General features: G+C 36.1%; 133 protein-coding genes, 3 pseudogenes, 2 riboswitches and 1 other annotated feature (1 of these 139 only partly in view). Of the genes and pseudogenes, 80 read left to right on the forward strand and 56 right to left on the reverse strand.

What is annotated here, in order from left to right:
• Positions 1-40 precede the first annotated feature (40 nt).
• The 6 genes and pseudogenes from mreC (at position 41) to MNO09_RS05590 (ending at position 5,528) form a co-directional block, all read left to right on the forward strand.
• Entirely contained in the window at positions 41-802 is a 762-nt protein-coding gene (gene mreC / locus MNO09_RS05565) for a rod shape-determining protein MreC (protein WP_001198151.1), read from the forward strand.
• Positions 803-1,443: 641 nt separating this feature from the next.
• Positions 1,444-3,306, forward strand: a complete 1,863-nt coding sequence (locus tag MNO09_RS05570) for an FtsX-like permease family protein (RefSeq protein ID WP_088107416.1) — start codon at positions 1,444-1,446, stop codon at positions 3,304-3,306.
• 83 nt (positions 3,307-3,389) lie between these two features.
• Positions 3,390-4,211: a peptidoglycan-N-acetylglucosamine deacetylase gene (locus MNO09_RS05575; protein ID WP_000517280.1), complete on the forward strand. Its 822-nt coding sequence runs from the start codon at positions 3,390-3,392 to the stop codon at positions 4,209-4,211.
• Positions 4,212-4,228: 17 nt separating this feature from the next.
• A complete protein-coding gene (locus tag MNO09_RS05580) occupies positions 4,229-4,885 on the forward strand; it encodes a YkyA family protein (protein WP_000221147.1) in 657 nt (218 codons plus the stop codon).
• 145 nt (positions 4,886-5,030) lie between these two features.
• Positions 5,031-5,144 (forward strand): annotated as a pseudogene (locus MNO09_RS05585) (LPXTG cell wall anchor domain-containing protein); the annotation flags it as partial.
• Positions 5,145-5,348: 204 nt separating this feature from the next.
• Complete coding sequence (locus tag MNO09_RS05590; RefSeq protein WP_000924556.1) at positions 5,349-5,528, forward strand: hypothetical protein; 180 nt, start codon at positions 5,349-5,351, stop codon at positions 5,526-5,528.
• A 158-nt stretch (positions 5,529-5,686) separates the two neighbouring features.
• Here the strand turns inward: MNO09_RS05590 and MNO09_RS05595 are convergent, their stop codons facing one another.
• A complete protein-coding gene (locus MNO09_RS05595; protein WP_000289929.1) occupies positions 5,687-5,866 on the reverse strand; it encodes a cold-inducible protein YdjO-related protein in 180 nt (59 codons plus the stop codon).
• Between the two features lie 489 nt (positions 5,867-6,355).
• A complete protein-coding gene (locus tag MNO09_RS05605; RefSeq protein ID WP_000360680.1) occupies positions 6,356-6,814 on the reverse strand; it encodes a helix-turn-helix transcriptional regulator in 459 nt (152 codons plus the stop codon).
• A 216-nt stretch (positions 6,815-7,030) separates the two neighbouring features.
• Between MNO09_RS05605 and MNO09_RS05610 the strand changes: the two are divergent.
• The 3 genes and pseudogenes from MNO09_RS05610 to MNO09_RS05620 all read left to right on the forward strand — a co-directional run bounded on the left by MNO09_RS05610 (position 7,031) and on the right by MNO09_RS05620 (position 7,898).
• Positions 7,031-7,382: pseudogene (locus MNO09_RS05610) on the forward strand (YxeA family protein).
• Positions 7,383-7,456: 74 nt separating this feature from the next.
• On the forward strand, positions 7,457-7,636 hold the full coding sequence (locus tag MNO09_RS05615) for a hypothetical protein (RefSeq protein ID WP_002096244.1): 180 nt from the start codon (positions 7,457-7,459) through the stop codon (positions 7,634-7,636).
• 43 nt (positions 7,637-7,679) lie between these two features.
• Positions 7,680-7,898, forward strand: coding sequence for a hypothetical protein (locus tag MNO09_RS05620; protein ID WP_002203737.1), 219 nt, complete (start codon positions 7,680-7,682; stop codon positions 7,896-7,898).
• A 39-nt stretch (positions 7,899-7,937) separates the two neighbouring features.
• Here MNO09_RS05620 and MNO09_RS05625 read toward each other — a convergent pair whose 3' ends face one another.
• Positions 7,938-8,921: an Rpn family recombination-promoting nuclease/putative transposase gene (locus tag MNO09_RS05625; RefSeq protein ID WP_000492765.1), complete on the reverse strand. Its 984-nt coding sequence runs from the start codon at positions 8,919-8,921 to the stop codon at positions 7,938-7,940.
• Between the two features lie 182 nt (positions 8,922-9,103).
• Between MNO09_RS05625 and MNO09_RS05630 the strand changes: the two genes are divergently transcribed.
• Both MNO09_RS05630 and MNO09_RS05635 read left to right on the forward strand, forming a co-directional pair.
• Positions 9,104-9,775 carry a DUF7003 family protein gene (locus MNO09_RS05630; RefSeq protein ID WP_001168082.1) on the forward strand — a complete coding sequence of 224 codons (672 nt, stop codon included), beginning with the start codon at positions 9,104-9,106 and terminating at the stop codon, positions 9,773-9,775.
• 24 nt (positions 9,776-9,799) lie between these two features.
• Positions 9,800-10,309: a DUF2199 domain-containing protein gene (locus MNO09_RS05635; protein ID WP_000830219.1), complete on the forward strand. Its 510-nt coding sequence runs from the start codon at positions 9,800-9,802 to the stop codon at positions 10,307-10,309.
• Between the two features lie 40 nt (positions 10,310-10,349).
• Here MNO09_RS05635 and MNO09_RS05640 read toward each other — a convergent pair whose 3' ends face one another.
• Positions 10,350-11,252 (reverse strand): diacylglycerol/lipid kinase family protein, encoded by a 903-nt coding sequence (locus MNO09_RS05640; protein WP_000167909.1) that lies wholly within the window; start codon positions 11,250-11,252, stop codon positions 10,350-10,352.
• A gap of 82 nt (positions 11,253-11,334) precedes the next feature.
• Positions 11,335-11,862, reverse strand: a complete 528-nt coding sequence (hpt, locus tag MNO09_RS05645; protein ID WP_001019292.1) for a hypoxanthine phosphoribosyltransferase — start codon at positions 11,860-11,862, stop codon at positions 11,335-11,337.
• Between the two features lie 160 nt (positions 11,863-12,022).
• Here hpt and MNO09_RS05650 point away from each other — a divergent pair, with 160 nt between their 5' ends.
• The 6 genes from MNO09_RS05650 (at position 12,023) to MNO09_RS05675 (ending at position 16,666) form a co-directional block, all read left to right on the forward strand.
• A complete protein-coding gene (locus MNO09_RS05650; protein ID WP_002096247.1) occupies positions 12,023-12,238 on the forward strand; it encodes a hypothetical protein in 216 nt (71 codons plus the stop codon).
• Between the two features lie 183 nt (positions 12,239-12,421).
• Positions 12,422-12,754, forward strand: coding sequence for a hypothetical protein (locus MNO09_RS05655; protein ID WP_000415593.1), 333 nt, complete (start codon positions 12,422-12,424; stop codon positions 12,752-12,754).
• Positions 12,755-12,931: 177 nt separating this feature from the next.
• Complete coding sequence (locus MNO09_RS05660; RefSeq protein WP_070169176.1) at positions 12,932-13,378, forward strand: LPXTG cell wall anchor domain-containing protein; 447 nt, start codon at positions 12,932-12,934, stop codon at positions 13,376-13,378.
• A gap of 88 nt (positions 13,379-13,466) precedes the next feature.
• Entirely contained in the window at positions 13,467-14,087 is a 621-nt protein-coding gene (gene srtD, locus MNO09_RS05665; RefSeq protein ID WP_000771570.1) for a class D sortase, LPxTATN-specific, read from the forward strand.
• 39 nt (positions 14,088-14,126) lie between these two features.
• Positions 14,127-14,816, forward strand: a complete 690-nt coding sequence (locus MNO09_RS05670; RefSeq protein ID WP_000041851.1) for a response regulator transcription factor — start codon at positions 14,127-14,129, stop codon at positions 14,814-14,816.
• Positions 14,813-16,666 (forward strand): sensor histidine kinase, encoded by a 1,854-nt coding sequence (locus MNO09_RS05675; protein ID WP_001225372.1) that lies wholly within the window; start codon positions 14,813-14,815, stop codon positions 16,664-16,666. The genes MNO09_RS05670 and MNO09_RS05675 overlap by 4 nt, the downstream gene beginning before the upstream one ends.
• 209 nt (positions 16,667-16,875) lie before the next feature.
• On the opposite strand, the gene thiT is transcribed toward MNO09_RS05675, so the two are convergent.
• A complete protein-coding gene (thiT, locus tag MNO09_RS05680; RefSeq protein ID WP_001246580.1) occupies positions 16,876-17,490 on the reverse strand; it encodes an energy-coupled thiamine transporter ThiT in 615 nt (204 codons plus the stop codon).
• An 86-nt stretch (positions 17,491-17,576) separates the two neighbouring features.
• Positions 17,577-17,678: riboswitch (TPP riboswitch) on the reverse strand.
• A 194-nt stretch (positions 17,679-17,872) separates the two neighbouring features.
• Between thiT and MNO09_RS05685 the strand changes: the two genes are divergently transcribed.
• The 3 genes from MNO09_RS05685 to MNO09_RS05695 are packed head-to-tail and all read left to right on the forward strand — an operon-like array spanning position 17,873 to position 20,269.
• Positions 17,873-18,100 (forward strand): FeoA family protein, encoded by a 228-nt coding sequence (locus MNO09_RS05685; protein ID WP_000060521.1) that lies wholly within the window; start codon positions 17,873-17,875, stop codon positions 18,098-18,100.
• Entirely contained in the window at positions 18,097-20,085 is a 1,989-nt protein-coding gene (feoB, locus tag MNO09_RS05690; RefSeq protein ID WP_001044805.1) for a ferrous iron transport protein B, read from the forward strand. Before MNO09_RS05685 ends, feoB begins: the two co-directional genes overlap by 4 nt.
• 16 nt (positions 20,086-20,101) lie before the next feature.
• Complete coding sequence (locus MNO09_RS05695) at positions 20,102-20,269, forward strand: FeoB-associated Cys-rich membrane protein (protein WP_000989597.1); 168 nt, start codon at positions 20,102-20,104, stop codon at positions 20,267-20,269.
• A 38-nt stretch (positions 20,270-20,307) separates the two neighbouring features.
• On the opposite strand, the gene MNO09_RS05700 is transcribed toward MNO09_RS05695, so the two are convergent.
• A complete protein-coding gene (locus MNO09_RS05700) occupies positions 20,308-20,886 on the reverse strand; it encodes a lipoprotein BA_5634 family protein (RefSeq protein WP_064474478.1) in 579 nt (192 codons plus the stop codon).
• A gap of 402 nt (positions 20,887-21,288) precedes the next feature.
• Here MNO09_RS05700 and MNO09_RS05705 point away from each other — a divergent pair, with 402 nt between their 5' ends.
• The 5 genes from MNO09_RS05705 (at position 21,289) to MNO09_RS05725 (ending at position 24,111) form a co-directional block, all read left to right on the forward strand.
• A complete protein-coding gene (locus MNO09_RS05705) occupies positions 21,289-21,954 on the forward strand; it encodes a PspA/IM30 family protein (protein ID WP_000110287.1) in 666 nt (221 codons plus the stop codon).
• A 79-nt stretch (positions 21,955-22,033) separates the two neighbouring features.
• Entirely contained in the window at positions 22,034-22,438 is a 405-nt protein-coding gene (locus tag MNO09_RS05710) for a DUF350 domain-containing protein (RefSeq protein ID WP_000220323.1), read from the forward strand.
• A 21-nt stretch (positions 22,439-22,459) separates the two neighbouring features.
• Positions 22,460-22,966 carry a DUF4178 domain-containing protein gene (locus MNO09_RS05715; protein WP_000051753.1) on the forward strand — a complete coding sequence of 169 codons (507 nt, stop codon included), beginning with the start codon at positions 22,460-22,462 and terminating at the stop codon, positions 22,964-22,966.
• Between the two features lie 12 nt (positions 22,967-22,978).
• Positions 22,979-23,794: a DUF4247 domain-containing protein gene (locus MNO09_RS05720; protein WP_000071177.1), complete on the forward strand. Its 816-nt coding sequence runs from the start codon at positions 22,979-22,981 to the stop codon at positions 23,792-23,794.
• 98 nt (positions 23,795-23,892) lie between these two features.
• Entirely contained in the window at positions 23,893-24,111 is a 219-nt protein-coding gene (locus tag MNO09_RS05725; RefSeq protein ID WP_088107414.1) for a hypothetical protein, read from the forward strand.
• 109 nt (positions 24,112-24,220) lie between these two features.
• Here MNO09_RS05725 and MNO09_RS05730 read toward each other — a convergent pair whose 3' ends face one another.
• Both MNO09_RS05730 and MNO09_RS05735 read right to left on the reverse strand, forming a co-directional pair.
• The gene (locus MNO09_RS05730; RefSeq protein WP_000411242.1) at positions 24,221-25,093 is read right to left on the reverse strand and encodes a YitT family protein; all 873 of its coding nucleotides are present in this window, start codon (positions 25,091-25,093) and stop codon (positions 24,221-24,223) included.
• Between the two features lie 188 nt (positions 25,094-25,281).
• On the reverse strand, positions 25,282-26,316 hold the full coding sequence (locus MNO09_RS05735) for a YdcF family protein (protein ID WP_000273521.1): 1,035 nt from the start codon (positions 26,314-26,316) through the stop codon (positions 25,282-25,284).
• Positions 26,317-27,026: 710 nt separating this feature from the next.
• On the opposite strand from MNO09_RS05735, the gene MNO09_RS05740 reads away from it, so the two are divergent.
• A complete protein-coding gene (locus tag MNO09_RS05740) occupies positions 27,027-27,800 on the forward strand; it encodes an S-layer homology domain-containing protein (protein WP_001049554.1) in 774 nt (257 codons plus the stop codon).
• Between the two features lie 82 nt (positions 27,801-27,882).
• Positions 27,883-28,116, forward strand: a complete 234-nt coding sequence (locus MNO09_RS05745; RefSeq protein ID WP_033657613.1) for a spore germination protein — start codon at positions 27,883-27,885, stop codon at positions 28,114-28,116.
• 164 nt (positions 28,117-28,280) lie between these two features.
• Here MNO09_RS05745 and cydB read toward each other — a convergent pair whose 3' ends face one another.
• Together cydB and cydA are read right to left on the reverse strand one after the other, a co-directional pair.
• Positions 28,281-29,309 (reverse strand): cytochrome d ubiquinol oxidase subunit II, encoded by a 1,029-nt coding sequence (gene cydB, locus MNO09_RS05750; protein ID WP_000017650.1) that lies wholly within the window; start codon positions 29,307-29,309, stop codon positions 28,281-28,283.
• A complete protein-coding gene (cydA, locus tag MNO09_RS05755; RefSeq protein WP_001286184.1) occupies positions 29,299-30,648 on the reverse strand; it encodes a cytochrome ubiquinol oxidase subunit I in 1,350 nt (449 codons plus the stop codon). The genes cydB and cydA overlap by 11 nt, the downstream gene beginning before the upstream one ends.
• Positions 30,649-30,872: 224 nt before the next feature.
• On the opposite strand from cydA, the gene MNO09_RS05760 reads away from it, so the two are divergent.
• Entirely contained in the window at positions 30,873-31,436 is a 564-nt protein-coding gene (locus MNO09_RS05760) for a beta-class carbonic anhydrase (RefSeq protein WP_000838167.1), read from the forward strand.
• Here the strand turns inward: MNO09_RS05760 and yidD are convergent.
• Entirely contained in the window at positions 31,433-31,669 is a 237-nt protein-coding gene (gene yidD, locus MNO09_RS05765) for a membrane protein insertion efficiency factor YidD (protein WP_000809334.1), read from the reverse strand. The genes MNO09_RS05760 and yidD overlap by 4 nt on opposite strands.
• A 128-nt stretch (positions 31,670-31,797) precedes the next feature.
• Here yidD and luxS point away from each other — a divergent pair, with 128 nt between their 5' ends.
• From luxS to MNO09_RS05785, 4 genes are all read left to right on the forward strand, one after another.
• On the forward strand, positions 31,798-32,271 hold the full coding sequence (gene luxS, locus MNO09_RS05770; protein WP_001141373.1) for an S-ribosylhomocysteine lyase LuxS: 474 nt from the start codon (positions 31,798-31,800) through the stop codon (positions 32,269-32,271).
• Between the two features lie 128 nt (positions 32,272-32,399).
• Positions 32,400-33,164 carry a MerR family transcriptional regulator gene (locus tag MNO09_RS05775; protein WP_000362249.1) on the forward strand — a complete coding sequence of 255 codons (765 nt, stop codon included), beginning with the start codon at positions 32,400-32,402 and terminating at the stop codon, positions 33,162-33,164.
• The gene (locus MNO09_RS05780) at positions 33,161-33,856 is read left to right on the forward strand and encodes a DMT family transporter (protein WP_000126254.1); all 696 of its coding nucleotides are present in this window, start codon (positions 33,161-33,163) and stop codon (positions 33,854-33,856) included. Before MNO09_RS05775 ends, MNO09_RS05780 begins: the two co-directional genes overlap by 4 nt.
• 1 nt (position 33,857) lies before the next feature.
• The gene (locus tag MNO09_RS05785; RefSeq protein WP_000312450.1) at positions 33,858-34,172 is read left to right on the forward strand and encodes a DMT family transporter; all 315 of its coding nucleotides are present in this window, start codon (positions 33,858-33,860) and stop codon (positions 34,170-34,172) included.
• Positions 34,173-34,198: 26 nt separating this feature from the next.
• Here the strand turns inward: MNO09_RS05785 and MNO09_RS05790 are convergent, their stop codons facing one another.
• From MNO09_RS05790 to ytzI, 5 genes are all read right to left on the reverse strand, one after another.
• Positions 34,199-34,429, reverse strand: coding sequence for a YczI family protein (locus tag MNO09_RS05790; RefSeq protein ID WP_000475806.1), 231 nt, complete (start codon positions 34,427-34,429; stop codon positions 34,199-34,201).
• Between the two features lie 11 nt (positions 34,430-34,440).
• On the reverse strand, positions 34,441-34,680 hold the full coding sequence (locus MNO09_RS05795) for a hypothetical protein (RefSeq protein WP_000548100.1): 240 nt from the start codon (positions 34,678-34,680) through the stop codon (positions 34,441-34,443).
• Between the two features lie 24 nt (positions 34,681-34,704).
• Positions 34,705-34,938, reverse strand: a complete 234-nt coding sequence (locus tag MNO09_RS05800) for a DUF3953 domain-containing protein (RefSeq protein ID WP_000912388.1) — start codon at positions 34,936-34,938, stop codon at positions 34,705-34,707.
• A 28-nt stretch (positions 34,939-34,966) separates the two neighbouring features.
• A complete protein-coding gene (locus MNO09_RS05805; protein WP_000911709.1) occupies positions 34,967-35,197 on the reverse strand; it encodes a YczI family protein in 231 nt (76 codons plus the stop codon).
• Positions 35,198-35,392: 195 nt separating this feature from the next.
• Entirely contained in the window at positions 35,393-35,542 is a 150-nt protein-coding gene (gene ytzI, locus MNO09_RS05810) for a YtzI protein (RefSeq protein ID WP_000472802.1), read from the reverse strand.
• Positions 35,543-35,625: 83 nt separating this feature from the next.
• Between ytzI and MNO09_RS05815 the strand changes: the two genes are divergently transcribed.
• Positions 35,626-35,943 (forward strand): hypothetical protein, encoded by a 318-nt coding sequence (locus MNO09_RS05815; RefSeq protein WP_000435821.1) that lies wholly within the window; start codon positions 35,626-35,628, stop codon positions 35,941-35,943.
• 84 nt (positions 35,944-36,027) lie between these two features.
• On the forward strand, positions 36,028-36,507 hold the full coding sequence (mutTA, locus tag MNO09_RS05820) for an antimutator 8-oxo-(dGTP/GTP)ase (protein WP_000276386.1): 480 nt from the start codon (positions 36,028-36,030) through the stop codon (positions 36,505-36,507).
• A gap of 226 nt (positions 36,508-36,733) precedes the next feature.
• Here mutTA and MNO09_RS05825 read toward each other — a convergent pair whose 3' ends face one another.
• The 5 genes from MNO09_RS05825 to MNO09_RS05845 all read right to left on the reverse strand — a co-directional run bounded on the left by MNO09_RS05825 (position 36,734) and on the right by MNO09_RS05845 (position 39,788).
• Complete coding sequence (locus MNO09_RS05825) at positions 36,734-37,174, reverse strand: hypothetical protein (RefSeq protein WP_000234732.1); 441 nt, start codon at positions 37,172-37,174, stop codon at positions 36,734-36,736.
• A gap of 13 nt (positions 37,175-37,187) precedes the next feature.
• Positions 37,188-37,580: a hypothetical protein gene (locus tag MNO09_RS05830; protein ID WP_000719388.1), complete on the reverse strand. Its 393-nt coding sequence runs from the start codon at positions 37,578-37,580 to the stop codon at positions 37,188-37,190.
• A 27-nt stretch (positions 37,581-37,607) separates the two neighbouring features.
• Positions 37,608-37,952: a hypothetical protein gene (locus MNO09_RS05835; RefSeq protein WP_000604190.1), complete on the reverse strand. Its 345-nt coding sequence runs from the start codon at positions 37,950-37,952 to the stop codon at positions 37,608-37,610.
• Positions 37,953-37,966: 14 nt separating this feature from the next.
• Positions 37,967-38,890, reverse strand: coding sequence for an ATP-binding protein (locus MNO09_RS05840; protein WP_000238739.1), 924 nt, complete (start codon positions 38,888-38,890; stop codon positions 37,967-37,969).
• A gap of 226 nt (positions 38,891-39,116) precedes the next feature.
• A complete protein-coding gene (locus tag MNO09_RS05845) occupies positions 39,117-39,788 on the reverse strand; it encodes an HAD family hydrolase (protein WP_000617315.1) in 672 nt (223 codons plus the stop codon).
• A 93-nt stretch (positions 39,789-39,881) separates the two neighbouring features.
• Between MNO09_RS05845 and MNO09_RS05850 the strand changes: the two genes are divergently transcribed.
• Positions 39,882-40,994, forward strand: coding sequence for a hypothetical protein (locus MNO09_RS05850; RefSeq protein WP_088107413.1), 1,113 nt, complete (start codon positions 39,882-39,884; stop codon positions 40,992-40,994).
• Between the two features lie 214 nt (positions 40,995-41,208).
• Positions 41,209-41,436, forward strand: a complete 228-nt coding sequence (locus tag MNO09_RS05855; protein WP_000849118.1) for a hypothetical protein — start codon at positions 41,209-41,211, stop codon at positions 41,434-41,436.
• Between the two features lie 33 nt (positions 41,437-41,469).
• On the opposite strand, the gene MNO09_RS05860 is transcribed toward MNO09_RS05855, so the two are convergent.
• The 3 genes from MNO09_RS05860 to MNO09_RS05870 are packed head-to-tail and all read right to left on the reverse strand — an operon-like array spanning position 41,470 to position 44,052.
• Positions 41,470-42,276: an ABC transporter permease gene (locus MNO09_RS05860; protein ID WP_000368787.1), complete on the reverse strand. Its 807-nt coding sequence runs from the start codon at positions 42,274-42,276 to the stop codon at positions 41,470-41,472.
• The gene (locus tag MNO09_RS05865) at positions 42,269-43,033 is read right to left on the reverse strand and encodes an ABC transporter ATP-binding protein (RefSeq protein ID WP_000009039.1); all 765 of its coding nucleotides are present in this window, start codon (positions 43,031-43,033) and stop codon (positions 42,269-42,271) included. The genes MNO09_RS05860 and MNO09_RS05865 overlap by 8 nt, the downstream gene beginning before the upstream one ends.
• 11 nt (positions 43,034-43,044) lie before the next feature.
• Positions 43,045-44,052 (reverse strand): ABC transporter substrate-binding protein, encoded by a 1,008-nt coding sequence (locus tag MNO09_RS05870; protein WP_000733208.1) that lies wholly within the window; start codon positions 44,050-44,052, stop codon positions 43,045-43,047.
• A 120-nt stretch (positions 44,053-44,172) separates the two neighbouring features.
• On the opposite strand from MNO09_RS05870, the gene MNO09_RS05875 reads away from it, so the two are divergent.
• The 3 genes from MNO09_RS05875 to MNO09_RS05885 all read left to right on the forward strand — a co-directional run bounded on the left by MNO09_RS05875 (position 44,173) and on the right by MNO09_RS05885 (position 47,128).
• Positions 44,173-44,469: a DUF3986 family protein gene (locus MNO09_RS05875; protein ID WP_000384368.1), complete on the forward strand. Its 297-nt coding sequence runs from the start codon at positions 44,173-44,175 to the stop codon at positions 44,467-44,469.
• A gap of 11 nt (positions 44,470-44,480) precedes the next feature.
• Positions 44,481-44,711 (forward strand): hypothetical protein, encoded by a 231-nt coding sequence (locus MNO09_RS05880; protein ID WP_000227436.1) that lies wholly within the window; start codon positions 44,481-44,483, stop codon positions 44,709-44,711.
• 272 nt (positions 44,712-44,983) lie between these two features.
• Positions 44,984-47,128, forward strand: a complete 2,145-nt coding sequence (locus MNO09_RS05885; protein WP_002096251.1) for an LTA synthase family protein — start codon at positions 44,984-44,986, stop codon at positions 47,126-47,128.
• A gap of 207 nt (positions 47,129-47,335) precedes the next feature.
• Here MNO09_RS05885 and MNO09_RS05890 read toward each other — a convergent pair whose 3' ends face one another.
• Complete coding sequence (locus tag MNO09_RS05890) at positions 47,336-48,145, reverse strand: alpha/beta fold hydrolase (RefSeq protein ID WP_000498269.1); 810 nt, start codon at positions 48,143-48,145, stop codon at positions 47,336-47,338.
• A 16-nt stretch (positions 48,146-48,161) separates the two neighbouring features.
• Positions 48,162-50,192 carry a catalase gene (locus MNO09_RS05895; protein ID WP_001013527.1) on the reverse strand — a complete coding sequence of 677 codons (2,031 nt, stop codon included), beginning with the start codon at positions 50,190-50,192 and terminating at the stop codon, positions 48,162-48,164.
• Positions 50,193-50,376: 184 nt separating this feature from the next.
• On the opposite strand from MNO09_RS05895, the gene MNO09_RS05900 reads away from it, so the two are divergent.
• Entirely contained in the window at positions 50,377-51,633 is a 1,257-nt protein-coding gene (locus tag MNO09_RS05900) for an ATP-binding protein (RefSeq protein WP_000678737.1), read from the forward strand.
• Positions 51,630-52,850: an ATP-binding protein gene (locus tag MNO09_RS05905; protein ID WP_001030580.1), complete on the forward strand. Its 1,221-nt coding sequence runs from the start codon at positions 51,630-51,632 to the stop codon at positions 52,848-52,850. Before MNO09_RS05900 ends, MNO09_RS05905 begins: the two co-directional genes overlap by 4 nt.
• Before the next feature lie 263 nt (positions 52,851-53,113).
• Here the strand turns inward: MNO09_RS05905 and MNO09_RS05910 are convergent, their stop codons facing one another.
• Together MNO09_RS05910 and MNO09_RS05915 are read right to left on the reverse strand one after the other, a co-directional pair.
• The gene (locus MNO09_RS05910) at positions 53,114-54,283 is read right to left on the reverse strand and encodes a collagen-like domain-containing protein (RefSeq protein WP_241950101.1); all 1,170 of its coding nucleotides are present in this window, start codon (positions 54,281-54,283) and stop codon (positions 53,114-53,116) included.
• Positions 54,284-54,498: 215 nt separating this feature from the next.
• Positions 54,499-54,663, reverse strand: a complete 165-nt coding sequence (locus MNO09_RS05915; protein WP_088610036.1) for a hypothetical protein — start codon at positions 54,661-54,663, stop codon at positions 54,499-54,501.
• Between the two features lie 123 nt (positions 54,664-54,786).
• On the opposite strand from MNO09_RS05915, the gene MNO09_RS05920 reads away from it, so the two are divergent.
• Complete coding sequence (locus MNO09_RS05920) at positions 54,787-55,110, forward strand: iron-sulfur cluster biosynthesis family protein (protein WP_000289559.1); 324 nt, start codon at positions 54,787-54,789, stop codon at positions 55,108-55,110.
• A 196-nt stretch (positions 55,111-55,306) separates the two neighbouring features.
• Positions 55,307-56,212, forward strand: a complete 906-nt coding sequence (locus MNO09_RS05925) for a DMT family transporter (protein WP_001255388.1) — start codon at positions 55,307-55,309, stop codon at positions 56,210-56,212.
• A gap of 28 nt (positions 56,213-56,240) precedes the next feature.
• Here MNO09_RS05925 and MNO09_RS05930 read toward each other — a convergent pair whose 3' ends face one another.
• Positions 56,241-56,462, reverse strand: a complete 222-nt coding sequence (locus MNO09_RS05930) for a hypothetical protein (RefSeq protein WP_000639042.1) — start codon at positions 56,460-56,462, stop codon at positions 56,241-56,243.
• A gap of 291 nt (positions 56,463-56,753) precedes the next feature.
• Between MNO09_RS05930 and MNO09_RS05935 the strand changes: the two genes are divergently transcribed.
• Complete coding sequence (locus MNO09_RS05935; RefSeq protein ID WP_000624934.1) at positions 56,754-57,137, forward strand: ATP synthase subunit I; 384 nt, start codon at positions 56,754-56,756, stop codon at positions 57,135-57,137.
• Between the two features lie 114 nt (positions 57,138-57,251).
• Here MNO09_RS05935 and MNO09_RS05940 read toward each other — a convergent pair whose 3' ends face one another.
• Positions 57,252-57,449, reverse strand: a complete 198-nt coding sequence (locus tag MNO09_RS05940) for a hypothetical protein (RefSeq protein WP_078182819.1) — start codon at positions 57,447-57,449, stop codon at positions 57,252-57,254.
• A gap of 314 nt (positions 57,450-57,763) precedes the next feature.
• Positions 57,764-59,350, reverse strand: coding sequence for a phosphoenolpyruvate carboxykinase (ATP) (pckA, locus tag MNO09_RS05945; RefSeq protein ID WP_000108819.1), 1,587 nt, complete (start codon positions 59,348-59,350; stop codon positions 57,764-57,766).
• Positions 59,351-59,578: 228 nt separating this feature from the next.
• A riboswitch (SAM riboswitch) is annotated at positions 59,579-59,700 on the forward strand.
• A gap of 169 nt (positions 59,701-59,869) precedes the next feature.
• Here pckA and metK point away from each other — a divergent pair.
• On the forward strand, positions 59,870-61,069 hold the full coding sequence (metK, locus tag MNO09_RS05950) for a methionine adenosyltransferase (protein ID WP_000163111.1): 1,200 nt from the start codon (positions 59,870-59,872) through the stop codon (positions 61,067-61,069).
• 41 nt (positions 61,070-61,110) lie between these two features.
• On the opposite strand, the gene MNO09_RS05955 is transcribed toward metK, so the two are convergent.
• Both MNO09_RS05955 and MNO09_RS05960 read right to left on the reverse strand, forming a co-directional pair.
• Positions 61,111-61,290: a hypothetical protein gene (locus tag MNO09_RS05955; protein WP_088107412.1), complete on the reverse strand. Its 180-nt coding sequence runs from the start codon at positions 61,288-61,290 to the stop codon at positions 61,111-61,113.
• Between the two features lie 6 nt (positions 61,291-61,296).
• On the reverse strand, positions 61,297-61,476 hold the full coding sequence (locus tag MNO09_RS05960; protein WP_000424809.1) for a hypothetical protein: 180 nt from the start codon (positions 61,474-61,476) through the stop codon (positions 61,297-61,299).
• Positions 61,477-61,807: 331 nt separating this feature from the next.
• On the opposite strand from MNO09_RS05960, the gene MNO09_RS05965 reads away from it, so the two are divergent.
• Together MNO09_RS05965 and MNO09_RS05970 are read left to right on the forward strand one after the other, a co-directional pair.
• On the forward strand, positions 61,808-62,317 hold the full coding sequence (locus MNO09_RS05965; protein WP_000115584.1) for a MogA/MoaB family molybdenum cofactor biosynthesis protein: 510 nt from the start codon (positions 61,808-61,810) through the stop codon (positions 62,315-62,317).
• Positions 62,314-62,916, forward strand: a complete 603-nt coding sequence (locus MNO09_RS05970; protein ID WP_000049612.1) for a molybdenum cofactor guanylyltransferase — start codon at positions 62,314-62,316, stop codon at positions 62,914-62,916. Before MNO09_RS05965 ends, MNO09_RS05970 begins: the two co-directional genes overlap by 4 nt.
• Positions 62,917-63,198: 282 nt before the next feature.
• On the opposite strand, the gene MNO09_RS05975 is transcribed toward MNO09_RS05970, so the two are convergent.
• The 3 genes from MNO09_RS05975 to MNO09_RS05985 form a co-directional block, all read right to left on the reverse strand.
• Positions 63,199-64,341, reverse strand: coding sequence for a glycosyltransferase family 4 protein (locus MNO09_RS05975; RefSeq protein ID WP_001261611.1), 1,143 nt, complete (start codon positions 64,339-64,341; stop codon positions 63,199-63,201).
• A 12-nt stretch (positions 64,342-64,353) separates the two neighbouring features.
• On the reverse strand, positions 64,354-64,887 hold the full coding sequence (locus MNO09_RS05980; protein WP_088107411.1) for a phosphatase PAP2 family protein: 534 nt from the start codon (positions 64,885-64,887) through the stop codon (positions 64,354-64,356).
• 141 nt (positions 64,888-65,028) lie between these two features.
• Positions 65,029-65,541 carry a gamma carbonic anhydrase gene (locus MNO09_RS05985; protein ID WP_000640203.1) on the reverse strand — a complete coding sequence of 171 codons (513 nt, stop codon included), beginning with the start codon at positions 65,539-65,541 and terminating at the stop codon, positions 65,029-65,031.
• Between the two features lie 74 nt (positions 65,542-65,615).
• Between MNO09_RS05985 and MNO09_RS05990 the strand changes: the two genes are divergently transcribed.
• The 3 genes from MNO09_RS05990 to MNO09_RS06000 all read left to right on the forward strand — a co-directional run bounded on the left by MNO09_RS05990 (position 65,616) and on the right by MNO09_RS06000 (position 67,801).
• The gene (locus MNO09_RS05990) at positions 65,616-66,425 is read left to right on the forward strand and encodes an alpha/beta hydrolase (RefSeq protein ID WP_000267404.1); all 810 of its coding nucleotides are present in this window, start codon (positions 65,616-65,618) and stop codon (positions 66,423-66,425) included.
• Positions 66,426-66,462: 37 nt separating this feature from the next.
• The gene (gene tbcS, locus MNO09_RS05995; protein WP_001102481.1) at positions 66,463-67,527 is read left to right on the forward strand and encodes a tetraprenyl-beta-curcumene synthase; all 1,065 of its coding nucleotides are present in this window, start codon (positions 66,463-66,465) and stop codon (positions 67,525-67,527) included.
• A gap of 61 nt (positions 67,528-67,588) precedes the next feature.
• Positions 67,589-67,801, forward strand: coding sequence for a hypothetical protein (locus tag MNO09_RS06000; protein WP_000811315.1), 213 nt, complete (start codon positions 67,589-67,591; stop codon positions 67,799-67,801).
• A 35-nt stretch (positions 67,802-67,836) separates the two neighbouring features.
• On the opposite strand, the gene MNO09_RS06005 is transcribed toward MNO09_RS06000, so the two are convergent.
• The 7 genes and pseudogenes from MNO09_RS06005 to mnmL form a co-directional block, all read right to left on the reverse strand.
• Positions 67,837-69,138, reverse strand: coding sequence for a PepSY-associated TM helix domain-containing protein (locus tag MNO09_RS06005; RefSeq protein WP_000867818.1), 1,302 nt, complete (start codon positions 69,136-69,138; stop codon positions 67,837-67,839).
• Between the two features lie 115 nt (positions 69,139-69,253).
• Positions 69,254-69,778, reverse strand: a pseudogene (locus tag MNO09_RS06010) (hypothetical protein).
• 2 nt (positions 69,779-69,780) lie between these two features.
• Positions 69,781-70,449: an aspartate/glutamate racemase family protein gene (locus tag MNO09_RS06015; protein ID WP_000579319.1), complete on the reverse strand. Its 669-nt coding sequence runs from the start codon at positions 70,447-70,449 to the stop codon at positions 69,781-69,783.
• Between the two features lie 24 nt (positions 70,450-70,473).
• Positions 70,474-71,154, reverse strand: coding sequence for a hypothetical protein (locus MNO09_RS06020; RefSeq protein WP_000457768.1), 681 nt, complete (start codon positions 71,152-71,154; stop codon positions 70,474-70,476).
• Positions 71,155-71,172: 18 nt separating this feature from the next.
• Positions 71,173-72,006 (reverse strand): ABC transporter ATP-binding protein, encoded by an 834-nt coding sequence (locus MNO09_RS06025; protein WP_000959719.1) that lies wholly within the window; start codon positions 72,004-72,006, stop codon positions 71,173-71,175.
• Positions 72,007-72,270: 264 nt separating this feature from the next.
• Positions 72,271-72,843, reverse strand: a complete 573-nt coding sequence (gene mnmM, locus MNO09_RS06030) for a tRNA 5-(aminomethyl)-2-thiouridylate-methyltransferase MnmM (RefSeq protein WP_000764504.1) — start codon at positions 72,841-72,843, stop codon at positions 72,271-72,273.
• Positions 72,840-73,799 (reverse strand): tRNA modification radical SAM protein MnmL/YtqA, encoded by a 960-nt coding sequence (mnmL, locus tag MNO09_RS06035; protein ID WP_000868026.1) that lies wholly within the window; start codon positions 73,797-73,799, stop codon positions 72,840-72,842. Before mnmL ends, mnmM begins: the two co-directional genes overlap by 4 nt.
• Positions 73,800-73,910: 111 nt before the next feature.
• Here mnmL and MNO09_RS06040 point away from each other — a divergent pair, with 111 nt between their 5' ends.
• From MNO09_RS06040 to leuS, 10 genes are all read left to right on the forward strand, one after another.
• On the forward strand, positions 73,911-74,174 hold the full coding sequence (locus MNO09_RS06040) for a YtzC family protein (RefSeq protein WP_000840869.1): 264 nt from the start codon (positions 73,911-73,913) through the stop codon (positions 74,172-74,174).
• 15 nt (positions 74,175-74,189) lie between these two features.
• Positions 74,190-74,339 (forward strand): hypothetical protein, encoded by a 150-nt coding sequence (locus MNO09_RS06045; protein ID WP_001129345.1) that lies wholly within the window; start codon positions 74,190-74,192, stop codon positions 74,337-74,339.
• Between the two features lie 136 nt (positions 74,340-74,475).
• Positions 74,476-75,498 carry a DUF418 domain-containing protein gene (locus MNO09_RS06050; protein ID WP_000527740.1) on the forward strand — a complete coding sequence of 341 codons (1,023 nt, stop codon included), beginning with the start codon at positions 74,476-74,478 and terminating at the stop codon, positions 75,496-75,498.
• Positions 75,499-75,739: 241 nt separating this feature from the next.
• The gene (locus tag MNO09_RS06055) at positions 75,740-76,501 is read left to right on the forward strand and encodes an ABC transporter ATP-binding protein (RefSeq protein ID WP_000165857.1); all 762 of its coding nucleotides are present in this window, start codon (positions 75,740-75,742) and stop codon (positions 76,499-76,501) included.
• 16 nt (positions 76,502-76,517) lie between these two features.
• Positions 76,518-78,377, forward strand: a complete 1,860-nt coding sequence (locus tag MNO09_RS06060) for an FtsX-like permease family protein (protein ID WP_000897807.1) — start codon at positions 76,518-76,520, stop codon at positions 78,375-78,377.
• 345 nt (positions 78,378-78,722) lie between these two features.
• A complete protein-coding gene (locus MNO09_RS06065) occupies positions 78,723-79,289 on the forward strand; it encodes a tyrosine-type recombinase/integrase (RefSeq protein WP_000454228.1) in 567 nt (188 codons plus the stop codon).
• A gap of 34 nt (positions 79,290-79,323) precedes the next feature.
• Entirely contained in the window at positions 79,324-79,821 is a 498-nt protein-coding gene (locus MNO09_RS06070) for a cation:proton antiporter regulatory subunit (protein ID WP_001026048.1), read from the forward strand.
• A gap of 3 nt (positions 79,822-79,824) precedes the next feature.
• Positions 79,825-81,048 carry a cation:proton antiporter gene (locus MNO09_RS06075; protein ID WP_000380164.1) on the forward strand — a complete coding sequence of 408 codons (1,224 nt, stop codon included), beginning with the start codon at positions 79,825-79,827 and terminating at the stop codon, positions 81,046-81,048.
• Positions 81,049-81,306: 258 nt separating this feature from the next.
• Positions 81,307-82,500, forward strand: a complete 1,194-nt coding sequence (locus tag MNO09_RS06080; protein ID WP_088107410.1) for an MDR family MFS transporter — start codon at positions 81,307-81,309, stop codon at positions 82,498-82,500.
• Between the two features lie 188 nt (positions 82,501-82,688).
• Positions 82,689-82,908: a binding site (T-box leader), on the forward strand.
• Positions 82,909-82,973: 65 nt separating this feature from the next.
• Entirely contained in the window at positions 82,974-85,382 is a 2,409-nt protein-coding gene (gene leuS, locus MNO09_RS06085; RefSeq protein WP_000009480.1) for a leucine--tRNA ligase, read from the forward strand.
• 27 nt (positions 85,383-85,409) lie between these two features.
• Here leuS and MNO09_RS06090 read toward each other — a convergent pair whose 3' ends face one another.
• Positions 85,410-85,838 (reverse strand): GNAT family N-acetyltransferase, encoded by a 429-nt coding sequence (locus MNO09_RS06090; protein ID WP_000800322.1) that lies wholly within the window; start codon positions 85,836-85,838, stop codon positions 85,410-85,412.
• 149 nt (positions 85,839-85,987) lie between these two features.
• Here MNO09_RS06090 and MNO09_RS06095 point away from each other — a divergent pair, with 149 nt between their 5' ends.
• Complete coding sequence (locus tag MNO09_RS06095; RefSeq protein WP_088107409.1) at positions 85,988-86,908, forward strand: hypothetical protein; 921 nt, start codon at positions 85,988-85,990, stop codon at positions 86,906-86,908.
• Between the two features lie 44 nt (positions 86,909-86,952).
• Here the strand turns inward: MNO09_RS06095 and MNO09_RS06100 are convergent, their stop codons facing one another.
• From MNO09_RS06100 to MNO09_RS06120, 5 genes are all read right to left on the reverse strand, one after another.
• A complete protein-coding gene (locus MNO09_RS06100; protein ID WP_000180553.1) occupies positions 86,953-87,375 on the reverse strand; it encodes a pyrophosphohydrolase domain-containing protein in 423 nt (140 codons plus the stop codon).
• A gap of 189 nt (positions 87,376-87,564) precedes the next feature.
• Positions 87,565-87,750 (reverse strand): hypothetical protein, encoded by a 186-nt coding sequence (locus MNO09_RS06105; protein WP_000038782.1) that lies wholly within the window; start codon positions 87,748-87,750, stop codon positions 87,565-87,567.
• A gap of 90 nt (positions 87,751-87,840) precedes the next feature.
• Positions 87,841-88,920, reverse strand: coding sequence for a Ger(x)C family spore germination protein (locus MNO09_RS06110; RefSeq protein WP_000416066.1), 1,080 nt, complete (start codon positions 88,918-88,920; stop codon positions 87,841-87,843).
• Positions 88,896-89,990, reverse strand: coding sequence for a spore germination protein (locus tag MNO09_RS06115; protein ID WP_000084571.1), 1,095 nt, complete (start codon positions 89,988-89,990; stop codon positions 88,896-88,898). Before MNO09_RS06115 ends, MNO09_RS06110 begins: the two co-directional genes overlap by 25 nt.
• Positions 89,991-90,006: 16 nt before the next feature.
• Positions 90,007-92,094 carry a spore germination protein gene (locus MNO09_RS06120; protein WP_081339433.1) on the reverse strand — a complete coding sequence of 696 codons (2,088 nt, stop codon included), beginning with the start codon at positions 92,092-92,094 and terminating at the stop codon, positions 90,007-90,009.
• Positions 92,095-92,246: 152 nt separating this feature from the next.
• On the opposite strand from MNO09_RS06120, the gene MNO09_RS06125 reads away from it, so the two are divergent.
• Positions 92,247-93,371, forward strand: coding sequence for a homoserine O-acetyltransferase family protein (locus tag MNO09_RS06125; RefSeq protein WP_001160995.1), 1,125 nt, complete (start codon positions 92,247-92,249; stop codon positions 93,369-93,371).
• Between the two features lie 49 nt (positions 93,372-93,420).
• Here MNO09_RS06125 and MNO09_RS06130 read toward each other — a convergent pair whose 3' ends face one another.
• Positions 93,421-93,603 carry a hypothetical protein gene (locus MNO09_RS06130; protein ID WP_000171896.1) on the reverse strand — a complete coding sequence of 61 codons (183 nt, stop codon included), beginning with the start codon at positions 93,601-93,603 and terminating at the stop codon, positions 93,421-93,423.
• Between the two features lie 199 nt (positions 93,604-93,802).
• Between MNO09_RS06130 and MNO09_RS06135 the strand changes: the two genes are divergently transcribed.
• The 6 genes from MNO09_RS06135 (at position 93,803) to MNO09_RS06160 (ending at position 100,105) form a co-directional block, all read left to right on the forward strand.
• Positions 93,803-94,108, forward strand: a complete 306-nt coding sequence (locus MNO09_RS06135) for a rhodanese-like domain-containing protein (protein ID WP_000141210.1) — start codon at positions 93,803-93,805, stop codon at positions 94,106-94,108.
• 77 nt (positions 94,109-94,185) lie between these two features.
• Entirely contained in the window at positions 94,186-94,410 is a 225-nt protein-coding gene (locus MNO09_RS06140) for a spore germination protein (protein ID WP_000512461.1), read from the forward strand.
• A gap of 20 nt (positions 94,411-94,430) precedes the next feature.
• Complete coding sequence (locus MNO09_RS06145) at positions 94,431-94,754, forward strand: hypothetical protein (RefSeq protein WP_001110861.1); 324 nt, start codon at positions 94,431-94,433, stop codon at positions 94,752-94,754.
• A gap of 118 nt (positions 94,755-94,872) precedes the next feature.
• Positions 94,873-97,737, forward strand: a complete 2,865-nt coding sequence (locus MNO09_RS06150; RefSeq protein ID WP_088107408.1) for a BclA-related collagen-like exosporium protein — start codon at positions 94,873-94,875, stop codon at positions 97,735-97,737.
• A 328-nt stretch (positions 97,738-98,065) separates the two neighbouring features.
• Positions 98,066-99,079, forward strand: a complete 1,014-nt coding sequence (gene moaA / locus MNO09_RS06155; protein WP_001157142.1) for a GTP 3',8-cyclase MoaA — start codon at positions 98,066-98,068, stop codon at positions 99,077-99,079.
• Positions 99,080-99,091: 12 nt separating this feature from the next.
• Positions 99,092-100,105: a molybdopterin-synthase adenylyltransferase MoeB gene (locus MNO09_RS06160; protein ID WP_001158093.1), complete on the forward strand. Its 1,014-nt coding sequence runs from the start codon at positions 99,092-99,094 to the stop codon at positions 100,103-100,105.
• A gap of 37 nt (positions 100,106-100,142) precedes the next feature.
• Here the strand turns inward: MNO09_RS06160 and moaC are convergent, their stop codons facing one another.
• A complete protein-coding gene (gene moaC, locus MNO09_RS06165) occupies positions 100,143-100,628 on the reverse strand; it encodes a cyclic pyranopterin monophosphate synthase MoaC (protein ID WP_000094144.1) in 486 nt (161 codons plus the stop codon).
• An 83-nt stretch (positions 100,629-100,711) separates the two neighbouring features.
• Between moaC and moeA the strand changes: the two genes are divergently transcribed.
• From moeA to MNO09_RS06200, 7 genes are all read left to right on the forward strand, one after another.
• The gene (moeA, locus tag MNO09_RS06170; protein WP_000229687.1) at positions 100,712-102,001 is read left to right on the forward strand and encodes a molybdopterin molybdotransferase MoeA; all 1,290 of its coding nucleotides are present in this window, start codon (positions 100,712-100,714) and stop codon (positions 101,999-102,001) included.
• Complete coding sequence (gene mobB, locus MNO09_RS06175; protein ID WP_000513641.1) at positions 101,971-102,486, forward strand: molybdopterin-guanine dinucleotide biosynthesis protein B; 516 nt, start codon at positions 101,971-101,973, stop codon at positions 102,484-102,486. Before moeA ends, mobB begins: the two co-directional genes overlap by 31 nt.
• Positions 102,483-102,947, forward strand: a complete 465-nt coding sequence (moaE, locus tag MNO09_RS06180) for a molybdopterin synthase catalytic subunit MoaE (protein WP_000185929.1) — start codon at positions 102,483-102,485, stop codon at positions 102,945-102,947. The genes mobB and moaE overlap by 4 nt, the downstream gene beginning before the upstream one ends.
• Positions 102,948-102,949: 2 nt before the next feature.
• Positions 102,950-103,183 (forward strand): molybdopterin converting factor subunit 1, encoded by a 234-nt coding sequence (gene moaD / locus MNO09_RS06185; RefSeq protein ID WP_000621775.1) that lies wholly within the window; start codon positions 102,950-102,952, stop codon positions 103,181-103,183.
• Positions 103,184-103,276: 93 nt separating this feature from the next.
• Positions 103,277-103,696: a DUF3888 domain-containing protein gene (locus MNO09_RS06190; RefSeq protein WP_000717673.1), complete on the forward strand. Its 420-nt coding sequence runs from the start codon at positions 103,277-103,279 to the stop codon at positions 103,694-103,696.
• Between the two features lie 36 nt (positions 103,697-103,732).
• Complete coding sequence (gene glcU, locus MNO09_RS06195; RefSeq protein WP_000353539.1) at positions 103,733-104,590, forward strand: glucose uptake protein GlcU; 858 nt, start codon at positions 103,733-103,735, stop codon at positions 104,588-104,590.
• A 13-nt stretch (positions 104,591-104,603) separates the two neighbouring features.
• Positions 104,604-105,389 (forward strand): glucose 1-dehydrogenase, encoded by a 786-nt coding sequence (locus MNO09_RS06200; protein WP_000286669.1) that lies wholly within the window; start codon positions 104,604-104,606, stop codon positions 105,387-105,389.
• A gap of 73 nt (positions 105,390-105,462) precedes the next feature.
• Here MNO09_RS06200 and MNO09_RS06205 read toward each other — a convergent pair whose 3' ends face one another.
• Positions 105,463-105,957 (reverse strand): CarD family transcriptional regulator, encoded by a 495-nt coding sequence (locus tag MNO09_RS06205; protein WP_000451449.1) that lies wholly within the window; start codon positions 105,955-105,957, stop codon positions 105,463-105,465.
• 256 nt (positions 105,958-106,213) lie between these two features.
• Between MNO09_RS06205 and MNO09_RS06210 the strand changes: the two genes are divergently transcribed.
• Both MNO09_RS06210 and MNO09_RS06215 read left to right on the forward strand, forming a co-directional pair.
• Positions 106,214-106,450 carry a DUF2553 family protein gene (locus MNO09_RS06210; RefSeq protein WP_000533808.1) on the forward strand — a complete coding sequence of 79 codons (237 nt, stop codon included), beginning with the start codon at positions 106,214-106,216 and terminating at the stop codon, positions 106,448-106,450.
• Between the two features lies 1 nt (position 106,451).
• A complete protein-coding gene (locus tag MNO09_RS06215) occupies positions 106,452-106,634 on the forward strand; it encodes a sporulation protein Cse60 (RefSeq protein WP_000621751.1) in 183 nt (60 codons plus the stop codon).
• Positions 106,635-106,668: 34 nt separating this feature from the next.
• Here MNO09_RS06215 and MNO09_RS06220 read toward each other — a convergent pair whose 3' ends face one another.
• A complete protein-coding gene (locus MNO09_RS06220; protein ID WP_000498994.1) occupies positions 106,669-106,896 on the reverse strand; it encodes a DUF3973 domain-containing protein in 228 nt (75 codons plus the stop codon).
• Positions 106,897-107,320: 424 nt separating this feature from the next.
• Here MNO09_RS06220 and MNO09_RS06225 point away from each other — a divergent pair, with 424 nt between their 5' ends.
• Together MNO09_RS06225 and MNO09_RS06230 are read left to right on the forward strand one after the other, a co-directional pair.
• A complete protein-coding gene (locus MNO09_RS06225) occupies positions 107,321-107,752 on the forward strand; it encodes an SRPBCC family protein (protein WP_000437776.1) in 432 nt (143 codons plus the stop codon).
• Positions 107,753-108,076, forward strand: a complete 324-nt coding sequence (locus tag MNO09_RS06230; RefSeq protein WP_000098837.1) for an ArsR/SmtB family transcription factor — start codon at positions 107,753-107,755, stop codon at positions 108,074-108,076. It abuts the gene before it with no gap.
• A 32-nt stretch (positions 108,077-108,108) separates the two neighbouring features.
• On the opposite strand, the gene MNO09_RS06235 is transcribed toward MNO09_RS06230, so the two are convergent.
• On the reverse strand, positions 108,109-109,548 hold the full coding sequence (locus MNO09_RS06235; RefSeq protein ID WP_001228002.1) for an MDR family MFS transporter: 1,440 nt from the start codon (positions 109,546-109,548) through the stop codon (positions 108,109-108,111).
• Between the two features lie 174 nt (positions 109,549-109,722).
• Positions 109,723-110,994, reverse strand: coding sequence for a BaiN/RdsA family NAD(P)/FAD-dependent oxidoreductase (locus MNO09_RS06240; protein ID WP_000558876.1), 1,272 nt, complete (start codon positions 110,992-110,994; stop codon positions 109,723-109,725).
• A 445-nt stretch (positions 110,995-111,439) separates the two neighbouring features.
• Between MNO09_RS06240 and MNO09_RS06245 the strand changes: the two genes are divergently transcribed.
• Positions 111,440-112,518 carry the 5' portion of a putative polysaccharide biosynthesis protein gene (locus tag MNO09_RS06245; protein WP_001284032.1) on the forward strand. It continues 574 nt past the right edge of the window, so only the first 1,079 of its 1,653 coding nucleotides appear in the window; it begins with the start codon at positions 111,440-111,442; its stop codon lies beyond the right edge, outside the window.

Raw genomic sequence — 112,518 nt, forward strand, 5'->3', positions numbered from 1 at the left:
AGTATGTAGATAAAAAATAGTAGGGAGTAGCAGGATAATTATGCAGGTTTCTAAGAAGAAAATATTATTATTTCTTTCAATTATTCTTTTGGCTTTATTGATGGTGTATGTATGTACAAATAATAAGCATGTCCAAAATATTGTTCATAATATAGAAGACATCTATAAAGTATATAGAGAGAATCAGGTATTGAAAGGGAAAATTGAACATCAAGAATCGTTAAAGAGTAAAGTGCAAATATTAAGTGAGGAGAAAGAAAACCTTACTAAACTTATCAACAAAACGAAAGAATTAAAGGAACAAGGAAAATACAATTTAATTCAAGCTACAGTAGTAACTCGTGTAGCAGAAGAGTGGTATGGAGAAGTCACTATTGATAGAGGAGCACAACATGGTGTAAAGGTTGGTATGGCTGTTATTACAGTGGAAGGTTTTATTGGAAAGGTAGAGAGTGTAGATCAATATACATCTGTTGTGAAATTAATTACGAATGATGAACGAACGAATCGTTTAGCAATCACCCTTCAAAATAATTCATCCATTTTAGGATTTGTTACAGGGTATGATAAGAAAAAACAGGCTCTTCGAATTGATAATATTCCATCAGATAAAGCGAAAGAAATAAAAATAGGTGATAGTATTATTACCTCTGAATTGAGTCAGAAAATACCACCTGGCCTTGAAGTAGCAGAGGTGATAGAGCAAGAACCGGATCAATATGGTCTTGCTTATATTATTTATGCAAAACCAAAGGCGAATTTATATGATTTAGAAGATGTAATTTTAATAGAACCTAAATAATAGTTTTATGTAGTGCCTTTGAGAGGTGAATTAGAAACGAAGAGAATGAACGTAAAATAAAGAGTAAGAGGGATAAGGAAAAGTAAAACGGTACTAAATTTAATAATATATGGTTATATATTTATAATGTTTTTATTTTATCTTTATCTTATCTTTATCTCGGACAATTATAATGAAGAGGTAAACTGATGATAAGTGCAAAGTTATTAAGTATTACAGTGGGGCTTTTTTTTTGTACATTTTTAATATTAATTATTTATATAACCTCTTAAATAGGCTAGAAAACCTATATAATATCCTTCGACTTTATATGTGTAAATATATTATTTGAGCGTGAGAATATTGATGTCAAAAGGTATATGAATCGGATTATAAAATGTTTGATTTGTATATTGTAATGTTTTTTTCGGAAGTGTACATTACAAAAATGTAAGGATAATGTAAGAGGAATCAATATTGCTGTTTGTAGGGAAAAGATAAAATGATAGTTAGTGGCTATGAAAATAGCATGATCGCAGCACTAGCCAAATGACAGGAGGCAATATGAAAACTTTAATATTTGAAGAGAACGTTGTACAAAGAGGTTATAGTAAAAAGATGAATGTAGTACACCACACTGTAGAGAAGCGTGGGTGTAGAGTGTGTTATTAAAACTTTCTATTTCTAGTATGAAAAAAATGATTAAGGATTATATCGTTTTATTAATAGGTCTTGTCATCTCAATTTCTATTTTTTATATGTTTCAAACGCTTGCGTTAAATAAAGAGTTTACAATGAATAACAGTATTATTGGTTCAATCGTATTTGTATTTCAAATAGGATCGATTTTGGTGGCGTTTATTACATTCTTTTATATTTTTTATGCAAACTCATTTCTTCTCTCACTCCGGCGGAAGGAACTCGGCATGTATCTTATTTTAGAGGCCAAAAAGAGTAAAATCAGCCAACTTTTATTTTTTGAGACATTGTTTATGGGAATGATTTCACTAGCATTAGGGAGTGTATTCGGAGCTATTCTTTCCAATTTCGTTAGCAAATTTCTAACGAAACAATTGGAAATTTCAGCGGAAGGTTATCAAGCATTTTATGGTCCTGCATTCAAAATAACATTTATATTCTTTAGTGCGTTATTTCTACTTACATCCGTTGTGAATGCCATTCGTATAGCACTTAAAACAGAACTAGATTTAATTCGTACAGAGCAGCAAACGGAGCGCATACGAATGAAAGGACCAGCCACGATATTGTTACTCTTATGTAGTTTGCTAGGACTAGGTGTAGGATATTATTTCGTAATCTTCGTAGGAATAAAAGGTGCTGGCGCCATTATGCTGCCATTATTCACGATTACAATTGGGACATATCTTATATTTATTTCGTTCTTACCTATGATTGTTAATAGGCTAAAGAAAACGCGCTATTTAAATGAGAAGAAATTAAATGCATTTACATTTGCACAATTGCAGTTCCGTGTAAGTAGTTTGGCGAAAATATTAGGAACGGTAACGATGTTAATTGGTCTTGGCGTGGGGGCAATGGCTGGTGGCATGTCTTTACAGAAAAACGTAATCCTTACAGCAGAAAGAATGTCAGGGTATGATATTACAATTCATGATCCAGAAGCAGCGGATTATAAAGCTATGGAAAAAATGAAAATTATAGATAAAAGACAATATAAATATAAAGTTGATAATGAGGCTGTTTACTATTTAAAAGAGGAATTATTAGAGAATCCGCCACTTCTGTTCGGAAAGAAAGAGACAACACATATTTCTGAACAACTTCCATCTTCGAGCTATAGGATGTTTAAGGGAGAGGAAGTTGATCCATCTAGTTCTACGTTACCACTGAATTGGGATAAGAGTATGGATAGTGATTTTAGATCGAATATTACTGTATATAATCGTAAATCTGTATATATCGTCGACGAAAACCGGTATAAAGCAATTCAAGGTAATGAGCATACGTTTTTTATTGCTAAAATCGATAATATTTTACGGTATAAGACAGAGTTAAAAGAGATGGATAATCGTCAAATCGAAAAAATAGCCGTTGCTATTAATAAGCCTAAGGAAGACGTATATTTACCAACAAACTATGGTGATTATGAATCTATGCTCGTCTTCTCAAAAGGAACTTCCTTTATGGGATTCTTTTTAGGTCTTGCTTTTTTAGCTATGATGGCAAGTTGTTTAATGTTTAAGATCCTTTCTGGAGCTACGAAAGATATAGGGCGGTATGAGATGCTTCGGAAAATTGGGGTACGTAAAGAATTACTTATACAATCTATGTATAAAGAATTAGGCATTGTATTTTTATTTCCAGCCATATTGGGTCTTATACACGTTTTGGTAGGAATGAATATATTTACATTTGTTAAGTTTTTTGTAAATCCATATGTGAATATTGGACTTCCGATTTGTATATTTTTAATCATTTACGGTGTCTACTATTTGATCACTGTTCAATTATATAAGAGGATTGTGCTTCCAAAGGAAAAATAGAATGGATGCCGGGGGAAGGGGTAAAAAACTAGAGTAATATTTTTAGTATAAGTAAGTAATGGACGTAGAAAGGAATTAATAGAATGGGGAAACTGTTAAAGGTAAAGAATATAGTTGTAATGATGGTAGCTATAGTTGTAGTGGGAGGGGCTTTTTTTGTATTTCAAGCAATAACTTCACCTGCAAAAGCGATAGCAAATCAAGAGAATCCAGTTCAAAATGCAAATGAACAAATAAAAGTGGAGATGAATAAGGTTGCACCAACGCAATTTAATGGTCAAACTAGGAAAATTGCCTATCTTACTTTTGATGACGGACCAGGAAAATATACGGCACAGTTACTAGACATATTAAAGGAAAATGATGCAAAAGCAACATTTTTTCTAATCGGTCAAAATGTAAAATCATACCCTGATTTAGTAAAACGAGAAGAAGCGGAAGGACACTATGTTGGTATGCATAGTATGACGCACAATAATAGAAAATTATATGCCCAAGGTGGCTACGTAGATGAAATGAAAGAGGATCAAGGCTTAATTGCTAGTATTCTCGGACATGCCCCAAAACTAACACGCCCACCATATGGTTCAAAGCCAGGATTACACGAAGAACTTCGTAATAAAGTTGTAGAAAATGGTCTTAGAGTATGGGATTGGACAATTGATTCATTAGATTGGGAATATAATAGTATACCAATTGATACTGCGAAAGCGAAAATTGTTCAAAATGTACTTGCTAGTGCGACAAATCCCAAAGAAGTTATTTTAATGCACGATATTCATCCGCAATCTATCGCTGCAGTACCGGCTATTATTAAAGGTTTAAAAGAAAAAGGGTATGAATTTGAAGCATATCATGAAGATGATCATTTCCCCTTGAACTTTATGCATGATAAACGAATGTAACATAGGAGGAATTGACATTGACTTATAAAGCGTTAACGATTACCGGAATTATATCTATAAGCTTATTGACAGGGTGTTTTGGCGCAAAGCCAGAAGCAGAATTGTACGTCGCATTTGAAAATGCAACGAAGCAAGAAAAGGCGGTTTCTGAAGATGCGAAAAAACTAGAGGGTTTAGAAAAACAAGGTCAAGAGTTATACAATCAAATTATAAATGATGGTAAAGATAGTAACCAAGCAATTATGCCGAAGATAGAGCAAGCTACAAAAAGCATGGACGAACGTGAAAAAGTATGGAACAAAGAAAAAGAAGCTTTTGAAAAAGCACAGGAAGAAATAAAATCAGTTCATAAAACTATAGATAAAATGGAAGATGCTGCTCTTCAAAAACAAGCAAAAAACATACAGGATATTTATAAAAAGCGCTATGCATCTTTTAATAAGATAAATGATTCGTATCAAAAATTAATGGGATTTGAAAGAGAAGTATATAAAAGCTTAGGCGAAAAAGAAACGAACTTAAAAAAGATTAGTGAAAAGATTAAAGGTGTAAATCAAATGAATGAGGACATTCAACGAGAAAAAGAGAAATTTAATGGATATACAAAAGAATATAACAAAGAGAAATTAGATTTTTATAAACAAGCGAAAATTAAAATTAAAGATGAGAAGTAAATACTTTATTCCTATATCATTTAATCTTATTTATTAAGTACAAAAGGAAAAAATCAAAAATAAAAGTTTGTTTCTTACTCAAAAATAGAATATAGAATTCAAGGGTCTCAAACTATTATAGTTTGGGGCTTTTTAATATTCTTAAGGAGAAAAACTACCAAATACAGCATCAAATAGCGTAACAATGATGATGCTAAGTGCATGTCTTGTAGCGTTAGGATCTGTATTTGGATTTACTCGTCTTAAGATTCAAGCATAAAATTTTGTATGAGCCTATAAAAAATTGTCCTTCCGAAAGAGGTGTAGTATGTAATCCTAGATATAAATCTAGTAAAAGTTTATATTAGATTGTTTTGAAACCATATAGAAATGATTGTAGCGAATTGATCTAATGAATATAGGGGTATAAAATATGACATAAGATTTCCTAATATTTCACTTTTTTTGTAAGTGAGGATACACTATGTTATTGATTCTTAGCATCATTTTGATAGGAATTATGACCGGGATGAAAGTAGTAATTTCTTTGATAGTAGAGGTACAGAGAAAAAAAGATTTTTATGTGTATTGTCTTAAGGGGAATGGGAGAACTGGAAATGGGAATTCTGCTCCTTTTTATTCAAAATGTAATTTATTTTTTTAGTAAAGAATGATAGTTGGAATGAGTTTGAGATATTGAAAAAGCTTTGCGAGGATACGCAAAACTTTTTGTATAGTTTATTTGCTTTCGATGCACATTGTAAATAAGGAGAAAGAGAATCCTCTATGTTTCAGTTTATAAAAGGTGAAGAAGAGAATTTATTATATCTTTTGTAATAAGCGTTCGCCGCTTTCCATATCGCTTTTGCATAACGGACATTTCGGTTCTGCTTCTAATGCAAAGTTTTTACGCATCCATCCACGGCAGTTTTCTTCTAGGCATTCCCATACAGCAATTGCTTCTGGTTCTACTACAGGTTTATCATTTTTTCTCCAATACATGTGATCGCTCCCTTAAATTGAAAAGTTTTTCAGAAAAACAAAAAAGGTTGTTAACGATTTTGTTAACAACCTTTTTTATATTAGTTCATTATACTTTATTTTTTGAAAAAATGCGAAGGTTAGTAATTGTTAAAGTATAGCAAAATAAGGCTTATATAAGCTGAGGATTATAAATCATCGTTGAAAGCTTTGGTAATCATTCAATTTGATACAGTGTATACCGGCAACCTTCTCGGTGTTTTTCTACATCTTCTTCATGCCATTGTTTTGTTAAATTTGGAATTTCTATGTCATCACTTAGGCGTTTCTGCTGTTGTGTCTTCCATAGTATGCTCGTTGCATGGAAGACTTTTTGTTTTGAAAACATTATGAAGTTTAATAAATTTATCCGGCATAAATGGGTAAGTAGGGACCCCACCTCAAAATTTGGTTGGAGCGAAGAAGTTAGGTGGGAGTCGGGCTGCCCTTAAAAGCCCGATTAGTTGAACTTTATTGAGATGTTTTTGCCATTTCCATAAATCGCTTTTCAATTTCATCCAATTCGAATGAATGGCATATTCTGCGGTCTTCTTTATCTAAAATTCTGTAATGTTGAGATAAAATATTTTGTTGTATTTGGTAACCATTTAATTCTTTTATTTGTCGCCACCACATTTTTCCTCCTAACGTCTTCGGGAAGGGCGTATTGTAATGTGTAAAAGCGATTGTTTTTATAATTTCATTCACATCATCCCCGAATGTCATCTGGACTGTATCGCTCTGTTCGAAGAGTGTTACGACGCAAACTGCACCTGACCATGTTAGCGTGCGTCTTCCTTTTTCAATTTCTACTAATGTTTTCTTCGATAAACCAATAACTTCTGACATTTTTTCTTGTGACAAATCGTTCTCAACACGAATGAGTTTTAATTTTGAATTAACGAGTTCAATAAATTCTTGTTTATCCATAATGCAGCTCCTTTTTTCTTGTGGTGTAAAATTACACTACGGGTGTGATTTTGTCAATGGTAGTGTGAAAAGTTACTTTTTGCTGTTTGGATCTTTCTAATTAATATTTCACTTTTAGTTTAAGGAGATGTTAAGAAACCGTATGAGTTTTTATTAAGAAATACGCTCTATACTTAGAAACATCTTAAAGAAAACATAATGAAAGGCGGAATATAGATGAAAAGGTTTATTTTTGGAGCATTACTTGTTATCGTCGCAGGAGCGGCATATTTATTAAACGGGAGTGCTGCGATTGATAGAATGAATCCATCCATTCCTTGATTTAGAATATCGTTACGCAATTATTGATACAGATGAAAAAGAGTTAGGTGGAAATAAAGGGTTTGAATATACAGTTACAGCTTATGATGAGAATGGAGATAAGAAAGAAGTAACAATTGATGGAGTAGATAAATTACAAAAAGGCTCATACTGGCATGTCATTACGAGAGGTAAGTTTTTACATGATAAAGTAGAAATAGAGGTAGATAAAATTGCTGATGGCGCGAAGGCGAAGTTAGGATTATAAAGATAAAACCGATTCTCAATAAGGAAATCGCTTTTGTTATTTTATGGTAAAATATAAAGAGGGGAGTGAGGGTTATGCTACTCATCGTTAGCCTTATATTAATTGGGATTATGTGTAGTATGAGAGTCGTATCTTTACAGATGATAGAACGACAAAGGATAGAAGAGCGATATGTATATTGTCCAAAATGTGATGCGAAAATTCGGAGAGGAAATTCTGCTCCTTTTTGTTCGAAATGTAATTTAATATTTTAACTATAGGAAATCCGAAATCATTTTGTATGGTTTCGGATTTTTTATGTTGAAAATAGAAGAAATAAAGAGCGGAAAAAAATTTAAAAAAGGAATTGAGTATACGAATATTATTGAAGGATATCCCATTATTATGAAGTATTTCGTAGAGATAGATCGAGAAGTTTTGAGGGTGTTATTACCTGATGAAAGAGGGATTCTTTCTACTATGCTAGAGTGTAATGAATGTTATAAGACTAAATTGGATGATATCGAGGAAAGTTGATAAAAAAGAGCTTGAAACAACTCAAGCCCTTTTTTATTACTATTTATGTTTTAAAATATGCTCAACCTCATGCACACTTAATTTACTTGCCTTAGCAATTGTTTCAAGTGGTATACCAAGATCATGCATACCTTTAATCATTTGAATTTTTCCTTGTTGAACCCCTTCTTTTCGCCCTTTTTCAATACCTTTTTCGAGCCCTTTTTCAAGCCCTCGTTTCATTCCTTGTTCTATTCCTTGTTCTATTCCTTGTTCCATTCCTCTTTTTATTCCTTCTGTCTCTGCGTGGGCGAATTTTGCTGCTTCATCCATTAAAACTTTCTCCCTTGCGTCATAGGCTTGTCGGAAAGAAGAATCTTGACTCATACGTTCCCATTTATTTATCGCTTTTTTTAAAATAGGATCTTGGTTCATAGCAATATCCTCCAATGTTTTAGTTAAGTGCTCATCCTCATTTGCTGAAAGCAATAAAAGCCAACGAACAAATGGATCTTTCCACGGATTTACTTTTTCTTCATGCCATTGTTTTGTTAACTTTGGAATTTCTACAATGTGAATTTCTATGTCATCACTCAAGAGTTTTTGTTGTTGTGTATTCCATAATGTGCCCGTTGTATGAAATTCTTTGTGATCTAAAAACATTATGAAGTTCAATAAATTAATGGTGATGGTTTTACGAAGAGCGCTGTATGGCATTCCTTTTTGTAATTGAGATGTGTATAATTTTCCCCAATAATATAAACTACGTTTCATCATATCGTGATTATTATTGAGCTGTATTTCTACATTTACTTTTGTACCTGTGTTTAATGTCGCTGAAATGTCTAAAATAGATAACTTATCCTCTTCATATTCCCGATGTAAATGCGGATCTTCTAGTTGTAGAGAAGTAATGGGTGAATCTAAAGACTCTTGTAACATAGCGTTTAAAAATGCAATTAGAATATCTTCACTACCATTCGTACCAAACAATTGTTTAAATGCAAAATCAATGCGTAAATTAACTAACTGTTGGCTGAACACAGCTTTTCCTCTCCCTTGTGTCAGGTTGCTTCTTTCCTTCATTGTATCTAAAAAGAACTAGGGTATGCAAACAGGCCATTTTGCTATTTTATTAGAAGTATTATTAGAAAATGAAAGGCAGTTATGTCTATGCTATACTCTGGTGAAATTGAAAGTTTTATATAGAGGTGAAGATGATACAGATGCAAAAAGATATTTTGAAACTATTAGATAAAAAGCAAAATAACTATGAATTTCCTACCTTTGATAATGAATATATGGATATTTCACAAGTGAAATTCTCTCTTTTCTTTAAAGACAATAAGGATTGGTTAATGGTATTTCAAGTTGTCGGTGTAGGTTCATTAGGTGTATGTAATGATATCCACGTATACGGTGATAGAATAAATCATACAATTGGTGATGATGGTATTTTGCAATTAAATGATGGAGATTATGAATTATTTGATGATGAAGGTGAATTTATACCTAATATTCATAGCGGTAGTGTAAAAATTCGCGAACATCATTTTGAATATCAATTTACAGAAGAAGATTATATGAATAATGAAATAGAGGTACAAACGATAGAGTCTTATCCAAGAGATTTCATGCGTATGCTTGCGACTAATGATGAAGCTAGAAATTTATTATGGTGGGAAAAAGAAGAAATTTTAGAAGAGTTCGGCTTAGAAGGTGATTGGGAAGTAGCATATGAAACGGAAAAATGGCAACATGTTGAAGACGAGAAAGTAAGTGAAAATGAATTTTTCCAATCAGTAGCCGCTGCAATAGAGCAGAAAGATCTAACCATTATTGTGAATAAGGATTCTAATACGCACTGGAAAGATTGGGCGGAGTTTGCTTGTGACTGAAAAGGATAGGAGAAAGAATAATAAATGAAAAGAAGAAGAAAATCCGGAGAAAAAGTACAAATGAATCGTTTTGCACTACCTCTATGCTATGGAAGTGAAGCACCATATTATTATTACGAGGTAGCGCCTCATGAAAGAGAGGAACGCTTCCATTTAACATCAGAACTTTGCGTAATGGACGATGAACATTACTTTATTAGAGGTTGTTTAGAGATTCCTATCATTGATTACCACGAAAATTTCATATGGACTGTATGGGTATCACTTAGTAAAGAAAGTTATGATGAAGTATTAGAAAAGTGGGATGAGAGAGGCCGAGAAAATAGTGACCCTTATTTTGGGTGGTTATCTGTAGAAATACCAGTTTATCCAGAAACATTAAATTTAAAAACAAATATACATATAAGAGAAGTTGGAATGGCACCGTATGTTGAATTAGAACCAACCGAGCATCCTTTAGCGATCGAACAAAGAAATGGAATTACTTTAGAGAGAGTTAAAGAAATACAAGAAATGATTCAACGATATAACTAGATTAGAAGAGAAAAAACGAGTGCTAGCACTCGTTTTTTTATTACACAACCGCAGGATTATAAATCATCGTAAAGTGCCCTTGCAACAATTCAATATGACAAGGTGTATGAAGCGAGCTTTCTCCATCTGTATCTACTTCTTTTTCTTCTTCTGTTTCAATATGAATGGATTTCGCCTTTACGTGGAAGATGTCATTTTCATTTGAGTCTTCAAATAGTTTCTTTCCGATATAATCTTTAAACGCTTGAATACCAGTTGATTTAACTACGAAAATATCAAGTGTTCCGTCGTCGCACTTTACGTTCGGAATAAAGGACGGGATACCACCAAGATATTCACCGTTTCCAACCATAACAAGGACAGCTTCGTCTTCATATACTTGTCCATCGTACGTAATTTTTACTGGAAATGTTTCAGCGTTTTTGACAGTTCGAATGGTACTTAAGTAGTAACCAATTTTCCCAAGCTTTGCTTTTTCTTCTGCATCAATATTGTTTGATACTTCAGATACAAGTCCAATGCCCCAAAAGTTTAAGAAGTGTTGTCCGTTTGCTTTTGCAACGTCAACTGGTTTTACATATTCCTTTGTGATAAGTTTTGCTGCTTCTGCAATATTTTGCGGAACACCGAGTGTGCGAGAGAAGTCGTTGCAAGTTCCGCCTGGAATGATTGCAAGTGTAGGTCTAGTTTCAAGAGGTGCTAAGCCGTTTGTGCATTCAAATACAGTGCCGTCACCACCAAAGACGATAATTAAATCTACTTTACTAGCAAACTCCTGACAATATTTTGTTGCATCACCTTGCTTTTTCGTATGAAGGATATGTAAGTCAGGAAAAGCTGCGGCAAGAGGTGGTACGATTTTCGTTAAGTTCGTATGTAAATCGCCTTGCCCTGCTTTTGGATTTACGATGAGGAGTACTTTTTCAAATTTTGTCTTTGTCATTTTTTTCTCTCCCTTTGTCTTTTACGAATCGTGATAGAAAATAAACTTCCACCAATAATTGATGAAAGTTTATTCTATTATATTATTCCGTTACAACTGAAGCGATAAATGGTAAGTTACGATATTTTTCTGCACAGTCGATACCGTAGCCAACGATAAATTCGTCTGGAATTTGGAAGCCAACATATTCAGCTTTTAAGTCTACTTTACGACGCTCAGGTTTATCAAGTAACGTACAGAATTTCAATGCTTTCGGTTTATGCATAAAGAAGTGATCTTTTAAGAAGTGAAGTGTTAAACCAGAATCGATAATGTCTTCTACGACAATTACGTTTTTTCCAGTAATGTTTACATCAATATCTTTTAATAGTTTTACTTTTCCAGTTGTTTCTGTTTGATTTCCGTAGCTAGATGCAGAAATAAAGTCGATTGTTACATCGTTTTTAATGTGACGAATTAAATCGGCAGCGAATACGAAAGATCCTTTTAATACAGCGATTACTACGATTTCTTCTCCTTCAAAGTCACGTTCGATTTGAAGTGCTAGTTCTTTTACTTTTTCTTGTAATTTTTCTTCAGAAATTAAAGTATCTTTTATTTCAATATTCATTGGAGTCCTCCTACAGTGTAAAACTTGTGAACATTTCGACTGTAAAGGAAAGAAAGGGAAAAGTCAAAGAAGATATAAGTTTTTTACAGAAATCCCCACAATATAGTCAGATGATATGATATACTGATTACATAAAGAAAACGCTTCCAAAAGGGTGATTATGATGAGAAAGAAAGAGTATACAAGTGCAACATTTATAAAAGCATTGTTTTTAACAATTGTTCTTGGTAGTTTGGCTTACATAATTGATGTACCAGCGATTCGGATTTCACTAATTGGAATGACTTTAGTATTAGGCGCAATTTCCCACGGTATGATGTCGCAGCTGCAAGAAGCTGGAGTCGATCATATGAAAGATCATATAGATGAGAACTGAGAAACCTTCACGTATAGAGAGTGAAGGTTTTTTGTTTCTTACAAAAATGTAAGGTAGTTGTAAGGCAAATCGATAGTTGCATAGTAGTGTTTTGGATAAACTATAAGTGTAAGGTAAAAGGCAAGCATATTTTAGGTAAATTAAGTTTTAGGCACTCTATATGTGAAAAAGGAGTAGGAGGGCATGGAGAAACGTTGGACGACCTTTTCTTTTTTAGCAACTAGCAACACCGTAATGCTAGCTGGCGAAATGGATTTTTTGCACTTGTTTGATCGAGAAGACGATCATTCTTCTTCTAAATTTACAATGAAATGGAATAAATGGAGCGAAAGTTGTAGGTTTGAAGAAGAGGCCCCTAATGAAGAGCAAAAGATTATTTTGACAAACCCTATTAAAGCGTGGGTTGTTCAACGTCGTAAGTGTAACGTCAAAAATCACTTAAAGAAAACTGAGCCGAGACAATTAGTTATCGCTCCGGCCCGTTCTACTTCTAAATCATGCGAAAGTAACATGTAAATATTGAGACACACACCCGAAAAAACATCGTATATATTGCGATGTTTTTTTATTTTTCTACAATGAAATCTTTAAATGAAATATATTTCATCTGCATTTTATATTTATATCTCTTGTTTATTCTAGTGATACATCCGATGCGAAGTGATGTAAAAAGTATAAAAAGGGAGAAATAAAATGAAAAAGAAAATATTACCAATTTGTGCAATGGCACTTTTAACAGTAGGATATTCTTCAGTAGCAAGCGCGGATACTGGAACAGTAACGAAGGAAGAACAGGCGCAACTGCAGCAAGATAAAGTGAAAAAAGAAGCAGTGATTAAAGAACAGCAAAAAAGTGAAGAAGAGAAAAAGAGAATAGCGCAAGAGCAGTTGAAAAACGATAAAGCGAAAAAAGAAGCAGCGATTAAGGAACAGCAAAAAAGTGAAGAAGAGAAAAAGAGAATAGCACAAGAACAGTTGAAAAATGATATGGCAAAAAAAGAAGTAGCAAAGCCAGTTGTACAAGGTGAAAAATTACCAAACACAGCATCCAATAATGTAGCAATGATGGCACTAAGCGCATGTCTTGTAGGGATAGGGACATTATTTGGTTTGAATCGTCGCAATAAAGTTAAGGCGTAAGTAAAATATTGTCCTATAAAGAATGGAATAATTTCATATATTAAAAATGGTAGGTTATTCCTACCATTTTTGGCATGGAGGGATGAACATGAAGTTACTCAATTATATCGGTATCATATTGATGGCCATAGGACTATTTATGGGATCATATTACGCTATGGAATGGTATAAAGGAAAAAGCTCTGCTCAACAATTAACAAAAGAAGAATTAAAGAGCCTTGAAAATATACAAGATAATCAACTTTCTTATGAAACGCCTGTAACTTCCCAAGTACCTTCTTCTCAAACAGAACATAAAGAAGGAGAAAAGGTTGCACTGTTACATATACCGAAAATAAAGAAGAAGTTTTCTATATATTGGGGAGCAGATGAGACAACGTTGAAGAAAGGAGTTGGAATGTTCGTTAGTGATTTAACGACAACGCCATCTGGAGGTGGACATACTGTTTTGAGTGGGCACCGGGATACTGTATTTACCGATTTAGGGGAGTTAAAAGAAAAAGATACTCTTGTTTTAGAGTATGATAATAAAATTTACACATATGAAATTCAAAAGACATGGATTACCCATGCAGATGATCGTACTGTTATTATAAAAAAAGAAGAACCGATATTAACACTGACGACTTGCTATCCATTTGATTATATAGGGGATGCACCAGATAGATATATTATCGAGGCGAAGTTAACGGCTAGTTATTCAAAATGAAGTGATAGTTTCTGAAAACGGAAGGGGGATACATAAGTTATGTCAAAAAACATTTTAATTGTGGAAGATGAAGATATTTTGCGTGAAATATTAAAAGATTATTTTTTGAGCGAGCAATATGTAGTGTTTGAAGCAAGAGATGGGAAAGAAGCTTTAGTTGTATTTGAGGAAGAAGAGGTTGATTTAGTTATTTTAGATATTATGTTGCCAGAACTCGATGGATGGTCTGTTTGCCGAAGAATTAGAAAGACGTCTGAGGTGCCTATTATTATGCTGACGGCGCGCGTAGATGAAGACGATACGTTACTTGGTTTTGAACTTGGGGCAGATGACTATGTGACGAAGCCGTATAGTCCACCCATTCTATTAGCAAGAGCGAAACGATTATTAGAAAGTAGAAAAGGATCGAAGAAACCTTTAGAGAACGAAGATGATACTTTATCGATTCATGGCATCCACGTCCATTTTCCGTCACGTACTGTTACTGTTGATGAGGCAGATGTTAGTTTAACGCATACGGAGTTTGAAATATTAGTGTATTTCATGAAAAACCAAGGAATTGTACTAACAAGGGAACAATTAATTTCAAGAATTTGGGGATATGAATTTGCTGGTGATGATCGAACGGTTAATAGTCATATTCGTAATTTAAGAAATAAATTAGGAGAGAAAGCAAAGTGCATTACAACTGTAGTACGAACAGGTTATAAATTTGAGGGAAATGTATGAGAAAAGGGATTGTACTAAAATTATTTACCCTCACAACAGCATTATGCATGTTAATTTTAGTGACGATATTTATTGGACAAACGATATTTTTTAAACAATATTATGCGAATCGAAAAGTAGAAGATATTAAAGTGAATTTAAATACTTTTGAGAAGAATTATTTGAATTATGCAGGAAGTGCAGAAGGAATTCAGAAGCTGGAGCAAGATTTTTTAAGAGAAAATAATACGTGGATTACAACGTTAGATCAGAATGGGAATTTAAAACATGCGGATGATTTTTATTTTGAAGTAACAATAAATCGTATGCAACAAAAGAGCTTTGGACAACAAATATTCAAGATTCCCTTAGGTAATCTCGTCAATATAGAGGAGATTGATAATAAATCATCAGAGCAGTTTTTAGGACAAGAAATTTATTTTTCTGGAGTGAGAAAAGAAGATAGTTTTATTCCATTCTCTTTTTCTTTATCTAAGCAGAATTTAAGCGGATCTAATAAACCGTTAGAAAAAGCATTTAATGAGAAAATGAGTAAATTATATGAGGAGAAAAAGAAAGCAGTCGGGGAACAAGTTGTTAAGGAGAAGAGGCCGGCCGTTCAGGAGCAAGCTGCCCAAGAACCAGATTTTTACATAGGAGGACGTGTTACAAAAGTACAGTTACCAGATGTAAACGGTCCTGTGAATCCAATTTATAAAAATAGCATATTTTTAGATAATATTAAGGTTTTTCAAACTGATTTATTATTAAAAGAGAACAAACACATACAATATACAACACAAACAATGGACGATGAAAAGAATGATATAAAATATAAATTATTAATTAAGCCAATAAAAGAAAAAGACGGATCAGTAACATATATTTATGCAATGGCTTCTTTACAGCCTGTAGATGAAGCAGTACAAATGGTGCAAGATTACTACATTTACATCATTGCATTTGTAGTCGTTCTCATTTTTCTAGCTTCGTTTTATTATTCAAAACAAATTGCAAAGCCGTTATTAAAAATAAATGATACGACGAAGAAAATAGCACACTTAGATTTCACAGAACAAATACCGATTACTTCAAAAGATGAAATTGGTGATTTATCGAAAAATATTAATGTATTATCTAATAAGCTCCATTCGCATATTGGACAGCTAGAACAAGATATTGAAAAGGAAAGAAAGTTAGAAAATACGCGGAAAGAATTTATTTCTGGTGTGTCGCATGAATTGAAAACACCGCTGAGTATTATGAAAAGCTGTATTTCTATTTTAAAAGATGGAGTAGCTGAACATAAAAAAGAGTACTATTTTCAGGCGATGGAACGAGAAGTAGATAAAATGGATACTTTAATTTTGGATATGCTTGAGTTAGCTAAATTTGAGTCAGGTACATATAAAATGAAAAAGGGTTTATTTTATATTGATTCAGTAATTGAAGATATATGTGAATACCTTTCTGTGGACATAGAGAAAAAAGAACTTCGTGTGCATAAAAATATATGTTCAGTTGAAGTGATGGCAAATCAAAGTCGGATTGAACAAGTCATCGTAAACTTCATTACGAATGCCATACGTTATACACCAAATAAAGAGGATATTATGATTTCCACAATAGATGAGCAGGATCGTATAAAAGTGTGTATTGAAAATAAAGGTACTCACATTGAAGAAGAACAATTAGATAAAATTTGGGACCGTTTTTATCGCGTGGATGCAGCTCGTCAGCGTTCACAAGGTGGAACGGGTCTTGGGCTAGCTATTTCTAAAAATATTTTAGAACTACACGATGCTGAATATGGGGTAAAGAATACAGAAGACGGTGTATTATTTTACTTCTACTTACCAAAAAAAGCGTAGATGGTACATGCTACGCTTTTTTTAATTTATTTTCATATTATCTTTACCTAATCTTTATTTTTAAACAGTATACTTTGGATAGAAAATGAGGTTATGTAAGGAGTCGATGAACCGTGCATAGCAAGTGGCTAAGTATAATGGTATTTATTTTCTTTTGTGCATTTATTGTATTTTTAATTGATATTACGATATGAAAAAAAGAGCGCTCATTAAGCGCCCTTTTTTTGTGTATTCATTTGATAAGCACTGATGCTTTTGAATAAGCGTGGTGAAGTAAGGAATAAAAATATAAGTAAAACTGTACATAAAATAAAAGAACCAAGCATTGTGGCACCATTTACGATTAATGAATATAGCACAGCTGATTGACCTTTCGGTGCATATTGCCCAAAGAAAATAATACCGGCAATAAAATGACAGAAATAGCGTGCAAAGCTACCAACAAATGTAGCAAGAATAATGTAACCAATAACTTTCTTTCTTTCGTTATTTTCATTGGAAGTTAAAAGTGCTTTTTGAATTGGTCGATAGAATAAACCAGCAAATCCAATAAAAGCAAAGGCAATGAAGTACTCAATAAATGCTTGAACAGGTGTTAAAATGTAAGCATCACCTACAACAATTTGTAATAATCCCCAAATTAAGCCACCTAAGAAAGCAGATTTAAAGCCCCAGCGATATGCAATAATAAAAATAGGAATCATAGCAAATGAAATGGAACCGCCTGTTGGAAGTTTAAGTGATAATGGTAAAATGTCGATAATCATGGCGAAGGCTGCAAGAATAGCAGATTCGATCATCGCTTGTAAATTGGTGTTACGCATATTGTCTCCCCCTAAAACCAAGTTGTACAAAAAAGAATAGATATCATAGGAGGATACGAAATACGTAAATAAAAAAGAGGTATGTATTTCGGACGTTTGCACAATCCCTGCGTTAGCATTAACTAACAGGTTCGAAGGGTCGGAACGAAGTGTTCCCTCTCAGCGGCATGGCTCCCCCTGTGATAACGAGATTCTTTATTTGCTATTGTTTATTGTAAGCGAAATGGATGAGAATGGCAAATAAATACGGTATGACAATTATTGAAATAGAATTGTAGTGAAATGTTAATAAATATGAAGCAAAAGGGTATAGTACAAGAGAAATAGATTGTGCTATAATTTTTCTGAAAATAATTATCATTCTCTTCTGAGGGGGAAGGTTATGAGCTTAGTAGATATTAAAATCGGTGAGAAAGTGCTAGTAAAAAGTGTTCAGTCTTTAGATTATTTACTAAAGAGAAGATTGGCTGCTTTCGGTCTTTCTGAAGGAAGCGAACTTCGCATGAAGCAAAAAGCGATGTTCAAAGGTCCTTGTACATTGGAGTGTCGTGGACAGTTAATTAGTATTCGTCATTGTGACGCGAAAATGATAAAGGTGGAATTAGCGTGAATAAGGTAGCTTTGCTAGGGAATCCGAATACAGGAAAGACATCATTATTTAATGCACTTACTGGTTCTTATGAGTATGTAGGGAACTGGAGCGGTGTAACAGTAGAAAAGAAGGTTGGTAAATTAAAAGATAAGCAAGGGACATTAATTGATTTACCAGGTGTTTATGATTTGAATCCAGTTTCGCGTGATGAAGGTGTCGTTACAAATTTTCTACTAACAGACGAATTTCATCATATGTTAAATATAGTGGATTCTTCGCAATTCGAGAGAAATATGCATTTAACGTTGCAATTACTTGAATTTGGAAAGCCGGTTTCAATTGGATTAAATATGGTCGATGTGGCAAAGCAACGAGGCATTGTAATTGATGTAAAACGATTATCAGAACTATTAGGTGTAACAGTCGTTCCTGTCGTTGCAAGAAGTGGAAAAGGCTGTGAAGAACTACTTGCTACTCTTAAAGAAAATGACAAAAACGAGAAAAAGCCATTCATTATTTCATATGGTGTACAAATGGATGAAGGAATTGGAGAGGTAATAGCTCTTTTAGAGACAGCGAATTATAAGCATCCAAGATGGTTAGCCCTGCAATTTTTAAGCAATAACGAAGTAGTAGAAAAAGAAATGAAAGCATTACCAATTTGTAAGGAACTTGTAGCCATTCGATCTCGCTTAGAAGGAAAACTTGATTGTACGTTGGAAGAGCACATTTACAAAACTCGTGAAGCGTATATTGAAAAGTTAAAAACAAATGTTATGAAGCATGAGAAAGAAGGAAAAATTCCTTTTTCGGAAAAAATTGATAGATTAATTACACATAAAATTTTAGGACTTCCAATCTTTTTAGCAGTTATGTTTTTTATTTTTCAGGTTACGTTTACGTGGATTGGTACACCTTTATCGGATATGTTAGATGGCTTTTTTGGTGGACAGCTTACAGATTGGGTGACGGCTGGTCTCACAAGTGTTGGAGCTTCTGATTTTATTCAAGCACTCGTTACAGAAGGTATTATTGCCGGTGTTGGTGCAGTATTAGTATTCGTTCCACAAATCTTTGCACTATTCTTTTTCATTTCATTATTAGAAGACTCAGGATATATGGCGCGAATTGCAGTTGTTATGGATCGAATTATGGAGTTCTTCGGTTTAAACGGAAAAGCGTTCATTCCGATGATTATCGGTTTTGGATGTAATGTTCCAGGTATTATGGCAGCGAGAACGATTGAACAAGAAAAAGAACGTTTACTTACAGTTCTTGTAACACCATTTATGTCTTGTTCAGCGCGTTTACCTGTATATGCATTATTTGCGGGAGTGTTCTTCCCTAATAGTCAGGCAACTGTTGTATTTTCTTTATATGTTGCAGGTATTGTTCTTGCGTTATTAGTTACAAAAATTATGTCTCTTACTATTTTAAAAGCGGAAAAGTCTATTTTCGTCATTGAACTACCTCCTTACCGCGTGCCACAAGCGAAAACGTTATGGCTAAGCACGTGGGAGAAAGGGAAAGGATTTGTTCGTAAAGCAGGTACATTCATCTTCGGTGGTTCTGTTGTCATTTGGTTATTAAACTATGCAGGTCCATCAGGATTTGGTGTTGATATGGGAGACAGTTACTTAGCGATGATTGGTGGGTTTATCGCACCACTATTTGCACCGCTCGGCTTTGGAACATGGCAAGCTGCAGCATCTCTTTTAACAGGATTTTTAGCGAAAGAAGTTGTCGTTTCTACAATGGCAATTATTTATGCGGTGAAAGAAGATGTGCTAGGAAATGTTATGGGAGCACATTATACTGCGTTATCAGCATATGCATTTATGTTCTTTATTTTATTATATGTTCCGTGTTTAGCGACAGTAGCTGTTATTAAACGTGAAACAGGATCAGCGAAATGGACGATTTTCTCAGTCGTTTATCCGCTCGTAGTTGCTTATGTATTAACGCTCATTATATACCAAGTTGGATCTTTACTCGGATTCTAGAAGGAGATGTATTGTGATGATGGTCAATATTATAATTGGAGCTATCATTTTTGGTTATGCAGCATACACGTTGGTTAATTTTGTAAAGAGAAGTAAAAAAGGAAAATGCGCAGCATGTTCTTTAAATAAGTCATGTCAGTCGCAAACTTGTAGCCCGGATATGGAGCAAATTGCTCACAAATAACAAAAAAAGCTTTGCGAATTTCGCAAAGCTTTTTTTTGTTATTTTTTAATTTTTACAAGTTGAGAAGCTTCTACTCCATTTGCTCCAGGTAGCTCTTTGCTTGGGTCTTTATCAAATTTCAAAATACCTACAGATTTTTCTTCACCTTTTACATTTACATATGTTGCATCATCAACGATAGCAAACATATCTGCATAAGAACGGCCATCACCGATAATTGTGTTGCCTTCATATTTTAATTTTGCTCCATCAAGCGTAGCATTTTCTACTTTCTCTTTTGCAAACAGCACGCCTTCTTCTTCTGTTACAGCTGGTAATTTATCGATTGCCTTTGTATCATCATTTTTATCAACTTTTTTAAGTAGTTCTTTCTTAACAAGTTCATCACCAGTTTTCTTATCCATTACAAGTACTTTTTTACCCTCTAATGTTGCCATTTTCATTTTATAAAAGTCTTTTTCTTTTACTTCTTTCTTATTTTGATCTGTAATTTTTTGAACTTGCTCTTCTGATCCGTATAATACTAATCCGTTCGCTTTTTCTCCTAATAAAGAACAACCTGATAATGCTCCAAGTGAAATTGCTGCTGCTAATCCGATTCCTACTAATTTTTTCATGATGATTTCTCCTTTTATATGTTTTATAGTAAATACATTTTTGTATTAGTTCTGAAATGATGAGAAGCTTGTTCGTTGCTTCTGGTATTAGTGTATAAGAAATATTGCAACGTAACTATCGAGTTAGCTTACAGTAAAATTACAATAATGTAATTTAGTGAAAGTGTATAAAAATAAGTCAATTCTGAAGAGGGTTAATGAGAATATATTAGGAATACAATGTTTTATCTAGAATGTCATATTATATTGGCTGTATTTTGGAAATAACATGTAAGGACATATTAGTTTTGTTATAATAAACACATAGGCTGTAAAAATGAATATTCTTTACTGTTAAGGGAGATTTTTCAGTTTTCCAAGTAGTGAATTTGAAATATGAGGTAAGTCATAGGAGGAATTAGAATGTCTGTATTTAAACGATTACGAGATTTAACAATGTCGAATGTATATTCATTAATTGAAAAAGCGGAAGATCCAGTTAAGATGACGGATCAATATTTACGCGATATGCAAGCGGATGTACAAGAAGCTGAGAAAAGTGTAGCAGCTCAAATTGCACTTGAGAAGAAATTCAAAATATTATTTGAAGAGCAAGAAGCACTTGTGAAAAAACGTGAAGAGCAAGCTCATATGGCTGTTCAAGCAAGCAATCTTGACCTTGCGCGTCGTGCTCTTGAAGAAAAACAAAATGCAGAGCAAAAGATGAATGAATATAAAGCAAGCTATGAGCAAAATAAAGCTGCTGCTGATAATCTTCGCCTGAAGCTAGAAGAAATGCGTAAGCAATTAACAGAGCTGAAAAATAAACGTGAAACACTTGTAGCACGTGTAAATGCGGCGAAAGCACAAAAGAATATTAATCAGGCGATGTCTGGATTTGATTCAAACTCAGCAAAAGCTGGTTTAAGCCGTATGGAAGAGAAAGCTCTTCAATTAGAGGCTGAAGCAGAAGCAAGTGGCGAAGTTTATAAAAAAGAAAAGTCACTAGATGATGAATTCGCAAGCTTAAATAAAAATTCTGCTGTTGACGATGAATTAGCTCGTATTATGAAGCAGTATGAGAAATAATATAGAATAGACAAAGAAACCGACATGTCTGAAGAGAATTCATGTCGGTTTTCTATTACTTTTTAGAGGAGGTTTTGCAATGACATGGACAAATGTGTTAGCCATGCTTGTATGGACTGGAGCAAGTGCAGTACTTTTATTTGCAATTATGTGGGTTGATTCAATTTTTACTAAATACAATGATTTAAAAGAAATAAAGAATGGGAATACAGCTGTAACAACTCGTTTCGTTATGAAATTATTCGCGCAAGGGTACATTTTATCTCAATCCATAACGAAAGCAAACGACTTATGGCAAGCACTACTTGCATCAGCAGTTTCTTTCGTTATTTTATTAGTAGTAGAAATGTTTATTGAATTTGTGTTAAAGAAAATGTCTGGTTTAGATTTAGAAGAAGGTACGAAAGAAGGCAGTGTTGCACATGCGATGTTGGCCGGATCATTACATATCGTTGGTGCACTTATTTTAGGTGCTTGTTTATAAAGAGAGAAGGAGGGGTAAATCATGAGTTTATTTAAACGAATTAAAAATATAATGAAGAGCCCAGAGCCGCCGAAACCAGAGAAAAGTTTGTTAACGTTAGCTCCTGGCGATATGATTGAAGTTTCATTAGTCATGTACGAATTAACTGGGAAAACGAGTATGCATTCTCGTAAAGAAATTGTTTTAACACTGCAAGATGGGAAAGATATTCGTTATTTAAAAATTGAAGATCGTGAAAATACGTATTACAAATTATATACACCAATCGATGGTCGTTTAGATTCAATTGATGAAGTTCCGACGACAATTGAAATGGATGATACAGAGTACCATATGGAAGAGCAATATAACGGACGTGTTGTTGTGATGGGGAAAACACCATTCTCTGCTTCAGAGGAACAGTACGTATGGGAATTCCAATCAGATAACCGAAAATTATTACGTATTGAATGGCAAAATGGTCGCACAATGATGTATGAGGGAGAAGCAATTATTCCTGCTGATGTACAAATTATAAGAGCAACGTAAGGGGGCGTAATCATGTCAAACCGATTGTTTACCATGATTAAATCGTTCGCGATCCCTATACTTGCTATCGTTCTATTACTTGTTGTTGCTGGATATGCCTTATCAGGTTGTCAAGGCGGACAGACAAAGTCGATTCAAGATCGTTATCCGCTAGAATCTGTCGCAAAAGAAGGTAAACAAGAATCTTACGTGTATAGGGCCGCCAATCGGTCAGTTCCTGAAGTCGCAAAGGAACTCATTAATGAAAGAGAACCGAAGCAAGCATCTAAAGAAGACGAAAATCAAATGTTCCTCGTTTATTCTGATAAGATTTATAACCTGCAAAAGGATAAAGAGAAACCTTCTGATACGTTAATTGAAATAAGTAATAAAGAATTTGTCCGTCAAAATTACCAACCATCCTTCCTGCAAGGATATATTATGGGGAGTATTTTAAACGATATATTCGGTTCACGAAAATCATCATACGGTGATTATCGCGGATATAATGACAGACAAAATCATAAACCGGTTATTCCAGAGAGACCGCCTACGAAAGAAGAAAAGAAAACCCCGCCTCCAATTACGAAGGAAGGGAAAGGATCTATCATTAAGCGAGGCGATAATGTAGATTCGAAACCTTCCGTAGGAGATACAGGAAGTATTACGAAAAAAGGAAGTAGTACGCCTCCGCCTTCTACTGGAAGCAAAGGGAAAATTACAAAAACACCAGGTGGCTCGAGCGGATCAGATGTGAAGCCGAAATCATCTATTAAAACGCCGCCAAGGAATACATCTCCTCCGAAAACGAGGGTCGGTGGTTCAGGAAAAATTACGAAGAGAAGATAGTTATAGAGATCGGAAAGTGGAATATGCTTTTCGGTCTTTTTATTATGGAAATAAATTCCTTGTAACTGGTGCAATTAAGTTATAAGGAGGAGATTAGTATGACTATATATAAAAGGTTTAGTTTGATTATGTTCCTCGTCTTATTCATCAGTTTGTTTATTAGCACAACGATGAAATTTCACTTTGTAGTAGGTATTCTATGGATACTATGTACATGTACTCTCTTTCTATATGTTCTGCTTCGTTTTCAACAAGAAGTGCCCGCCTTTCAAAAATACGTAGCATGGATTAAGAGAGGAAGAAGATGGGGAGAGTAAAATTATATCAGCGATTATTAAAATATAGCGACTTACCGACAAAGACTGCAACTTAATAATAAGAAGAGGGTGTGCCAAATTGTTGGCACACCCTCTTTATTCATAATGATTAATGAATATCACGTTTCTTAAAGTTACCGCCTTTTACTTCTGCTACGTCATAAACTGTAATAAAGGCATTTGGATCGATTTCATTAATCAAGTCTTTCATTTTACTTTCTTCTAAACGGTTAATTACACAAGAAATTTCTTTGAATTTCTCTCTTGAATAACCACCATAAACTTCATTGTATGTTGCGCTTCGACCTAAACGATCGCGAATTGTTTCTACCATTAATTCAGGTTCTTTCGTGATGATTTTAAATGTTTTCGAACCACTTAAACCAACTTCAACGATATGAATCACTTTCGAAGCGATAAAGTAAGCAATTGCCGAAAGGATAGCTCCTTGAAGACCGAATACTGTTGATACGAAAATAAATACGAACATGTTTAAGAATAAAATAAGGTCACTTGTTCCAAAAGGTAACTTACGAGAAAGTAATACAGCTAGCATATCGATTCCATCTAATGCGCCACCGTTACGTAATGCTAGTCCCATACCGAAACCGATAATAATACCACCAACAACTGTAACGAGTAGTGTATCGCCTTCAATAATAGTAGGTATTCCGTGCATAACAACGGTACCTATTGCTAATGAAGCAATCCCGATAATAGAATAAATTGCAAAGCTTTTACCTATTTGTTTATATCCTAACCAAACGAAAGGAATGTTAATAACTGCGATTAGAGCTCCTAATGGCAATCCAAATAATCTTGAACTAACGATACTTAAACCAGTCACACCACCGTCTGATACGTTATTTGGAATTAATACCGCTTCTAATCCGTATGCTGTGATAAATGCCCCAATAATAATCATCAAAGCTTTTGAAGCGATTTTTAGCTTATTGGGCTTGTTTTTGATAATTTTCTCCATGTAATTTCCTCGTTTCAAACTAGTTTCTTATTTGTTACGTAATTCACACCTAAATTTCATTTTAACATTTAATTTGAAAAATTTCTCCTTTAATGGATGTATGCAGGGAATATTATCACCATATTATCTTTAAAATATTTTTGAAATAAGTATAAGAAATCCCATCCTTATGAAAGGATGGGAGAATGTTAAGAAACAATAAAACTAAGGACTGTTAGGAATAAAGCGAAACCTAAAATAGTCCCGCACACTTTCATATGGCGCTTACGTCCTATTACAACAATTGCGACATATTCACGAATCATTGCGTTAGGCCAGTAATAAAATGCTGTTTTTGATCCAATTCCCTGGCTATTAAGACCAGCTTGTCTTGCATATATACCAGCGCGGAAAAGATGGAAGTTGTTCGTTGTAAAGATACTCCTATACTTACCTTCTGGTTTTAAAGAATCCATAATTTCTTTAGAGAACGACATGTTTTGATATGTGTTGATAGAGCGATTTTCCTGTACTGTATGTTCAAACGGAATTCCTTTTTCAACAGCATATTTTTGCATTGCTTCTGCTTCAGGAAGACCTTCATCTGGACCTTGTCCACCAGAGAAAATGATTGTTGGTGGTGTATTTACAGAGGCTTGTTTCCAATAAAAGTCGATTGCTTTATTAATACGACTTGCAAGTAAAGGTGGTACTTTATCATTAATTAAGCCACTACCAAGAACGATGATGAAATCTTGATTACGTCTTGGTCTATTGAATTGATATAAAAAATATGCGCTTAAGAAGTTAGACAAATGTACAAAGAAATACATAGTTATAAGCGAAATCGCAGTAAAAATAAATTGAAAATGCTCTGAGAATAAATTTGCTGGATTTATGATAGCGAGCATAATAAAGAATAAAATCCCTAAAGCAGCAATTAAAGTTAAAGAGTTTGTGAAGCGTCTTCCTTCACGTTGCATTAAAATTTTTGCATTAAGAAATAGTCCAAACATTAAAGCGACTATAGCAAAAGGTATCATTACAATTAGCGCTAACATGGGAATAATAACGATAAAATGTAAAGAGTTACTACCAGACTCATATGAGGCTATAGCGCAAAATAATAGAAATGAACAGAAAAAGGCATTAAATAAAAAGCCATTTATTATTTTTCGTGGATCTTTTAAATATGAGATAAGAAAAATAATAAACAATATAAGAGGAATAATTCCGAAATACATAAATATAGTACACCTCAATTTGTATAATAATTTGACATACCTTCTATATTACATGATTTTATAATTGAAAATGAAAGGAAAAATGATTCTGAATTTTCTCAATAAAATGTATGGATACATATGTTAAAATGTATGTAAGGTGATTTATTAGAAGTAAAATGGTTGAAAGGGCACTCTATGGAGTGTCTTTTCTTTTTGATATGTAATTATGCATATTATATTTATTTTCAAGTGAAGAGGATTAAAATATAAGTGGTAGGCAGACTATATAAAGCAGAATTTCTTACAAACATTTCCCTCTACTTTTTGTATCTAACAATCGTATAACAATAAATAATTCTGTTTTATAGCGTCTGTTTATGAAAGGTGCCCTCTTTGAAGGCACCTTTTTGTTGTTTCATGTAGATACTTTTCACTGTTGATATAGTGGAAAGTATCTATACTAAACATTAGCAATCTTCCGTATAAATATTATCAATTTACTATATATTCCAGTGGTGTTAACCTACATATGAAAGGCTTTCTTTTTCAAAATATTACCCCTAATAAATTTTTGAAGAAGTCAACTGTCTCCAAAATTGCCATTCATGCTTAGCAAAAAAGAATCCAGCAGGATTCTTTTTTGTGTTCGACATGATATGACAAATTGTATTCTTATAATTTGTTATTATGTTAAATGGTTATTAAGAAAAGTAAAAGGGGATCTTAGAATGAATTTAAAGAAAATATTTTTAACAGGCGCAATTGTCGTAACAACTGCCTTTACATCTATTGGAACGGCACAAGCAAGTATTATCTTCAAAGATGTTCCAACAGGGCATTGGTCTTATAAAGCAATTTTAGATTTAACAAGTAAAAATATCGTTAGTGGGTACGGAAATGGAATTTTTGGGTTTGGTGATGATGTGACTCGTGAGCAAGTTGCTAGACTTATGTATCTTCAGCTAAAGCCGGAATCGAAAGAGAATTACAATAATCCGTATAATGATATTAATGATCATTCAACAAATTTTAAAAAGGAAATTTTAGCATTAACAGAAATGGGGATTTTTGCAGGGGATGAAAAAGGGAACTTTAGACCAAAAGCTTCTTTGACTCGTGAAGAAATGGCTCAAGTGTTAACAAATGCATATAAATTAGTGGCAAAATCAGAGCATACATTTGTAGATGTAGATAGAAAATCATGGTCGAATAAAGCGATTAGCGCTGTACAATCTAATAAAATTGCTGCTGGAACAGGTGATAATATGTTTTCACCTAAGATGAATGTAACTCGTGAACAATATGTACAGTTCTTATATAATGCGACATTACCATATGAGGAAAGACCAGGCGCGAATCAAGAGCCAAAGCGCTTTGCTAATTGTAAAGAAGCAAACGATGCTGGATTTTATGATATTACAAGAGATAGTCCATACTACGGTAAGCATTTAGATCGTGATGGCGATGGAATTGCTTGTGAGAGAGAGAAGAGCGGTAAATAAAAAAAAGCACTCACCCTGAGTGCTTTTTCTTATGGAAACATGCTATTTCTTTAGGCGATTCTCATAAAATAAAAGTAAGGAAATGAAAGTAGGTGACAAAATGCCGTCAGTTGTGGAAGGCGTTATTATTGAAAACTGTAACGGAACGATTAATTTAGGAGATAAATATAACGTGCAGCCAATTGAAAAAACGAAAGCTTATAATGGATCAGGATCATCGAATACAGGAAAAAAAGTACAAACATTTAGTGGGATTAGTACAGCAGATGTAAGGGATAGCGATGCGAATGATCAGGGAATACAATTTACTTTATAGATCAATATGTAAAATTGCATAAAATGATGAACTTGCCCTGTGCTACAATCTAGCTGTGAGCTGTTCATGATTCTTCTGTATTATAGTTGTTAGATTGGAAATATAACATCTTATCAAAAATCATACGTAAAAAAGACACTTCAAACGAAGTGTCTTTTTTCATTTTAGTGATACCCTTTAGCAGAGTCTTTATGAATTTTATTTTTAAAGATACTGTAGCTCCAAAGTTGATATCCAATAACAATCGGTACCATAACCATTGCCACGAAGAACATAATTTTTAAATTTAATTGACTACCTGCTGCGTTGTATAACGTTGTGCTATATGCGTCGTTAATACGTGACGGTAACATTCTTGGGAACATACCTGCAAAGCCAGTTGTCATAAACATTGCGATTGTTAAGCAAACGAATGTGAATGCAAGACCGATTTTATGTTTGTACACCATAATAAGTGCGAGTACACTCATTAACATGGCAAGTACCGGAAGAATGAATAGTACCGGATATTCTGTGAAGTTTTGGAATAAATTTGTACGATTTGCAGTTGCTACATAGAAGATAGCTAAAATGATAGCAGCTGCCATTGAAAATGGTCTTGCGATTTTATAAGCACGATCCGATACTTCACCAGTCGTTTTAATCATAACCCAAAGGGCACCAGATACGACGAATATAGCAGTGAAGAACAGACCTCCTAAAATACCATAATGATTTAGTAAGCTAAGTAAATTTCCTTCGTACCCATTTTTTCCGATTTGTAGTCCGTAATAAAGGTTAGCGAATGTAACACCGAATAAGAAGGCGATTAGGAAACTACCAATTGTAAATGCCCATTTACAAGTTTTTTGCCAAATTGGTGAATCGTCTTTATGCATAAATTCAAGTCCGGCAGCACGAGCAAACAGTGCAAGTAATACTAAAAATAGTGGTGTATATAAATAACTAAACATATTTGCATATGTGACTGGAAAGGCAGCAAATGTTGCGCCACCAGCTGTAATTAACCATACTTCATTACCACCCCAGAATGGGCCGATTGCTTCTTGTAATTGATTTCGTTCTTGTCGGTCTTTCGCAACGAATGGGAAAATCATCCCGTTACCGAGTGCGTAGCCATCAAGAATGAAGTAAACTGTCCAAATTACGCCCCATAAACCAAACCAGATGATTGCGAGCATATCATGAGACATGAGCCGCACCTCCTTCAGTAGCAGGCTCTTCTAATGCAGCAGGTCCTTTTTTCGCGTACTTTAGCATTAAGTATACATCTGCGATTAAAAGTAATGTGTAGAACAAGATTAAACTAATTAAGGAGAACCAAATTTGTGGAACAGATATAGGTGATACAGATTCCGCTGTACGCATCAGTTTATATACTGTCCATGGTTGACGACCTACTTCGGCAACAATCCACCCAGCGTTAATTGCGATATATGGTAGTAAAACAGACCACATTGTGATTTTTAAATAACGTTTTGAGTTTTCTAGTTTTCCTTTTCGGTTTAAGTAGAAACCGTACCAAGTTAATGCCATAAAGAACATACCAAGTGCAACCATTAAGCGGAAGCTATAGTACACGAGGTTAACATTTGGACGTTCATCTTTCGGGATATCTTTTAAACCAACAATTTCGCCATCAAATGAGTTTGTGTAGAAGAAACTTCCTAGTTTCGGAATAGTAAGGAATTCAAAGTTTTTTTCGTTTTTTACATCAGGAATTTGAACAATCGAGAATCCTTGTCCTTTTCCAGTTTCCCAAACAGCTTCCATCGCAGCACCTTTAGCTGGCTGGTATTTAGCTGCTGATACACCAGACTGATGCCCCATAAACGGTGTAACAGTTGCAGCGAATAAACCTAACATTAAACCAAACTTAAATGATTTTTTGAAGAATTCAACTTCGTTTTTACGTAATAAATGATAGGCACTAATTGCCATAACGAAGAAAGCACCAACGATATAACAACTAATTACCGTATGGAAGAACATGTTCCACGCATATGGATTTGTAACAAGTGCCCAGAAATCATTTAATTCAGCGCGGCCGTTACGTACGACGTAGCCAACTGGGTTTTGCATAAAGCCGTTTGCTGTAATAATCCAAAGGGCGGAAATATTTGTTCCAAGTGCAACCATCCACATACAGAAGGCACGGAACTTTGGTGAAATTTTGTCTTTACCGAATAACCATATTCCCATGAAAGTAGATTCTAAGAAGAAGGCAACGAGTGCTTCGATTGCGAGAGGTGATCCAAAAATATCTCCCATATATTTGGAGTACTCAGACCAGTTTGTTCCAAATTGGAACTCCATCGTAATCCCGGTTATAATCCCCATTACGAAGTTAATTGTAAATAATTTACCCCAGAAATTTGCCATTTTGCGGTATGTTGGATTCAATGTGCGGGCGTATTGAGTTTCCATACATGCTACTAAAATAACAAGTCCGATTGTCAAAGGTACAAATAAAAAGTGATAAAAAATAGTAATTGCAAATTGAAAACGACTCAGTAACAGAACGTCGGACATAATGAATATTCACTCCTTTTTTACATTATCTACAATCAGTTTATAGTGAAAATACGTTTTAAATAGGGGGGACTTGTTACAAAGGTGTGTGTATATTTTGAAAGAATTATGTCGGTTATCTGAAAATATCTTATTTTTACTATAAAGCAATATCCTTTTTGAGTTTTTTAAATTTTGGTACACTATATAAGTAATGTAAATGAGAGAAAAGAGGGTTCTTTACTATGAAGTCATTAGAAGAGATTTTACAATACAATGAAAAATTCGTTGAAGAAAAAAAATACGAAGAGTACGAAACAGGTAAATTTCCAAACAAAAAGATGGTAATTATCTCTTGTATGGATACTCGTCTTGTTGAATTATTACCGAAAGCGATGAATATGCGTAACGGTGATGTGAAAATTATTAAAGTAGCAGGCGCTGTTATTTCACATCCGTTTGGAAGTATTATGCGTAGTATTTTAGTTGCTGTATATGAGCTTGGTGCTGATGAAGTTTGTGTAGTTGGTCACCATGATTGTGGTATGGCAAAAATTCAAGCAAGCAGTACAATTGAGAAGATGAAAGAGCGCGGTATAACAGAAGAGAAATTAGATACACTTCGTTATTCTGGAATCGATTTAGAAAGATTCCTACAAGGATTCTCTAGTGTAGAAGAAAGTGTAGAACATAGCGTATCAATACTTCGCAACCATCCGTTACTTCCTGAAGAAGTACCTGTTCACGGTCTTGTTATAGATCCTGATACAGGAAAGTTAGATTTAGTTGTGAATGGCTACGATAATTAAGAATTTACTTTGTCATCCTTTTTATCTGGGACAGGATCAAATCCTCCCGGGTGGAAAGGGTGACATTTTAATATACGCTTGCATGTAAGCCAAAATCCTTTCAGAGCACCATGTTTTTGAAATGCTTCTAATCCGTAATGAGAACAAGTTGGATAAAAGCGGCATGTTGGTGGTGTCATTGGAGAAATGAATTTTTGATAAAAGCGTATAATCCCAATAAAAATCTGTTTCATAATGGTCTCCTTTTCAGCATAGTCTTAAAGTATTATAGCACGACTGTACATAATACTTTACTAATGTTGATTTCCGTTATATCATATTGGATATAACGGAATTAAATTAAAAGCGGGAGAGATGTTGTATGCCATCAGTAGAAAGCTTTGAATTAGATCATACGATTGTAAAGGCGCCTTATGTAAGACATTGCGGAGTTCACAACGTAGGTAGTGACGGTATTGTAAATAAATTCGATATTCGTTTTTGCCAACCGAATAAACAAGCAATGAAACCAGATGTTATTCATACGTTAGAACATTTATTAGCATTCAATTTACGTAAATATATTGATCGTTATCCGCATTTTGATATTATTGATATTTCACCAATGGGCTGCCAAACAGGATATTATCTTGTAGTAAGCGGAACACCAACAGTTCGAGAAGTTATTGATTTATTAGAACTAACATTAAAAGATGCGGTTCAAATTACAGAAATTCCAGCTGCAAATGAAACACAATGTGGCCAAGCGAAGCTTCACGACTTAGAAGGAGCACAACGCTTAATGAACTTCTGGTTAAGCCAAGATAAAGATGAACTTGAGAAAGTATTTGGATAGAAAGAAAAACTGCCTGTGAAAGGGCAGTTTTTTTATTTGTAGAAATATATGTTATGAAGAGTATTGACTTTAACGTATACGTCAAAGTTTATAGTAGGGATAAATAAAGTAAGTAAAGGGAGGAAATGATGGATAAGTATAGCATTGGCGAAATTTCAAAAGAAACGAATGTAACGACGAGAACACTTAGATATTATGAGGAAATTGGATTGTTAAGACCGTCTTATGTTGCTGATTCAGGATATCGTTACTATTCAAAAGATGATGTAATTACATTGCAGCAAATCACAACTTTTAAAAAGCTTGGTTTTAAGCTTTCAGAAATAAAAGAAGTATTAAAAGAAGAAAAGGGGATTTCAGAAGAAGGAAGATGGAAAAATGCGATTCAAAATGAAATTCAAACAATACAAGGGGAAGTAAAAAGATTACAGGATTTAGAAAAGCTACTATATACAACATTTCATTCCATTGAATTAACAGGAGAGCTTAGAACAGAAGATTTAATGTTATTTATAAAATCAGTACAGGGAATTGATCAGAGGGAGAAATTTTGGAAAAGATATTTTAATGAGGAAGAGCAGCAGATTATTCAGGGCTTACCAACATTTGAAGAAAACGATAAAAGAACGAAAGAGTGGCTGCAAGTATTAAGAGAAATTCGCGAGCGTATAAATGAACCAGTAGATTCACCAGAAGTTCAACAATTGGCGGAAAAAGTAGTGACTTTTTCCATGCATATATTTCAAGAAGATGAACAATTAATAAATAAGTATTGGGAATTAATTAGACCTGAAGAGGGGGAGATTGCAAAAGTATATGGACTTGATTCGGAAACAATGAAGTATATAGATGAAATGGTAGATTATTATTTGAAAAAGGAGGAAGATAAATGACAGCTATGCAAAAAGAGAAGCTATATGGAAAGGGGCACGCACGATTAGAGCGGCAATACTTTTATAAACATGTGGGCATTTTCATTCTTGCGCAGCTTTTATTTATTTTTCTAATAGGGCTTGTACCAGCTCAAGAGTTACCAAGTGGATCTTATATTCTTCATATGAAAGAATGGATTTTGAATAAACAAATAGGCTTTTATAAAAATGAAACTGTTAATACCATTATCAGTGTTTGGACATCGGTGCTCATTATTCATTTTATATGGGCGATGTCGTATATCTTTTTTCCGAAAAAGAAACGTAGTTCGCTAAAGCAAGAAACACGACAAGAGGTAAAGGAAGGAGTGGAAAAGAAAAAGGAGATTAGTACAAATAGGGCGTGGTTGTATTTAGTATTTGGAGGCTTAATCGAAATATATTGGGCAACAGGATTAAAAACAAATTCGATGAGCATTTTGACACTTATTGCAATTTTAGTTAGTTTTCATCTATTAATTGAAGCAACTAAAAGAATCCCAATTGGAACGGCATATGCAGTATTTACTGGAATTGGGACAGTGGGAACGATAGTAGTAGATATTTTATATTTTAAAGAGCCATTTTCGTTTATTAAAATTTTCCTTGTTTGTTTTTTAGCACTATTTATTATCGGATTGAAATTTAGTGGCGACAAGGAAGAGGTGAAATAAAATGGCGTGGATGTATTTAATTATAGCTGGGCTTTTTGAAATTGTCGGTGTAATTGGGATAAAGAAAGTAGCAAAAGATAATAATTGGACGAATAATATTATTTTAATAGGTGGATTTATTATTAGTTTTCAATTTTTAACGATGGCGCTCCAAGAAATTCAGTTATCAATTGCATATGCAGTTTGGACTGGAATTGGGACGCTCGGGGCAGCAGTTGTCGGTATTTTATTCTTTCAAGAGCCGAAAAATGCTTTTCGGATTATTTGTATCGTTGGAATTATGGGGACGATTATTGGGTTGAAAATGGTGAGTTAAAGAAGAGCAAAACATGCTCTTCTTTTTTATGAAAGTATACTAGACACCCCAACATATAAAATAAAGGCAGAACCGAGAAAATAAACAAATGCTTTTGCTTTTTGTCGCTCTTTTATTTCATCGATTCCAAAAAGGATAAACATAATACTCAAAAGGATAAAAACGTATGGTAAAAGCATAGAGAGGTTTGCGAAGAAGCTAAATAGGGCGAGAATAAGTGCGATAGTAGCTATTATAATTCGAATGTTTTTAAACATATAATCCTCCTTTAAAAGAACATTATAAATGGAATAATAAAAACAATCGTAAAAAGACTTAAACCGATGCTAATAGCTCCAATTTGTTTTTGTTGTTTTTGAATCGTCTCAATTCCTACTAAAATGCCATATAAACTAAAGAGGAACAAAATGATAGGTGAAAAGGTTTGAAAGTTCATTGTAAAGGTGCTGTATAAGCATAAGATTAAAGTAATAAAAACGATGGTTAGCTGTAATTTTCTTATATGCATCTTAACCTCCTAGTAGAAAGATAGTTATTGAGAGACAAAAATTATAATAGCAACGATTAAAGTGAATACGCCAGCAAGGAAGGAGAGTGTACTATGTACTTTCTTTTGTTTCTGTTTTTCTTCTGCACTCATGATGAAGGTCATAATAGATAAGGCGATGAGCATATAAGGCAATGTAACAAGTGCGTTTGTCAACATTCCGGATAGAGCGAGAGCGATGACGATAAGAGCGGATATAATGCGAAAGATTTTTAGCATATAAATCTCCCCTTTTTAAATAAACTATTTACCGAAATAGTTCTGAGAAGCCAAGAAATAAAGCACCAGCACCAGCCATGAAAGTGAGTATGCTGCTAGATTGTTTCTGTTTTTTTATTTCCTCTAAACCTATAGTGAAAGCCATAGCCCCTAAGAAAATGAACATGTAAGGCATTATTTCTCTATTGCCAGTAAAAAATCCATAGATTGCTATACATAAAGCAATAAGTGAAAAAGTAATCTGTATCCCTTTTAGCATATATACCTCCAGTTATTTTATATAGTTGATAATGAGAACAATCAAAATGAATCCTTTTTCCTTATTTGTTCAATGGTAATAAGAAACAGTAAAGCTCCTAATAGAGATTGTAAAAGTAGTAGAAAGTTATGTTGACCTGACAGTAAACGAATGCTGGATATGATGTGGGTTAAAATAAGTAGTATATGAAGTGTATTATGAATTCTTCTTGCTGTTTTTTGTATAAGGGTTATCTTCTGGTTTATCAACAGAATGTTTATAAGCGTAGCCTTTATTAATCGTCATGACGGAGAGTACTAGTATGACTAGGACGATTATAATACCGATAATTAATATTTTGAACATGTAATCCCTCCTTTTCTTTATTTTACATAATTTTGTAATTGATGAAAACAATAGAAATTAAAAGGATGAAAGAAGGGTGTTACATGGAGCAGAAAAAAACATATTATATATCAATAGGAAATGGTCAAATTTCACAAGTGAAGACGGCGGATACGTATAATTTTGAGATTTCCGCAAGTGATGAGGAAATTACGGAATTAAGAGAGTACTTCGATCAAGCATATGTAGAGGATTTAGGTTCATTTGTACGTTCTCACGTTCCATTTGTTGAGTATCATCACGATTCGAATAATGACCGATATGATGAACAACTACAAAAAGCATATAAAATGATTTACGATTTAGGTAATCATGAGACGAAAGAATTAGTCGCGCAAATGGGAATAATCAATGGATTGTAATTGGATAATATTATGCAGAAAAGCGAGAATATGCTACAATTTGTGGTAGGAAAAACTTGTAACCATCAATAGGGGAGTAATGGCATGTACAAATTTAAAGATTATTACCACAACACTGTACAATTATCGTTTGAACGTTATCCATTTTCTCCTGAGCCAAAGCATGTTTGGGTTGTATGCCGGTACGGGGATCAATGGTTATTAACGCATCATTTACGTCGCGGTCTTGAATTTCCAGGTGGTAAAGTAGAACTAGGGGAAACACCGGAAGAAGCGGCAGTTCGAGAGGTTCATGAAGAAACTGGCGGCATAGTTTCTGATTTAACTTACTTAGGACAATATAAAGTATCTGGAAAAGACAAAATAATCATTAAAAACATTTATTTTGCAACAATTAGTGCGGTAGAAGAACATACGCATTACGAAGAAACGAAAGGATCTGTTTTATTAACAGACATTCCTGACAATATTAAAACGGATAGAAAATTTAGCTTTATAATGCGTGACGATGTATTGGCGCGCACGATGAAACATATAGAAGAAATCGGCTGTTTTACGAAGTAAAGTGGCCGGTTTCTTTTTTATTGAGGTTGATTTTGATTAATTTTCTAAGATATTTGAGGGACATTATATTTTTATTAAAAAAGAACTTATGTGGCTGTTTTTTTTTGAAGTAGATTTCGTTGTATCATTTATCGAGGAAGGTTATAGAATGAAATTATTTAATGAATAAGGTAAACAAGAGAGGGACCCTGAATTAGGCCCCTCTCTTGAAGTGGATGTTTATATATTAGTCTAAAGAAATATGGTGAGTAATAACTCCTTTGGGATAAGTTCTTTTTTCTAAACAGCGATAAGCAATTTGATTTTGATTAAACTCTAAACGTTCTATTACCCCTTTTTGAACAAGATCATTTAATTTGTCTTGTACTTGATTTGCACTATCCTTACTATCGATGAAGTTTACAATGTCTGTATAAGTTCCCATTTCGTATTGATAAAAGTATGATTTTACTTTTTTATCAATAGATTTATCCATAAAGTAACCGAGGGTGAAAAGTATAGCTAGTATAATTAAGGACCAAGGGAAAAAGGCAACAATTAAAAATCCTACCCCTATTATAAGGGCCATTCCTATAGCAACTAATAATAGTTGTCCTATAAAGCGCAGTAATACAAGTATAATACCTAAACAAAAGAGAGCGCCTAATATATACAATATAATGACCATATGTAATCCCCCCTTATTCAGCTGAATTAGAGATTTCATAGGATACTTCTTTAGCATCCTGTAATTCTTTTAAGGCGCTTTCTGTTAAATTTGATGTTGGAAGTAAATTATTGGTCTCTTTCTTTACCCATTTTTTGGCCGAATCTTGAAAGTAACCTTCCATTGATACTTTAAATTCTTTAGAAGACGTGTAAGTTATTTTGAAAATGCCACCTGCAAATGTTAATTCTTCTTTTACTTCTATTTTTTTTATAATTTCTTCTGTACTTTTTGAGTATAGTTCAGCGATTTCATTTAAGTTATATTGCATTTTTGGCGATGGAAGAAACTGTTTAAATACTTTTATGAACTCTTCCGTATCTTCTAAAAATGATATGAATTTTTTAAAATCTCCTATTTTTTTCATGATTTTTATTTTCCTTCCTCAATTATGTTAATTTAATTGTAATTCTAATTCATGAGTTATATCAGTTTCTTGAGAAGTTTTATTAGCTTTTGCTAAAATTTCGGGTGGCACATCGTATTCTGATACTTCACGAGTTACAACAGTTTCATGCCATTGCCCTTGTTGGTCACGAGTGTAGTGTTTTGAAATTTCTTGCATAGCTTCATACATTTTTTTGATGAAAACTTTTGTACCGTAAATGACCGTTTGCATCATTTCTTGTACTTTAGAAATAGCTCGTTTTAACCAATCAACTACACTATTCCAATATCTAGCTAATAAACTACCACCTATTAAAATTCCGGCGCCGACTATGAGTGAAGTTAAAATCATATTAAATCCTCCTGTTATTTTTGTAATTGTGTTTTTACATATTTTTCATCAACAATCCGATCGGTAGTTTTAATATTTTGTTGATGATTATGCCTTTTACTTTTTAATATGTTTGATATAGAGTCTTTAAAGTATTTATCAGAGACATGAGATTCATTTTTTCTAGCTGCAGCAAATGCTGCATTTAAAATAGCGTTAGATATATCGCTTCCAGTGACTCCTGGGTATTCAGTTGCCATTTCAGTTAAATCGAGACTTTGCGGAAGTTCGCGAGGGATTAATTTTCGCCATAGATTTTCTCTTTGTTCTGCATCAGGTAATGAAAAGTGTATATGAGCTAAAATTCTTCTCATAAATGCAGGGTCAAAATTAGAGATAAAGTTTGTTGCAAATAAAATAATATCTTGATGATCGTTTAGTAACATGAGTAAAACAGAACGAGTTTGGTTTACACTTACATCAGTAGAGTTAGACATATTGGTAACACGTCTACTTAGCATTGCATCAGCTTCGTCGAAAAATAAAATGCTATTTGTTTCCTTAGCAACTTGAAAAATATGTACTAAGTTTTTTGCAGTTTCTCCAACGTACTTTGATTCAATATCAGCATAGTTTACTACCATTAAGTCACGTTGAAGCTTATGTGCAATTGCGTGAGCAGCCATAGTTTTTCCTGTGCCAGGATCACCATATAAATTAATCCCAATTTTTTTTGAAAATTTATGGGTATTATTAAGTCCCCATTCTTCAAAAACAACTTCGCTATTCTTTTGATAAGATAATACATTTAAAAGTTCCTCTTTTGTTTTTTCATTAAGTATAATGTCATCGAAAGAATATTTAGGCTTTTCAGTAGTAAATGATGCACTTGGTTTTTGAATAATTTCTTTAGATGAGGAAGGATTTGTTTTTTCTATTCTATTTCCGATTTTAACCATAAAATCACTCCTGTTGTATATAAGGATATCTTTATAATGTTTTACTTAAACATTTTAATATAAAAAGTTAAATAAATCCAATTCGAAAAATTATAGTTGATTTATAAATAACGAAAGAAGGCTGTTTTAAAAGGTTATTTTTGAACAGTCTTCTTCCGCTATTAGCCTGCTATTAATATTGCAAAATTGATATGTTAAAATAATTGCCGATGTAATTTATTTACTATCATATTGTTTTCATCTTTACCTCTACAAACGAAAGCACCTCTAACAAAGCGTTCACCGTGCGTGGATGTTCAAAGTCACCCCAAAACAAATCTCTCTTCCACACACCAAGAATTCCTACTCGTTCAGAACCAAGCACATCGTTTTCTGGATGATCTCCAACGTAAAGACACTCTGCGGCCTTAACGTCTAGCTTTTGCAAAGCTCGTTCGAAAATTTCAGGATGTGGTTTTTTAATTCCTTCCGCTTCTGAAACGAGAATTGTATTTGTATACGTATGTATGTTTAGTGAGCGAAGATTATTCATTTGAAAGTCAGTAAAGCCATTTGTAATAATCCCAATTTTAATATTTTGTTCTGTTAAACGCTGAAGTAATTCATGCATATTTTGGAAAGGAATACAATGATGTTGAAAGTTTGTAATGTAGTCGTGCAGCAGTTGCTCTGGTGTTAAAGTGGTAATGTTGTATTCGCAAAGGAGAGTAGCATATACTTTATCCTTCCACGTATAGCCATTATTATCTAGCTCAAGAAATCGAGAATAATACTCTGATTTTTCTATGTTCATTAAGTGAGAGGCAAAGCGATTATATTGATCATGAATAAATTGTTCTAGAGATTGGCGCCGATCTAATAGTGTTCCATCTAAGTCGAATAAGACTGCTCGAATCATGGGAAACCTCCTTACAGTTTGTATAATTAATTATCGCATATTCGTTAAAAAATGATTATGATATTTTTGTAGAATGGAACGACGGAGGTTTATATGAAGGAACTGTATGGCAAGTTAGTAGGGGGTATCGTCGCAATTGGTTTAATAGCAGGATGCGATAGTTCTATGAAGAGTGTGAAGGAAAAAGAAGTTTGTAAAACAGAAGAAGAATGCGTGGAAATAGGAGATAATAAACTTCAAAAAGTATATGAAAAAATAGATGGATTATCTGAGCTTGAAGCAGTAGAAGATTATGATATAGAAGAGCATGAAAATGCGGATATGAAATGGGCAGAGCAGAAAAAAGAGGATGACGAAAATTATTTCTTTTTAGCTTCTTATTATATTGATGGTGATGAAATTGTAGATCCTTATTTTGAAAAAATAGAACGAAAACGTTTAAATAAAGTATTCGCTGAAGATAAAGAAGCGAAAGAAGAGGTGCTACAACAGCGTCAAGATAGAGGGTATCATGAGGACTTATGGGATATGTACCGTACTCTCATTCCAGCTAAATATCGCGGGAATATAACAGAATTTGATTTAATAACGGACGGTTATGATGGCGTTGTTGCCCACGTTATGCCTAGTATGGAGAATCCGAAAGATTGGATTTTTAGCTTAGATACGCTTGATTCTGCGGTAAATATCGATGAAGTGATGAAAACATTAATTCATGAGACGGCTCACGTGTTGACGCTCGGGCATAAGCAAATACCAGTAGATGAAAAGTATGTAAAGGATTTTGAAGAAGATAAAGATATTTCAACGTACCGAAATAACTGTGAAACACTTTTCTTACAAGAGGGATGTGCGAAGGGAAAATCTTATATTTATCAATTTTATAACTCTTTCTGGAAGGACATTGAGCAGGAGTGGACAGAAAAGAAAGTGGAAGAAAGTGAAGAAACTCAAATTGAATTTTTTAAAGAAAAGCATGAGGAGTTTGTATCACAGTATGGAACGACAAATGTAGCGGAAGATATTGCAGATACGTTTACAGCATTTATTTTGCAAGATTCAAAAAAGGTGAAAGAAGGATCGGAGTTAAAGTATAAAAAAATTGCGTTCTTCTATCAGTTCCCTGAGCTTGTAAAAATGAGAGCGGAAGTGTTGGCGGGATTAGATGATATCTCAAAAACGATAGAACAACAAAGCGGACAATAATGAAAGGTATATATTTTAGCCAAGAAAACGTAAAGAATTTTAGTTCTTTGCGTTTTTTATGTTGATAAAATTGAAAATTCTGTCTTTTTTTAAAAAAGAAGAAGGAACTGAAGCTTTAAAAGAGAATTAGTATAAAAATGTCACAAATTAGACACAATTATAATGCGCATATTGTAGGGACTATAAGTTTACTCTCAAGGAGGTAATGAAACGTATGAAAACGATTCTTGCGGTTGCTGGTCTCATTTGGGTAATGTCTCACGGTTTTCCGATTTTTGAAGGAGAGCAAATTCGTAGTGCATTAAATAAAAAGTATGATGATTATCATGTAATAGATCGAAAAGAAAATGTCGTTACAGTACGTGTGAAAGATTGTTTCCATACAGTTACGGTTGCGGATGGAAACGTTACAAATGAAACAAAGATGTGTGATAAAAGGTAAAGAAAGAAGCTGACTATAGTCTATCGTCCTAAGTCAGCTTCTTTTTCGTTTTCCAATTAAAAGTTTTTCAAATGCCTCAACAAACACATACATAAGTGTTGCGAGGACGCAGGTGAGTAGTACGCTCAGTAAGACGAGCGTGAAATTAAACACTTGGAATCCGTAGCTAATTAAGTAGCCAAGACCTTGTTTAGAGACGAGAAGTTCGCCGAATATAACACCGACCCATGATAAACCAACGTTCACTTTTAACGTTGAAATAATTGCTGGGAAGGATGCAGGGAGAACGACTTGCTTATAACATTGCCATTTATTCGCGCCAAATGTGTCCATCACTTTTATATAGTTAGAATCGACTTCTTGAAATGCGCTGTAAATAACGAGAATGGTAATGATGATGGAAATGATTACCCCCATTGCAATCGACGAAGAAATATTTGGACCGAAGATTACAATAATAATGGGTCCAAGTGCCACTTTTGGCATGGCGTTTAGGACGACGAGATAGGGGTCGAGCACGCGAGCGAGAAGTGGCATCCACCAAAGAAAAGTAGCGATAATAGCGCCGAGCACTGTTCCAAGAATGAAGCCTACTCCTGTTTCAAGTAATGTCGTCCATATGTGAACCCACAGCGAACCGTCAATCCATTTACTAAGGAAGAGATCCCAAATGCTTGAAGGAGAGCTAAAGAGTAAAGGATCAATCCACTCTTTTTTGCTAGCTATTTCCCATAGTGCAAAGAAAAGAATGAGTAGTAAAAGCTGCAGTGAGCGTGCTAACCATGCGCGCCTACGTTCTTTCTTCCGAAACTGTTCATGCAGTTGCTTTATGTTATCCAAGGCGCTCCAGCTCCTTCCATATATCTTGGAAGAGGTTTGGGAAGTCATGGTGGTGGCGTGATTCTAACGGTGATAAGGAACGGATGCTTTCTGGGACGATAAATGTTTTTGCGATTTTTCCAGGGTTCGCTTGTAGTAAATAAATACGATCACTCATCGCAATGGCTTCTTCAATATCATGTGTCACGAGTAGTGATGTTTTTTTATAGTTACGTAATAATGTGAAGACGAGATCTTCTAGTTTCAACTTCGTTTGATAATCGAGAGCGGAAAAAGGTTCATCTAGCAATAAAATTTTCGGATCGGTCGCTAACGTCCGAACGAGAGCGGCACGTTGACGCATACCGCCGGACAGTTCACGAGGGTATTGCTCTTCTACATCATGTAGACCGACTTGTTTTAAAAGCTTTAAAGTGTGTTCTTTCGTCTGTTCATCGTAAATCTTTCGCGTATGAAGCCCAAGCATGATGTTTTCTTCGATTGTTTTCCAAGGAAACAAGTAATCTTGCTGCAACATATATCCCATAGATGCAGTTTTCGTTGTAATGGGCTCACCATCTAAAAAGACGATACCTTCAATAGGATCAAGTAACCCGGCAATAATGGAGAGGAGTGTTGTTTTGCCGCAACCACTTGGACCGAGTATAGAAATAAATTCGCCTTCTTCCACTTGTAAACTCATGTCTTCGAGAATCAATTTAGCATTCTCTTTTGCGAAAAAGCAGTGAGAAACGTTACGTATTTGTAAAAAACTCATACACTTCGCCTCTATTTCTTAATAACGCTTTCGGCAATTTTTGTATTGACGAGCGCTTCATGTGGAACTTCTTTTTGTAATTCGCCAGCTTCTTTCATAATCGTTTGGAGCTGTTTCCATTCTTCAGCATCTAATAGCGGATTTGTCGCATAAGAATGTTGTTTTTTATAACGTTCAATTACTTTTACTGTAATGTCCTTTGAAGTGTCTTTAAATAACGGAGAAACGGCATGAGCAATCTCTTCTGGACTATGTGTATCAACCCATTGTTGTGATTTATAGAGCGCGCGTGTGAACTTTTCAGCAGCATCTTTATCTTTCTTTAAGAAGCTTTCTTTTGCCATGAACGTTGTATACGGAACAGTTCCAGATTCATTTCCGAACGAAGCGACGATAAATCCTTTTCCTTCTTTTTCAAATATACTTGCAGTCGGTTCAAAGAGCTGTACAAATTCCCCAGTACCAGATGCAAAGGCACTTGCAATGTTAGCAAATTCGATGTTTTGAATTAAGTTTGTATCTTTGTGAGGATCAATGCCATTTTTCTTTAAAACGTATTCTCCAACCATTTGCGGCATGCCGCCTTTACGCTGTCCTAAAAACGTAACACCTTTTACATCATTCCAATTAAAAGTGTCTAATTTTTTACGCGAAACTAAAAATGTTCCGTCTGTTTGTGTAAGTTGTGCGAAGTTAATGACAGGGTCTTTTGCACCTTGTTGATGAACGTAAATAGACGTTTCAGAACCGACGAGAGCAATATCAATTCCGCCAGATAATAGGGCGGTCATCGTTTTATCTCCGCCAGCTGTTGTTTGGAGGTCAATATTTAATCCTTCATCTTTAAAAAATCCTTTTTCAATCCCGACATATAACGGGGCGTAGAAGAGAGAATGGGTAACTTCGCCGATGCGAATGTTTTGCGTTTGTTCTTTCGTACCTTCCTTTTTACTACTGCAAGCAGCAAATGTGAAAACAGCTAGTAACATGATGCAAAAAACAGCTATTAATTTTTTCACTATATGACACCTCCTAGAAGTCACTCTACAAGCATGATATGTAGGTAAGTGCCCATATGTGAGTGTGGATAGCAGGAATTTTTTTGGTGATAAAGAAGTACAAATATAAGGGGTGATAAAATGGATTACGAATATGATGATAGCGTACATTTACATCTTGATTATTTCGGAACAGAATGTGATATGGAATCGATTGCTTATAAGCGGAGGAATGAAGACGTGTGGGATGTGTATTTTAATTTTGGGGCATATGGTCTTCAGAAAGATGAGATCGAGACAGGTAGATTTATGGACGAATATGCTGGTCATTACGTTTTTTCTGTACATGCTCGTGATCTTAGTTGGGAATTTGGAAGTGCTCAATTTGAAGAGTGGGTTTTGAGAAATCAAATAGTAGAAAAATCGCTGCAAAAATAGGGAGGAATTTTGTGGTCGATTTTCTCATTTTCTTGTTCATTTTCGTAGTCGGATTTTTTATTATGCAAGTACTCGTTTATCGATTTGCAAAGAAAAACATTCAAAAATATACAAAAAGAAAATGGATTCATATGTGGCTAGAGATGAATATGAAGAAGGGCCCAAGATTAGATCTTTTTGATTTTGTAGTTATCGTACTTGTGTGTATTATATGGAAAGTATGGATGTATTCTCTTATATAATACATATGCTCATGTCTGTTAGACTGAAGGAGAACCTGTCAGTGTTGGTAGGTTCTTTTTTTATGGTAACAATTTTGTGAAGCATAGTTCATTTATGCTGTTAGAATATAGAGCGAAGAAGTTTTATCCCGTTCAATCTTGAATGATTCGGACTTATTAAAGTTTCACTGTATTTTTAAGGGGAAATTAAGGATACATGTGTATATTACAAGCACATAGGGAGACTAGCTGCATACAAATATGGTATTTTGTATAGGACAATATGTTTGTGGATGCGAGACGAAGGGGTAAAGGAAAGAGGGAATAAATTGCGTTTTGATTTTTTAACACGACAACGAAGAAGAGATGAATTTTATCTTAGTTTTTCTCCTCAGGAGTCGAGGAAGAACCTATTAATTTCTATCATTCTTAGTGGAATGTGGGCGATTTGTTTAGAAACACTGTTTTTTGTTTTGTTAAGATCTTTCGAATTCGAGAGAACTAAAGGATTTTTCAATGGAACAATACAGCTAAGTATACTCATTATTATTTTGTGGGGTGTACTACTATACACCATTCATTTAAATAAAGGTATTAGTCATAAGCTTAGGCCGGCTATTCGAGTTCATGTCGTATTATTTTTAATCGCTCATACAATGAATTGGATGTATATCATGATACAGGAAAATATGAGCCTTGTATTAGTTAATAACTGGGTTTATGAGCGATACGGACAGTATATATTAAGCTTATTATTTATTTATATGATATATGTTTTTGTGTACAGTTTGCTTGGGCAAATATTTTTGAGCGTCACGATAACAAGTTTGGTGCTAATTGTTTTTGGGATTGTGAACCATTTTAAACTTATTTTTAGAGGAGATCCATTCTATCCGTCTGATTTCACACAGATTACTCAAATGCAGTCCGTTATACCAATGGTTATGGACTATTTTAGTTGGTGGACTATATTTTTGGGGATATTCGGGATTACTCTGCTTGTATATTTAATTATGTATATACGAAAGTATATTCCAGTTATAAAGCCTAAAATAATTACGAGAATTATTTTAATATGTGGCTCTACGTTTATGGTGTATGCATATAGTAATTATCCTAATACATTTATGAGTAATGTATTGCAAAAGTATGGGGTAACCTTCGTGGCTTGGAATCAAAATGTAAACTATACTGATAATGGTTTTGTTTTAGGATTTGTCAGTAACTTGGACACAACTGTCATTGAGAAGCCAGAAGAATATTCAAAAGAAACTATGCTACAAATTTCAAATAATATAAAGAAACAATATGGAAACGATGTAGGAAAAAAAGAGAAGAGCGAGAAGCCAAATATTATATTTTTCATGAGTGAAGCTTTTTGGGATCCAACAAAGCTAATGAATCTTTCATTTAGCGAAGATCCGGTGCCGAATTTACATCACTATATTGAGAATTATCCAGGTGGACAAACAGTAGCTCCTGTATTCGGGGGAAACACAGCGAATACAGAATTTGAAGCGTTAACGAGCTATTCAATGAGCTTTTTAAAGCAAGGTTCTATACCATATCAACAAGCGGTGACAGGGCAGAGAGAAATTCCGTCTATCGCAAGTGAATTGAAAAAACATGGATATTATACGAATGCAATTCATGCTTATGGAAGATCATTTTATAAGCGGGATGATGTATATAATGTTTTAGGAATTGATAATTTCAACGCAGAAGATACAATGAACAACATAGAGGTAGATGGGGATTATATTGGCGATGTATCTATTAGTAAAGAAATAATAGAGGAATTGAATAAGAGACAGCAACCTACGTTTATTCATGCAGTTACGATGCAAAATCATTTTCCATTCAATCCAGGACGATTTGAAGAAAAGCAAATAGAAATTAGCGGCTTAACAGATGAGGGATCGAAGGCAGAATTAGAAACATATACTGAGGGTGTACGTCGTTCTGATGAGGCTCTAAAATATTTAGTAGAACAAATTCAAGAGCTAGAAAGACCTACTATATTGGTTTTCTTTGGAGATCACTTACCAATATTAGGGGTAAATAAAGCTATCTATGAAGAAGCTGGATATATAGAGAATGAAGAAACTCTGAATGAAAGATTAGCTATGTCAGAAACACCATTGTTAATGTACGCAAATTTCGATTTGCCAAATGACAATTTAGGTTTAGTAAGTCCGATTTATTTTTCTAATCTTGTTTTTGATTATGCAGGGATAAATAAATCACCGTTTTATCAATTTTTATCGGAAATGCATAAAGAAATACCAGTCCTTAAAGATGAGTTAAAGGTTAATAAAGATGGTGAAGAGATAACAGATTTAACAAAGAAACAAAAAGAAATGTTAGAGCAATATAAAATGATCCAATATGATTTACTTGCTGGAAAGCAGTATAGTAAAGATATACTTTTTAAATAGAACAAACAAAAAGAACTTGTATAACGATACAAGTTCTTTTTTTATAGTATTTAACGGGGTAACCAGACAAGCTGGGTTTAGGGAGTATTACCTGTACATTTAGTATAAATGAAAATGTAACCGTTTTATTGATTGGTTTGTGAGAAATATGTGAATTTTAATCTTTTCAAAAACTGCGTTTCTATCGAAACGATTTGGTATAGATTTTTATGAATGCAAAAACTTTATAAGTTCTTCATTTAATTCATCCGCTTGATCGATTGGCGAGCCGTGACCGCTATTTGTAAGAGGATGTAACTGAGAATTTTTAATCCGCTTTTGTGTGAGTTCAGCGCTTTTGTAAGGGATCAGTTGATCGTGAACACCGTGGAATATTTTTGTTGGGACGTTAATTTTACTTAAATCTTTCGTTACGTCTTCATTTGCGGCTGCTTGCAATATTTTGATGAGAGCGTAGGAAGCAGACTGCATGCCGAGATAAGAAAACCATTCTAAAGTAGCAGATCCTAAGTTTCTATTGAAAAATGATAAAGATACATCATTTAAAAATTTAGGCATATTGGCATACATTTGATTAATGAGGGTATCTGCTTGTTCTTTTGGGACACCATAGGGAGATTCTTGATTTTTAACGAAAGAGGGGGAAACAGCATCGACTAATACAAGTTTAGAAATGCGATGACCATTGTAGCGAGACATGTACCGAATAGAAAGAGCACCACCTACTGAAAAACCGACTAATGTAGCATTTTCTACTTGAAGTGCTTCTAGAACAATGGCGATATCGTCTGCTAAACGATCGTATGTGTAACCAGTCCACGGTTTATCAGATTGTCCGTTTCCGCGTATATCCATAGCGATACAGCGGAAACCGTGCTGTGGTAACACATTGAGTTGATATTGGTACATTTGATGATTTAAAGGCCAGCCATGGACGAAGAACAAGGTTTTACTACCGGGTCCGGGATTAACGTCTTGCACAAAAATATGCACATCTTTCTCGACAGTAACAAACATAAATTATCCCCCTAACCTATTCATATGCTCTATCCCAAAAGCGTTGTTTCGTCATAGCTTTAATAAATTCATTTGCCAGGAGCGTAGGGTTCTGTTCTATTAAGACACCAGGCTTTCCTTTAATATTTAAAGATTGAATAACAGTAGATCCATTTTGGAAGGCACCAATTGGCTTAAGATGATTATATGATTCTACGACAAATGAACTCGCTTTATTAAGAAACTGTTCATCAAGATTTCCTCCAATAAGAAGTAGCCCGTCATAAAGAAGTGAGGATCCTGTTAAAAAAGTATCATTCACGTCCCAACGTACATTTTGCGTTCCTTGTACAATACCTAATCGTTCGGAAACAATTACAGGCTGCAGCCCAACTTGTTTGAATTGATTTAGTATATATTGCGCGTTTTGTCCGTCATATCCATTTGCAACAATGACACCTACTCGTAATGTATTAGGACTAAATGTCGTATTTGCCATACTGAGTGCTGGCGATGATTTCGTAACGACCGATTCTTGAATATTTGGAACTTTTGCTCCGACCGCTTCAGCGACTAATGTAGCTAGTTCACTACTAATATGTCCAATCATATTTACGACTTGTTGACGGACCGATTTACTTTTTACTTTTCCTAATTCAAAGGAGAAGGCTTGCATAATATGAACCTTTTCGACGTTACTCATACTATTCCAAAATAAACGTGCTTGAGAGAAATGATCTTTGAAACTGGCGGCTGTTTCTCTCGTTTTATGCCCTGATACAGTGGAAGGATATGTAACGAACCCACCCTTTGTACCGGGTACAGTGTAAGGAGTGTTATTTGCTAAGGAATTATTATGGTAAGCGATTTTTCCTTTATCAATTATATATTTAGATGCACCATCTCTTTGATTGTTGTGAAATGGACATATTGGACGGTTAATCGGTAATTCTTGATAATTTGTACCGACGCGTGCCAATTGAGTGTCTGTATAAGAAAAGAGCCTACCTTGTAAGAGCGGATCATTGGTGAAATCAATACCACGGACGATACTTCCAGGATGAAGTGCGACTTGTTCTGTTTCAGCGAATACATTCTCGACGTTGCGAGTTAATGTCATTTTTCCGATGATTTTAACGGGGAAATCTTCTTCAGGCCAAATTTTCGTCGCATCTAATATATCGAAATCGTATTTAAATTCATCCTCTTCTTCTAAAATTTGAATGCCAAGTTCGTATTCAGGGTAGTTTCCAGCATTAATATTTTCCCATAAATCACGGCGATGGTAATCTGGATCAGCACCACCTAATTTTTGCGCTTCATCCCAAATTAATGAGTGAATGCCGAGCTTCGGCTTCCAGTGAAATTTTACGAATCGTGACTTTCCATTTTTATTCACTAAGCGAAATGTATGAACGCCAAACCCTTGCATCATTCGAAAACTTCTTGGAATGGCACGATCAGACATAATCCACATCATCATCGCAGCCGATTCTTGGTTATTGGCGATGAAGTCCCAAAATGTATCATGTGCTGTTTGTCCCTGTGGAATCTCATTATGCGGCTCAGGTTTAAGGGCATGAATAAGATCAGGGAATTTAATGCCATCCTGAATGAAGAAAATAGGAATATTGTTTCCTACTAAATCAAAATTTCCTTCTTCTGTATAAAATTTAACGGCGAACCCTCGTACATCTCGATTTGTTTCATTCGCACCTTTTGATCCAGCGACTTCAGAGAAGCGAACGAAAAGAGGTGTTTTTTTGGAAGGGTCTTGTAAAAAGTGTGCCATTGTTAGCTCTTCTAAAGATTCATATAGCTCAAAAATACCATGTGCACCGTATCCACGTGCGTGAACGACTCTTTCAGGGATTCGTTCACGGTCAAAATGAGAAAGCTTTTCTCGCATCAGGAAATCTTCTAGAAGGGTAGGGCCACGATCACCAACAGTTAAAGAATTTTCATCATTTGAAATTGTAACACCTGTATTTGTTGTCATTTTCTTTCCTTCATTCTCACGCGTGAAGGATTCCAGTTGTTCTGTTTTTTTATTTTTTTTGCCGTTCATATAAAACACCTCCCATAATAAACGTATTATTGTTTATAGCTTTTATGCTTATATATAGTCTGAAGATACTTTGTTCTATTGGAATGATTTCCCTCAAATGTTCGATTTATCTTTGTTTGTCTATGAAAATCATTTATTATAATAAATGGTATTCTTCGAGATATTATTTTGAAGGGGTGTTGAAGTGAAAGGAAGTTTTCTATCATATAAAGAAGAAGAAAGGAATGCACAAATTTTTTTATGGGTGCTGTATGTCATTGTTGTTTCATACCAAATTTTCTATGCAATCGTATTAGAGAACAAATTGCTAACGGATAAGGGACATAGCATACTATGGCAAGTTATTTGCGGAACTGCAATACTCGGTGTGAATGTATATTTAATAAAAAAAGAGAAAGCTAACCTTGTTAAATATGCATGTGTATTTGCATACATAGGAATAGAAATCGTTAATATACTTTCGTATATGCTTTATAATGAGGCGGCATTTGATGGAGTAAATATAATAGAAATTATTTTCATCTTCTTTGTACCTATATTTTTAAATAAAAAATATTTTGTGTTTGTACTTTCGACTATTGTAGGGAAATATGTGATTTATTTATTTGTATTAAAGGAAGTAAAAGGATTTATGTTCCTCATTATGTATACACTCGTATTAATAGCGGCATACATCATTTTAAATCGATTTATACAATACCTTTCAGCGGTAAAGGAAAGTATTAAGATTGCTAGTGAATCACAAAAATTAGCAGTAATTGGAAAAATGGCAGCGACAGTGGGACATGAAATTAAAAATCCACTTGCTTCATTAAAAGGGTTTACGCAATTACAACGAGAGAAGCATGGGGAGGACCCTATTTACAAACAGATGATTTTTGAAATAGAAAATATGAATAATATGATAAGTGAGTTAATGGAAGTTGCTACATGTAAACCTTCTGTTTATAAGAAACATAATATAGGTGAAATTGCATTACAAGCAGTAACAATTGTTCGCGAAAAAATGAATGAATCGAGCGTCCAGTTTATTTCTAATGTGGAAGAAAAGACGATAGAAGTTGAATGTGATGAGCGGAAAATAAGAGGAGTCTTTCTATATGTCATAAAAAATGCTCTGGAGGCAATGGAGCAAGGTGGCACATTAGAGTTACGGTTAGAAAACAAAGGACAAGATTATGTAATGCTAAGTGTAATTGATAATGGTTACGGTATTAAGAAAGAAAATTTAGCTCGTGTTAAAGAGGCCTTTTATACAACGAAACAAGATAAAATTGGCTTAGGACTTACTGTAGCGAATCGGCTTGTTACTGAGCAGCATCTTGGTGAATTACATATTTCAAGTGAAAGAGATATTGGAACTAGAATAGATATCATGCTCCCGAAGCAACGTGGAAATAATGAAATCCAAGAGGGAGAAAAGCTAGGAGTTACGATATGAATAAAGACGATATATTTAAAAATGAAGAAATGAAGGCACTGAAAATATTTTTAAGTTTATTTTTCATTATATTTTTTGTATACGATCTTGCCTACGAATTTATTGTACCTTTAATAGGAGGAGAGCAAGAAGGAGTAGGACAATTTGAAGATGGTTTAGGTTTATGGCTTTATTTTCTAATGGTGATCTTATTTTGCACTGGAATATACTTTATGAAATGGAAAAACCCATTTGCAGTAAAGTATATTATTCTAATTGGATATAACCTATTAGATTTTATCCATAATTTTATGATTTACTACGGTAGTGATGCTGAGTTTGATGGTGGGAATATAGTAGAAGGATTTTTTATTTTATTTGCCCCACTCTTTGTGAATAAAAGATATTTTTGGTTAGTTCCGAGCATACTTGTTGGGAAATACGCTCTTATAGGAATCATTATTCACTCGTCACTCGTTTTAATCCCGATGGCGTTATATAGTGTATTTACTATCATATGTTGGATTATGTTTTTAAGGTTTCAATCTTACGTTCGTACGCTTGAGATGATGGATAAAGAAATACAACAAACAGAAAAGCTAGCAACTGTTGGGAAAATGGCTACAGTTATTGGTTACAAAATTAGAAGACCGCTAGCTAACTTAGATAAATTTGTTAATAAGCAAGCGATTAAATATCCAGAGGATAAAATATATAGTGATATTATGAAACAAGAAGTAGAACGAATTCATACAATCGCTACAGAACTTAGTGGATTTGAGAAATCTAAATCACTAGAATCAGAAGTTCATAATATAGAAGAAATTATCGCTTATGTTATCCGAGTTATGGGAAAGCCTGCTTTAAAGCAAGGAGTGCACATACAAGGTATTTATAGTAAAGACATACCGTCGATTACATGCGATGAAAAACGATTAAAGCAAGTATTTTTTAATTTAATTAAAAATGCGATTGAAGCAATGTCAGTTGGCGGAACGATTACGATTAAAGTGACTGTAGAAGATGCAATCATTGTCCAAGTTAAGGATGAGGGTTGCGGTATTCCAAAAGACAAAATTCCGAAGTTAAATGAAGCTTTTTACACAACGAAAGAAACGGGAACAGGTTTAGGTTTAGTAGTTACAGAAAAAATTATTAAAGACCACAACGGTAAAATGAGTTTTGAAAGTGAAGTTGGGGTTGGAACGACGGTGAAGGTTATATTGCCGATATCATGAAAAACTATTTTTAAAAAGGAGATCACTTATTTGAGAGTGATCTCCCTTTTTTATTGTGGATGAGAGTAAGGCATTCTGATAAAGGTAGGTAAGTTAATTATATTAACATAGTGTATATAATTCCAAAACCCAATATATGGATATATTTACAATGATAGTATATACTGAACTTGTCTGTTATTTGTTTTAATTCATTTATATTTCTATTTGCTGACCCGAATCTCGGGTCTTTTTTTGTTAAATAAATTATTTTTTAGTAAGGGCTATATATCAGTGATTAAAAAAATAGAATATACAGCACTTGCAGTAATGCCAGGGGTAATATGAAGGGAAATAGCATCTCCTCTCGAAACTGAGTTTCCAGTTGTAATGCTAGTCCAAGTTACAGTAGCGGGACCTACTGTTGGATTAGGATTAAACACTTGAATTTGTCCTGATCCAGTATCCGTTGGTTTAATTGAAAATACTATAGTTCCTGTAATTTTGTCAGTGGTAGTTAAAGTAAGAGTAGATAGGATGTAACTAGAGGTAGGGGCAGTGAGGTTTGTTGGGACATTCCTGCAAATATTAATCGTATAAACAGCAGCAGGTAAGTTATTTACATTTATAGATGCAGCAAAGCCAACTATATTACCGGCTCCAGCAGTGACATATGGAATAACATTGGAGTCAATTCCAGGAGAACCTGCTATACGTTGAAAACCAGCATTTGTTCCTTGAAAAACAATACTTTTTGCTGATGCACTGCCGGCAATTCCAGTAGGCCCGGTACTACCAGTAGATCCAGTGTTTCCAAAAGGCCCAGTGTTCCCAGTGGGTCCGGTGATGCCGGAAGGTCCAGTGTTCCCAGTAGATCCAGTACTACCAGAAGGTCCGGTGTTCCCAGTGGGTCCAGTATTACCCGTAGGTCCGGTACTGCCGGTAGACCCAGTGTTCCCAAAAGGCCCAGTACTACCAGTAGATCCAGTATTACCCGTAGGTCCAGTGATGCCGGAAGGTCCAGTGCTACCAGTAGATCCAGTACTACCAGAAGGTCCAGTATTACCCGTAGGTCCGGTATTGCCGGTAGATCCAGTGTTCCCAGTAGGTCCACTATCTACTAATACGATATAATCTGGAGATATATTCGGAAACCCTTGAGGTGCATCTTTTTTTACAACATAGCCGCTGCTCGTATAAGTGACAACTTGTCCTTTTTTATAGGTGGGAGCGGCTGCTAGACTAAAGGCGGTAGTACTTTGGAAACCAGCTCCGGAAGGCCCGGCAGAGCCAGTAGGTCCAGTACTACCAGTGGGTCCGGTGTTCCCGGAAGGTCCAGTAATGCCGGTAGAGCCATTGTTTCCAGAAGGTCCGGTGCTACCAGTGGGCCCAGTGTTTCCGTTAGAGCCACTGTTGCGTCTGCCATCGCAACTAAAACAATTACGTGGGTACATGTATGTTCTCCTTTCTATATTTTGAAAAATTTGTTTTAAAAATAGAACTAATATATACATATTATGAATTCTATATTTTTGTGTGTTCAATCGTATTGTGTATAGATTTCAAAATAGAGAGGAGAGTTGAATCGTTATAGAGCCAACGTTTCTCTTGTGGGCCGAAAGTAACACCCAAGTCAAAATTAAGCTGCAAATAGATTTTAAAGTGATTCTTATTTTTTCATAGCAAAATAAGAAGCGGTTAGGAAACAAATAAAGCCTAAAATCCAACCAATAGAAGGAGAATAGGGAAGTATATGTTGTAATACCATTCCGCTAGAAATAAAAAAGCTACCGAGTAGGCCTAAGAAGATGGGGTATCGCAGTAATTTGAACATGAGTGATACAACCTCCTTTATTACATATATTGTATATTAGTCTTAATTTTCTGTATATAATTTTAGAGAAAAATGATGGTACAATATATGAAGGATATGAGAAGAGAGGATGAAGAGTAGCGTATGTATGTTACTGTAACAGAAGCCGCATATAAAAAGATTATGGATACGATTCCGGATGAAACGAAATATATAAAGTTATTTTACGATAATGAGGGTTGTGGTTGTGTCATGAGCGGAATTATCGATTTAGTAGCTGTAGCAGAAAAAGATGAGCGCGATGTGGATATCGAATCTAGCGTAATGAATTTTATCGCAGATCGCACAAAGCTTGTATTTATGGATGATAAGTTAACAGTTGATTGGCATGAAGTTGGAGGAACTTTTCAGCTGAAGAGCCCAAGCCAATTTTATAATCCAAATATGAAGTTACACGTTCGAGTGTAAGAAAGAAAAGGTGGTTCCAAAATATTTTTGGACCATCTTTTTTTATTGTCTAAGTCGCTATATTTAAAAAATCGCTGATATAATTTCATGTACTAAACAAAGAAAACCTCTCCATACAACACAAAGATTTTTTCACATAATGAAATGTACATATGATTGAATTTTCTGTATAATCGTATTTGCGGAGGGGATACGCATGAGAAGATGGGGGATTGAGTTATTAATTTTAGCAGTCGTTATTATTTGGGGGATTAATTTTACGATTGCTAAATATGGACTTTTAGAATTTACAGCAATTGAGTTTACTGCACTTCGGATGATATCAGCGGCACCGCTTATGTTACTCCTTACATTTTTTATTGAAAAGTCGGTTTATATGGAACGAAAGGATATACCTAGATTAATCATCGTTAGCGTTGTAGGTATTGTACTGTATCAAACGTTATTTATGGAAACTGTCAAATATACATCCGCTACAAATGCCTCTTTACTCATTTCTATTTCACCTATTTTTACAACTGTATTTGCGATTTTCTTGAAACAAGAAAAGTTTTCTTCTCGAAAGCTCATCGGTTCTATAATTGCCTTTGGTGGTGCTGCATTAGTTTTAGTAGCAGGGCATTCGCTTGCTAGTTCTTTTTATGGTAACGGAATTGGACTTATTACATCAATATGCTGGGGGCTTTATCCTGTTTTAGCAGGTCCATTAATTAAAAAATATTCAGCACTACGTGTTACCGCATGGTCAGCGTTAGTTGGCGCGATTCCGCTTTTATTGTTAAGTGGACCACATGTATTTATAATGCCATTTCACATTACACACGGAATGACACTATTCGCTTTACTATATTCCATTTTCTTTGTAACAGTATTTGGTTTAGTGATGTGGTATGTTGGTATTCAAAAAATTGGCGCGTCACATACGATGGTATATATGTATATAACGCCGCTTGTAGCTGTTTTATTTGCAGCTGTATGGGCAAATGAATATGTATCATTTCAACAAATAATCGGTGGAATTATTATTTTCTTCGGTCTATGGTTTGTGAAATTAGAGAAAGTAAAAATTCATTCTAATGCGGGGGAACCTATATCAAAATAGGAAAACAGATCACCTATGATCTGCTTTCCTATTTTTTTATTTTTGGTAAGAAGATGAGAAATAAGATAGCAGTAATAAGTGGAATTAAGTTTAAAAATGGAATACGGAAGAGTGTGATAAGAATAATACCTGGAAGAAGAACACCGAGGACAGCGTAGAAAATACTATGATTCTTCGTGTACCAATACAATGAAAGTCCAATAAGTGCAGGGATAATGAGGTGAATGAGAGCCATTAGAAAATAAATCATTAGACGCCCCCTTTATTTGTGTACTTATTACATCATATCCGTATGTTCATAGATTGATATCACTTTTTTCATAAATGGACGAAAAATGTTTGGAAAAACGTCACAAATTATGAGAATATGATGTTTAAAATCTTGTATAATATTATTTCCTGAAAATATTCAAACAACATAAACATACTGTTTATGTTGTTTTTAATTTGAGTGAAATGAATTTTAAGTAGTATGAACTCGAAAGAAATGAGTTATACAGCTTTTGTTGGATAGATAAAAATTACTGAAGAGGAGAACAGCATGATTAGTATGTCATTAAGATCGTTTAAAATTCAATCGTATTATTTACTAGGTTTTCTTTTACTAGGATGGATGTTAACGCCGTTTTCAGCTCATTTTCTAGGTGCTGGAATTGGACTGATTGTAAGTATGTATTGTGTTTGGCTTTTAGGGAGAAGAATTGAGAAGCTTGGAGATAGTATCGTAAAGAAAACGAAAGCACCGACGCTCGGTATGTTTAATCGGTTTGCAGCTGCTATTTTAGGTGCTGTTATTATGTACGAAATTGAACATCATATGGTTATGTGGGCATTTGCAGTAGGGATTCTGGGTGGCTATTTCTTAATCGTTGTGAATTTAGGCTACTATAGTATGAAAGATGAGGAAGAATTAACAAAGAGCTAAAAAGATAAAAAGCCTCTTTTTAGATGAAATAGAGGATCCGGCGGGGGATAGTACAATAGGAAGCGTAACTTTGCATAAAATATAGGTTTCCGCTTCCAATAAGTTAACATGAAATCACTTAGTAGTATGACTCTCAGGTTCTTTAAAAAAGTTAGATACAATACAACAAAATATTCCGGTAATTAGAATAATGTATTTTATCGTTTCACTTGTATGCTCAAATAAATTAACGTTAAGCATCACAAGTCCCCAAAACATTTGAATGGCTCCATAACTGAATAATATTTTTCCTGTACGAGAAAAATTTTTCATAGCCCTCTTCCTTTCCTGTATATGTAAATTTTATCATAAAAAACTATAAAACGAATGATTATAAAATGAATTTTCAGTAAGTTTATAGATGTTGGTATGCAATTTTATGAGCTAAGTCACAGATGAAGAGATTAAAGTTGTACTTTATATAAGATATAGAAAGAAGCTTACGTCAAAAACGTAAGCTTCTTTTTTATGTAAGTGTGTGTAACCGTTAAGCCGCATTGGGTTTTGTCGGTGAGTACGCGAAACTTTACGGTTACACGACACTTATTCATATGAGTAAAAGGGTTATTCCAACAGAAAGTTTGTACTTAAGCGATTGGACCGCCTAAGTTAATAATATCTTCAGAAACGCTGTCGAACTTTTTGAAGTTCTCTTTGAATTCGCTTGCAAGTTCGATTGCTTTCTCTTTATAAGCAGCTTTATCAGCCCAAGTTTGTTCAGGCATTAACACTTCGTCAGGTACACCTGGTACGTGAAGTGGAACTTCAAGACCGAAGATGTCATGTTTAGCTGTTTCAGTTTTCGCAAGTTCGCCGCTTAATGCTGCTTGAATCATTGCACGAGTGTAACCTAAGTTCATACGTTTACCAATGCCGTATTCGCCACCAGTCCAGCCAGTGTTTACTAAGAATACTTTCGCATCGTGTTTCTCGATTTTTTCACCAAGCATTTCAGCATAGCGAGATGCATCAAGTGGTAAGAATGGTGAACCGAAGCAAGTTGAGAATGTTGCTTGCGGAGATGTAACACCACGCTCTGTTCCTGCTAGTTTACTAGTGTAACCACTTAAGAAATGATACATAGCTTGTTCTTTTGATAACTTACTGATTGGAGGCAATACGCCAGATGCATCAGCAGTTAAGAAAATGATTGTATTTGGGTGTCCAGCAACACTTGGCAGTACGATATTGTCGATCGCATGCATAGGGTATGCAGCACGAGTATTTTCTGTTAAAGTAGTATCGTTATAGTCTGCGATACGCGTTTGGTTATTAATGATAACGTTTTCTAAAACAGATCCAAATTTGATTGCATCGAAAATTTGTGGTTCTTTCTCGTGAGAAAGGTTTACACATTTTGCGTAGCAACCGCCTTCAATATTGAATACACCGTTATCAGACCAACCATGCTCATCATCACCGATTAATTTACGGTGTGGATCAGCAGATAATGTTGTTTTACCTGTTCCAGATAAACCGAAGAATAGTGCTACGTCGCCTTCTTCACCTACGTTTGCAGAGCAATGCATAGAAAGAATATCTTGTTCAGGTAGTAAGAAGTTCATAATAGAGAAGATTGATTTTTTCATTTCTCCAGCGTATTCTGTACCACCAATTAGTACGATACGTTTTTCGAATGAAACCATAATGAATGCTTCAGAGTTTGTACCGTCAACAGCTGGATCAGCTTTGAAATTCGGTGCAGAAACAATTGTGAACTCTGATTCATGAGTTGTTAATTCTTCTTCAGTTGGACGAATAAATAATTGATGTACAAATAAATTGTGCCATGCATATTCGTTAATAACTTGAATTGGTAGGCGGTAATTGCGGTCAGCGCCTGCAAATCCATTGAAGACGAATAACTCTTCTTTTTCTTTTAAGTATTCTAAAACTTTAGTATATAATTTATTAAAATGTTCTTCAGAGATCGGCTGATTCACTGCTCCCCAAGCAATTTTGTCAGCAACCGATGCTTCTTTCACAATAAATTTATCTTTAGGAGAACGTCCTGTATATTTTCCTGTTGAAGCAGAAACGGCACCAGTAGAAGTTAATTTCCCTTCATTTCGCATTAATACTTTTTCCACTAATTGCGGAACACTTAGTTGAATCTGTGCATTGCTTCCGTTCAATAATTCGTGTAAACCAATTTGGACATTCACAGTACTCATATTTATATACCATCCTTTTCATTTAATGAAATATTTCTCGTAATCCCCAACAAGAGTATAACACAATTATATAAATAATGTATACTATTTATTTCTTTTTGTTTGTGTGAATGTATTATTTCCTTATTAATATTTCATTCCAGGCGTATTGAGAAAAACTTTCAGGAAAATGTGAATATTAATTGACAAATGAATATCATTTCTTTAGTATAGGTTGGGACGGATACTCTCTTATCCCGAGCTGGCGGAGGGACAGGCCCGATGAAGCCCAGCAACCTCATTTGTAGTGGTAAATACAGGTGAATAGGTGCTAAAACCTGTGCGAGGCTAACGGTCTCGAACGATAAGAGCAAAGGGCAAAAAGCAGTATGCAAGTAGCAAATTAAACCTTTCCTCTATGTAAAGTAGGAAAGGTTTTTCTGTATGCTTGTGTGGGAGAATAAATGTATGTCGCAGTTTGTGGCAAATTAAGGATGAGTTCCGTACAATATATACAATTACTGTAGGGAGGTTTACCACATGACAAAAAAACGTCATCTGTTCACATCTGAGTCTGTAACTGAAGGACATCCAGATAAAATTTGTGACCAAATTTCTGATTCAATTTTAGATGCGATCTTATCAAAGGACGCAAATGCACGTGTAGCTTGTGAAACAACTGTAACAACTGGTTTAGTATTGGTAGCGGGGGAAATTACGACTTCTACTTACGTAGATATTCCAAAAATCGTTCGTGAAACAATTCAAGGCATTGGTTACACACGCGCAAAATATGGATTCGATGCAGAAACTTGTGCAGTTTTAACATCTATCGATGAGCAATCTGCTGACATCGCTATGGGTGTTGACCAAGCGCTAGAAGCACGCGAAGGTCTAATGACTGACGCTGAGATTGAGGCAATTGGTGCGGGAGACCAAGGTTTAATGTTTGGCTTCGCATGTAATGAAACACAAGAATTAATGCCACTTCCAATCTCGCTTGCTCACAAATTAGCTCGCCGTTTAACTGAAGTACGTAAAGATGACACATTATCATACTTACGTCCGGATGGAAAAACGCAAGTTACAGTTGAGTATGATGAAAATGGTAAACCTGTACGTGTAGATACAATCGTAATTTCTACACAGCATCATCCAGATGTTACATGGGAAGAAATCGATCGCGATTTAAAAGAGCATGTAATTAAAGCTGTAGTTCCAGCAGAATTAATGGATGGAGAAACGAAATTCTTCATTAATCCAACTGGCCGCTTCGTAATTGGTGGACCACAAGGTGATGCTGGTTTAACAGGACGTAAAATCATCGTTGATACTTACGGTGGATACGCTCGCCACGGTGGCGGTGCATTCTCTGGTAAAGATGCAACGAAAGTTGACCGTTCTGCAGCATATGCAGCTCGTTATGTTGCGAAAAACATCGTAGCAGCTGGTCTTGCTGACAAAGCAGAAGTACAACTTGCATACGCAATCGGTGTAGCACAACCAGTATCAATTTCAGTTGATACATTCGGCACTGGTAAAGTATCTGAAGACGTACTAGTAGAACTAGTTCGTAACAACTTCGATCTTCGCCCAGCTGGTATTATTAAAATGCTAGACTTACGTCGCCCAATTTACAAACAAACAGCAGCTTACGGCCACTTCGGACGTACTGATGTAGATCTATCATGGGAACGTACAGACAAAGCTGCAGCTTTAAAAGAGCAAGCTGGTCTATAATATATGAAAAAAAGCTTTGCGCCGTGAGCGCAAAGCTTTTTTTATTTTGTTTTATTTACTACTTGGATGCAAGAACCACAATAAACTTCGCCGTCTAGCTCAATATACTTTTTCATATTAGTCATACCACTTGCTGGAAAGGGCATATGAATCCATGCTTTTTCATACGTTTGTATTTCCTTTTCACATGATTTACAAAGGATTGGTTTCTTCTCGAACATATGTAATCAACCTTTCATTTGACGTGCTTTACCCACGCAAAAGGCACTGCTTAGTAAAAATAGTGTTGCGAATATAATGCTTACTAATGTAGCGTATGGAATTGCGCCTTTTAGAGAAAAGCCAACAGTAATGGAAGCGACAAATAAGAGGATAAATGTTGTTGTTAATTTTTTATAAAGTTCCATAATATGTGGACCTCCTTATTTAGAGATTGAATGTTTAAAAATAAAATCTACTATATAGGCAAGTACGAGAGGAATTAATGTGCTAGTCAAATAGTAACGAATACCACCATCAGTCATAAGCACATACAATTTTAAAAAGTTAATATCAAACCCGTAAGCGATACATTGAAAAAGGGATAAAATAATTAGGAATGGTATAATGGGTACGTATCGTTTTATGTTATAAAACATAAATAAGATCCTTTATATAGATAAATGTACTTATATTGTATCATGTTGAATTCTTTGCTTCATACATAAGTTTACAAGAAAATGAAAGGGAAGATGAAAAATGAGTGTCAATGAACATAAAAAACAAGCGCCAAAAGAAGTGCGTTGTAAGGTCGTGACGATTTCCGATACACGTACGGAAGAGACAGATAAGAGCGGACAACTATTACATGAATTGTTAAAAGAAGCAGGCCATACAGTGACCTCTTATGAAATTGTAAAAGATGATAAAGAAAGTATTCAGCAAGCAGTGTTAGCTGGTTATCATAGGGAAGATGTTGATGTCGTGTTAACAAATGGAGGTACTGGTATTACGAAACGTGATGTGACGATTGAAGCAGTGTCAGCGTTATTAGATAAAGAAATTGTCGGGTTTGGTGAGTTGTTCCGCATGATTAGTTATTTAGAAGATATCGGAAGCAGCGCAATGTTAAGTAGAGCGATTGGCGGTACAGTTGGGCGCAAAGTTGTCTTTTCCATGCCAGGGTCTAGCGGAGCAGTTCGTCTTGCGATGAATAAGTTAATTTTACCGGAATTAGGTCATATTACATTTGAGCTGCATCGCCAATGAGTAAGTATGCTGGAATTGTATTGGCAGGTGGTATGTCGAGTCGATTCGGTGAGCCGAAAGCGTTAGCGAGCTGGCAAGGTAGTACTTTTATTGAGCATATTTTGAAAGTGATGACAACTGCGTTACAAGAAGTTGTGGTCATTAGTAACTCCGATATAAAAGAGCGAGTAGAGCAACTCGTACAAGTTCCTGTTATAGAAGATATTCCGCATTATAAAGGAAATGGACCACTTGCTGGAATTGTATCAGGAATGGAATATATAGAAGCAGATTGGTACGCTATTATGCCTTGCGATGCGCCGAATGTTTCGCATGAATGGTTTACCATTTTGCTGGAGCAAACGAGTTATGAATATGATGCGGTTGTACCTATTATTAATGGAAGAAAACAACCGTTACTTGCAGCGTATCATAACCGTGTCAAAGAAAAGCTTTATGCTTTGCTTCAGGAAGAAAAAAGAAGTATGGGCCAGCTTTTATCGCAATGTAATGTGAAATATATTGCTGGTGAAGATGTACAAGCGAATGCGGATTGGTTTATAAATGTGAATACGAAAGAAGAATATGTGCAGGCTCAAAAAAACCTTTCAAATGAATGAAAGGTTTTTTTGATATACAGAAATTGGGGAACAATTACTGTATAAAGGTATGTGAGTAAGTTGATTTTAAGGGGAATCGCTTAAAATCACCATACAGTAAAAATACTATATAACCATATATTAATTTTTATGGGTTTTTATTACAAGTATGTTTAGTTATGTATCTTTTTGTTATAATGGATATGAAAATAAATAGATATTTCACCTAATGTATCATTTAGTAAACTAAAATTTATAACTGTTTAATAAACTCCCTTCGTTTTTTGAAGGGAGTTTTTCTGTTTAAGCGAGTAATTCTGATGCGTTATGCTGAAGGACTTCTTCATATTGGTCAAGTAAGCCACGAAAGATTTCATCCCAGCTTTTTGATTTGGCATAAGACGTAGCAGCTAGCCCCATTTGCATTAGTTTCTGTTCATTTTGCAATAAAGAATGGATGGATGATAGAAATGAATCCGCATGTTTGGAGGGGCAAAGAACTCCCGTTTTTCCATCTGTAATAATATTTTTAACCCCGCCACTATTTGCACCAATGACAGGTGTTCCGCATGCAAGTGATTCGAGTACGACATTTCCGAACGTTTCAGTAGCGGATGGAAATACCATGATGTTAGAACAAGCATATGCTTCAGCTAAATCCTTACCTTGTAAATATCCAGTAAAAGTGACATTTGTTTTCGGAACAGATTCACGTAAATTTGTTGCTAGAGGACCGTCTCCTGCGATGAGCCAATGAATGTCGTTTCGAGTACGCGCTGTTTGCACGATAAGGTGTTGCAACGTATCAATATCTTTTTCAGGGGCAATCCGTCCAACATAGGAAAGGACATACTTTGCTGTAATATTATATTTTTTTCGGAATAGGTCTGTATTGTAAGATGGATGAAAGAGTGTGCAATCTACACCCCGTCCCCATATGGAGAGGGCCTGAAAGCCTTTATTTTTGAGTTGGTGTAACGTTTCAAAAGAAGGAACGAAATTTTTTTGCATATGACTATGAAACCATTTTAAATAGTTCCAAAGCATGTTAGAGAGAAATTCAATTTTGTAATAGCGTAAATAAGCATCGAAATCAGTATGATAAGAACCGACAACTGGGATGTTTAACTTTTTTGCATAATACAATCCACAAAGTCCCATGTTGAAAGGTGTGGCAATGTGAATAATGTCAGGTTTAAAGGAAAGAAGTTCTCGTTTAATGCGCGGAGTAGGAAAAGAAAAGCGGCATTCTGGATATAATATTGTTAACGGGATACTTCTCATCTTGTTCACATTAGCTACGAAATTATCTTCAGCTGTATGCTGAGGGGCGAAAACAGAATAGGCGATCTTTTCTTTCTGAAAGTAACGTGTTAATCGTTCTAGTGTTTTCGCAACCCCGTTGACTTGTGGCGTAAAAGTATCGGTAAAAATGGCGACTCTCATCATATCACTCCTTTATGTGAAAAGTGGGATGAATTGATAAAAAGAGATGATGCCAGAGCAAGTGCCGAGGCACATACCGACGAATACATCAGACGGATAGTGAAGCCCTAAATAAATGCGAGAAATACCAATGCATAATGCTAACGGTAATAGAAAAGCAAATAAGCTTGGATTATAGCAAACAAATGGAATAAGGACAGAGAAAACGGCTGTTGTATGACCAGACGGGAAAGAGTGGTCTTTTAATGGATGGACTGGATATTTCGCATCCTGAATTGTTAAATAAGGACGTTTTCGCGGATACCATCTTTTTAATATTTGCACAGGAATATGGCTAATTGCTAAAGAAATAGCAGTTGCGATTGCAGCTTGATGCAAAGTCCCTTTTGCAAAAATTAAAAAGAAAAGTGTGAGTGCGATTGAGAAAGTAGCACCACCTATATGAGTAATATTGCTGAAAAAGATATTTAATGTTTTTTGATCAAAGTATCGGTTAATTCCTTTGAAAATGTAACATTCTATTTTATATAGTCCACTGACCTTCATGAAAATTCTCCTCCCTCGTTTACATATATATGGAGATATTAGCTTTTATTTTAATAAGATTTTATTGAGGGAGTAATAATGTTTTGTAAAGAAAAAGTTAGTTTTCATCAAAAAAGCTGCCAATCTTATGGCAGCGGAAATTTATTTCTGTAATGATTTATAGTATTGACCTTTTTCAACATATTGTGTGCGAATTCGCTCCATGTCTTTACGGTCTTCCTCTGTTAACTCACGAACGACTTTCGCTGGGCGACCGAACGCTAACGTGTTTGGCGGGATTTTCTTTCCTTGAGAAACGAGGCTTCCAGCACCGATAAAGGCTCCTTCACCAATTTCAGCACCATCTAATATAATAGATCCCATTCCAATTAAAGCATCTTTTTTAATATGACAGCTATGTAAAATAACTTGATGCCCAACTGTAACATCGTTTTCTAAAATAAGAGGGTACTGCGGGCTTTGATGAAGTGTACATTGGTCTTGTACATTTACTCGGTCTCCAATGATTGTTGGTGACACATCGCCGCGTATGACTGTATTAAACCAAATACTTGATTCCTCACCAATGGAAACATCGCCTGTAATGGTAACATAGTCAGCGATAAAAGCACTACTCGCAATTTTCGGATTTTTTTCTTTGTAAGGGTATATCATGTAAAGCCTTCCTTTCCTAGAGACTAGTTTTAGTGTATCAAATTATGAGAAAGAGTGAAATGGAGGAGAGCCGTATGTGGAATTATGAAGCAGAGGAAGCGAAAGCGAAAGCTGTCGTTGTTATCGTGCACGGCGCAATGGAATATCACGGACGTTACGAAGCCGTTGCGGAAATGTGGAATCATATCGGCTACCACGTCGTAATGGGGGACCTTCCGTCACATGGAACGACTTCAAGAAATAGAGGACATATTGATTCATTTGATGAATACATAGAGGAAGTTAAATTGTGGGTGAAAGAGGCAAGAAAGTATAGGTTACCTATTTTTATATTTGGTCATAGTATGGGTGGTCTTATTGTCATTCGTATGATGCAAGAAACGAAGAGAGAAGATGTAGACGGCATTATTTTAAGTTCGCCATGTTTAGGCGTAGTAGCTGGACCTTCAGCACCGCTTCAAGTTGCCTCAAAAATATTAAATGTTGTTGCACCAAAATTGCAATTTGCAACGAATCTTACAGTGGAAATGTCCACTCGTAATCATGAAGTTCGGGACGCGATGGAGAATGATTCATTGTTCTTGCGCAAAGTATCAGTACGTTGGTATAGTGAATTGATTAAGTCTATCGAAATTGCTCATAAAAAAATAGATGATTTTCCAGATGTTCCGCTCTTGCTAATGCAGGCTTGTGAGGATAAACTTGTAGATAAAACACGTGTCCGCATGTGGTTTGATAATGTTAAAATGAGTGATAAGGCTTTTAAAGAATGGCCGAATTGTTATCACGAGTTATTAAATGAGTATGAGCGTGATGAAATTTTGAATTATATTCAGTCATTTACTGAAATACGCATCAATAACATAATAGAAACAAATAAGTAAATTATTTGTACATTGAATAGAGGAGATGAAGGAAGAAGTGAACGTACCGAGTAATCCCATAACGCTCATGGCGAAAGTATACCGTGATGTGTTTCCGGTAGTACACCATGAGCTAGCGGTGTGGAAAGAGCGTGCCTACCATATTCCGAATGATGAGCTTCATAGTCAGGCAATCGCAAGTATTGAGAATAAAACGTTTCATTGCGAAGGCGGTGGTATTTTAGCACTGCTAGCAAATGAGCACCGAGAGGAATGCATTCGTTTTATCGTAGCGTATCAAACAATCAGCGATTATTTAGATAATTTATGTGACCGCAGTACATCACTTGACCCAAATGATTTTGCCGCACTGCATGAATCTATGTTAATGGCATTATCACCTGAAGTAGAAGGTGGCGGTAATTATTATCGCTATCGTGATGATCAAGACGATGGTGGTTATTTAGATGAACTTGTTGAAACATGCCAAGATGTTTTAAAGAAAACGAAGCACTATGACAAAATTGCTCCTGTTCTTCATGAACTTGCTTGTTATTATTGTGATTTGCAAATTCATAAACACGTGAAGTTAGAAGAAAGAGAACCACGCTTAAAAACATGGTTTGAAGCACATAAAGAAAACTTACCAGAGATGAGTTGGTTTGAATTTTCAGCATGTGCCGGTTCTACACTTGGGATCTTCTGTCTTGTAGCATATGCATTTCATGATGAATTACATGATGAAGATATTGCGAAAATTAGACAAGGATACTTCCCTTACGTACAAGGACTTCACATTTTACTTGATTATTTCATCGATCAAGAAGAAGACCGTATAGGCGGGGATTTGAATTTCTGTAGTTATTATGAAAACGAGCAAGCGATATTAGATCGTATGAAACATTTTGTAGAAGAAGCAGAGAAGAGCATTGGTGATTTACCTCATGCGAAGTTTCATCGTCTCATAAGCCGAGGGTTACTTGGTATTTATTTATCAGATCAAAAAGTATCAGCACAAAAGAATATGCACAAAATGGCACGGCGCATTGTAAAATACGGAGGGCTTACTTCACGATTCTTCTATTGGAACGGGAAGATGTACCGAAAGAAAATGGCGCAGTGATGAAGAAAACCACTCTTGTAGAGTGGTTTTCTTGTTATAATATGGTAAAGGTGGTGGTAAAATGAAGCAATTGTTTCGAAAGTTATATGACAATATTGAAGTAACATTACTCGTCCTACTTTCCATTTCATTTGTAACTGGAATGTATATGATGATGAATAAAGCGGGTGGTCCTACTACAATGGATTATATGGCTCAAATTATCATCGCATTGATTATCATATTAGATATTATCTTTTTAATAAGTAGTAGAAAAAAAGAAAATAGTAAATAAAAAGCATTTGTACACGGGAGTACAAATGCTTTTTATTATGATCGTATTTTTGAAAATACATATATAAGAAGTTCAATCGCGAAAATAACTAACACAGATAGTCCGAATAAAGGCATGACAGCGCCTAGTATAACCATCATGATAAAGAAAACGATTATGCTTTTCTTATCTCTTTGCTTTGGCGGTGCGGCTAATTTTCCTTTTGGTTTTCTTGCTAACCACATTTTTATTCCGTAATAAATGAGAAGTAATAAAGATAATGTCGTTAGTAAGCATAATATTTTATTTGGCCATCCGAATAAATGTCCTTCGTGAAGCGGGATACCGTAAGTGAACCATTGTGCAAATAAGCCATAATCACGATAGTCCGTTTTGGAAATAAGCTCTCCGCTATATTGATCAAAATAAGCTGTTATTTCTTCATTTGGTGCGACATGCATACCCGTAATACCGGAACCGCTTGATTTCGAAACGGTGAATACACCTTTCGGATCAGCCGGTAGTGAGATAACATATGGCTTCTTTATTTCAATTCCTTTTTGTAACTCATCAATTGAAATGGCTTTTGGCTCATTTGAATTCGATTCAGGAGGAGCTTCTTTTCTTGTTGCCCACGGCAATTCTTTTACCTTCGATTCAGGCGGTGCCATATACAACTTTGGATATCCAATCGATTCATTCGACGATGCGATTTTATAAATTTGGTTACCCATAAATCCTGACCAAGGTAATCCAGATGCGACTAGCAGAATGAGTGGAATTGTAAATATAATACCGATAATAGAATGACGTCGTTTTGCTTTTTCTCGCCTATTGGATGCTGGTGTGTTTTTGAACTGGCGTATACTCATATACAACCCAGTAAAAATTAAAAAGATTGTCCAGCATGCCGCAAGCTCTACAATGTAGTTAATGACAGTACCACCAACTAAAAGAGAACTATGTAATTCCCTCATTATATTGGCAAACGTTTCACTTGCATTTTGATCTCCAACAATTTGATTATTGCTATCTAGATACACATATTTTTGTTGCCCAGTATATTCATTTGCAATAGTAAGCCTCGTATTATAATCCCCATTAAACTCACTAATTTTCGCCACACTATAATGTGGATATTTTTTCTCTGTTAAGAAAAGCGAATCAGCCATCGAAATAGACTCTGTTTGGGCACTCTTCCCAAAATATAAATCTTTATAGATGAAATCTTCAACCTCTTCCCGAAATAAATACCCAATTCCGCTCAGTGACAATGTAATAAGAAGCGGCGTAATAAAAAGCCCGGCATAAAAATGCCAACGCCAAAAAATGTAATGAAGCGAACGATTTACTTTCATACTTTCAGTTCCCCTAACCTTCCCTATATGAATAACTACTTATTTAATATAGCGAGATTAAGTGTGATTACTTTGAAAGAATTGTGAAGAAAGTTAAAAGTTTTTAGGGCAGATTTTATCGGCAAGACATACAATACGCAATGCAAAGCTTAGTTGAATGAATTAGCTCTTCATTTCCTTTTTGTAGCCTAATTTGAAGTGCCTTTTGAAAATAAGTAAGGGCGGTGTGGAAGTCACCCTCATCTAATTTACTTTTTCCGTAATGTTGGTAGAAGAAGTCTTCATAACTAGGAACGTTCGGCAACATATGTTGAAGTTCGGTAAATAGTGTATTTGCCGTATGGAAATTTTATTCCCAATGGTATGTGTGTGCGAGACGTAGTTTGTTAACAAAGAGTCCTTCTTTATTATTTAAATTTGTATAATATGCAATTGCTTCCTGTACGTAATACTTACTTTCAGAAAGGTTGCCAGCGATTCGTTCATAAACGCCAATTAAGCCGCAGTTTTTTCCATATAACGATTTTTTATGTAAATGCTCTTTCAAAAACACAATCCCTTGCTTCATTTCAGCAAGGGATATAGGTTTTTCTCTAAGGTTTTCATCAAATGTGTACCCCATTTCAAAAGGTATGTTCATTGTTACCTCCTTATAGTTTCTGCATACATCTTCACAACCGCCTCAGCAAGACATTGGGAGGAATCAACAAAATCCTCACTCGCCACAACATTCAAATCAGTACATGCGATAATAGCGGTATCTACTTCATCTTCCAACTGTAAAATGAGCGCATTCCACAATTTGCGAGCTTCTTTAATTTCTCCAGATTTAATATAAGTAATAATTTGATTAATCATTTCTTGCCATTTTTCATGATGAATGTACTCTATATTACGTTTTGCAATCCCGTCTTGGTAAATACCAGCTTGAATTGTCGCTTCTGTTGCGAGAAGAGCGACTCTTTTTGCAGTTTCAGGAATAGCTTGTAACGTCTCGTCGACTATATTCAAAATAGGAATAGAAATAGAACGTTGTAATTCTTCAAAATAAAGATGCGCCGTATTACAAGGCATAGCGATAAATTCTACGCCAGTACTTTCAAGTTTTTGTGCCCCTTCAATAATCGCTTTTTTCATTGCTTCGTGATTAATAGGGTGATCCATGTAAAACGGTGTTGGGCAAGAATAAATCATCATATGAGGAAAGTCCATATCATGCTTTGCTCCGTATATTGTTTGGCACCCTGCTACAACTGTATCGACGAATGGTCCAGTTGATTTTGGTCCCATTCCTGCTAGTATTCCGATCATTGGTTTGTCTCCTTTAATATGTAATTAAAAACGTTTTTTGCGAATGACAAAAAGAAATAAAGTAAGTAATAAAAATGAATATACGATAGCCCAAGCTGTGAGCCATAGCGTGTGAGTCAGTATATTATATTTGTATTGTCCAAGCATTAGGAAGCTTTCGACAGGTGGTAAAAACCATAGAAACTCTTTCTTAAACCGGATTGAGGCGATCGTTATAAGTAATATAAATGTCAGGCTAAGCCAAGCTGTGCTTGCTTTTTGAATCATATTTCTAGTAAATAAAGTTGCAATTGAAATTCCTAGTATAGAGAAAGACATGTGAGCGAGAAATCCGACTAAAAATAAAGAAACTGTCATTTCTTCATTAAACATTTGCAAAAAAATTGGATAGATTACGGATATAAAAGATAAAACAGTACAAATGAGAAGAGCTGTAATATATTTACCAACGTATAATGCTGAAATATTATTTGTATGAGAAATAGTAATTTGTTCTTGTACAGGGTCTTCAGTATGAAAAATTGTGATTGTAATCCAGGCAGATAATAAATAAAGGGCGAGAGCTGTTTCTAAGTATGTTGGTACAATAGGAGTCGGTTTATATGTATATACAAAAAGTAAGCTCACAAAGTACATCGCAATAGGAGGGACGTACTTATACGATTTTGTATAGTCGAGAAAATGGTAACGAATAAGCGCGAACATAATAAACCTTCTTTCGATTTAAAAGTTAGGTTGTAGCAGTGTGATAGATGCTTTTTTATGTAATAAAAACTGAAGCATTTCGTTTGTATATTCTTTTTCGATTTGTAATTGAATAAGGTTTTGATTTGAATTGTGTACAACGTGTATAAATCCTAATTGTTTCCGTAGTTCTATCGCTGAAAATGTTTCGTGAACAATTGCTTCAATATAGACTTGTTCTGCTAATTTTTGCACAGAGATATTTTCCTTGATTGTATGATTTGCTAACGTCACAATTCTATCGGCGAAGTTTTCTAATAGTTGCTTTTCGTGACATGTGAAGAGTATAGATATGCCTTGTCGTTTTAATGAGAGTAAAATATGTTCCAATTCTTGCTGAGAGTTAGGATCGAGCCCAGAAAGAGGTTCATCTAAAATTAATAAATGGACGTCCGTAAGCAATGCTTGCATAATACCAGTTTTTTGTTTCATACCTTTTGAAAAGTTTCGTACAACGGAATGTCTTGCATGATGTAAATGAAAAGATTCAAGAAGCATCGGAATTTTATCTTTTAAATATTTTGTTGATAAACCGTGAATGTGGCCGAGATGATATAGATAATCTTCTAACGTAAAACGAATCCCTTCAGGAAAATGTTCAGGTACATAGCCAATTTGTATATGTTCTTTTTTTTGAAGTGTCCCTGCCGTAGGTGAAATAAATCCTGCAATTATTTTGAGTAGATTACTTTTTCCAGTCCCGTTCCCGCCAATAATAGCGAGTGCTTCTCCTTCTGGAATGGATAAATCAATGTTGTCTAGTATAAGTGATTTGCCATACTTCTTTTGAATTCCCCTTAGTTCTACTAGCAAAGTTCTATCCTTCTTTCTTCAAATATTGTATACATCCATTATATAGGAGAATAAGAAGAAGACGTGCAATGAGTGCACGTCTTTTTTTGTTATGTTTTGTCGAACGATCGATATATCTGAAAAATCGTTGATATTTTGTAAGTTATGATAGATATATCGAAAAAATCTTTGATATATTGGGAGTTACGATAGATATAATTGAAAAATCGTTGATATAATTCTCAAGCAAATTCCCGATTGGTGAGGGCTGATTAAAGTTTCACTTTATCGCTTCTCAATCGCTACAATAAATGGCGGGTTATTTTGCTGGTTAATGAAGCCATATCGCAGTACGTGAGCTTGTTTTTGGTCTAGTTCTTCTGCAAATTTGAGAACAGCGTCGCGTTCTACTTGTCCTTCTGGGTGTCCGTGGTAAATGACAAGGACGATGATTCCTTCAGGTGCCATTACTTCTAGTAATTGTTCAATTGCCGAGATTGTTGAGTTCGGCTTTGTAACGATGTGTTTGTCTCCACCTGGAAGGTAACCTAAGTTGAAGATTGCGCCTGTTACTTTTCCTTTCGCATCTTCTGGCAATATGGATGCAAGTGTATCGTGACTATCGTGAACTAAAACAGTACGCTCGAAAAGTTTTTTTTCTTTTAGACGGATAGTAGAACTTTCAATTGCTTCTTTTTGAATATCAAATCCAAATACTTTTCCGTTATCTCCAACAATTTCAGCTAGGAAGCAAGTATCATGACCATTTCCAAGTGTTGCATCTACAGCGTAATCGCCTTCTTTAACAGTCGTTTGCAAGAGTGTGCGAGCAAACGGTAATACACGTTCTAATTTCATTTTTGTTTCTCCTCATTTGCATATTTTCCTTGCCAGCTTCCGCGGCGTACAAATTCTGCATCGATGGAATTTAATACTTCCCATTTATTTAAGCTCCACATGGGACCAATCATTAAATCAGGTGGGCCGTCACCTGTGATGCGGTGCACAATTACGTCTTCTGGAATCATTTCAAGTTGGTCAACAACGAGACTTACGTAATCCTCAAGAGAAAGGAATTCTAGTTGTCCTTTTTCATATTGCTTCACCATTGGCGTTCCTTTTAATAAATGAAGTAAATGAATTTTAATTCCTTGTACATCAAGCTTCGCTACTTCACGAGCTGTTTCCATCATCATGTCGTAATCTTCAAGGGGAAGACCGTTAATAATATGAGAGCAAACTCTAATGCCGTGCTTACGTAATTTATTTACGCCTTCCACGTAAGATGGGTAGTCATGAGCGCGATTAATAAGGTTTGCAGTGCGTTCATGAACGGTTTGTAGTCCAAGTTCAACCCAAAGATACGTGCGTTTATTTAAGGCCGCTAAATATTCAACGACATCGTCAGGTAAACAATCTGGACGAGTCGCAATAGAAAGACCGACAACGTCTTTTTCTGCTAGAAGCGGTTCGAATTTTTCTTTTAACACTTCAAGTGGTGCGTGTGTATTTGTGTATGCTTGGAAATAAGCGATACATTTGCCATCTTTCCACTTTGAGCGCATTTTCTCTTTCATTTCATGATATTGCGTTATAACATCATCGCGGCGATCGCCAGCGAAGTCACCAGATCCAGCAGCGCTGCAAAATGTACAACCGCCATAAGCAACTGTACCGTCACGGTTCGGGCAATCGAAGCCAGCATCTAATGAAACTTTAAAGATTTTTTCACCAAATTCATTTCGTAAATGGTAATTCCATGTATGATAACGTTTATTGTCGTTTGTATATGGAAAAGGGTTTTGAACCTTCATTACTTTCCCTCCTAAGACGAGTCAAAATGAAACAAAATCCATTATAACATACTCATAAGGTTCAGATGGAAGGGACACACTAAAGGGGAATTGAAGCAAGGAGGGACAATTATGGCAGAGCGTCAATCACTTGAATCGTATATTACACAAGCAGAGCAAGCGGTGGAATATGCGAAAGAACAATTAGATCAAGGTATGAGACAAGAGCATTATAATACGATGGAGTATTCAGATGCACAGTTACAATTAGAACAAGCATATAACGATTTACAAACGATGCAGCAACATGCGAATGATGAGCAACGTGAGCAGTTAAATAGAGCACGCATGGCAATTCGCCAACTGCAACATCAAATGATTATTACACCGCACTAATAAGGAGTGAATGTAATGGCGAAACGTTCAGATCAAAATAACCCAGAGCAAAAAACGCAAAATGGACATAACGCTGAGTTTTCAAATGAGCTTGATCCGGTTGTGCAAGTGAAGCAGCGTAATAGTAAAAAAGGACAACCTCAAAGATCAAAACAATCAGAGTAAACCAGGTCGCAATATGACCTGGTTTTATTTTGCTATATGACAATAATGTAAGATTTCTGTAAGGTTTGCTGATAGTTGTAAGCTTACTTTTCCAGTAGAGTAAGGGAGGATTAAATTTTGGACAAGGAGTTGCTTTATGGGGAACAACATTACAAACAAACGAATTGATGAGTTAGATTACATTCGTGGCTTCGCATTACTGGGGATTATTTTAGTAAATATTCTAGCGCTACTGAATATTAAAGTGCCAGATCCTAATACAGTAGATGCTAGTTATCAAAGGTTTCTATACTTATTTGTGGAAGGTCGTTTCTTCTCGATTTTCTCATTCTTATTTGGAGTAGGATTCTACATCTTCATTACAAGAGCGATTGCGAAAGGGAAGAATGGGTACGTTCTATTTCTACGCCGCGTAGTTGCACTATTTATTTTTGGTTTAATTCATCAAATGTTTCAGCCTGGAGAAGCACTAGCCTTATACGCAATTTGTGGATTAGTCGTTTTACCGTTTTATAAAGCGAAAAAAGAAGTGAATTTAGTAATTGGTCTTATTCTTACGATAGCTTTTAGTATTATGGCAGCTAAGGAATTATTACCATTAGGTTTAATTTTATTAGGTCTTGCTGCAGGGCAGTATAAAGTGTTTGAAAATCTTTCAGTGAAAATCAAACAAGTCGCTATTTTTACAGGCATTATGTTTGTTTTAAGTGTAGTAGCTATATGGTATCAATATGGGCATGTTCCTGCTAATCCATTTGTAAATATGATAATTATGAATGAAGATGGAACAATGGAAGCTGCAGGTCAATTCTTAAAAATTGGTGTTACAGTTGGACCAATTATTTCAGCTTTCTATGTAGGAGCATTAATTTTATTACTTCAGTTAAAACCAGTTCAAACATTGTTAGCACCATTGAAATACTACGGTCGTATGGCTTTAACGAATTATATCGGACAAACTGCAATGATTTTAATTGCTGGTAGTGTATTTAACTTTGCAGAAAACTTAACGTATATTCAGACGTTATATGTGTGTATCGCAATTTATGCAATTCAAATTGTGTTTAGCGTAATTTGGATGAAAATCTTTAAGATGGGTCCTCTAGAATGGATTTGGCGTGTTATTACGTACTGGACGGTAACACCTTTAAAGAAATAGACTGTTCCTTTTGTGGAACAGTCTATTTTTATTGTCATCTTTTTTCGATAAGTCGATATTCCTTTGAGAATCGCCGATAAAATTTCATTTATCAATGAGGTTGATCCAAAAGAAAACGAACCTTACACGCACGCCTTTTTTATATTACAAAAGTGTAAGGTAATTGTAATGTTAACAAATAGCAGTTCTCTTCTAAAAGGCGCAAAATAAGTAATGGAAAAACAAGCGTAGGAGGATATATATGACGAAACCAGTTGTAGACGTGAAAAACGTTCAAAAAGTGTACGGTAAAAAAGGTGAGAACCAATCACACGCGTTAAAAGGTGTTTCATTCTCAATTCAAGAGGGTGAGTTTGTTGGAATTATGGGACCATCTGGTTCTGGTAAAACGACATTATTAAATGTAATTTCAACGCTTGATAAAGCAACGGGCGGCGTTGTTGAAATTGCGGGTACGGATATTACGAAAATGAAACAAGGTGAGCTTTCTGATTTCCGCTCACAAAAATTAGGATTCATCTTCCAAGACTTTAACTTATTAGAGAACTTATCTATTTATGAAAACATCGCACTTCCGCTTTCCCTTCAAGGTGTTTCATCACGTAATATTGGACCGAAAGTAGAGAAAGTAGCGAATATGCTAGGGATTACAGAAATTCTTCAAAAGTATCCATCTGAAGTATCTGGTGGACAAAAGCAGCGTTCAGCAGCAGCGCGCGCGCTTGTGCATGAGCCAGCAATTATTTTAGGGGACGAGCCAACAGGAGCTCTTGATTCTAAAAATGCAACGAGCTTACTTGATGCGATGACAAACTTAAATAAAGATCAAAGCGTATCGATTATGATGGTTACGCATGATCCGTATAGTGCAAGTTACTGTCAGCGTATTTTGTTCATTCAAGACGGTGAACTGTATAAAGAAATTCATCGCGGTGGTACGCGTGAAGAGTTCTACAAAGAAATTTTAGATGTACTTGCAGATTTAGGTACACAAAAAGCGTAAGAAAGGAGGTTCCAGTATGTTATTTAAACTTTCCATGTCGGGGCTGAAAAGTAAGCTGAAAGATTATATCGTCTTACTTGTTGGTCTTGTCATGTCTATCTCAATTTTTTATATGTTCCAAACGTTAGCGCTGAATAAAACGTTTATCGAATCTAACTCAGTTATTCAATCAATTGGATTCGTATTCCAAGCAGGTTCATTTTTACTAGCCATTATAACGTTCTTCTATATTTTATATGCGAACTCTTTCTTATTATCTCTTCGTCAAAAAGAGTTTGGTATGTATATGATGTTAGGAGCAAAAAAACATAAAGTTACATTGCTTATGTTTATTGAAACGATTGTATTAGGTGCTGCGTCTCTTGCAATTGGTATTACAGTTGGTGTAGGACTTGCAGAAGGTATCGGTCAATTATTAATGAAACAATTGGAATTCGCTGGTGAAGGATATAAAGCATTTTATCTACCATCTATGACTGTTACTTGCATTTTCTTCTTCGCACTATTTGTATTATCAGCAATTATGAACAGTATTAAGTTATCACGTATTTCTGTACTGCAACTTGTACATGCAGATGCACAAACAGAGCGTGTTGCAGTAAAAGGAAAAATGACAGGTGTCGTTGCAATCCTTGCTGTTATTTTATTAGGAATTGGCTATGCATCAATGATTTATATGGAAAAACTAAGAGAAATGGGAATCCTTATTGCATTAATTACAACAACAACTGGTACTTACATGCTATTTGGATCACTTCTTCCAGTTATTATTAAAAAGTTAAAAAGTAATAAAAAGCGTAGTGAAAAAGGGCTTAACGCTTTTACATTTGCTCAATTAAATTTCCGCATTAATAGTTTAACGAAAGTACTTGCGACAGTAGCGATGTTAGTAGCGCTTGGAGCTGGTGCGATTTCAGGTGGTATGGCGTTTAAAAATAACGTTATAAAAATGGTTGATGGTTTAGTAATATATGATTCAGTAGTTCATAATCCAACAGCTGAAGAAAAGAAAATTTTAGATGGTATTACATTTAAAGAGAAAAATGAATATCGTTACAAAGTTGATGATAAATATGTTTATTACGTAAAAGAAGATTTAGAGAAAAATCGTCCTTTAATAAAAGATATGGCGAATATGAAGTCGATGAAGGATTTAGTGAATACAAAGAACGTCTCAGCGGAACTACCAGTAGGTGCAGTTTCTAGAGAAATGAATGAAAAAGATGCGAATACTAAAGAGCTTTCAGTAGAATGGGTAGATGCTTTTAGTACAATTCATCCCTATTATATAAGCGAAGATCATGCAATTAAAATTGTAGATCAAAAAATGTACGATGGGATAAATGGCAAAGAAGGTATAGCATTTATCGGAAAAACAGAAGACTTTTTAACATATACAAAAGAATGGAAAAAACTTGACGAGTTGCAGCTAGATAAATATAAAAATGTAACAGCTGAAAGAATGAGCAGTAAATATCAAACTTACGATATGTTCTATGGGATTGCGAGTGGAACAGTATTTATGGGGTTCTTCCTTGGTATTGCATTCTTAGCAATGATGGCAAGTTGTTTAATGTTTAAAATTCTTTCTGGTGCATCAAAAGATATTACGCGTTATCAAATGCTTCGTAAAATCGGTGTGCGCCGTGAGTTATTAACGAAATCGATTTATAAAGAGCTATTCTTAGTATTCTTATTCCCAGCAATTCTAGGTATCGCTCACGTATTAGTTGGTATGAATATTTTCGGATTTATTCTAGTTGATCCGTACTTCCGTATTTGGGTACCAATCGTAATTTTTGTAGTTATTTATGCGATTTATTACTTCATTACAGTTCAATTGTATAAAGGAATTGTTCTTCCAAAAGAAGATTAATAGGGAAAAAGTCGAGTGAAAGTGCTCGGCTTTTTGTATTTTCAGAAAAAAACACTTTAATGTTACTGAAATATATAATATAATATAAATAAGTAACATAGTATGTGAGTATCAGCAACCGAAAAGTGAAAGGAGGAATCCGATCTATAGGAAGAAGCTGAATTTGTACCCCCCTATTTTTTCTACCCACACCGTATTTGTACAATCATAAATTTCTAAATGAAAAATTGTCGTAAGAGTATATTGTGAAAATAATGGATAATACATGGAAATCTCATAGCATGATAAGGTAAAATGGACAGGATAATGAGAAAATTACCGTTCATAAGATGAGGAGATACATGTATGGAAGTTGTAGAGGCATTAAAAGATATAAGCCAAATTGAGGATATGAAAAAGTATTTAAAAGAGCACTCGCAGCGAGATTATCTTTTATTTGTTATTGGGATCAACACTGGATTAAAGATTACGGAGCTACTTAGTATGAAATTTGAAGAGGTATTAAATGAAGATGGAACTGTTAAAGAGTTTTATTCTCTTCCTGTAAAAGATGAAAAATTTAAACAAGATATTTATTTAAATACAAAAGTAAAAGAAGCGCTTTTAGAGTACGTACAATCTATTGATACTCAAAGAGAAAACTACGTATTTCAATCTAATAAAACGACAAATTCAATCTCGCGCCAACAAGCGTATCGTGTTATCCATAGCGCAGCTGAAGCGGTTGGGATTGTTGGAAAGATTGGAACGAATTCAATGCGAAAAACATTTGGATTTCATGCGTACAAAAGAGGAATAGCGATTGCGCTATTGCAAAAGCATTTTCATCACGCAACTCCATCAGAGACGCTCAAGTATTTAGGAATCTCAAAAGATGAGAAGTTTAAAACAGAGATTGATGTAGATTTGTAAAAGCCGTAACTAAAAACTTTAGGAGGCGGAAAATATGAATATTAGAGAGAGTGAACTACCGGGCATTGGATGTAAATTCGAAGTGATAACAAAAGGTAATGAAAAAATGGTTATCGTTATTCATGATGATGGTCGAAGAGAAATGTATCATTTTGATGCGGATCACGATGAGAGTATTTCAAGCATTTCTCTTCGTGATTCTGAAGCGAGACAAATTGCGGCTATATTAGGCGGAATGGTATATAGGCCGCAAGCGCTAGACACAATTGAGATGGCTTTTGAAGGATTATCAATTGAATGGTTTAAGGTGGAGAATAATGCACCAGTAGTACAACAAACAATTGGTAGCTTACATGTCAGAAAAACATATAACGTAACGATTATTGCTATTTTGAAAAAGAATATGAAGAAATTCTTTAATCCAGGTCCAGACTCTATTATTGAAGCTGGCGATATGCTCGTATTATCGGGTGAAAGACATGAAGTGAAAAGAATTATTAATGAATTGCTTTCAGCAGGAGGTGATTCCTAATCGATGGATACTTTAATCTTTGAAGTTGGAACTGCGTTAGTATTAGTAGCTTTTGCAGCTATCCTCGCTGCGAAGTTAAAGTTCTCGATTATTCCGTTTCTCATTATACTCGGTATGTTAGTGGGGCCTCATGCCCCAGATTTAGGACTTATCGATTTAAGGTTTATTGAAAGCGGAGAAGTTATTTCCTTCCTCGGCCGTGTTGGCGTCATATTCCTCTTATTCTACTTAGGTTTAGAATTCTCAATAAAAAAATTAATTAAATCAGGAAAGTCGATTGCTTTTGGGGGTAGTGTTCATATATCGCTTAATTTCATATTAGGTTTACTTTATGGATATGTTATGGGATTCCCCTTATTAGAAACATTAATTATTGCTGGAATCATTACAATTTCATCGAGTGCAATTGTTGCAAAAGTAATTGTTGATTTAAGAAGATCTGGTAATAAAGAGACTGAATTAATATTAGGAATCATTATGTTTGATGATATCTTTTTAGCTGTATATTTATCAGTCGTTTCAGGGTTAGTACTCGGTGGTGCAACATCATTTGTAGGTGCTCTTACATCGGTGTTAATCGCGGTAGGGTATATGCTACTATTCTTTGTAATCGCTAGAAAAGCTACGCCGTTTTTAAATAAAGTATTAGATATTTCGTCAAACGAAATTTTTATTATCGTAATATTCGCTATTTTATTCTTTGTAGCAGGATTTTCAGAAACGATTCATGTTGCTGAGGCAATTGGAGCATTATTGTTAGGACTCGTCTTTTCTGAAACAGAGCATAGTGATCGGATTGAGCATCTCGTCGTTCCATTTCGTGACTTCTTTGGAGCCATATTCTTTTTCAGTTTCGGTTTAAGTATAGATCCGTTTTCACTTGGAGGAGCAGTGTGGTTGGCATTAGGAGCAGTTTTCATTACGCTCATCGGTAATTTTACAGCTGGAATGATGGCGGGACGTAAAGCCGGGTTATCGCATAAGGCTTCTACGAATATCGGTTTAACCCTCGTATCACGCGGAGAGTTCTCCATTATTGTAGCCAATATCGGCATCGCGGGTGGTTTAATGGCAACGATTAAACCGTTCTCTGCACTGTACGTTTTAATATTAGCATCGTTAGGACCGTTATTAACGAAGGAGTCTGGGAGAATATACTCTCTACTAGATAAAATATTTAAATGGAGTGCGAAAGAACGTGCGAAGCGAGAAAAAGAAGTTGGATAGTATAAAAAAAGGGAGACTGCATGAATTTCATGCAGTCTCCCTTTTTTTTATATATTGTTGTTGATGTCGTTTTTCGTCGGTAAGTCGATATAATTAGAAAATCGCTGATATATTTTTAAGTAGCAATCCATATAATTTCATTTACCGAAAAACCATTATCTGAATTTCATCAACTATTAATCAGTTGCCTTCCTATTTAAAAACGACTACAATTTTACTGTTATAGATGAACGAAAAAATAGAATAGGAGGGGAGACTATGCCAAGGAAAGTATGGCTATTAGTAGCTGGGATGATTATTAATGTCACGGGTGCTTCTTTTTTATGGCCTTTTAATACAATTTATTTGCATGATCACCTAGGAAAATCTTTATCTGTGGCCGGAATGGTATTAATGATCAACTCGCTTACTGGTGTAATCGGAAACTTGCTCGGCGGTGTTTTGTTTGATAAATGGGGCGGTTACAAATCAACTTTAGTAGGGATTGTCATTACACTCGTATCGATTTTAGGTCTTGTGTTCTTCCACGGTTGGCCGTTATATGTTGTGTGGTTAGCATTAATCGGCTTTGGTTCTGGAATGGTCTTCCCATCGATGTATGCGATGGTCGGTACGGTTTGGCCAGAGGGCGGAAGACGAGCATTTAATGCGATGTATGTTGGGCAAAACGTTGGTATTGCGATCGGAACAGCGTGCGGTGGTTTAGTTGCATCTTACCGTTTTGATTATATTTTCTTAGCCAATTTTGTTTTGTACTTTGTTTTCTTCTTAATTGCTTTTATTGGATTCCGTGGTATGGAAGACAAGAAAGAGCCAGGAGTGCAAAAAGAAGTCGAAACGAAAAAAGGCTGGACACTTACACCAGGATTCAAAGCACTTCTTATCATATGTGTAGCATATGCTTTATGCTGGGTTACATATGTACAGTGGCAAGGGGCGATTGCGACTCATATGCGGGAATTAGATATTAGCCTCCGCCATTATAGTTTATTATGGACGATAAACGGAGCGATGATTGTTTGTGCGCAGCCACTTGTTAGTATGTTAATTCGCTGGATGAAGCGTTCTTTAAAACAACAAATTATGATAGGAATCGTCATTTTTGCGGCGTCATTTATTGTGTTAAGTCAAGCGCAGCAATTTACGATGTTCCTCGTTGCGATGGTGACGTTAACAATCGGTGAGTTATTCGTATGGCCAGCAGTTCCGACCATTGCAAATATACTTGCACCAAAAGATAAGTTAGGGTTTTATCAAGGGGTTGTAAATAGCGCAGCGACTGTAGGGAAAATGTTCGGACCGGTTGTTGGCGGAGCAATTGTTGATTTATACAATATGGAAGTATTGTTTATAGCAATCATGGTAATGCTTGTAGTAGCGATTATTGCAACGAGCATGTATGATAAACGAGTAAAAGTAGAAGAAACAGTTGAAGAAAAAATTGCAGTTTAGTTTGACGGAACATGTAACATGTTTTAGAATATATTTAAATAAAACAACCTTTTGAACAAGGGAGATAGCTCGGCTGTCCTAAGACGAATTCGTTAGTTAGTAAGAGTAACGATTAACCGAGAAGCCTTAGCTTTAAGTAAGCTCTTTAGAGATACGAAGTGGTGGGTAGTTCACATTAACTTATATTTGTAATAACAGTGAGAAGGAGTAGTAGTAATAGAAGCTGGTTTAGAGAGTTGACGGTCGGTGCAAGTCAATCCACGTTTCGTTATGAACTCGCCTTTGAGTTGCAGTTGTGAAACTAACAGTAGCAATTGCCGTTAATCCACGTTACGGATCTAAGCGAATGTATATTTGTACATTAATTTAGGGTGGTACCGCGGGAATCTATAACCTCTCGTCCCTTTCTAGGGATGAGAGGTTTTTTGTATTTTGGGCGGTGAAAATAAATAGAATTTCAAGGAGGGTATCTCATGAGCTTTAATCATCAAAATATTGAGAAAAAGTGGCAAGGGTACTGGGAAGAGAATAAAACATTCCGTACGCCAGATGAGACAGAAAAACCAAAATTTTATGCACTAGATATGTTCCCATATCCATCAGGTGCAGGTCTACACGTAGGACATCCAGAAGGTTATACAGCGACAGATATTTTATCTCGTATGAAGCGTATGCAAGGATATAACGTTCTTCATCCAATGGGATGGGATGCATTTGGTCTTCCAGCAGAGCAATATGCACTTGATACTGGAAACAGCCCGGCAGAATTTACAGAGCTTAATATTAATACGTTCCGTAATCAAATTAAAGCATTAGGCTTCTCTTACGATTGGGATCGTGAAGTAAATACAACAGATCCAAACTACTACAAGTGGACACAATGGATCTTCCTAAAACTATTTGAAAAAGGCTTAGCTTACGTTGATGAAGTACCTGTAAACTGGTGCCCAGCACTTGGTACAGTACTTGCAAATGAAGAAATCATTGACGGTAAGAGTGAGCGCGGTGGACATCCAGTTGAGCGTCGTCCGATGAGACAGTGGATGTTAAAAATTACAGCTTATGGAGATCGTCTATTAGAAGATCTAGATGAGCTTGATTGGCCAGAAAGCTTAAAAGATATGCAACGTAACTGGATTGGTCGTTCTGAAGGTGCAGAAGTACACTTCAACATCGATGGTACAGACGAGAAATTCACAGTTTTCACAACGCGTCCTGATACACTATTTGGTGCAACATATTGTGTACTTGCTCCGGAACATGCACTTGTTGCAGAAATTACAACAGCAGATCAAAAAGAAGCTGTAGAAGCTTACATTAACTCTGTTAAAATGAAGAGCGATTTAGAGCGTACAGAACTTGCGAAAGAGAAAACTGGTGTATTCACTGGTGCTTACGCAGTTAACCCAGTAAATGGTGAGAAATTACCAATCTGGATTGCTGATTATGTTCTTGCAACTTACGGAACAGGTGCTGTAATGGCAGTTCCAGCTCACGATGAGCGTGACTATGAATTCGCATCAGTATTCAATCTTCCAATGAAGGAAGTTGTAAAAGGCGGAGATATTACGAAAGAAGTGTACACAGGTGATGGTGCACACGTAAACTCAGCATTCCTTGATGGTTTAAATAAAGAAGAAGCAATCGCAAAAATGATCGAGTGGCTTGAAGTAACAAGCGCAGGAAATCAAAAAGTAACGTACCGTCTACGTGACTGGTTATTTAGCCGTCAACGTTACTGGGGTGAGCCAATTCCAGTAATCCATTGGGAAGATGGCACAATGACAGCTGTGAAAGAAGAAGAATTACCATTAGTTCTTCCGAAAACAGAAAACATCCGTCCTTCAGGTACAGGTGAATCACCACTTGCTAACATTGAAGAGTGGGTAAACGTTGTTGATCCTGAAACTGGTAAAAAAGGTCGTCGTGAAACGAATACAATGCCACAATGGGCTGGTAGCTGCTGGTATTACCTACGTTACATCGATCCAAACAATAGCGAAGCACTTGTAGATCCTGAAAAAGTAAAACAATGGCTTCCAGTTGATATTTATATCGGCGGAGCAGAGCACGCTGTACTTCACTTACTATATGCTCGTTTCTGGCATAAAGTATTATATGATATCGGTGTAGTTCCAACGAAAGAGCCGTTCCAACAATTATTCAACCAAGGTATGATTCTAGGTGAAAACAACGAGAAAATGAGTAAATCAAAAGGTAACGTTGTAAACCCTGATGATATCGTAGCAAGCCACGGTGCAGATACACTTCGTCTATATGAAATGTTCATGGGACCATTAGATGCTTCAATCGCTTGGTCTGAAAATGGTCTTGATGGAGCTCGTCGTTTCCTAGACCGTGTATGGCGCCTATTCATTCAAGATAACGGTGAATTAAGTGAGAAAATTACTGATGCACCAAATAAAGAGCTTGAAAAAGCTTACCACCAAACAGTGAAGAAAGTAACAGAAGACTATGCAGAGCTTCGCTTCAACACAGCGATTTCTCAAATGATGGTATTCATCAACGATGCATACAAAGCTGAAACACTTCCAAAAGAATATGTAGAAGGTTTCGTAAAAATGATTGCACCAGTTGCACCTCACATCGGGGAAGAACTATGGAGCAAACTTGGTTACAATGAAACGATCACATATGCAAGCTGGCCAACATTTGATGAGTCTAAACTTGTAGAAGATGAAGTTGAAATCGTTGTTCAAGTTATGGGCAAAGTTCGCGCAAAACTAACAATGAGTAAAGACGCATCAAAAGAAGAAATGGAACAACTTGCACTTGAAGCAATTCAAGACCAAATCGAAGGAAAAACAGTTCGTAAAGTAATTGTAGTTCCTGGAAAACTTGTTAACGTTGTTGCAAACTAATTCATTCTAAATAAAAGCTCAGAGTATTTATACTCTGAGCTTTTTTGTGTGAAAAATAATCTCAGGATCACCTTCATCTAAGTTTTCAATCATTCCACTGCGTATAAAACCGTTCGCGTTAAATACTTTCTGCATACTTTTATTCGATTTGTTCGTTGAAGAAAAGATTTTTTGAGTAGGAGAATGACTTAACATATATGAGATTAGCGAGCTTGCATAGCCTCGCCTTCTTTTGGCTGGCGAAACAATGATTAATGAGAGGAAAGTACAACCAAAAAAATTTGTATCATATGTTAGAAAACCCAAAATAGAATTGTTTTCTTTTACAATGATGCATCTGCCCTTATCAATAGTGTGTTTAATATAATCTCGTCTACTATCGTCTCCGATTACATCAATATCAATATGTAAGATTGCATCTAAATCATTGATAGAAGCCTTTGTTACGTTTTTCAATAGAAACACCTCCTAGAAAAATATTCAGTTAATTAATTTTATCATGAATGAAGAAAAAGGAGCGGAATTCCAATAAAGACAAACACCTATTCTTCTATAGGAAATATGATAAAAAAGGTAGGCTAAATTGAGTAGAAGAGGTGAAAGGAATGAAAGGGATGGACAATAATGCACCACATGGCTTCTTCGGAGGTGGATCGGGTAGTTATGAACAAATGATGTTAATGGGAGGAGCTGACCAACAAGGGTACGGTGGAATTCCGAGCTGGATGGGTGGAGCAGCAGGAGGATTTCCAACATCGGTAGCTGGCATGCAAACTGGAATGCCTACATTAATGGGAGGGTTTTCGACATCAGGGGCTGGAATGCCTACAGTAACAGGAGGATTTCCAACATCAGTAGCTGGCGTACAGACAGGAATTCCAGTAGGAGCACCAACTACATTTCCTTCTTTCATTGGAGGAGTACAGACAGGATTTCCGGTACCGGGAGTAGGTGTTGTAGCTGGAGGAATAGGTGGGTATCCGCAAGGTGTTCACGGTCATCATGTACATCATCATCACCAGGGACAACATGGCCATCATGTACACCATCATCACCAAGGTCATCAAGGTCATCACCACCATCAAGGCCAGCACGGTCACCATGGTCATCATCACCAAGGCCAACAAGGTCATCATGGTCATCATCACCACCAAGGCCAACACGGCCACCATGGTCATCACCAACAACAAGTACATCACCACGGTCAACACCACATTCATCCGCAAGCTGTTCTTTATCAAACGCATCAAGGCCAGCACGGTCACCATGGTCATCATCACCACCAAGGCCAACACGGCCACCATGGTCATCATCACCATCAAGGCCAACAAGGTCAACAGAGCCACCATGGTCAGCAGGGGCAACAACACCAGCAACACCAACAATATCAGCAATATCAACAACAGCAACAATCTTCTCCTTGGGCAGGTGGAATTGGAGCAGGGGCAGCAGGGGCAGCAGGGGCAGCGGCAGGAGCAGCTAGCATTAGTGGAGCAGCAGGACACGCGGGACACGTGGGTCATTAATGAATTGCATAAAAAAAGACATAATAAAAAACTGCTAGGAAATCCTAGCAGTTTTTTTCAGCTTCTTGGCGCTGACGTTCGATTTCAGCACGAAGTTGTGGCTCTGGTGCTTGCCAGCCTTCTGGTTTTAGAATTTTGCCATCGCCTTCGCGGAATCGAGGTTTCCCATCAGGGAATAATTTTGCCATGTTTGCGTTATTTACAATTTCGAATCCTTTATCTGGACGTACGCCCATTTCTGCAAACGTTCCGAATGCAAAGTAAATAAGGTCAATAAGTGCATCGTATTGATCTTCAACAGTCGTTGCTTCTAGAAATTCTTCTAGCTCTTCTTGCATAAAGCTAGCACGAATTTTTGTGCGCTCTTCTGCTAGTTTTGTTGGTGTATTTGTCACAGGATGCCCGAATACTTCATGCATTTTCGCAACAAGTTCGTATCCTTTATCTAAACCTTTTTCGTTTGTCATGTTGTTTCATCCTTTCTCACTTTGTCCGAATCTCATTGTAACATAGGGTGATTATGAAATGAAAAGGGACTGTTCAAAAGTTTCATCTTTTAGTTAAGATAGCGATAGTGAAAGATTATATCGACTTAATGACAAAACCTGTTAAAAAAAGAAAGCCATCCCGCAATACTTTTGGGACGGCCCTGCTCGTTATTTTTCTTCTTTTATTAAAATGGATAAAATAAGGTCGATGCCAAACATACCAACGAGCAACATTGGTATAACGACAAGTAAATAACGTGTGAAGGAAACATTTTTTAAGTATGTATGAGCAAATAAAAAGACGCCGAGAAATAAAATACCATTTAAAATAGGCTTTACTAATTTTTTAGACATAAGCTCCCCCATAAATATCTTCTCTCTCTATCTAAAATAAAAACTCCTCTATCCGTTGTATCATGCTGGAGAGAGGAGTTCAATCATTTCTCATTCGATTACACCAGAATTTGTAATATTAACGGTGTATTTTACTTTAATTGGCACATCTTTGTACATTTTTCGCCACTCTTCTAATTTAAATGGACGATAATGTTGTCTATATTTTGCTCCAAGTCCAAGAGGGTCAACATTTAAGGATTTAAACTGTTTAATTAGTTTTGTAGCTTTTGCATCTAACTGTTTCTCAACCGCTTTCGCTATTTTTTGCGTGTTCTTTTTATTTTCTAAGTTGAATTTTCGAGATAATTCTTGAATACGAGCTTCCATTTTTACATGAATATAGAAAGAAGGTTTTCCATTTTTTATAGTTACTTCGTAGGTAGGAACGGAACGGATGTTATTAATCATTGCATAGCCAGGATTGGTTTTAAATTCATGTGAATCTAGACGGTGCTTTTCTAGCAGTCCTTTGAAAACAAACATATCGTGGTACTTAATTGTGCCGACTAACTTATCCTTTTTCAAGAGACCGATACCAGTAATCTTTATTTTATCTCCATGTTTTTTTAGGATAGGCATATAGGAATCTTGTCCTTCACGGTAGTACCTGAAGGCGCCTAAATATAAATTGTCAGTTGGCAAAGGCCCAGTGTCCATATTATGTTCTAACATTTTTTTTATATAAATCGCAACATTGTAAGAGGTACTATATTTTCCTTTAAATAGTTCAGTACCACTGCCTTCTAATAGTCCAACATACAGTGAGTTACCAATATTCACATCACGAATCAATGTATCAAAGGAAGTTGATAATCCTTTTTTAGCAATCTTTGTTGTGAATAAGGCAACACGCATTTGACCGCTTGCGAACGGTTGCGAAGATTCTAAAGAGGTATCTGCCTTTACTTGTTTTACTGCGTTTCCTGTTCCTTCATAGACTTGAACTTTATTTCCCTTTTTTTGTATGGGGCAAACGAATGTAACTTTTACTTTATTATCTTTTGCTGTATCGAAGGCAGTTCCTTGAATGAGCTGAACGTCATCAATAATATTTTTTTGTAAGCAACCAGTTAGACTGAAGATACTGATGCAAGCAAGAATTATTAATTTTCTTTTGGTTTTTTCCATTTTCTTTTCACCCACACAATAATAAATAGAATTGGGATGTATACATATATAAGCCAAAAACTAACTTTAGATACATTGCTAATAAAATCATTAATATCATGCCTGTTCGTTAAAAGTTGTGAAACAACTAAAGTGATAAGCATAAATGCGATCAAAATACCTCGTTGCTTCACACGAAAGATTTCATGCGTTCCTCTAGTTGCAGCCCATAAAGGTAGGATAAAGCTGGTAATAATAACGAGAGCATAACCGGAAATAGCGATATACTCAAGTCGCTCTATAAAAGGAAGCTTAATAACTTGTGTCATGGACAGCTGAGACCAAATAGTTTTGAGTAATTGTTTTTCGCTAAAGAATGTAAAAGCGAGAATGGTACTAAATAAATATAAAATATTGGAAAATAATGCCCCATATTGCGCAAATTTATGGGATTTCTCTGGCTCTTTAACAAATGGATAAATCATAAGGAAAATTTCAAATCCTGTCATACTATAAATAGATAGTTGAGCTGCTTTCAAAATATCTGTAAAAGAATGTGAAAATATTGGAAGTAAATTATCCCAATGTGAGAATTTCAAAATGAAAAGACTTAGAAAAAGATAACCTAAGGTTCCACCAACAGAAATAACACAAATTCCTGCAATGACACGGAAGCCTGATGAAATAATGTAATAACTTATTAAACATAAAAAGAATGTGAGCATCCAGGTGGATGCACTAGGAAACATCCATACTTGAATAATTTCGACATATGTTCTAACAACAGAAATGCTTACAATGAAAAAATAAGCCATAAAAATGATATTAATACCATTTCCGATCCATTTTCCAAAAAGTTGTTTGTGTAAATCAATTAAGTTTCCTTCTACAGTTTTTAATGAATAATACATCATCCAGATGATAATATGAATAATGATCCCTGTGAGGAGAACCCCCATCCAGCCGTCGTATCCAGCAGCTTTTGCAATAATTCGAGCGAACCCGAGAACACCAGCACCAAACTGTGCACTGTGAATTAAGAAGAAAACAAAGACAGGAGATATTTGATATTTTTCTTGAACTTGACTCATCAATGCACCTCATTCCTTAATCATCAAAATCCGATCTATGTTTTGTTGAAATTCCTTTCGCTGCTTTTTTTACATGTTGTGGTCTTGCTTGTACATCTCTTGTATCGATCATTGTTAATGGGAAACGAATCCAAGAATCTTTAACGGATTGTTGTCTTGTCGGATAAAACAAAGCGTACGGCTTACGTAAAGAAGTAAGTCTAAATAGATGGGTAAATAAAAAGATAAATCCAAGAGAGATGCCGAAGAGTCCTCCTATTTCTGCGAATGCTAGAAATGGGAAACGTAGTAATCGAACGGCATTACCCATTTTATAAATAGGTGTAATAAAGGAAGCGAGTGCTGATAATGCAACGATAATTAATAAAATGTTACTCGTTAAACCAGCTTGTACAGATGCCTGTCCGATTACGATACCGCCTACAATACCGAGCGTTTGACCAACTTTCATCGGCAACCTCGCGCCAGCTTCTCTCAGTAAGTCGATTGCAAGTTCTAAAAAGAGTGCCTCAATTAAAGGTGGGAATGGTACTTGTGCCCTTGATAAAATCAAAGTTTCAAGTAAATCACTTGGAATGAGCTCATAATGATAATTTAAAACTGCAACGTATAACGGTGTAGCACAGATCGAAAATAGAACAGCGATAAGACGTAAAATGCGTGAAAATGTAGCGTATAGCCAAGAGACGTTATAGTCTTCTGGTGAAATGAAAAAATCAAAATAGGATACAGGTGTTAGTAGAACACTTGGAGAACCATCCACAAAAATAGCGATTTTTCCATCAATTAGTGCTTTTGTAACTCTATCAGTACGTTCTGTATTGATATAGAGAGGGAAAATCGACTTTTCACCCATTAATTCTTGTATATAAGCACTATCATTAATTTGATCATATTCAAGAGCACGTAATGACTCCTCGAGAAAATCTACATTATCTTTTTCAGCGAGGTTGTCTAAATACATCATGACAACTTTCGTTTTGGAAAATTCGCCGACAATCATTTCTTTTGTTTGTAAATCTAAAACAGGAAGGCGTTTTCGTACTAAATTAATATTCGTATCAATAGCTTCTACAAAGCCTTCTTGTGGACCGATAACTGTTGATTCATTTAATGGAGGGCTTGGTGCCCGGTAAGTATCAATTGCAATGTTTGCAAGCATACACTTTTGATCTTGCTGATTCAATTGAATAATCGCATGTCCCTTTAAAACCATGTCCTCAATTTTTTGTAAGTCATTCGTAATTGTAATACCACTCATCGGAATATGTTCTTTTAGCTCTTCTAATGAAGTACAAGGTCGTTCTAACAGAATAGGCATTAAATATTTCTGTAATTTCTCTCCATCAAGTGAAGGACGATAGTAAGAAATCCAATAAGGCATCGTTTCATCATCAGATGTGTGATAATTAACAAAATCACTAGACTTTTTGAGCTTCCCTATTAAATCTTGTAGAGAATGAATACGGTCTTTTTCTGGTTTCGTAAAATCATAAATACTATTATTTCCAGAGCTTTGCTGCTGATCTTGATCCGAGTTACCTTGTTTAGAATTTTGTTGTTGATTCTGATTCGAGTTACCTTGTTTAGAATTTTGTTGCTGATTCTGATTCGAGTCGTTTTGTTTAGAGTGTTGTTGTTGATTCTGATTCGAGTCGTTTTGTTTAGAATGTTGTTGTTGATTCTGATTCGAGTTGTTTTGTTTAGAGTGTTGTTGTTGATTCTGATTCGAGTCGTTTTGCTTAGAGTGTTGTTGTTGATTCTGATTCGAGTCGTTTTGTTTAGAATGTTGTTGTTGATTTTGATTCGAGTCGTTTTGTTTAGAGTGTTGTTGTTGATTCTGATCCGAGTTGTCTTGTTTAGAATTTTGTTGTTGATTCTCATCTGAGTCGTTTTGCTTAGAGTATTGCTGTTTATCTTGAGCCGAATCCTTGTTTTTTTCTTTTTTTTGCTCGTCATTGCTATCTTTATTATGTTTCATACTTCTAGTCTGTTCTTTGTTATCATCCTCTTGATTGTTGTTAGGCTGTTGCCCTGAATTATCTGTTTCGTTTTTCTCTGTCGTATTTGATTTTTTTTTCTTACGTAGCCAATTCCAAATCATATGTATTCCCTCTTTGATTGTGTAATATAGTGCTATTTTGTGGCTAATTTTGTATATTATTCATTTATTTATGAAAAGAAGGAGGAGATTGGTTTGTATAGAAAAAATCCTTTAGGAAGCAGTTCATACTATGACGGGAAGAGGGCGAGTCTGTGCAATTTGTAAAAAAGGAAAAGTTTGTTTTAAGAGAGTTTATGTTTGAAAATGGTAGGGGAATTCCTGTTCAAATGGGGTATGAGACGTATGGTACTTTAAATAGAGAAAGGTCAAATGCGATTTTGGTATGCCATTATTTTAGTGCAACGAGTCACGCGGCAGGGAAATATACAGCACATGATGAGGAGTCTGGTTGGTGGGATGGTTTAATTGGGCCAGGAAAAGCAATTGATACAAATAAATATTTTGTTATATGCACTGATAATCTTTGTAATGTGCAGGTGAAAAATCCATATGTGATTACAACAGGACCGAAATCGATTAATGCAGAAACTGGGGAAGAATATGCTATGGATTTTCCAGTTTTTACATTTCTCGATGTAGCTCGTATGCAATATGAGTTAATAAAAGATATGGGAATCGCAAGGCTACACGCTGTAATGGGACCGTCAGCTGGCGGGATGATTGCGCAGCAATGGGCTGTTCATTATCCTCATATGGTAGAGCGGATGATTGGTGTTATTACGAACCCGCAAAATCCAATTATTACGTCGGTAAATGTAGCACAAAATGCAATTGAGGCTATTCAACTGGATCCAAGTTGGAAGGGCGGAAAATATGGAGAAGAGCAGCCAATGAAGGGACTTCATTTAGCAAATAGAATGATGTTTATGAACGCATTTGATGAGCATTTTTATGAAACAACATTCCCTCGTAATAGTATAGAAGTAGAACCTTATGAAAAGTTTTCGATATTAACATCATTTGAGAAAGAAATAAATAAAGTGACATATAGAAGTATAGAGTTAGTAGATGCAAATTCGTGGATATACACTGCGAAAGCAGTTTTATTACATGATATTGCGCATGGATTTTCGTCTTTAGAAGAGGCACTGTCTAACATAGAAGCAAATGTACTTATGATTCCGTGCAAACAAGATTTGCTTCAGCCGTCACGTTATAATTATAAAATGGTAGACATTTTGCAAAAACAAGGGAAGTATGCGGAAGTGTATGAGATAGAAAGTATAAATGGGCATATGGCGGGAGCATTTGATATTCATTTATTTGAAAAGAAAGTTTATGAATTTTTAAACCGGAAAGTATCTAGCTTTGTGTAGAAAATAAATGATGTGAAAAAGGTGCAATGTATGTAGTAGGCACCTTTTTTTACATGATTTGTAGACGGAAAATATATGTGGCAATTGCTATACCGAAGAACGCGATACTAAGTAATAGAAATAAGAATGACATTTCTTGTGGTGATTTTATCTTTTTATTATTTTTCATACTAAGTGCAATAATTGCGGCGATTAAGAAAATGATGCCCGTAATGAAAAGAAAAAGTGTCATTTTCATTGGCTCCTTTCATAAAACAAGTATATTGAGGATACAATGCACGAGTTATGTTTGTAAAGAATAAGTTTTGCGGGGAAATTGAGAAATAAATTTTCCATTCTTTGCGTTCTTTCTTTCGCATGCTAAAATTGATTAGACATGGTTGTTTAAGGAAGAGACTAAAGGTTTTATTGTATATAAGGAGGAACGACATATGACAGAAGTTAAAACAATTACTACAGAAGAAGTGCAAGAGCGTTTAGAAAATGGAGAAACGTTATTTTTAGTAGATGTAAGGGAAGATGAAGAAGTAGCAGCAGGGAAAATTCCAGAAGCTGTACATATTAAAATGGGCGATATCCCAAATAAAGTAGATTTCTTTGATAAAGAGAATGAATATATCTTTATTTGTCGTTCGGGAATGCGCAGTGAAAATGTATGTCATTATTTAAATGAGCAAGGATTTAAAACAATGAACATGGTTGGCGGTATGCTTCAATATGAAGGTGAAACGAAATAAGTAGTTTAAAAAACTTGAAACGTGTTTGTTTCAAGTTTTTTTCTTTTGCATACAGTGTACAAAAGGGGGATAGGTAAATGGGGATTAACTTGCGGAAAGTAAAAATTATTAATAATACAGGGGCTGTTAATGTTGGTGACTGTTATGATATCTCACCTTTAGCTGTAGCAAAAATATATGCAGGTGCTGGAGGATCGAGTGCGGCTATTTTTTTAAATGGGAAAAGGCAGCCAGAAGCGGTGATTCGAACATCAGTATTTCTCCCGCCATTAGCAACGAGTACACGTACATTAGGTTCATAGAGGAAAGGTAGAGTGTAATTATGCCTGCTCATATAAAAGAATTTGTTATTGTGAATAACACTGGGAATATATTTACTGGTGATAATTTGAGTGATACGTCCTTTACTGCTACGAAATCGTATAGTGGCTCAATGGGATGTACTTGGATTGATGTTGTTACAGTAATAGGGACGGAGACGAAGCTTTGCTTACAGCCAGGTGATTCTGTGACGACAACATATACACGAGGAACTCCTGCTGGTACTGTAACAGGAACAAATATGGGGCAAGGTACAAATGTATCGGGTATAGCACAAGCCGTCCCAAATACAGATAATTTGGATTCAACTGCTGGACTCCCTTAAGGATTTAAGGGAGTTTTTATTATTTCAAATAAAAATAGTCTTTGAGTTTGTTTTTGTAAATACATATTAAGAAGAGGTTTGTTTAATATAAAAAAGATGGTGTGCAGGTGGTGAAAGTGTGAGAGAGCGCGATAAAAAACATTCATTAAACTCTAATTTCAGAATTTCACCAAATCTTATTGGGCCTACCTTTCCACCCGTTCCAACGGGATTTACTGGCATTGGGATTACTGGCCCAACAGGTCCCCAAGGTCCAACAGGCCCACAAGGACCAAGAGGATTACAAGGTCCAATGGGAGAGATGGGTCCCACAGGACCTCAAGGTGTGCAAGGGATACAAGGACCAGTTGGACCAATAGGTGCAACGGGACCAGAAGGACAGCAGGGGCCGCAAGGATTGAGGGGACCACAGGGCGCTACAGGAGCGACAGGACCAGAAGGAGTGCAAGGGTTACAAGGTCCGATTGGTCCAACCGGAGCGACTGGGGCACAAGGTATACAGGGGATACAAGGGTTACAAGGTCCGATTGGGGCTACTGGACCTGAGGGACCTCAAGGAATGCAAGGAGTTCAAGGGGTACCAGGAGCAACTGGTTCACAAGGTATACAAGGACCTCAAGGGATACAAGGCCCACAAGGACCGAGTGGAAGTGCGGGGACAACAGGAGCAACTGGTCAAGGGGTTACAGGCCCAACTGGAATAACAGGTCCAACAGGGATAACGGGTCCATCTGGAGGTCCACCAGGTCCGACGGGGGCAACTGGTGCGACAGGTCCAGGAGGTGGACCGAGTGGAAGTACAGGTGCGACGGGAGCAACGGGAAATACAGGGGTAACAGGAAGTACAGGTGTAACTGGAGTAACGGGAAATACAGGACTGACCGGACCGAGTGGAAGTACAGGAGAAACAGGAGCACAGGGATTGCAAGGAATACAAGGGGTTCAAGGGCCAATTGGACCAACAGGTCCAGAAGGTCCGCAAGGTATTCAAGGTATTCCGGGTCCGACGGGAGTAACTGGTTCACAAGGAATCCAAGGTGTTCAGGGAATTCAAGGGATAACAGGAGCAACTGGTGATCAAGGTCCGCAAGGTATACAGGGGGCTATAGGGCCTCAAGGTGTAACAGGAGCAACCGGAGATCAAGGTCCACAAGGAATTCAAGGAGTACCGGGTCCATCAGGAGCAACGGGACCACAAGGAGTTCAAGGGATACAAGGTCCTATGGGTGAGATAGGACCAACAGGTCCGGAAGGGCCAGAAGGACTTCAGGGTCCGCAAGGAATACAAGGGGTGCCAGGACCAGTTGGAGCAACAGGTCCAGAGGGCCCACAAGGAATCCAAGGAATTCAAGGGCCAGTAGGAGCGACAGGTCCAGAAGGCCCACAAGGAATACAGGGAATACAAGGGATTCAAGGTGTAACAGGAGCAACAGGAGCGCAAGGAGCAACTGGAATTCAAGGTGTACAAGGGAATATAGGTGCAACAGGTCCAGAGGGCCCGCAAGGTGTTCAAGGTGCTCAAGGAGCGATTGGCCCAACAGGTCCGATGGGACCACAAGGAGTTCAAGGAGTACAAGGAATTCAAGGGGCAACGGGTGTTCAAGGAGTGCAAGGTCCACAAGGAATACAGGGAATTCAAGGTCCGACGGGAGCAACAGGAGATACGGGCGTAACTGGTGCTACAGGGGAAGGAGCTACAGGCCCAACTGGAGTAACTGGTCCAACAGGTGTAACTGGTCCTTCTGGAGGACCAGCAGGACCGAGTGGTCCAACGGGGCCATCAGGTCCGACTGGAGTGACAGGTCCATCCGGTGGACCACCTGGACCGACAGGAGCAACCGGTGTGACTGGAGCAACTGGAGATACCGGGGCGACAGGCTCAACTGGAGTGACAGGAGCGACAGGAGAAACAGGAGCAACTGGTGTGACGGGCTTACAGGGACCCCAAGGAATTCAAGGTGTACAAGGAGAAATAGGTCCAACCGGTCCGCAAGGTGTTCAAGGTCCCCAAGGGATACAAGGAGTAACGGGAGCAACAGGAGATCAAGGTCCCCAAGGAATTCAAGGATTGCAAGGAATCCAAGGTCCAACCGGTCCACAAGGAATTCAAGGAGATCAAGGCCCCCAAGGAATCCAAGGTGTGACAGGAGCAACCGGACCACAAGGTCCACAGGGAATTCAAGGGATACAGGGAGTGCAGGGTCCGACCGGTCCGCAAGGCCCAACAGGAATTCAAGGTGTACAAGGCGACATAGGTCCAACCGGTCCACAAGGTGTGCAAGGATTGCAAGGTCCACAAGGCCCAACAGGGGCCACTGGGGCAATCGGAGCACAAGGTCCACAAGGAATTCAAGGTCCACAAGGCCTGACGGGATCCACAGGAGCAACCGGAGCGACAGGCCCCCAAGGAATTCAAGGCCCCCAAGGAATCCAAGGTCCAACGGGGGTAACAGGTTTACAAGGCCCAACAGGGGACACGGGTCCAACCGGTTCGCAAGGAATCCAAGGTCCAACAGGCCCAACTGGAGCTGGAGCAACCGGGGCCACTGGGGCAACGGGTGTGACCGGAGTTAGTACAACTGCAACGTATGCATTTGCGAATAATACATCAGGAACCGCTATTTCCGTTTTATTAGGTGGTACGAATGTACCGTTACCGAACAATCAAAATATTGGACCAGGAATCACTGTTAATGGTACGAATACTGTATTCACAGTTGCGAATGCAGGGAATTATTATATAGCTTATACAATTAATATAACGGCAGCTTTACTCGTAAGTTCACGTATAACTGTAAATGGGGTTCAACTTGCAGGAACCGTTAATTCACCAGCAGTAGCTACAGGTTCGTTTAATGCGACAATCATTGCTAATTTGCCTGCTGGAGCTGCTATTAGTCTGCAGTTATTTGGATTACTTGCAATAGCTACATTATCTACGACAACACCAGGAGCTACTTTAACTATTATTAGATTAAGTTAATAAGAAGAAAACCTTGGGGCTTTTATGCTTCAAGGTTTTTTATCCCGCTATTTGCCGGGCAGTAAGCCCACCACCTCAAAATTCAGCGGAAGCAAAGAAGTTAGGTGGGGGATCAACTGCCGGTAAAAGCCCGATTGGTGAAGGCTAATAATCAGTGGGGGATGAACAAAACCCCCACTGATTAAAGTTTCACTTTATCTCGTTATTTGTAGGTAGTCTAATTGGTTAGGAAAGTTTCACTTTATTCACTTGAGCAAAAACATCGCAGTTCGAAAATATATTATAATAGAATGAAAAGAGAGAAATTTGGCAGAAAGGGAGGGTGGCGATGCAGGAGATGGTTACAGATTTTTTTGGACGCCCACTTCAAGATTTGCGTATATCTGTCATTGATCGTTGCAATTTTAGATGTACATATTGTATGCCAGCGGAAGTTTTTGGGCCAGATTATGCTTTTTTGAAAGATGAGTTTTTACTGACGTTTGATGAAATTGAACGTTTGGCAAAACTATTTGTTAGCATCGGTGTACGAAAAATTAGACTTACTGGTGGCGAGCCACTGCTGCGTAAAGATTTAACAAAACTTATTGCACGTCTCGTGAAAATTGAAGGGTTAGTAGATATAGGGTTAACGACGAATGCAATTCATTTAACGAAACAAGCAAAAGCATTAAAAGAAGCTGGATTACATAGAGTAAATGTTAGTTTGGATGCAATAGATGACGATGTATTTAAGGACATTAATGGCCGGAATATCAATACGAAACCTGTTATAAAGGGAATTATGGCTGCAAAAGAGGCCGGGCTTGATGTAAAGGTAAATATGGTTGTGAAAAAAGGGATGAATGACCATCAAGTACTTCCGATGGCTACTTATTTTAAAGAGCAAGGAATCACACTTAGGTTTATTGAGTTTATGGATGTTGGTAGTACAAATGGATGGAACTTTGATCAAGTCGTTACAAAGCGAGAGTTAATTGAGATGATTCATAGCGTGTATCCACTTGAGCTAGCTGAAGCGCATTATTTCGGTGAAGTTGCGAAGCGATATCGTTACGTTGGAACAAATGTCGAAGTCGGTTTTATTACTTCCGTTTCAGAGTCATTTTGTTCCTCTTGTACGAGAGCAAGAATTTCGGCAGATGGAAAGTTTTATACTTGCTTATTTGCGACAGAAGGATTGGATGTAAGGGAACTTCTTAGAGGAAATCTTTCAGATGATGAGTTAGTAAGCGTTATACAAAATGTATGGATGAATAGAAAAGACAGGTATTCGGATGAACGGACAGAAGAAAGTGCAAAGAATCGTCCGAAAATTGAAATGTCTTATATAGGAGGATAAGGGGGCTATCGTATGCAGGAGCGATATTCAAGACAAATATTATTTTCTGGTGTTGGAGAAGAAGGACAGAGAAAAATTAGAGAGAAGCATGTGCTTATTATCGGCGCTGGTGCTCTCGGTGCAGCGAATGCAGAAGCAATTGTTAGAGCAGGTGTTGGCAAAATAACAATTGCGGATCGTGATTATGTAGAATGGAGTAATTTACAAAGACAACAATTATATACAGAAGAAGATGCAAAGCAATACAAACCAAAGGCGGTAGCAGCGGCAGAGCATTTACAAGCGATTAATTCTGAGGTGAAAATAAATCAGGTTGTGACTGATGTAACAGTGCAAGAAATGGAAGAGCTAGTGAATGATGTAGATTTAATATTAGATGCGACAGATAATTTTGAAACGCGTCTTCTTATTAATGATGTTTCACAAAAGTATAATATTCCGTGGATATATGGTGGTTGTGTCGGAAGCTACGGAGTAACGTATACAATTTTACCAGGAAAAACACCGTGTTTCCGCTGTTTAATGGAACATCCAGCGAGCGGGGCAACATGTGATACGGCGGGTATTATACAGCCGGCCGTGCAATTAGTAGTTGCACATCAAATAACGGAAGCGCTGAAAATATTAGTAGAAGACTATGGGGCGCTTCGCGAAACGATGTTATCGTTTGATCTTTGGAATAATCAACAGATGGCATTTAAAGTGAATAGGCAGAAAAAAGACACATGTTTATCTTGTGGAAGATTACGTACATATCCGAGTTTAACATTTGAAGCACAAACGAAAACAGAAGTGTTATGTGGCCGAAATACAGTACAAATCCGTCCAGGTGTGCGGAATGAATTTAATTTAGAAGAAATTAAAAAGCGCTTACAAAGAAGTGTGGATGTAAAAGCTACTCCGTATTTATTATCATTTCCGATAGAGGAATTTCGTTTTGTTTTATTTACAGATGGCAGGGCCTTTATTCATGGGACGAATGATATAAATGTAGCAAAACGTTTATATGCAAGATATATAGGTTGAACCTAAAGGAAGCCCTTTAGGTTCAACGGAGAGAAGATTAAGACTTTCTCGTATAATCTCCACTTTTTCCACCTGTTTTTTCAAATAAGTACGTTTCGCCAATAATCATACCTTTATCAACAGCTTTGCACATATCGTACACAGTAAGAGCTGTAGCGGAAGCAGCTGTTAAAGCTTCCATTTCAACACCGGTGCTACCTTCTGTTTTAACTTTTACTTCAATAAGTAATCGATATTGTTCTTCGGATTGTTTCCAATCGAAAGAAACGTCAACACCTTTTAATAATAAAGGATGGCACATTGGGATAATATCAGAAGTGCGTTTCGCAGCCATAATACCTGCGATTTGTGCAACTGCTAGTACGTCACCTTTCCCAATTTCATTGTGAGAGATTTTATCGTAAATTTCTTTTGTAACGACAATGCTAGAGCACGCAATTGCTGTTCGAACGGTTGCTTTTTTGTCACTTATATCAACCATCTTCGCGCGTCCTTGGTCATTAAAGTGTGTGAATGAAGACATGGAATTCCTCCTTGAAGTAATTTCTATTTAATATATAAAGTTTAATCGAGATAAAAAAAATTGCAAATATGAGGTGAGAAACGATGGTAGAAAAACGAATTCCAATTCAAGTTGCTGAGGCAGTAGAGAGAGTAATGGAATATGCGAAGAATGGTGAAGTAGAAGAGGTTTCTATTACGGAAAGTTACGGGAGAATTCTTGGGGAGGATGTTGTCTCTGATCATGACGTTCCTCATTTTGATCGTTCTCCTTACGATGGTTTCGCAATTCGAGCAGAAGATACGAAAGAAGCGAATCAAGAGAATTCAGTTGAATTTGAAGTAATAGGGGAAATCGGGGCGGGATTTGTTTTTTTAGATGAAGTAGGGCCTTTTAAAGCGGTTCGTATTATGACGGGAGCAGCTATTCCAGAGGGGTGTAATGCAGTCGTAATGCTAGAGCTGACGGAAGGTTTTGAGAAGAACGGAAAAACATATATGAAGGTAAAGCGTCCTTTTAATAGTGGTGACAATGTGTCATTTAAAGGCGAAGATATAAAACGAAATCAAGTTCTCGTTAAGAAAGGCGTTGCAATCAATCCAGGTGTTGCCGCCTTATTAGCGACGTTTGGATATAGTACTGTGAAAGTTGTAAAACAGCCTGTTGTTGGTATTGTGACGACAGGAAGTGAATTGTTAGAAGTACACGAGTCGTTACAGCCGGGGAAAATTAGAAATAGTAACTCGTATATGATTGCAGCTCAAATTATGAAAGCCGGAGGGAAAGTTCGTTATTATGGCCAACTTGCCGACGAGTTAGATGCATGTTTTGCAGCTGTTCAATCGGCGATGGATGAGGTTGATATTTTAATTACGACAGGCGGTGTGTCGGTAGGAGATTATGACTACTTGCCAGCTATTTATGAAAGACTACAGGCGAATGTACTCTTTAATAAAATAGCGATGAGACCAGGAAGTGTAACGACAGTAGCTGAAGTTGATGGAAAGTTACTTTTCGGTTTATCAGGAAATCCGTCAGCTTGCTACGTAGGTTTTGAGCTATTTGTGCATCCGGTTATAAAAACATATTTGTATGCGAAAGAACCCCACGTATATAGAGCAGATGCTATTTTGCAAGCGGATTTTCCGAAGCCAAATCCGTTTACTCGCTTTGTAAGAGCAAAGGTGACAATCGTGGACGGAGCATTACAAACGATGCCGGTCGGCTTAGATAAATCGAGTGCGGTCTCTTCACTTGCCGAAGCGAATGCTTTTATTGTGTTGCCTGGAGGAACGAGAGGATTTGAAGCAGGGATGAAAGTATCTGTATTGTTGTTAGAGCACGCCGAGGGATGTGAGTGGCCATGGGCAAAGCCCCTTCAATCTTACAAATAGTAGGGTATCAAAATAGCGGAAAAACAACGCTCGTTGAGAAAATTGTGTACGCATTAGCTGAACGAAAAATGAAAGTTGCTACAATTAAGCATCACGGGCACGGAGGTTTTCCAGAAGTAGCGCAAAAAGATAGTGAAAGGCACCGAAAGGCTGGTGCTGTTGTCAGTAGTGTAGAAGGCGCTGGATTACTTTCACTGTCGTCATTAAGAGAGGAATGGTCCTTGCAAGAAATTATTCGCTTATATGAGTTTTTTGAAGTGGATACAATTTTAATAGAGGGCTATAAAAAAGAGAGCTATCCGAAAGTAGTGTTACTTCGTTCTGCGGAAGACGTTGAACTTTTACATAAAGTAGAAAATATAGTAGCCGTTATTACGTGGCATGATGCTCCCGCAAACTTACGAGAAGAATATAAAGTATTTCATATAACAGAAGAAGAGTTGTATATAGACTGGTTTATACAAACGGTAAGGAGTACGAAATGACAAATACGTATTATGAAGTAATTGATACAGAAATCTCGATTGAAGAGGTAGCGAAGAAGGTTATTCGCCGCGAATGCGGTGCTGTTACAACATTTATTGGAACGGTTAGGGAGTTTACGAAAGGGCGTCGTACATTATACTTAGAATATGTCGCTTATAAAACGATGGCAGAAAAGATGCTAGAGAAAATTGGCTCAGAAGTGAAAGAGAAGTGGCCAGGTACACACGTTGCGATTACACATCGCATCGGTACACTGCAAATTTCTGATATCGCGGTTGTTGTTGCTGTTTCAACGCCGCACCGTAAAGCAGCCTATGAGGCGAATGAATACATTATGGAACGCATAAAACAAATTGTTCCGATTTGGAAAAAGGAGTTTTGGGAAGATGGAGACTCATGGATTGGTGATCAATTAGAAAAAACACCATATCCGGCGGGAGAGCCTGGGAAGGAGCTATAAGTATGATTCGAGTATTGTTATTTGCGCACTTGCAAGAAGAAGCAGGAACAAGTGAATTACAAATAGAGAAAGAAAATATTACGGTTGCAGAGTTAAAAGATGTTGTTGCTAAAGAATATAATGTACCAGTGACAGCATCAACTATGGTTGCGATTAATGAAGAATACGCAAATGAAGATGACACGATCCGAGATGGTGATGTTGTTGCACTAATCCCACCAGTGAGCGGTGGTTAATATTGGATTTATTAAAACGACTTTCCTACACAGGGGAAGTCGTTTTTTTATGGCAGTTTTGCGAACACTAATTTATAGAACAAGGAGGGTATTATGAAAAAAATATGTGTAGTTATTACAATGATATGTTCGGTCTTCTTCTCTTCCCCAAGTGATTCTTTGGCGAAAGAATCGAGGGAGCAGCTGTTAGAGAGTGCATTATCAAATAGGTACTATTCAGTTATTAGACAAGTGACAGAAGATCAATATGAATGTGCTTCCGTTATAAATATAAAGCGTCTCGGCAAGAACGGTGAGTTCGTTCCTAGATTTGAAATTACGCTACAATTTCTTACGTTCCAAGGTGCACATAATCCGCCGAATGATAAAGTTACACTTATTTTGGAAGATCATTTAGATCACGTAAAAATAAAGAAGGTGGAGCGAGAAAAGAATGTTTCTGGTGCTATTACAGAAAAAGTTTGTGAACGGGAAAAAGAAAAGATAAAAGATCACTCTAATGATTCAGAGTGATCACCTATGAAATTTAGTAAAGAAAGGTAATGAGCGATGGACATACTTTTAGCGATTTTACCGGCTCTATTTTGGGGAAGTATTGTGCTATTTAACGTGAAACTGGGCGGAGGACCGTATAGTCAAACGCTCGGTACAACGTTTGGTGCACTTATTTTCTCAATTGTTGTTTATATTTTTATGAAGCCCGTATTGACTCCTACTATTATCGGAGTTGGAATTGTGTCAGGTTTATTTTGGGCACTTGGTCAGGCAAATCAATTAAAAAGTATTGATTTAATGGGTGTTTCGAGAACGATGCCCATTTCAACAGGATTGCAATTAGTTGCGACGACTTTATTTGGAGTCATCGTATTTCATGAGTGGTCCACGACTATATCAGTCGTCCTTGGCGTTTTGGCTCTCGTTTGTATTATTATCGGTGTTATTTTAACATCACTTCAAAGTGAAGAAGAAAAGAGTGCAGAGCAGGCAGGGAACTTTAAAAGGGGCATTATCATTTTATTGATTTCAACAGTCGGTTATTTAGTTTACGTAGTAGTGATTAGACTATTTAACGTAGATGGTTGGTCAGCTTTATTGCCACAAGCAGTTGGTATGGTGTTAGGGGGCATTTTGCTTACGTTTAAACATCATCCATTTAATAAATATGCAATACGAAATATTATTCCAGGATTAATTTGGGCAGCTGGTAATATGTTTTTATTCATTTCGCAGCCGCGTGTTGGAGTGGCAACAAGTTTTTCACTATCACAAATGGGAATTATTATTTCAACGCTTGGCGGGATTCTTATATTGGGTGAAAGAAAAACGAAACGCCAATTAACGGGTATTGTCGTCGGTATCGTTTTTATTATCGCAGCCGGAATAATGTTAGGTGTTGCAAAAAGTTAAAGGGGGTATTGAAATGTATAGTGATTTAGCAGGAAAAGTTGTCGTTATTACAGGATCAGCAACTGGTCTTGGAAGAGCGATGGGAGTACGGTTTGCTAAGGAAAAAGCAAAAGTAGTGATTAACTATCGCTCACGAGAGTCAGAAGCGCATGATGTATTAGAAGAAATTAAAAAAGTAGGTGGAGAAGCGATTGCTGTAAAAGGGGATGTGACAGTTGAATCTGATGTCGTGAACCTCATTCAATCTGCTGTGAAAGAGTTTGGTACGCTTGACGTTATGATTAATAATGCAGGGATAGAAAACGCGGTCCCGTCGCATGAAATGCCGTTAGAGGATTGGAATAAAGTAATCAATACAAATTTAACAGGAGCTTTTTTAGGAAGCCGTGAAGCGATTAAATATTTTGTAGAACATGATATTAAAGGTTCTGTCATTAATATGTCGAGTGTTCATGAGAAAATTCCGTGGCCACTATTTGTGCACTATGCGGCGAGTAAGGGCGGTATTAAACTAATGACAGAAACGTTAGCGTTAGAATATGCACCAAAAGGTATTCGAGTAAATAATATTGGTCCAGGTGCAATAAATACGCCAATTAATGCCGAAAAGTTTGCTGATCCTAAAAAACGTGCTGACGTAGAAAGTATGATACCGATGGGCTACATTGGAAAACCGGAAGAAATTGCAGCAGTCGCAACTTGGCTTGCTTCCTCAGAAGCGAGTTACGTAACTGGAATTACGTTATTTGCAGATGGTGGAATGACTTTATACCCGTCGTTTCAAGCAGGGCGAGGATAATAAAAAAGGACAAAGAGTTTTATCTCTTTGTCCTTTTTTCTGCAAAAAAAAATAGCGGTCGGCTATTTTAAATTTAATGATTAATTGTATCTTGAAGAAATTCTGTTGCTTGATGTTCAGAAACATTTTGTACAAGTGCAACTTCGCTAATCATCATTTTGCGTGCATTATCTAGCATTTGTTTTTCGCTCGCATTTAATGCTCTCTCTTTATTACGGCGAAGTAAATCGCGAACAACTTCTGCGCTATCTTGCAGATTGCCGTTTTTCATTTTTTCCATATTCATTGTATATCTTTGTTTCCAGGAAAGTGATGTGTCTGATTCCCCGTTTTGAAATTCAAGAAGTATACCATCTAACGTACCTTTATCTACGATATAACGAATACCTGATTTTTGTAATTGATCCATAGGAAGCATTATTTGCATGTCTTTACTAATAATACGTATCACACAATATTGACGTGTTGTTCCTAATATTTCTTTCTCTTCAATGGCTTCGATGACTCCTGCGCCGTTCATTGGATAAACGATTTTATCGCCAATTTGAAACAAATCATCCACCTCCATATGTGGTAACCACTTTTAATGATAGCACATATGAGTAAAAATGTCAAATTTTATATAATACCATAATGTTGATATTATAGTCAATAAGTAAAAACTCTTTTTTTTTTATATATTTTTTTGCTCTTATTTATTAATGATCTTTTTGAAAAATAGTACAGGCGAAGAAAGAAGGCATATCCACTTATTTTTAAGCATAAAATGTAAAATCGCTAATACAATATACCTAAATCCGTTCTTTGTAGAGGAGGGAGAGAAGGTGGGGCGCACAATAAGAATTGATATTACAAATAAAGTTGTAGCTAAATTTAGACCGGATTATTTGGAATTATATACGAGTAAATTTATGATAGGTAAGTTTTATGTCTATACTGAAGGTAAACAATATGTGTTAGAAGACGGATATATATATGAAGACGGAAAATTTTATCGCATCATAGATACGCACCGTGGCAATAATCAAGCGGCGGAGGGCTGCGATCTAGGATGGTGTTAACATGATTCGTGTGAAAGTGTTTGATGAAAGTCACGAAAAAGACTTAGAAGACGCTGTAAATGTTTTCTTGAAAAAGATTGATGATAGTAACTTTGTAGATATTAAGTACCAAGTCGGTGTTTCTATTAACGATGACGAAAACCAAATTTATTGTTTTTCAGCAATGATTGTTTATAAAGCATAAAAAAGAGCTGGGTGAGCCAGCTCTTTTTTATGTTTTATGTTGGGACAACATGTGTCGGTAATACGTTCATAATAGATTGAGTTGTGCCTAATTTCTTTGTCGCTAAAAGAGGCGCCCCTGTTTCATGGTTTTGGGCATCTGTACACATACCAAGGTGATAACGATCACCTAAAAATGGATCGATATAAAAACCGTTTTTGAATACTTTATCATTCGGATGTTTTTCATGGTGAATGTCAGAGCAATTAATGCAATAGAACATAGCTTTCATCCCCTTTTTATTTTTGTTTGAAAAAAGTGAGGGGGTAGTCATTTCGCTCCTAAGGAAATGTTGAGGAGAAGAGAAATAACTACCTACTCAAATGGTGGACATATTCCTTCTGATTTTTCATATCTCGCGTAGTGTCCCTGAGGGAAGGAGGAGAGACGAAATACGCAAGATACACGTAAGGCATTTCTTTCAAGATGAATGATGGAGTTTCATATTGAGAGAAGTTTTTATTTTTTGTTGCCTTTGTGAGTATATTATGAGGAAATGCTCAGAGGGTGTTTGTCCTGTTGAAAAAATGTTGAGAATTTCTCAACAGTAAAAAAGAATTAGCGTTGACATGAAACCAAAAGGTGTTATATCATCTGAATGTAACCAAAAGGTGTTATATTTTAATGCCGAATAAAGGAGAATGAAAATGGAACAACAAAATACATTAACTGATATTAAACAAACAATCGTTTTTAACGCGTCTATTCAAAAAGTATGGAATGTAGTATCAACTGCAGAAGGGATTGCGTCATGGTTTATGCCAAATGATTTTGTATTAGAGGTAGGACATGAATTTCATGTGCAATCACCATTTGGACCATCACCATGTAAAGTGTTAGAAATTGATGAACCAAACCATCTATCTTTCTCATGGGATACAGATGGCTGGGTCGTTTCATTTAATCTGAAAGACCTAGGAGATAATAAAACAGAATTTACGTTAATTCACGGCGGCTGGAAACATCCTGATGAAATTCTTCCGAAAGCGAATGCGAAGAGCTCTATTATTCGCGATAGAATGAGCGGGGGATGGGTAGCGATTGTAAATGAAAAACTGAAAAAGGTTGTTGAAGGCTAAGTGTCCTCATCGGCAGCGAAATATGATGTATTTCAAGCAATTGCTGATCCAACCCGCCGAGAAGTAATACGGTTATTAAGTGATAAAGAGTTACCGATTTCCAAAATAACGGATCATTTTCCCATGAGTCGTACTGCGGTTGTAAAGCACCTTCATATTCTTTCGGAAGCGAATTTAGTAAGCGGAAGAAAAAGCGGAAGAGAGAAGATATATCGTTTGCATCCAGAACCATTAGAGGAATTACAACAGTGGCTCTCATATTATGAACGTTTTTGGGATAATAAATTATCTATGCTGAAACATATTGTGGAGAATGAAGAGTAAAAAGAGGATGACCGAGATGGTCATCCTCTTTATTATTGCTCACTTGTTTGTGTAGCTGGTTTCAATAAAATCCAAGCGATAATTAGTGTAAATACTGCTAATACGAAAGTACTCATATAAATGACGTGTACACTTGATGCTAATGCCTCTTGCGATTCGGTTACTACGTTTGCTGTAGTTCCTTCGTGTCCGCCACCAGATACAAGATCAAGGTTTTGAATACCGCGTGCATGAATCATCGTATTAAAGATTGTGCCAAAGATTGCAGCACCTAACGTTTGGCTAAATGTATTAATAAATGTGTTTAAACCAACGGCTGTTCCGCGTGTATGAGCTGGTACGGCTGCTTGAATTGTTACCATATAAATTGGTGTCACAAGCCCCATTCCTAAGCCGAATAATCCGACTGCTACATAAATAAGGAACGATGGTGAATTTGTTGATAATGTAAATAATAAGAACGTAGCCACTGATAAAATGCTAGCTCCAAGTAAAATGATTTGTTTCGTTTTTAATTTTCCTACTAAATTACCAGAGAAAATAGCGCCAAATGTCCACATAACAGGGATTGGCATTAAAATAAGTCCAGCTTCAGTTGCATTTTTTCCTAATACACCTTGGCTCCAAATTGGAAGGTACATTGTAATACTAATGATCATTGCGCCAGCAATGAGCGTTAATATGTTTATCGTAGATAATGTACGGTTAGAGAAAAGTGCTAGCGGAATTAATGGTTCCGGAGATTTTTTCTCGATAAATAAGAAAATAATGAATGAAACGACGGCGAAGATTAATAGGCCGATAATTGTTATGTCTCCCCAGTTTTGCTTACTGCTACCTGTTAATAATGCATATAGTAGAGCGATCGTACTTAATGAGAAGACTGTTGCACCAAGATAGTCGATATGGTGTTTAGCGGGCTTAATAGATTCTTTGTAGTAAATTGCAATCATTAAGCAAGCGATAATTCCGAATGGAACGTTTAAGAAGAAAATATAACGCCAAGATAGGGAATCGACTAAAAATCCACCTACTAACGGTCCGATAACACCCGATACACCCCAAACGGCACTCATCCAACCTTGTGCTTTCGCGCGGTCTCTCGCTTCGCTATATAAGTCTCCAATAATCGTCATTGTGATCGGCATAACAGCACCAGCACCTATACCTTGAAGAGCACGGAAGAAGATTAATTGTTCCATTGATGTAACGACTCCGCAAAGCGCAGAACCGATTAAGAAGATTGTAGCTCCGATGAGTAAAACTTTTTTACGGCCGAATAGATCAGCTAACTTTCCGTATATTGGAGTCGAAACAGCTGTTGCAAGCATATAAATTGCATATACCCAACTAACAAGTTCGACGCCTGACAAATCACTCGTTATACGAGGGATCGCTGTACTAACAATCGTTCCTTCTACCGCAGAAAGAAACGTCATTAGCATTAAAGACATCATGACTTTTTTTCTCATATTTTTTCCCCTTACCCTTTTTCAAATATTCAACAATATAAAATATAAAGGTACTAAGGTATATAAAGCAACAAAAAAGCAATGGGAAGTTAGGAGGAGGGGATATTTGTCGTGGAATCGCCGATATAATTTCATGTACATATAAAAAAAGAAACAGAAAGCCCTGTTTCTTTTTTAATATTGCATTTTCGCGTTTTCTCCAGCTGTTGTCCCGGCAATTCGACCAGTAACGAGAGCAGATGTAATGTTATAGCCGCCAGTATAACCGTGAATATCAAGAACTTCTCCGCAGAAATATACGCCGTTCGTGAATTTAGAAGACATTTCTTTCGGGTTAATTTCTTTCACGGATACACCGCCGCCAGTAACGAATGCTTTTTCAATTGACTGCGTACCATTTACATTTACAGTAAATTCTTTAAAGTCTTTCACAAGTGCACGAATCTTCTCGTGAGAAACTTGTCCAGCTTGTTCGCTGCCATCAATTTCATTCTTTTCTAATAAGAATAGGAAGTAACGTTCAGGAACATAACCTTTTAATACATTTTTAATTCCTTTTTTCGGATCTTCTTTCATTTGTTTCAGCATGCGCTGGAATAGTTGTTCACTATTTTCTTCTGGCAATGCATCGATACTCATTTGAATCGTATTCGTTTTAAACTTTTTCAGTGCTTTCACGACGAATTGGCTACAACGAAGAGCGGCAGGACCAGATAGGCCGAAATGAGTGAAGAGCATGTCCATTTTGTGAGAAATGATAGCTTTTCCTTTCGGGTTTAATACGCTTAAGTTTACATCGCGTAAAGCAAGACCTTGTAAGGAGCGGTCACGAATAAATGGTTCGTTTGAAAGGATTGGTACTTCTGTTGGGAATAATTCTGTAATAGTATGTCCAGCCTTTTCAGCCCAAGCATATCCATCTCCAGTAGAACCAGTTTGAGGAACAGATTTTCCACCAACAGCGATAACGACGTGATTCGTTTCTAACACTTCACCAGTTTGCAGTACGACTGCTTTCGTTTGACCGTTCTCATATTCAATCGTTTCAACAGGTGTATTTGTACGGATTTTTACACCTAAGTCTTTTAATCGTGTTAAAAGTGCGTCTACTACTGATTGTGCTTTATTTGATACAGGGAACATGCGACCATGATCTTCTTCTTTTAGTTGTACGCCAAGCTTTTCGAAGAATGTAATAATATCTTCATTATTGAAAATAGAAAAAGCGCTGTATAAGAAGCGGCCATTTCCTGGTATATGTTTAACGATCTCATCAAGTGGTAGACGGTTCGTTACGTTACAACGACCACCGCCAGAAATCGCAAGTTTACGCCCTAGTTTATTTCCTTTATCAAGAAGTAAGACACTTGCGCCTTCTTCTGCAGCACCGATTGCAGCCATTAGCCCAGAAGGCCCGCCGCCGATGACAATAACATCATAATGCATAATATATCGACCTCATTTTCTACATTTCCTGCCTAAAAGAATAGCATGTTTTCCCTTAAAAGAAAAATAGAGTGAAGTACTGCTTAAGGATAGAATTGTGGTACAATACAAAAGTTAGAGTTCAGCACTATCCTGCTATTTGTGGGCAAGAAGACTAAAACCTTAAGATGTAAGAGAAATAAAAAGGAAATTTGGTAGCCCGTAAATGCTCGAATAGTTCAACTAATAAAGAGTAGGGAGTGAACACCTTCCCTGCAAATTATAGTTTCACTTTACCCCGCATTAACGGGCAGTAAGACTCCCACCTTAAAGTTTGCTTAGGACAAAGACGTAGGTGGGAGAGTAACTGCCCGTAAAGGCCCGATTGGTTCAACTAATAATCAGTGGGGAAGAACACCCACACTGATTAAAGTTTCACTTTATGTAGATGTAGGAGGATTTTTGTATGTCCGATTCGAAATTTCTGCGCGGAACGCTTATTGTTACGTTAGGGACATTTTTAGTAAAGTTCTTAGGCATGATTTACGTCTTTCCGTTTCATGCATTAGTAGGTACAGAAGGCGGAACGCTCTATACATATGGATACATTCCATATACGATCTTTTTAAGTATTGCAACGGCAGGGGTGCCGCTTGCTGTTTCCAAATTTGTTTCCAAATATAATGCGCTTGGCGATTATAAAACGAGCCGGAGAATGTTCCGCTCGGGAATGGTTATGATGATAGTAACAGGAGTTCTTTCGTTCCTAGTTCTATACATGACAGCGCCACTGTTTGCAGAAGCAATGCTTGGTAAACAAAGTATACACAGTAATGTAGAAGAAGTTACGACGATTATTCGTCTTGTAAGTTTTGCACTTATTGTTGTACCAGCAGCGAGTTTAATTCGTGGTTATTTCCAAGGTCACCAATCGATGGGACCGACTACTGTTTCGCAAATTATTGAACAAATTATTCGTATCGTCTTTTTATTAGCTGGTAGTTTTATCGTTATTAAAGTACTTGGCGGTACAGTTGCAACAGCAGTTGGGGTAGCGACATTTGCTGCGTTCGTTTCAGCAGTTGGAGCACTCGGTGTACTCATTTGGTACTGGTTAAAACGTAAAAAACATTTGGATCAATATTTAATTGAACAAACTGTACCAGAATCGACAGTGAGTACCGTTCAATTATTTAAAGAATTATTTGCATATGCGATTCCTTACGTTGTAATTGGGTTAACAATTCCTTTATATCAACAAATTGATACATTGACATTTAACTCAATTATGCAGGCGATTGGCCAAGGTGATATCGCAGAACGAGCGCTTGGTATTTTCACAATGTGGACGCATAAATTAATTATGATTCCTGTATCGCTTGCAACAGCGTTTAGTTTAACGCTTGTACCAGCGATTACAAAATCATTTACTGAAAAACAATACCGCTATTTAAAGTTACAAATTACACAAACATTCCAGGCAAATATGTTCTTAACATTGCCAGCAGTTGTCGGTATTTCAACACTTGCATATCCAATTTATAC

Source organism: Bacillus sp. N5-665 (assembly GCF_022637375.2).
In the GTDB taxonomy this organism is placed as follows: Bacteria; Bacillota; Bacilli; order Bacillales; family Bacillaceae_G; genus Bacillus_A; species Bacillus_A wiedmannii.

Bases quoted from the DNA above. Each gene is read 5' to 3' on its own strand.
- MNO09_RS05730 (WP_000411242.1), bottom strand. From the start codon at position 25,093: ATGGAGAAAATTATCAAAAACAAGCCCAATAAGCTAAAAATCGCTTCA.
- pckA (WP_000108819.1), bottom strand. From the start codon at position 59,350: ATGAGTACTGTGAATGTCCAAATTGGTTTACACGAATTATTGAACGGA.
- MNO09_RS05980 (WP_088107411.1), bottom strand. From the start codon at position 64,887: ATGAAGGTCAGTGGACTATATAAAATAGAATGTTACATTTTCAAAGGA.
- MNO09_RS05790 (WP_000475806.1), bottom strand. From the start codon at position 34,429: ATGTTTAAAAACATTCGAATTATAATAGCTACTATCGCACTTATTCTC.
- MNO09_RS05655 (WP_000415593.1), top strand. From the start codon at position 12,422: ATGGAGAAACGTTGGACGACCTTTTCTTTTTTAGCAACTAGCAACACC.
- MNO09_RS06160 (WP_001158093.1), top strand. From the start codon at position 99,092: ATGCAGGAGCGATATTCAAGACAAATATTATTTTCTGGTGTTGGAGAA.
- MNO09_RS06110 (WP_000416066.1), bottom strand. From the start codon at position 88,920: ATGGAAAAAACCAAAAGAAAATTAATAATTCTTGCTTGCATCAGTATC.
- luxS (WP_001141373.1), top strand. From the start codon at position 31,798: ATGCCATCAGTAGAAAGCTTTGAATTAGATCATACGATTGTAAAGGCG.
- MNO09_RS05685 (WP_000060521.1), top strand. From the start codon at position 17,873: ATGAGCTTAGTAGATATTAAAATCGGTGAGAAAGTGCTAGTAAAAAGT.
- moaE (WP_000185929.1), top strand. From the start codon at position 102,483: ATGACAAATACGTATTATGAAGTAATTGATACAGAAATCTCGATTGAA.
- moaA (WP_001157142.1), top strand. From the start codon at position 98,066: ATGCAGGAGATGGTTACAGATTTTTTTGGACGCCCACTTCAAGATTTG.
- MNO09_RS06095 (WP_088107409.1), top strand. From the start codon at position 85,988: ATGAAAGGGATGGACAATAATGCACCACATGGCTTCTTCGGAGGTGGA.
- moeA (WP_000229687.1), top strand. From the start codon at position 100,712: ATGGTAGAAAAACGAATTCCAATTCAAGTTGCTGAGGCAGTAGAGAGA.
- srtD (WP_000771570.1), top strand. From the start codon at position 13,467: ATGAAGTTACTCAATTATATCGGTATCATATTGATGGCCATAGGACTA.
- MNO09_RS05830 (WP_000719388.1), bottom strand. From the start codon at position 37,580: ATGAAAAAAATAGGAGATTTTAAAAAATTCATATCATTTTTAGAAGAT.
- MNO09_RS06045 (WP_001129345.1), top strand. From the start codon at position 74,190: ATGGCGAAACGTTCAGATCAAAATAACCCAGAGCAAAAAACGCAAAAT.
- MNO09_RS06145 (WP_001110861.1), top strand. From the start codon at position 94,431: ATGCCTGCTCATATAAAAGAATTTGTTATTGTGAATAACACTGGGAAT.
- MNO09_RS05700 (WP_064474478.1), bottom strand. From the start codon at position 20,886: ATGAAAAAATTAGTAGGAATCGGATTAGCAGCAGCAATTTCACTTGGA.
- MNO09_RS06020 (WP_000457768.1), bottom strand. From the start codon at position 71,154: ATGTTCGCGCTTATTCGTTACCATTTTCTCGACTATACAAAATCGTAT.
- MNO09_RS06080 (WP_088107410.1), top strand. From the start codon at position 81,307: ATGCCAAGGAAAGTATGGCTATTAGTAGCTGGGATGATTATTAATGTC.
- MNO09_RS05725 (WP_088107414.1), top strand. From the start codon at position 23,893: ATGACTATATATAAAAGGTTTAGTTTGATTATGTTCCTCGTCTTATTC.
- MNO09_RS05855 (WP_000849118.1), top strand. From the start codon at position 41,209: ATGAAAACGATTCTTGCGGTTGCTGGTCTCATTTGGGTAATGTCTCAC.
- MNO09_RS05670 (WP_000041851.1), top strand. From the start codon at position 14,127: ATGTCAAAAAACATTTTAATTGTGGAAGATGAAGATATTTTGCGTGAA.
- MNO09_RS05795 (WP_000548100.1), bottom strand. From the start codon at position 34,680: ATGCATATAAGAAAATTACAGCTAACCATCGTTTTTATTACTTTAATC.
- thiT (WP_001246580.1), bottom strand. From the start codon at position 17,490: ATGCGTAACACCAATTTACAAGCGATGATCGAATCTGCTATTCTTGCA.
- MNO09_RS06200 (WP_000286669.1), top strand. From the start codon at position 104,604: ATGTATAGTGATTTAGCAGGAAAAGTTGTCGTTATTACAGGATCAGCA.
- MNO09_RS05835 (WP_000604190.1), bottom strand. From the start codon at position 37,952: ATGATTTTAACTTCACTCATAGTCGGCGCCGGAATTTTAATAGGTGGT.
- MNO09_RS05840 (WP_000238739.1), bottom strand. From the start codon at position 38,890: ATGGTTAAAATCGGAAATAGAATAGAAAAAACAAATCCTTCCTCATCT.
- MNO09_RS05955 (WP_088107412.1), bottom strand. From the start codon at position 61,290: ATGTTCGAGAAGAAACCAATCCTTTGTAAATCATGTGAAAAGGAAATA.
- MNO09_RS05630 (WP_001168082.1), top strand. From the start codon at position 9,104: ATGCAAAAAGATATTTTGAAACTATTAGATAAAAAGCAAAATAACTAT.
- MNO09_RS06140 (WP_000512461.1), top strand. From the start codon at position 94,186: ATGGGGATTAACTTGCGGAAAGTAAAAATTATTAATAATACAGGGGCT.
- MNO09_RS05815 (WP_000435821.1), top strand. From the start codon at position 35,626: ATGGAGCAGAAAAAAACATATTATATATCAATAGGAAATGGTCAAATT.
- MNO09_RS05660 (WP_070169176.1), top strand. From the start codon at position 12,932: ATGAAAAAGAAAATATTACCAATTTGTGCAATGGCACTTTTAACAGTA.
- MNO09_RS06075 (WP_000380164.1), top strand. From the start codon at position 79,825: ATGGATACTTTAATCTTTGAAGTTGGAACTGCGTTAGTATTAGTAGCT.
- glcU (WP_000353539.1), top strand. From the start codon at position 103,733: ATGGACATACTTTTAGCGATTTTACCGGCTCTATTTTGGGGAAGTATT.
- MNO09_RS05780 (WP_000126254.1), top strand. From the start codon at position 33,161: ATGACAGCTATGCAAAAAGAGAAGCTATATGGAAAGGGGCACGCACGA.
- moaD (WP_000621775.1), top strand. From the start codon at position 102,950: ATGATTCGAGTATTGTTATTTGCGCACTTGCAAGAAGAAGCAGGAACA.
- MNO09_RS05965 (WP_000115584.1), top strand. From the start codon at position 61,808: ATGAGTGTCAATGAACATAAAAAACAAGCGCCAAAAGAAGTGCGTTGT.
- MNO09_RS06005 (WP_000867818.1), bottom strand. From the start codon at position 69,138: ATGAAAGTAAATCGTTCGCTTCATTACATTTTTTGGCGTTGGCATTTT.
- ytzI (WP_000472802.1), bottom strand. From the start codon at position 35,542: ATGTTCAAAATATTAATTATCGGTATTATAATCGTCCTAGTCATACTA.
- MNO09_RS05875 (WP_000384368.1), top strand. From the start codon at position 44,173: ATGGATTACGAATATGATGATAGCGTACATTTACATCTTGATTATTTC.
- MNO09_RS05605 (WP_000360680.1), bottom strand. From the start codon at position 6,814: ATGGATAAACAAGAATTTATTGAACTCGTTAATTCAAAATTAAAACTC.
- leuS (WP_000009480.1), top strand. From the start codon at position 82,974: ATGAGCTTTAATCATCAAAATATTGAGAAAAAGTGGCAAGGGTACTGG.
- MNO09_RS06050 (WP_000527740.1), top strand. From the start codon at position 74,476: ATGGGGAACAACATTACAAACAAACGAATTGATGAGTTAGATTACATT.
- MNO09_RS05975 (WP_001261611.1), bottom strand. From the start codon at position 64,341: ATGAGAGTCGCCATTTTTACCGATACTTTTACGCCACAAGTCAACGGG.
- MNO09_RS06130 (WP_000171896.1), bottom strand. From the start codon at position 93,603: ATGACACTTTTTCTTTTCATTACGGGCATCATTTTCTTAATCGCCGCA.
- MNO09_RS05595 (WP_000289929.1), bottom strand. From the start codon at position 5,866: ATGTATTGGAGAAAAAATGATAAACCTGTAGTAGAACCAGAAGCAATT.
- mnmL (WP_000868026.1), bottom strand. From the start codon at position 73,799: ATGAAGGTTCAAAACCCTTTTCCATATACAAACGACAATAAACGTTAT.
- MNO09_RS05850 (WP_088107413.1), top strand. From the start codon at position 39,882: ATGAAGGAACTGTATGGCAAGTTAGTAGGGGGTATCGTCGCAATTGGT.
- MNO09_RS05985 (WP_000640203.1), bottom strand. From the start codon at position 65,541: ATGATATACCCTTACAAAGAAAAAAATCCGAAAATTGCGAGTAGTGCT.
- MNO09_RS05785 (WP_000312450.1), top strand. From the start codon at position 33,858: ATGGCGTGGATGTATTTAATTATAGCTGGGCTTTTTGAAATTGTCGGT.
- MNO09_RS05675 (WP_001225372.1), top strand. From the start codon at position 14,813: ATGAGAAAAGGGATTGTACTAAAATTATTTACCCTCACAACAGCATTA.
- MNO09_RS06000 (WP_000811315.1), top strand. From the start codon at position 67,589: ATGAAGCAATTGTTTCGAAAGTTATATGACAATATTGAAGTAACATTA.
- MNO09_RS05620 (WP_002203737.1), top strand. From the start codon at position 7,680: ATGTTGAAAATAGAAGAAATAAAGAGCGGAAAAAAATTTAAAAAAGGA.
- MNO09_RS05615 (WP_002096244.1), top strand. From the start codon at position 7,457: ATGCTACTCATCGTTAGCCTTATATTAATTGGGATTATGTGTAGTATG.
- MNO09_RS05800 (WP_000912388.1), bottom strand. From the start codon at position 34,938: ATGCTAAAAATCTTTCGCATTATATCCGCTCTTATCGTCATCGCTCTC.
- MNO09_RS06055 (WP_000165857.1), top strand. From the start codon at position 75,740: ATGACGAAACCAGTTGTAGACGTGAAAAACGTTCAAAAAGTGTACGGT.
- MNO09_RS05865 (WP_000009039.1), bottom strand. From the start codon at position 43,033: ATGAGTTTTTTACAAATACGTAACGTTTCTCACTGCTTTTTCGCAAAA.
- MNO09_RS05935 (WP_000624934.1), top strand. From the start codon at position 56,754: ATGATTAGTATGTCATTAAGATCGTTTAAAATTCAATCGTATTATTTA.
- MNO09_RS06065 (WP_000454228.1), top strand. From the start codon at position 78,723: ATGGAAGTTGTAGAGGCATTAAAAGATATAAGCCAAATTGAGGATATG.
- MNO09_RS05910 (WP_241950101.1), bottom strand. From the start codon at position 54,283: ATGTACCCACGTAATTGTTTTAGTTGCGATGGCAGACGCAACAGTGGC.
- MNO09_RS05890 (WP_000498269.1), bottom strand. From the start codon at position 48,145: ATGTTTGTTACTGTCGAGAAAGATGTGCATATTTTTGTGCAAGACGTT.
- mutTA (WP_000276386.1), top strand. From the start codon at position 36,028: ATGTACAAATTTAAAGATTATTACCACAACACTGTACAATTATCGTTT.
- MNO09_RS05575 (WP_000517280.1), top strand. From the start codon at position 3,390: ATGGGGAAACTGTTAAAGGTAAAGAATATAGTTGTAATGATGGTAGCT.
- moaC (WP_000094144.1), bottom strand. From the start codon at position 100,628: ATGTCTTCATTCACACACTTTAATGACCAAGGACGCGCGAAGATGGTT.
- MNO09_RS06115 (WP_000084571.1), bottom strand. From the start codon at position 89,990: ATGAGTCAAGTTCAAGAAAAATATCAAATATCTCCTGTCTTTGTTTTC.
- hpt (WP_001019292.1), bottom strand. From the start codon at position 11,862: ATGAATATTGAAATAAAAGATACTTTAATTTCTGAAGAAAAATTACAA.
- MNO09_RS05885 (WP_002096251.1), top strand. From the start codon at position 44,984: ATGCGAGACGAAGGGGTAAAGGAAAGAGGGAATAAATTGCGTTTTGAT.
- MNO09_RS06225 (WP_000437776.1), top strand. From the start codon at position 107,321: ATGGAACAACAAAATACATTAACTGATATTAAACAAACAATCGTTTTT.
- MNO09_RS05920 (WP_000289559.1), top strand. From the start codon at position 54,787: ATGTATGTTACTGTAACAGAAGCCGCATATAAAAAGATTATGGATACG.
- MNO09_RS06040 (WP_000840869.1), top strand. From the start codon at position 73,911: ATGGCAGAGCGTCAATCACTTGAATCGTATATTACACAAGCAGAGCAA.
- MNO09_RS06135 (WP_000141210.1), top strand. From the start codon at position 93,803: ATGACAGAAGTTAAAACAATTACTACAGAAGAAGTGCAAGAGCGTTTA.
- MNO09_RS05745 (WP_033657613.1), top strand. From the start codon at position 27,883: ATGAAAGTAGGTGACAAAATGCCGTCAGTTGTGGAAGGCGTTATTATT.
- MNO09_RS06205 (WP_000451449.1), bottom strand. From the start codon at position 105,957: ATGGAGGTGGATGATTTGTTTCAAATTGGCGATAAAATCGTTTATCCA.
- MNO09_RS06105 (WP_000038782.1), bottom strand. From the start codon at position 87,750: ATGTCTAAAAAATTAGTAAAGCCTATTTTAAATGGTATTTTATTTCTC.
- MNO09_RS05705 (WP_000110287.1), top strand. From the start codon at position 21,289: ATGTCTGTATTTAAACGATTACGAGATTTAACAATGTCGAATGTATAT.
- MNO09_RS05590 (WP_000924556.1), top strand. From the start codon at position 5,349: ATGTTATTGATTCTTAGCATCATTTTGATAGGAATTATGACCGGGATG.
- MNO09_RS06015 (WP_000579319.1), bottom strand. From the start codon at position 70,449: ATGATCGGAATACTAGCAGGAATGGGACCAAAATCAACTGGACCATTC.
- MNO09_RS05825 (WP_000234732.1), bottom strand. From the start codon at position 37,174: ATGGTCATTATATTGTATATATTAGGCGCTCTCTTTTGTTTAGGTATT.
- MNO09_RS06120 (WP_081339433.1), bottom strand. From the start codon at position 92,094: ATGATTTGGAATTGGCTACGTAAGAAAAAAAAATCAAATACGACAGAG.
- MNO09_RS05805 (WP_000911709.1), bottom strand. From the start codon at position 35,197: ATGCTAAAAGGGATACAGATTACTTTTTCACTTATTGCTTTATGTATA.
- MNO09_RS06235 (WP_001228002.1), bottom strand. From the start codon at position 109,548: ATGAGAAAAAAAGTCATGATGTCTTTAATGCTAATGACGTTTCTTTCT.
- MNO09_RS05640 (WP_000167909.1), bottom strand. From the start codon at position 11,252: ATGACAAAGACAAAATTTGAAAAAGTACTCCTCATCGTAAATCCAAAA.
- mobB (WP_000513641.1), top strand. From the start codon at position 101,971: ATGGGCAAAGCCCCTTCAATCTTACAAATAGTAGGGTATCAAAATAGC.
- MNO09_RS05940 (WP_078182819.1), bottom strand. From the start codon at position 57,449: ATGAAAAATTTTTCTCGTACAGGAAAAATATTATTCAGTTATGGAGCC.
- MNO09_RS05925 (WP_001255388.1), top strand. From the start codon at position 55,307: ATGAGAAGATGGGGGATTGAGTTATTAATTTTAGCAGTCGTTATTATT.
- MNO09_RS06220 (WP_000498994.1), bottom strand. From the start codon at position 106,896: ATGTTCTATTGCATTAATTGCTCTGACATTCACCATGAAAAACATCCG.
- MNO09_RS06070 (WP_001026048.1), top strand. From the start codon at position 79,324: ATGAATATTAGAGAGAGTGAACTACCGGGCATTGGATGTAAATTCGAA.
- MNO09_RS05735 (WP_000273521.1), bottom strand. From the start codon at position 26,316: ATGTATTTCGGAATTATTCCTCTTATATTGTTTATTATTTTTCTTATC.
- MNO09_RS05845 (WP_000617315.1), bottom strand. From the start codon at position 39,788: ATGATTCGAGCAGTCTTATTCGACTTAGATGGAACACTATTAGATCGG.
- mnmM (WP_000764504.1), bottom strand. From the start codon at position 72,843: ATGAAATTAGAACGTGTATTACCGTTTGCTCGCACACTCTTGCAAACG.
- MNO09_RS06215 (WP_000621751.1), top strand. From the start codon at position 106,452: ATGATTCGTGTGAAAGTGTTTGATGAAAGTCACGAAAAAGACTTAGAA.
- MNO09_RS06240 (WP_000558876.1), bottom strand. From the start codon at position 110,994: ATGCATTATGATGTTATTGTCATCGGCGGCGGGCCTTCTGGGCTAATG.
- MNO09_RS05740 (WP_001049554.1), top strand. From the start codon at position 27,027: ATGAATTTAAAGAAAATATTTTTAACAGGCGCAATTGTCGTAACAACT.
- MNO09_RS05990 (WP_000267404.1), top strand. From the start codon at position 65,616: ATGTGGAATTATGAAGCAGAGGAAGCGAAAGCGAAAGCTGTCGTTGTT.
- mreC (WP_001198151.1), top strand. From the start codon at position 41: ATGCAGGTTTCTAAGAAGAAAATATTATTATTTCTTTCAATTATTCTT.
- MNO09_RS05635 (WP_000830219.1), top strand. From the start codon at position 9,800: ATGAAAAGAAGAAGAAAATCCGGAGAAAAAGTACAAATGAATCGTTTT.
- metK (WP_000163111.1), top strand. From the start codon at position 59,870: ATGACAAAAAAACGTCATCTGTTCACATCTGAGTCTGTAACTGAAGGA.
- MNO09_RS06100 (WP_000180553.1), bottom strand. From the start codon at position 87,375: ATGACAAACGAAAAAGGTTTAGATAAAGGATACGAACTTGTTGCGAAA.
- yidD (WP_000809334.1), bottom strand. From the start codon at position 31,669: ATGAAACAGATTTTTATTGGGATTATACGCTTTTATCAAAAATTCATT.
- MNO09_RS05970 (WP_000049612.1), top strand. From the start codon at position 62,314: ATGAGTAAGTATGCTGGAATTGTATTGGCAGGTGGTATGTCGAGTCGA.
- MNO09_RS05715 (WP_000051753.1), top strand. From the start codon at position 22,460: ATGAGTTTATTTAAACGAATTAAAAATATAATGAAGAGCCCAGAGCCG.
- cydB (WP_000017650.1), bottom strand. From the start codon at position 29,309: ATGTCTCATGATATGCTCGCAATCATCTGGTTTGGTTTATGGGGCGTA.
- MNO09_RS05960 (WP_000424809.1), bottom strand. From the start codon at position 61,476: ATGGAACTTTATAAAAAATTAACAACAACATTTATCCTCTTATTTGTC.
- MNO09_RS05915 (WP_088610036.1), bottom strand. From the start codon at position 54,663: ATGTTCAAATTACTGCGATACCCCATCTTCTTAGGCCTACTCGGTAGC.
- MNO09_RS05720 (WP_000071177.1), top strand. From the start codon at position 22,979: ATGTCAAACCGATTGTTTACCATGATTAAATCGTTCGCGATCCCTATA.
- MNO09_RS05695 (WP_000989597.1), top strand. From the start codon at position 20,102: ATGATGGTCAATATTATAATTGGAGCTATCATTTTTGGTTATGCAGCA.
- MNO09_RS05775 (WP_000362249.1), top strand. From the start codon at position 32,400: ATGGATAAGTATAGCATTGGCGAAATTTCAAAAGAAACGAATGTAACG.
- MNO09_RS05710 (WP_000220323.1), top strand. From the start codon at position 22,034: ATGACATGGACAAATGTGTTAGCCATGCTTGTATGGACTGGAGCAAGT.
- MNO09_RS06190 (WP_000717673.1), top strand. From the start codon at position 103,277: ATGAAAAAAATATGTGTAGTTATTACAATGATATGTTCGGTCTTCTTC.
- MNO09_RS05760 (WP_000838167.1), top strand. From the start codon at position 30,873: ATGAAGTCATTAGAAGAGATTTTACAATACAATGAAAAATTCGTTGAA.
- MNO09_RS05895 (WP_001013527.1), bottom strand. From the start codon at position 50,192: ATGAACGGCAAAAAAAATAAAAAAACAGAACAACTGGAATCCTTCACG.
- MNO09_RS06060 (WP_000897807.1), top strand. From the start codon at position 76,518: ATGTTATTTAAACTTTCCATGTCGGGGCTGAAAAGTAAGCTGAAAGAT.
- cydA (WP_001286184.1), bottom strand. From the start codon at position 30,648: ATGTCCGACGTTCTGTTACTGAGTCGTTTTCAATTTGCAATTACTATT.
- MNO09_RS05905 (WP_001030580.1), top strand. From the start codon at position 51,630: ATGAATAAAGACGATATATTTAAAAATGAAGAAATGAAGGCACTGAAA.
- MNO09_RS05930 (WP_000639042.1), bottom strand. From the start codon at position 56,462: ATGATTTATTTTCTAATGGCTCTCATTCACCTCATTATCCCTGCACTT.
- MNO09_RS05650 (WP_002096247.1), top strand. From the start codon at position 12,023: ATGATGAGAAAGAAAGAGTATACAAGTGCAACATTTATAAAAGCATTG.